Annotated in this window: 116 protein-coding genes, 1 tRNA gene, 1 other RNA gene and 4 pseudogenes (1 of these 122 running past the window's edge); 59 read left to right on the forward strand and 63 right to left on the reverse strand. The window is 50.9% G+C overall.

All coding sequences use genetic code 11. The annotated features are described in order from the left end of the window. Positions 1-232: 232 nt before the first annotated feature. The 7 genes from ABLV07_RS23010 (at position 233) to ABLV07_RS23040 (ending at position 5155) form a co-directional block, all read left to right on the forward strand. Positions 233-309, forward strand: a tRNA-Arg gene (locus tag ABLV07_RS23010). A 295-nt stretch (positions 310-604) separates the two neighbouring features. Next, positions 605-919, forward strand: a complete 315-nt coding sequence (locus ABLV07_RS23015; RefSeq protein WP_015370060.1) for a BON domain-containing protein — start codon at positions 605-607, stop codon at positions 917-919. 126 nt (positions 920-1045) lie between these two features. Then, on the forward strand, positions 1046-1612 hold the full coding sequence (yqaB, locus tag ABLV07_RS23020) for a fructose-1-phosphate/6-phosphogluconate phosphatase (RefSeq protein ID WP_348853667.1): 567 nt from the start codon (positions 1046-1048) through the stop codon (positions 1610-1612). Next, positions 1609-2037, forward strand: coding sequence for a YqaA family protein (locus tag ABLV07_RS23025; RefSeq protein ID WP_015370062.1), 429 nt, complete (start codon positions 1609-1611; stop codon positions 2035-2037). Before yqaB ends, ABLV07_RS23025 begins: the two co-directional genes overlap by 4 nt. A gap of 66 nt (positions 2038-2103) precedes the next feature. Then, the gene (gene gshA, locus ABLV07_RS23030) at positions 2104-3660 is read left to right on the forward strand and encodes a glutamate--cysteine ligase (RefSeq protein ID WP_032712382.1); all 1557 of its coding nucleotides are present in this window, start codon (positions 2104-2106) and stop codon (positions 3658-3660) included. A 163-nt stretch (positions 3661-3823) separates the two neighbouring features. Then, positions 3824-4339 carry an S-ribosylhomocysteine lyase gene (gene luxS, locus ABLV07_RS23035; RefSeq protein ID WP_015370064.1) on the forward strand — a complete coding sequence of 172 codons (516 nt, stop codon included), beginning with the start codon at positions 3824-3826 and terminating at the stop codon, positions 4337-4339. Positions 4340-4387: 48 nt separating this feature from the next. Further along, positions 4388-5155 carry a helix-turn-helix transcriptional regulator gene (locus ABLV07_RS23040; RefSeq protein ID WP_015370065.1) on the forward strand — a complete coding sequence of 256 codons (768 nt, stop codon included), beginning with the start codon at positions 4388-4390 and terminating at the stop codon, positions 5153-5155. On the opposite strand, the gene leuA is transcribed toward ABLV07_RS23040, so the two are convergent. The 12 genes from leuA to ABLV07_RS23100 all read right to left on the reverse strand — a co-directional run bounded on the left by leuA (position 5152) and on the right by ABLV07_RS23100 (position 18755). Beyond that, positions 5152-6810: a 2-isopropylmalate synthase gene (gene leuA, locus ABLV07_RS23045; protein ID WP_045361400.1), complete on the reverse strand. Its 1659-nt coding sequence runs from the start codon at positions 6808-6810 to the stop codon at positions 5152-5154. The two genes, ABLV07_RS23040 and leuA, sit on opposite strands and share 4 nt — an antisense overlap. Before the next feature lie 136 nt (positions 6811-6946). After that, positions 6947-8485: a multidrug efflux MFS transporter permease subunit EmrB gene (gene emrB, locus ABLV07_RS23050; protein WP_020078123.1), complete on the reverse strand. Its 1539-nt coding sequence runs from the start codon at positions 8483-8485 to the stop codon at positions 6947-6949. A 15-nt stretch (positions 8486-8500) separates the two neighbouring features. After that, on the reverse strand, positions 8501-9673 hold the full coding sequence (emrA, locus tag ABLV07_RS23055; RefSeq protein ID WP_032715675.1) for a multidrug efflux MFS transporter periplasmic adaptor subunit EmrA: 1173 nt from the start codon (positions 9671-9673) through the stop codon (positions 8501-8503). 131 nt (positions 9674-9804) lie between these two features. Beyond that, on the reverse strand, positions 9805-10335 hold the full coding sequence (mprA, locus tag ABLV07_RS23060) for a transcriptional repressor MprA (protein ID WP_015370069.1): 531 nt from the start codon (positions 10333-10335) through the stop codon (positions 9805-9807). A 447-nt stretch (positions 10336-10782) separates the two neighbouring features. After that, complete coding sequence (proX, locus tag ABLV07_RS23065) at positions 10783-11778, reverse strand: glycine betaine/L-proline ABC transporter substrate-binding protein ProX (RefSeq protein WP_348853666.1); 996 nt, start codon at positions 11776-11778, stop codon at positions 10783-10785. Positions 11779-11792: 14 nt separating this feature from the next. Then, on the reverse strand, positions 11793-12857 hold the full coding sequence (gene proW / locus ABLV07_RS23070; RefSeq protein WP_045395210.1) for a glycine betaine/L-proline ABC transporter permease ProW: 1065 nt from the start codon (positions 12855-12857) through the stop codon (positions 11793-11795). Continuing rightward, positions 12850-14052: a glycine betaine/L-proline ABC transporter ATP-binding protein ProV gene (proV, locus tag ABLV07_RS23075; protein WP_015370073.1), complete on the reverse strand. Its 1203-nt coding sequence runs from the start codon at positions 14050-14052 to the stop codon at positions 12850-12852. Before proV ends, proW begins: the two co-directional genes overlap by 8 nt. 345 nt (positions 14053-14397) lie before the next feature. Continuing rightward, positions 14398-15360: a class 1b ribonucleoside-diphosphate reductase subunit beta gene (gene nrdF, locus ABLV07_RS23080; RefSeq protein WP_015370074.1), complete on the reverse strand. Its 963-nt coding sequence runs from the start codon at positions 15358-15360 to the stop codon at positions 14398-14400. 10 nt (positions 15361-15370) lie between these two features. Then, a complete protein-coding gene (gene nrdE / locus ABLV07_RS23085) occupies positions 15371-17515 on the reverse strand; it encodes a class 1b ribonucleoside-diphosphate reductase subunit alpha (RefSeq protein ID WP_015370075.1) in 2145 nt (714 codons plus the stop codon). Beyond that, a complete protein-coding gene (gene nrdI, locus ABLV07_RS23090; RefSeq protein ID WP_015370076.1) occupies positions 17488-17898 on the reverse strand; it encodes a class Ib ribonucleoside-diphosphate reductase assembly flavoprotein NrdI in 411 nt (136 codons plus the stop codon). Before nrdI ends, nrdE begins: the two co-directional genes overlap by 28 nt. Beyond that, complete coding sequence (gene nrdH, locus ABLV07_RS23095) at positions 17895-18140, reverse strand: glutaredoxin-like protein NrdH (protein WP_348853665.1); 246 nt, start codon at positions 18138-18140, stop codon at positions 17895-17897. Before nrdH ends, nrdI begins: the two co-directional genes overlap by 4 nt. A gap of 183 nt (positions 18141-18323) precedes the next feature. After that, complete coding sequence (locus ABLV07_RS23100; RefSeq protein WP_015703232.1) at positions 18324-18755, reverse strand: carboxymuconolactone decarboxylase family protein; 432 nt, start codon at positions 18753-18755, stop codon at positions 18324-18326. Between the two features lie 90 nt (positions 18756-18845). Between ABLV07_RS23100 and ABLV07_RS23105 the strand changes: the two genes are divergently transcribed. Then, the gene (locus ABLV07_RS23105; protein ID WP_348853668.1) at positions 18846-20204 is read left to right on the forward strand and encodes a PLP-dependent aminotransferase family protein; all 1359 of its coding nucleotides are present in this window, start codon (positions 18846-18848) and stop codon (positions 20202-20204) included. 76 nt (positions 20205-20280) lie between these two features. Here the strand turns inward: ABLV07_RS23105 and ABLV07_RS23110 are convergent, their stop codons facing one another. Next, positions 20281-20628, reverse strand: coding sequence for a DUF883 family protein (locus tag ABLV07_RS23110; RefSeq protein ID WP_015370080.1), 348 nt, complete (start codon positions 20626-20628; stop codon positions 20281-20283). Positions 20629-20777: 149 nt separating this feature from the next. Here ABLV07_RS23110 and ABLV07_RS23115 point away from each other — a divergent pair, with 149 nt between their 5' ends. Further along, entirely contained in the window at positions 20778-21140 is a 363-nt protein-coding gene (locus ABLV07_RS23115) for a DUF2002 family protein (protein ID WP_015370081.1), read from the forward strand. A gap of 64 nt (positions 21141-21204) precedes the next feature. Here the strand turns inward: ABLV07_RS23115 and alaE are convergent, their stop codons facing one another. Then, positions 21205-21654 (reverse strand): L-alanine exporter AlaE, encoded by a 450-nt coding sequence (gene alaE, locus ABLV07_RS23120; protein ID WP_015370082.1) that lies wholly within the window; start codon positions 21652-21654, stop codon positions 21205-21207. A gap of 716 nt (positions 21655-22370) precedes the next feature. Between alaE and stpA the strand changes: the two genes are divergently transcribed. Further along, the gene (stpA, locus tag ABLV07_RS23125) at positions 22371-22772 is read left to right on the forward strand and encodes a DNA-binding protein StpA (protein WP_032706443.1); all 402 of its coding nucleotides are present in this window, start codon (positions 22371-22373) and stop codon (positions 22770-22772) included. A 42-nt stretch (positions 22773-22814) separates the two neighbouring features. Here the strand turns inward: stpA and ABLV07_RS23130 are convergent, their stop codons facing one another. Continuing rightward, positions 22815-22994 (reverse strand): hypothetical protein, encoded by a 180-nt coding sequence (locus ABLV07_RS23130; protein WP_015370085.1) that lies wholly within the window; start codon positions 22992-22994, stop codon positions 22815-22817. A 208-nt stretch (positions 22995-23202) separates the two neighbouring features. Here ABLV07_RS23130 and lpxO point away from each other — a divergent pair, with 208 nt between their 5' ends. After that, positions 23203-24105 carry a lipid A hydroxylase LpxO gene (gene lpxO / locus ABLV07_RS23135; RefSeq protein WP_015370087.1) on the forward strand — a complete coding sequence of 301 codons (903 nt, stop codon included), beginning with the start codon at positions 23203-23205 and terminating at the stop codon, positions 24103-24105. Here lpxO and ABLV07_RS23140 read toward each other — a convergent pair. The 3 genes from ABLV07_RS23140 to ABLV07_RS23150 all read right to left on the reverse strand — a co-directional run bounded on the left by ABLV07_RS23140 (position 24102) and on the right by ABLV07_RS23150 (position 25615). After that, a complete protein-coding gene (locus tag ABLV07_RS23140; RefSeq protein ID WP_032712372.1) occupies positions 24102-24623 on the reverse strand; it encodes a rhodanese family protein in 522 nt (173 codons plus the stop codon). The two genes, lpxO and ABLV07_RS23140, sit on opposite strands and share 4 nt — an antisense overlap. Positions 24624-24632: 9 nt before the next feature. Next, positions 24633-24932, reverse strand: coding sequence for a metalloregulator ArsR/SmtB family transcription factor (locus ABLV07_RS23145; protein ID WP_015370089.1), 300 nt, complete (start codon positions 24930-24932; stop codon positions 24633-24635). Between the two features lie 77 nt (positions 24933-25009). Then, positions 25010-25615: an NAD(P)H-dependent oxidoreductase gene (locus tag ABLV07_RS23150; protein ID WP_032712369.1), complete on the reverse strand. Its 606-nt coding sequence runs from the start codon at positions 25613-25615 to the stop codon at positions 25010-25012. Between the two features lie 102 nt (positions 25616-25717). Between ABLV07_RS23150 and ABLV07_RS23155 the strand changes: the two genes are divergently transcribed. Beyond that, on the forward strand, positions 25718-26656 hold the full coding sequence (locus ABLV07_RS23155; RefSeq protein ID WP_348853663.1) for a LysR family transcriptional regulator: 939 nt from the start codon (positions 25718-25720) through the stop codon (positions 26654-26656). A gap of 59 nt (positions 26657-26715) precedes the next feature. Continuing rightward, a complete protein-coding gene (locus tag ABLV07_RS23160) occupies positions 26716-27312 on the forward strand; it encodes an undecaprenyl-diphosphatase (RefSeq protein ID WP_047056643.1) in 597 nt (198 codons plus the stop codon). Here the strand turns inward: ABLV07_RS23160 and ABLV07_RS23165 are convergent, their stop codons facing one another. Continuing rightward, positions 27313-29094: a sigma-54-dependent Fis family transcriptional regulator gene (locus ABLV07_RS23165; RefSeq protein ID WP_047057976.1), complete on the reverse strand. Its 1782-nt coding sequence runs from the start codon at positions 29092-29094 to the stop codon at positions 27313-27315. Between the two features lie 265 nt (positions 29095-29359). On the opposite strand from ABLV07_RS23165, the gene ABLV07_RS23170 reads away from it, so the two are divergent. Further along, on the forward strand, positions 29360-30880 hold the full coding sequence (locus ABLV07_RS23170) for an aldehyde dehydrogenase family protein (RefSeq protein WP_015703226.1): 1521 nt from the start codon (positions 29360-29362) through the stop codon (positions 30878-30880). A 69-nt stretch (positions 30881-30949) separates the two neighbouring features. Here the strand turns inward: ABLV07_RS23170 and ABLV07_RS23175 are convergent, their stop codons facing one another. Genes ABLV07_RS23175 through ABLV07_RS23205 form a run of 7 tightly spaced genes read right to left on the reverse strand, consistent with a single transcriptional unit; the run spans position 30950 to position 37868 of the window. Further along, on the reverse strand, positions 30950-31894 hold the full coding sequence (locus ABLV07_RS23175; protein ID WP_063443396.1) for an ABC transporter ATP-binding protein: 945 nt from the start codon (positions 31892-31894) through the stop codon (positions 30950-30952). Next, complete coding sequence (locus tag ABLV07_RS23180; protein ID WP_348853661.1) at positions 31887-32876, reverse strand: ABC transporter ATP-binding protein; 990 nt, start codon at positions 32874-32876, stop codon at positions 31887-31889. The genes ABLV07_RS23175 and ABLV07_RS23180 overlap by 8 nt, the downstream gene beginning before the upstream one ends. Then, complete coding sequence (gene ddpC, locus ABLV07_RS23185) at positions 32876-33766, reverse strand: D,D-dipeptide ABC transporter permease (protein WP_162184156.1); 891 nt, start codon at positions 33764-33766, stop codon at positions 32876-32878. The genes ABLV07_RS23180 and ddpC overlap by 1 nt, the downstream gene beginning before the upstream one ends. 3 nt (positions 33767-33769) lie before the next feature. Further along, positions 33770-34789, reverse strand: coding sequence for an ABC transporter permease (locus tag ABLV07_RS23190; RefSeq protein WP_045366774.1), 1020 nt, complete (start codon positions 34787-34789; stop codon positions 33770-33772). Positions 34790-34849: 60 nt separating this feature from the next. After that, complete coding sequence (locus tag ABLV07_RS23195; RefSeq protein WP_015370099.1) at positions 34850-36412, reverse strand: ABC transporter substrate-binding protein; 1563 nt, start codon at positions 36410-36412, stop codon at positions 34850-34852. Continuing rightward, a complete protein-coding gene (ddpX, locus tag ABLV07_RS23200; protein ID WP_015370100.1) occupies positions 36409-36990 on the reverse strand; it encodes a D-alanyl-D-alanine dipeptidase in 582 nt (193 codons plus the stop codon). Before ddpX ends, ABLV07_RS23195 begins: the two co-directional genes overlap by 4 nt. Positions 36991-37001: 11 nt before the next feature. Then, complete coding sequence (locus tag ABLV07_RS23205) at positions 37002-37868, reverse strand: MurR/RpiR family transcriptional regulator (RefSeq protein WP_015370101.1); 867 nt, start codon at positions 37866-37868, stop codon at positions 37002-37004. Between the two features lie 309 nt (positions 37869-38177). On the opposite strand from ABLV07_RS23205, the gene ABLV07_RS23210 reads away from it, so the two are divergent. Next, positions 38178-38963 (forward strand): CatB-related O-acetyltransferase, encoded by a 786-nt coding sequence (locus ABLV07_RS23210; protein WP_032722579.1) that lies wholly within the window; start codon positions 38178-38180, stop codon positions 38961-38963. Positions 38964-38973: 10 nt separating this feature from the next. Further along, the gene (locus ABLV07_RS23215; protein WP_042893169.1) at positions 38974-39735 is read left to right on the forward strand and encodes a transporter substrate-binding domain-containing protein; all 762 of its coding nucleotides are present in this window, start codon (positions 38974-38976) and stop codon (positions 39733-39735) included. A 50-nt stretch (positions 39736-39785) separates the two neighbouring features. Here the strand turns inward: ABLV07_RS23215 and ABLV07_RS23220 are convergent, their stop codons facing one another. Both ABLV07_RS23220 and ABLV07_RS23225 read right to left on the reverse strand, forming a co-directional pair. Beyond that, complete coding sequence (locus ABLV07_RS23220; protein ID WP_020078137.1) at positions 39786-40394, reverse strand: hypothetical protein; 609 nt, start codon at positions 40392-40394, stop codon at positions 39786-39788. Positions 40395-40565: 171 nt separating this feature from the next. Continuing rightward, positions 40566-41360, reverse strand: coding sequence for an SDR family oxidoreductase (locus ABLV07_RS23225; RefSeq protein WP_047064141.1), 795 nt, complete (start codon positions 41358-41360; stop codon positions 40566-40568). A 179-nt stretch (positions 41361-41539) separates the two neighbouring features. Between ABLV07_RS23225 and ABLV07_RS23230 the strand changes: the two genes are divergently transcribed. Beyond that, positions 41540-42430: an MBL fold metallo-hydrolase gene (locus ABLV07_RS23230; protein ID WP_047064143.1), complete on the forward strand. Its 891-nt coding sequence runs from the start codon at positions 41540-41542 to the stop codon at positions 42428-42430. Here the strand turns inward: ABLV07_RS23230 and ABLV07_RS23235 are convergent. Further along, the gene (locus ABLV07_RS23235; protein WP_026612233.1) at positions 42378-43265 is read right to left on the reverse strand and encodes a LysR family transcriptional regulator; all 888 of its coding nucleotides are present in this window, start codon (positions 43263-43265) and stop codon (positions 42378-42380) included. The two genes, ABLV07_RS23230 and ABLV07_RS23235, sit on opposite strands and share 53 nt — an antisense overlap. A 229-nt stretch (positions 43266-43494) precedes the next feature. Here ABLV07_RS23235 and ABLV07_RS23240 point away from each other — a divergent pair, with 229 nt between their 5' ends. The 13 genes from ABLV07_RS23240 (at position 43495) to torA (ending at position 55564) form a co-directional block, all read left to right on the forward strand. Next, on the forward strand, positions 43495-44580 hold the full coding sequence (locus ABLV07_RS23240; RefSeq protein ID WP_348853659.1) for an MFS transporter: 1086 nt from the start codon (positions 43495-43497) through the stop codon (positions 44578-44580). Further along, positions 44573-44875: a hypothetical protein gene (locus tag ABLV07_RS23245; protein WP_348853658.1), complete on the forward strand. Its 303-nt coding sequence runs from the start codon at positions 44573-44575 to the stop codon at positions 44873-44875. The genes ABLV07_RS23240 and ABLV07_RS23245 overlap by 8 nt, the downstream gene beginning before the upstream one ends. 184 nt (positions 44876-45059) lie before the next feature. Then, positions 45060-45683, forward strand: a complete 624-nt coding sequence (gene ccmA, locus ABLV07_RS23250; RefSeq protein ID WP_032708930.1) for a cytochrome c biogenesis heme-transporting ATPase CcmA — start codon at positions 45060-45062, stop codon at positions 45681-45683. Then, on the forward strand, positions 45680-46339 hold the full coding sequence (gene ccmB, locus ABLV07_RS23255; protein ID WP_015370111.1) for a heme exporter protein CcmB: 660 nt from the start codon (positions 45680-45682) through the stop codon (positions 46337-46339). Before ccmA ends, ccmB begins: the two co-directional genes overlap by 4 nt. Before the next feature lie 33 nt (positions 46340-46372). After that, on the forward strand, positions 46373-47119 hold the full coding sequence (locus ABLV07_RS23260) for a heme ABC transporter permease (protein WP_006798169.1): 747 nt from the start codon (positions 46373-46375) through the stop codon (positions 47117-47119). Next, positions 47116-47340: a heme exporter protein CcmD gene (gene ccmD / locus ABLV07_RS23265; RefSeq protein WP_006798167.1), complete on the forward strand. Its 225-nt coding sequence runs from the start codon at positions 47116-47118 to the stop codon at positions 47338-47340. The genes ABLV07_RS23260 and ccmD overlap by 4 nt, the downstream gene beginning before the upstream one ends. After that, the gene (gene ccmE, locus ABLV07_RS23270) at positions 47337-47813 is read left to right on the forward strand and encodes a cytochrome c maturation protein CcmE (protein WP_015703212.1); all 477 of its coding nucleotides are present in this window, start codon (positions 47337-47339) and stop codon (positions 47811-47813) included. Before ccmD ends, ccmE begins: the two co-directional genes overlap by 4 nt. Next, positions 47810-49762, forward strand: coding sequence for a heme lyase CcmF/NrfE family subunit (locus ABLV07_RS23275; protein ID WP_125991908.1), 1953 nt, complete (start codon positions 47810-47812; stop codon positions 49760-49762). Before ccmE ends, ABLV07_RS23275 begins: the two co-directional genes overlap by 4 nt. Beyond that, a complete protein-coding gene (locus ABLV07_RS23280) occupies positions 49762-50319 on the forward strand; it encodes a DsbE family thiol:disulfide interchange protein (protein WP_015370115.1) in 558 nt (185 codons plus the stop codon). The genes ABLV07_RS23275 and ABLV07_RS23280 overlap by 1 nt, the downstream gene beginning before the upstream one ends. Continuing rightward, a complete protein-coding gene (locus ABLV07_RS23285) occupies positions 50316-50783 on the forward strand; it encodes a cytochrome c-type biogenesis protein (protein WP_032708925.1) in 468 nt (155 codons plus the stop codon). The genes ABLV07_RS23280 and ABLV07_RS23285 overlap by 4 nt, the downstream gene beginning before the upstream one ends. After that, on the forward strand, positions 50780-51646 hold the full coding sequence (ccmI, locus tag ABLV07_RS23290; RefSeq protein ID WP_348853657.1) for a c-type cytochrome biogenesis protein CcmI: 867 nt from the start codon (positions 50780-50782) through the stop codon (positions 51644-51646). The genes ABLV07_RS23285 and ccmI overlap by 4 nt, the downstream gene beginning before the upstream one ends. A gap of 225 nt (positions 51647-51871) precedes the next feature. Next, a complete protein-coding gene (locus ABLV07_RS23295) occupies positions 51872-53035 on the forward strand; it encodes a NapC/NirT family cytochrome c (protein WP_006798114.1) in 1164 nt (387 codons plus the stop codon). Between the two features lie 6 nt (positions 53036-53041). Then, positions 53042-55564 carry a trimethylamine-N-oxide reductase TorA gene (gene torA, locus ABLV07_RS23300; protein ID WP_045378289.1) on the forward strand — a complete coding sequence of 841 codons (2523 nt, stop codon included), beginning with the start codon at positions 53042-53044 and terminating at the stop codon, positions 55562-55564. A 180-nt stretch (positions 55565-55744) separates the two neighbouring features. Here the strand turns inward: torA and ABLV07_RS23305 are convergent, their stop codons facing one another. From ABLV07_RS23305 to ABLV07_RS23315, 3 genes are all read right to left on the reverse strand, one after another. Next, a complete protein-coding gene (locus tag ABLV07_RS23305) occupies positions 55745-56131 on the reverse strand; it encodes a hypothetical protein (protein ID WP_047040645.1) in 387 nt (128 codons plus the stop codon). A 212-nt stretch (positions 56132-56343) separates the two neighbouring features. After that, positions 56344-56667 (reverse strand): contact-dependent growth inhibition system immunity protein, encoded by a 324-nt coding sequence (locus ABLV07_RS23310; protein WP_032712345.1) that lies wholly within the window; start codon positions 56665-56667, stop codon positions 56344-56346. 80 nt (positions 56668-56747) lie between these two features. Further along, complete coding sequence (locus ABLV07_RS23315; protein WP_161799855.1) at positions 56748-56888, reverse strand: contact-dependent growth inhibition system immunity protein; 141 nt, start codon at positions 56886-56888, stop codon at positions 56748-56750. Between the two features lie 290 nt (positions 56889-57178). On the opposite strand from ABLV07_RS23315, the gene ABLV07_RS23320 reads away from it, so the two are divergent. From ABLV07_RS23320 to ABLV07_RS23340, 5 genes are all read left to right on the forward strand, one after another. After that, complete coding sequence (locus ABLV07_RS23320) at positions 57179-57406, forward strand: DUF1272 domain-containing protein (protein WP_072001133.1); 228 nt, start codon at positions 57179-57181, stop codon at positions 57404-57406. 327 nt (positions 57407-57733) lie between these two features. Further along, on the forward strand, positions 57734-58552 hold the full coding sequence (locus tag ABLV07_RS23325) for an AraC family transcriptional regulator (RefSeq protein ID WP_032706441.1): 819 nt from the start codon (positions 57734-57736) through the stop codon (positions 58550-58552). Between the two features lie 75 nt (positions 58553-58627). After that, the gene (locus ABLV07_RS23330) at positions 58628-58990 is read left to right on the forward strand and encodes a cupin domain-containing protein (protein WP_015370120.1); all 363 of its coding nucleotides are present in this window, start codon (positions 58628-58630) and stop codon (positions 58988-58990) included. A gap of 199 nt (positions 58991-59189) precedes the next feature. After that, on the forward strand, positions 59190-59726 hold the full coding sequence (locus ABLV07_RS23335; protein ID WP_015370121.1) for a dihydrofolate reductase family protein: 537 nt from the start codon (positions 59190-59192) through the stop codon (positions 59724-59726). Between the two features lie 175 nt (positions 59727-59901). Next, entirely contained in the window at positions 59902-60702 is an 801-nt protein-coding gene (locus ABLV07_RS23340) for a nucleotidyltransferase domain-containing protein (RefSeq protein WP_157195211.1), read from the forward strand. Positions 60703-61743: 1041 nt separating this feature from the next. On the opposite strand, the gene ABLV07_RS23345 is transcribed toward ABLV07_RS23340, so the two are convergent. From ABLV07_RS23345 to ABLV07_RS23365, 5 genes are all read right to left on the reverse strand, one after another. Beyond that, a complete protein-coding gene (locus ABLV07_RS23345; protein ID WP_052765842.1) occupies positions 61744-63066 on the reverse strand; it encodes an AAA family ATPase in 1323 nt (440 codons plus the stop codon). Between the two features lies 1 nt (position 63067). Continuing rightward, positions 63068-64015, reverse strand: coding sequence for a reverse transcriptase domain-containing protein (locus ABLV07_RS23350; RefSeq protein WP_047064154.1), 948 nt, complete (start codon positions 64013-64015; stop codon positions 63068-63070). Positions 64016-64656: 641 nt separating this feature from the next. Next, positions 64657-66978, reverse strand: coding sequence for an AAA family ATPase (locus ABLV07_RS23355; protein ID WP_047064155.1), 2322 nt, complete (start codon positions 66976-66978; stop codon positions 64657-64659). Further along, entirely contained in the window at positions 66941-67576 is a 636-nt protein-coding gene (locus ABLV07_RS23360; protein WP_348853654.1) for an ABC-three component system middle component 1, read from the reverse strand. The genes ABLV07_RS23355 and ABLV07_RS23360 overlap by 38 nt, the downstream gene beginning before the upstream one ends. Before the next feature lie 41 nt (positions 67577-67617). Next, positions 67618-68856 carry an ABC-three component system protein gene (locus ABLV07_RS23365; RefSeq protein WP_047064159.1) on the reverse strand — a complete coding sequence of 413 codons (1239 nt, stop codon included), beginning with the start codon at positions 68854-68856 and terminating at the stop codon, positions 67618-67620. Positions 68857-69104: 248 nt separating this feature from the next. Here ABLV07_RS23365 and ABLV07_RS23370 point away from each other — a divergent pair. The 3 genes and pseudogenes from ABLV07_RS23370 to ABLV07_RS23380 form a co-directional block, all read left to right on the forward strand. Further along, positions 69105-69544, forward strand: a pseudogene (locus ABLV07_RS23370) (transposase); the annotation flags it as partial. A 109-nt stretch (positions 69545-69653) separates the two neighbouring features. Then, positions 69654-70781 (forward strand): integrase core domain-containing protein, encoded by a 1128-nt coding sequence (locus tag ABLV07_RS23375; protein ID WP_348853652.1) that lies wholly within the window; start codon positions 69654-69656, stop codon positions 70779-70781. 55 nt (positions 70782-70836) lie between these two features. Beyond that, positions 70837-71496 (forward strand): annotated as a pseudogene (locus tag ABLV07_RS23380) (IS3 family transposase); the annotation flags it as partial. Positions 71497-71540: 44 nt separating this feature from the next. Here ABLV07_RS23380 and ABLV07_RS23385 read toward each other — a convergent pair. From ABLV07_RS23385 to ABLV07_RS23450, 14 genes are all read right to left on the reverse strand, one after another. After that, positions 71541-72461: a hypothetical protein gene (locus ABLV07_RS23385; RefSeq protein ID WP_047064165.1), complete on the reverse strand. Its 921-nt coding sequence runs from the start codon at positions 72459-72461 to the stop codon at positions 71541-71543. Positions 72462-72826: 365 nt separating this feature from the next. Continuing rightward, positions 72827-73156: a TA system toxin CbtA family protein gene (locus tag ABLV07_RS23390; protein ID WP_072250729.1), complete on the reverse strand. Its 330-nt coding sequence runs from the start codon at positions 73154-73156 to the stop codon at positions 72827-72829. A 38-nt stretch (positions 73157-73194) separates the two neighbouring features. Beyond that, complete coding sequence (locus ABLV07_RS23395; protein WP_059312491.1) at positions 73195-73560, reverse strand: type IV toxin-antitoxin system YeeU family antitoxin; 366 nt, start codon at positions 73558-73560, stop codon at positions 73195-73197. Between the two features lie 27 nt (positions 73561-73587). Further along, positions 73588-73809: a DUF987 domain-containing protein gene (locus ABLV07_RS23400; RefSeq protein WP_012543032.1), complete on the reverse strand. Its 222-nt coding sequence runs from the start codon at positions 73807-73809 to the stop codon at positions 73588-73590. Beyond that, positions 73806-74348 (reverse strand): DNA repair protein RadC, encoded by a 543-nt coding sequence (gene radC, locus ABLV07_RS23405; protein WP_082691238.1) that lies wholly within the window; start codon positions 74346-74348, stop codon positions 73806-73808. The genes ABLV07_RS23400 and radC overlap by 4 nt, the downstream gene beginning before the upstream one ends. A gap of 12 nt (positions 74349-74360) precedes the next feature. Beyond that, positions 74361-74810, reverse strand: a complete 450-nt coding sequence (locus ABLV07_RS23410) for an antirestriction protein (RefSeq protein ID WP_348853650.1) — start codon at positions 74808-74810, stop codon at positions 74361-74363. A gap of 31 nt (positions 74811-74841) precedes the next feature. Then, on the reverse strand, positions 74842-75663 hold the full coding sequence (locus ABLV07_RS23415) for a DUF932 domain-containing protein (protein ID WP_059312493.1): 822 nt from the start codon (positions 75661-75663) through the stop codon (positions 74842-74844). 90 nt (positions 75664-75753) lie between these two features. Further along, entirely contained in the window at positions 75754-76095 is a 342-nt protein-coding gene (locus ABLV07_RS23420) for a hypothetical protein (protein WP_059312494.1), read from the reverse strand. A gap of 34 nt (positions 76096-76129) precedes the next feature. After that, positions 76130-76594 (reverse strand): hypothetical protein, encoded by a 465-nt coding sequence (locus tag ABLV07_RS23425; protein WP_348853649.1) that lies wholly within the window; start codon positions 76592-76594, stop codon positions 76130-76132. Positions 76595-76719: 125 nt separating this feature from the next. Then, a complete protein-coding gene (locus tag ABLV07_RS23430; RefSeq protein WP_001128372.1) occupies positions 76720-76878 on the reverse strand; it encodes a hypothetical protein in 159 nt (52 codons plus the stop codon). 212 nt (positions 76879-77090) lie between these two features. Further along, a complete protein-coding gene (locus ABLV07_RS23435) occupies positions 77091-77978 on the reverse strand; it encodes a GTPase (RefSeq protein WP_059312495.1) in 888 nt (295 codons plus the stop codon). Between the two features lie 277 nt (positions 77979-78255). Then, complete coding sequence (locus ABLV07_RS23440) at positions 78256-78660, reverse strand: H-NS family nucleoid-associated regulatory protein (RefSeq protein WP_059312496.1); 405 nt, start codon at positions 78658-78660, stop codon at positions 78256-78258. 555 nt (positions 78661-79215) lie between these two features. Beyond that, the gene (locus ABLV07_RS23445; protein WP_059312497.1) at positions 79216-79443 is read right to left on the reverse strand and encodes a hypothetical protein; all 228 of its coding nucleotides are present in this window, start codon (positions 79441-79443) and stop codon (positions 79216-79218) included. 268 nt (positions 79444-79711) lie between these two features. Beyond that, positions 79712-79930 (reverse strand): cold shock domain-containing protein, encoded by a 219-nt coding sequence (locus tag ABLV07_RS23450; RefSeq protein ID WP_059312498.1) that lies wholly within the window; start codon positions 79928-79930, stop codon positions 79712-79714. Positions 79931-80245: 315 nt separating this feature from the next. On the opposite strand from ABLV07_RS23450, the gene cspF reads away from it, so the two are divergent. The 3 genes from cspF (at position 80246) to ABLV07_RS23465 (ending at position 89442) form a co-directional block, all read left to right on the forward strand. After that, complete coding sequence (cspF, locus tag ABLV07_RS23455; protein WP_071822061.1) at positions 80246-80458, forward strand: cold shock-like protein CspF; 213 nt, start codon at positions 80246-80248, stop codon at positions 80456-80458. An 81-nt stretch (positions 80459-80539) separates the two neighbouring features. Continuing rightward, positions 80540-80704, forward strand: coding sequence for a YnfU family zinc-binding protein (locus ABLV07_RS23460; RefSeq protein WP_213076404.1), 165 nt, complete (start codon positions 80540-80542; stop codon positions 80702-80704). Between the two features lie 155 nt (positions 80705-80859). Then, positions 80860-89442: a glucoamylase family protein gene (locus ABLV07_RS23465; RefSeq protein WP_348853648.1), complete on the forward strand. Its 8583-nt coding sequence runs from the start codon at positions 80860-80862 to the stop codon at positions 89440-89442. Positions 89443-89461: 19 nt separating this feature from the next. Here ABLV07_RS23465 and ABLV07_RS23470 read toward each other — a convergent pair whose 3' ends face one another. Next, positions 89462-89695 carry a hypothetical protein gene (locus ABLV07_RS23470; RefSeq protein ID WP_004132711.1) on the reverse strand — a complete coding sequence of 78 codons (234 nt, stop codon included), beginning with the start codon at positions 89693-89695 and terminating at the stop codon, positions 89462-89464. Between the two features lie 409 nt (positions 89696-90104). On the opposite strand from ABLV07_RS23470, the gene ABLV07_RS23475 reads away from it, so the two are divergent. Next, entirely contained in the window at positions 90105-90377 is a 273-nt protein-coding gene (locus ABLV07_RS23475; protein ID WP_023322470.1) for a hypothetical protein, read from the forward strand. Between the two features lie 201 nt (positions 90378-90578). Further along, positions 90579-91487 carry a kdo(2)-lipid IV(A) palmitoleoyltransferase gene (gene lpxP / locus ABLV07_RS23480; protein ID WP_062913847.1) on the forward strand — a complete coding sequence of 303 codons (909 nt, stop codon included), beginning with the start codon at positions 90579-90581 and terminating at the stop codon, positions 91485-91487. Between the two features lie 307 nt (positions 91488-91794). Here lpxP and ABLV07_RS23485 read toward each other — a convergent pair whose 3' ends face one another. Then, the gene (locus tag ABLV07_RS23485) at positions 91795-93003 is read right to left on the reverse strand and encodes a hypothetical protein (protein WP_348853647.1); all 1209 of its coding nucleotides are present in this window, start codon (positions 93001-93003) and stop codon (positions 91795-91797) included. Positions 93004-93648: 645 nt separating this feature from the next. Between ABLV07_RS23485 and ABLV07_RS23490 the strand changes: the two genes are divergently transcribed. The 11 genes and pseudogenes from ABLV07_RS23490 to ABLV07_RS23540 all read left to right on the forward strand — a co-directional run bounded on the left by ABLV07_RS23490 (position 93649) and on the right by ABLV07_RS23540 (position 101788). Next, the gene (locus ABLV07_RS23490) at positions 93649-94236 is read left to right on the forward strand and encodes a hypothetical protein (RefSeq protein WP_348853646.1); all 588 of its coding nucleotides are present in this window, start codon (positions 93649-93651) and stop codon (positions 94234-94236) included. Between the two features lie 84 nt (positions 94237-94320). Then, positions 94321-94527 carry an AlpA family transcriptional regulator gene (locus tag ABLV07_RS23495; protein WP_059312503.1) on the forward strand — a complete coding sequence of 69 codons (207 nt, stop codon included), beginning with the start codon at positions 94321-94323 and terminating at the stop codon, positions 94525-94527. A 117-nt stretch (positions 94528-94644) separates the two neighbouring features. Further along, positions 94645-95073 (forward strand): putative zinc ribbon protein, encoded by a 429-nt coding sequence (locus ABLV07_RS23500; RefSeq protein WP_348853645.1) that lies wholly within the window; start codon positions 94645-94647, stop codon positions 95071-95073. After that, positions 95061-95480 carry a putative zinc ribbon protein gene (locus tag ABLV07_RS23505; RefSeq protein ID WP_348853644.1) on the forward strand — a complete coding sequence of 140 codons (420 nt, stop codon included), beginning with the start codon at positions 95061-95063 and terminating at the stop codon, positions 95478-95480. Before ABLV07_RS23500 ends, ABLV07_RS23505 begins: the two co-directional genes overlap by 13 nt. 200 nt (positions 95481-95680) lie before the next feature. Continuing rightward, positions 95681-95836 (forward strand): annotated as a pseudogene (locus tag ABLV07_RS23510) (VOC family protein); the annotation flags it as partial. A gap of 301 nt (positions 95837-96137) precedes the next feature. After that, complete coding sequence (locus tag ABLV07_RS23515) at positions 96138-96542, forward strand: VOC family protein (protein ID WP_059312528.1); 405 nt, start codon at positions 96138-96140, stop codon at positions 96540-96542. 131 nt (positions 96543-96673) lie between these two features. After that, entirely contained in the window at positions 96674-97150 is a 477-nt protein-coding gene (locus ABLV07_RS23520; protein ID WP_059312505.1) for a GNAT family N-acetyltransferase, read from the forward strand. Between the two features lie 339 nt (positions 97151-97489). Then, positions 97490-97576, forward strand: a pseudogene (locus ABLV07_RS23525) (YjhX family toxin); the annotation flags it as partial. Beyond that, positions 97548-97967, forward strand: a complete 420-nt coding sequence (locus ABLV07_RS23530) for a YfjI family protein (RefSeq protein WP_261308124.1) — start codon at positions 97548-97550, stop codon at positions 97965-97967. The pseudogene ABLV07_RS23525 and the gene ABLV07_RS23530, both read left to right, overlap by 29 nt. 488 nt (positions 97968-98455) lie before the next feature. Continuing rightward, on the forward strand, positions 98456-99040 hold the full coding sequence (locus ABLV07_RS23535) for an inovirus Gp2 family protein (protein WP_348853643.1): 585 nt from the start codon (positions 98456-98458) through the stop codon (positions 99038-99040). 204 nt (positions 99041-99244) lie between these two features. Further along, positions 99245-101788 carry an AAA family ATPase gene (locus ABLV07_RS23540; protein ID WP_059312507.1) on the forward strand — a complete coding sequence of 848 codons (2544 nt, stop codon included), beginning with the start codon at positions 99245-99247 and terminating at the stop codon, positions 101786-101788. 97 nt (positions 101789-101885) lie between these two features. Here the strand turns inward: ABLV07_RS23540 and ABLV07_RS23545 are convergent, their stop codons facing one another. Beyond that, positions 101886-102104 carry an AlpA family phage regulatory protein gene (locus ABLV07_RS23545; protein WP_071549037.1) on the reverse strand — a complete coding sequence of 73 codons (219 nt, stop codon included), beginning with the start codon at positions 102102-102104 and terminating at the stop codon, positions 101886-101888. Between the two features lie 116 nt (positions 102105-102220). Here ABLV07_RS23545 and ABLV07_RS23550 point away from each other — a divergent pair, with 116 nt between their 5' ends. Next, positions 102221-102985 (forward strand): hypothetical protein, encoded by a 765-nt coding sequence (locus ABLV07_RS23550; RefSeq protein ID WP_059312508.1) that lies wholly within the window; start codon positions 102221-102223, stop codon positions 102983-102985. Between the two features lie 13 nt (positions 102986-102998). On the opposite strand, the gene ABLV07_RS23555 is transcribed toward ABLV07_RS23550, so the two are convergent. From ABLV07_RS23555 to smpB, 4 genes are all read right to left on the reverse strand, one after another. Then, entirely contained in the window at positions 102999-104072 is a 1074-nt protein-coding gene (locus ABLV07_RS23555; protein WP_348853641.1) for a hypothetical protein, read from the reverse strand. A gap of 515 nt (positions 104073-104587) precedes the next feature. Next, on the reverse strand, positions 104588-105829 hold the full coding sequence (locus ABLV07_RS23560) for an integrase (protein ID WP_059312510.1): 1242 nt from the start codon (positions 105827-105829) through the stop codon (positions 104588-104590). A 203-nt stretch (positions 105830-106032) separates the two neighbouring features. Beyond that, positions 106033-106395, reverse strand: a transfer-messenger RNA (tmRNA) gene (gene ssrA, locus ABLV07_RS23565). Positions 106396-106537: 142 nt separating this feature from the next. Continuing rightward, the gene (gene smpB / locus ABLV07_RS23570; protein ID WP_020078156.1) at positions 106538-107020 is read right to left on the reverse strand and encodes an SsrA-binding protein SmpB; all 483 of its coding nucleotides are present in this window, start codon (positions 107018-107020) and stop codon (positions 106538-106540) included. Positions 107021-107173: 153 nt separating this feature from the next. Between smpB and ABLV07_RS23575 the strand changes: the two genes are divergently transcribed. Next, entirely contained in the window at positions 107174-107611 is a 438-nt protein-coding gene (locus ABLV07_RS23575; RefSeq protein WP_015370248.1) for a type II toxin-antitoxin system RatA family toxin, read from the forward strand. Beyond that, on the forward strand, positions 107601-107891 hold the full coding sequence (locus ABLV07_RS23580; RefSeq protein ID WP_015370249.1) for an RnfH family protein: 291 nt from the start codon (positions 107601-107603) through the stop codon (positions 107889-107891). Before ABLV07_RS23575 ends, ABLV07_RS23580 begins: the two co-directional genes overlap by 11 nt. 63 nt (positions 107892-107954) lie before the next feature. Here ABLV07_RS23580 and bamE read toward each other — a convergent pair whose 3' ends face one another. The 3 genes from bamE to nadK form a co-directional block, all read right to left on the reverse strand. Then, positions 107955-108293, reverse strand: a complete 339-nt coding sequence (bamE, locus tag ABLV07_RS23585; protein WP_015703201.1) for an outer membrane protein assembly factor BamE — start codon at positions 108291-108293, stop codon at positions 107955-107957. A 147-nt stretch (positions 108294-108440) separates the two neighbouring features. Beyond that, the gene (gene recN, locus ABLV07_RS23590; protein WP_047064167.1) at positions 108441-110102 is read right to left on the reverse strand and encodes a DNA repair protein RecN; all 1662 of its coding nucleotides are present in this window, start codon (positions 110100-110102) and stop codon (positions 108441-108443) included. An 86-nt stretch (positions 110103-110188) separates the two neighbouring features. Continuing rightward, positions 110189-111067, reverse strand: coding sequence for an NAD(+) kinase (gene nadK, locus ABLV07_RS23595; protein ID WP_015370252.1), 879 nt, complete (start codon positions 111065-111067; stop codon positions 110189-110191). A 123-nt stretch (positions 111068-111190) separates the two neighbouring features. On the opposite strand from nadK, the gene grpE reads away from it, so the two are divergent. Further along, entirely contained in the window at positions 111191-111781 is a 591-nt protein-coding gene (gene grpE, locus ABLV07_RS23600; RefSeq protein ID WP_117026226.1) for a nucleotide exchange factor GrpE, read from the forward strand. A 103-nt stretch (positions 111782-111884) separates the two neighbouring features. Here the strand turns inward: grpE and ABLV07_RS23605 are convergent, their stop codons facing one another. Together ABLV07_RS23605 and ABLV07_RS23610 are read right to left on the reverse strand one after the other, a co-directional pair. After that, the gene (locus tag ABLV07_RS23605) at positions 111885-113171 is read right to left on the reverse strand and encodes an HlyC/CorC family transporter (RefSeq protein WP_026612238.1); all 1287 of its coding nucleotides are present in this window, start codon (positions 113169-113171) and stop codon (positions 111885-111887) included. Positions 113172-113188: 17 nt separating this feature from the next. Next, positions 113189-113980 (reverse strand): inner membrane protein YpjD, encoded by a 792-nt coding sequence (locus ABLV07_RS23610; protein WP_015703199.1) that lies wholly within the window; start codon positions 113978-113980, stop codon positions 113189-113191. Between the two features lie 166 nt (positions 113981-114146). Between ABLV07_RS23610 and ffh the strand changes: the two genes are divergently transcribed. Continuing rightward, on the forward strand, positions 114147-115094 hold the 5' portion of the coding sequence (ffh, locus tag ABLV07_RS23615; RefSeq protein ID WP_020078159.1) for a signal recognition particle protein. Its footprint extends 417 nt past the window's final position; the window shows 948 of its 1365 coding nt (coding positions 1-948); it begins with the start codon at positions 114147-114149; the stop codon falls past the right edge of the window.

Here is a 115094-nt window from a genome sequence, read left to right on the forward strand (position 1 = left end):
AGTACTCGGCTACGAACCGAGCGGTCGGAGGTTCGAATCCTCCCGGATGCACCATATTCTCCTTAATAACAGCGACGACGTTGTTGTATGGTCTGCGAAATTATCGCAAGCACCAGGGAGGATAACGTTGCGTAAGCAACGGCCCGAAGGGCGAGGCGCAGCCGAGTAATCCTCCCGGATGCACCTTCATACCTGATTCGGATTAATTCTGTAGTAAACTAGCTTTTCCGATGCATCCGTAGCTCAGCTGGATAGAGTACTCGGCTACGAACCGAGCGGTCGGAGGTTCGAATCCTCCCGGATGCACCATATTCTCCTCAGTAACAGCAATCTCGATTGTTGCATGGTATGCGAAATTATCGCGAGTACCAGGAAGGATAACGTTGCGTCAGCAACGGCCCGTAGGGCGAGGCGTAGCCGAGTAATCTTCCCGGATGCACCATCTTCTCTTCAATAAAACTCTCCAATTTTCATCCCATCAGTACGACGCATTTTATCTCCTCGATAATCAACACATTTCTTATTGGCAAGTCGCTCTTTCCACTATAATTTATCCCTGTAGATCTACCTGAACCGGGTGTGATGAATGCAAGGAGAGAAATCAATGAAATGGTTCAAAGCAATACCTGCCTTTTGCGCAACGCTTCTGGTCGCCGTATCTCTGGCAGGCTGTGCCGGATCGTCCACCAAAGAAAGCACCGGCGGTTATATTGACGATACCGTGGTAACTACCAAGGTAAAAAGCGCGCTGTTTAACGAAAAAGATATCAAATCCTCAGAAATTAGCGTGCAGACCTTTAAAGGCCGCGTACAGCTGAGCGGTTTCGTATCGTCGGCTGAGAGCGCTAAACGGGCGGTAGAGGTCACCCGTCGCGTGCAGGGCGTGCGCGTGGTTGAGAACGACCTGCGAATAAAATAATACCGTTTTCGCTATCCCGAGTTGATTAAGGCGCCTGCAGGCGCCTTTGCTGTCTCTGGCTCCCCCGCGACAAAACCCGCCTTTTGCGATACAGTAACGTTTCCTTATCCGGTTTGTGAGAACACGATGTACCAACGTTACGCAGGACTGATTTTCGATATGGATGGCACCATCCTCGATACCGAGCCGACGCATCGTAAGGCATGGCGTGAAGTACTGGGCCGTTACGGTATGCGTTTTGATGAGCAGGCCGTGGTCGCGCTCAACGGTTCTCCAACCTGGCGTATTGCCCAGGCGATTATCGAGCTGAATCAGGCTGATTTAGATCCGCATCGTCTGGCGCAGGAAAAGACCGTCGCCGTCAAAGCGATGCTGCTGGATAGCGTACGCCCGTTACCGCTGATAGAGCTGGTAAAAGAGTGGCATGGCCGTCGCCCGATGTCGGTCGGTACCGGTAGCGAAAGCGCTGTTGCCGAAGCGCTGCTGGCGCATCTTGGCCTGCGCCACTACTTCTCCGCGGTGGTGGCTGCCGATCACGTGGCGCAGCATAAGCCTGCGCCCGATACCTTCCTGCTGTGCGCGGAGCGCATGGGCGTCGCACCGGAAACCTGCGTGGTCTTCGAGGATGCCGACTTCGGTCTGGAGGCGGCGAAGCGCGCGGGTATGGATGCTGTGGATGTGCGTCTATTGTGAGCGACGCGCTGTCGCTCCTGTCGCTTTTTGCCAGCAGCTTTTTAAGCGCCACTTTACTGCCCGGTAACTCAGAAGTGGTGCTGGTTGCTATGCTTCTTACGGGGGCAAGTCAACCGTGGATGCTGGTATTAATAGCAACAATCGGCAATAGCCTTGGAGGGGTAACTAACGTTATTCTGGGGCGCCTGTTTCCGCTGCGCAAGCAATCGCGCTGGCAGGAGAGGGCAACCGGCTGGCTTAAACGCTATGGCGCGGTGACATTATTATTGAGCTGGGCGCCTGTTATAGGCGATTTGCTGTGTTTACTAGCGGGATGGATGCGCATTTCCTGGGGACCAGTGCTCTTTTTTTTATGCCTTGGTAAGGCGTTGCGTTATATCGTCATAGCGGCGGCAACCCTTCAGGGCATGACGTGGTGGCACTAATTGGACTGATTGTTCAACCATTACAATTATGCTAATTCAAACGATTTCGACAGGCGGGAGGTCAAATTGATCCCGGATGTATCACAGGCGCTGGCCTGGCTGGAAAAAAATCCGCAGGCGCTGCAAGGCATTAAACGTGGGCTTGAGCGTGAAACGCTGCGCGTTAACGCCGACGGCACGCTGGCCACGACCGGCCATCCTTTAGCTTTAGGTTCGGCGCTGACCCATAAATGGATTACTACTGATTTTGCCGAAGCCCTGTTGGAGTTTATTACTCCAGTGGATGGCGATGTCGATCATATGCTGACTTTCCTGCGCGATGTGCATCGCTTCACCGCCCGCCAGCTCGGCGACGAGCGGATGTGGCCGCTGAGCATGCCGTGCTATATCGCGCCGGGTCAGGATATTGAACTGGCGCAATACGGCACCTCTAACGTTGGCCGGCTGAAAACGTTGTATCGCGAAGGGCTGAAAAACCGCTACGGCGCACTGATGCAAACCATTTCTGGCGTGCACTATAACTTTTCGCTGCCGATGGCGTTCTGGCAGGCCAAGTGCGGCGTGGAAGATGCCGAAAGCGGCAAAGAGGCGATTTCCGCCGGTTATTTCCGTTCAATTCGTAACTACTACCGTTTCGGTTGGGTGATCCCGTACCTGTTCGGCGCGTCGCCAGCGATTTGCTCCTCGTTCCTGCAGGGTAAACCGACGACTCTGCCGTTTGAGAAGGCCGGAAACGGCATGTATTACCTGCCATACGCCACTTCTCTGCGTCTTAGCGACCTCGGTTATACCAATAAGTCGCAAAGCAATCTCGGAATTACGTTTAACGATCTGCACGAGTATGTGGCAGGATTGAAGCGGGCGATTAAAACGCCATCGGAAGAGTACGCTAAAATCGGTCTTGAGAAAGACGGCAAACATCTGCAGATCAACAGCAATATTCTGCAGATTGAAAACGAGCTGTACGCGCCGATTCGCCCGAAACGCGTGACCCGTAGCGGTGAAACGCCGTCCGATGCGCTGCTGCGCGGCGGCATCGAGTACATCGAAGTGCGTTCGCTGGATATCAACCCGTTCTCGCCGATCGGCGTGGATGAGCAGCAGGTGCGCTTCCTCGATCTGTTTATGGTCTGGTGCGTGCTGGCCGATGCGCCGGAGATGAGCAGCAGCGAACTGCTGTGTACCCGCACTAACTGGAACCGGGTGATTCTTGAGGGCCGTAAACCGGGCCTGACGTTGGGGATTGGCTGTGAAAGCGCGCAGTTCCCGCTGGCGCAGGTGGGTAAAGATCTGTTCCGTGATTTACGTCGCGTGGCGCAAACGCTGGACAGCATCCACGGCGGCGAGGCCTATCAACAAGTGTGCGATGAGCTGCTGGCGTGCTTTGACGATCCGGAATTAACGTTCTCAGCGCGCATTCTGCGTTCTATGATTGAAGAAGGGATTGGCGGTACCGGGCGTAAGCTGGCTGATGAGTATCGTACGATGCTGCGCAATGAACCGCTGGAAATTTTAAGCGAAGAAGATTTTATCGCCGAACGTGATGCGTCGGTCGCGCGACAGAAGAAAGTGGAAGCGGAAGATAGCGAGCCGTTCGAGGCACTTTTAGCACGACACGCGTAGTAAAAAGCGCTACAAAAGAAAAAGGCCACATCACTGTGGCCAAACTTTCATCTCTGATTCAGGGATGATGATGATAATAAATGCGCGTCTTTCATATACTCAGACTCGCTGTTGAACGAAGAGTTCATTTTATTTTAAAAAAAATCACTATCGGAGGTGAAGAATGCCGTTGTTAGATAGTTTCACAGTCGACCATACCCGAATGGAAGCGCCTGCGGTGCGCGTCGCGAAGAAAATGAACACGCCGCACGGCGATCAAATCACCGTTTTCGATCTGCGATTCTGCGTACCGAACCAGGAAGTGATGCCGGAGCGCGGTATTCATACACTGGAGCACCTGTTTGCTGGTTTCATGCGCGATCACCTGAACGGTAATGGCGTGGAAATTATCGACATTTCTCCGATGGGCTGCCGTACCGGTTTCTACATGAGCCTGATTGGTACGCCGGAAGAGCAACGCGTGGCCGATGCCTGGAAAGCGGCGATGGCTGACGTGCTGAAAGTCAAAGATCAGAATCAGATCCCTGAGCTGAATGTCTACCAGTGCGGAACCTACACCATGCACTCGCTGGAGGAAGCGCAGGATATCGCCCGCCACATCATTGAGCGTGATGTTCGCATCAACAGCAACGATGAACTGGCGCTGCCGAAAGAAAAACTGCAAGAACTGCACATCTAGTGCGCTTGTGTCGGCCCGGCCATCGCGTCGGGCCGCTCTCCGCTTATCATGTCGACAACGCTCTCCTTTTCCTTCCAGCACCGCGCTCTGGTGCCATTTGCCCATGATTACGCCCACGGCGATAGCGAACCAATGCATTGCCACGACTGCGCTCAGTTATTGCATATTCTCAGCGGCGTGGTTCGGGTGGAAACGCCGGTCGGATTCTGGGTCGTGCCGCCGGGGCGCGGCGTCTGGCTACCGGCACATACGCCGCACGCGTTGCGCATAACCGGCAATGTGGCCGCACGGACGCTATTTATCGATCCGCTGGCCCGTGCCGATCTGCCCTCTACCTGCCAGATCGTGCAGATCTCACCGCTGCTGCGTGAGCTTATCGTCGCGTCGCTGGCGCTGGAAGAGCGCTATTTCCCCGGCACCCGCGATGAACGTATCTATGAGCTGATGCTGGATGAAATTCGCGGGATGTCGGTATTACCTTTCGGTTTGCCGGAACCGCATAGCGATAGCCTGCGTCGGTTATGCCAGCGGGTGCGCGAAGCGCCCGGTGAACCATGGGGCAGCCGTGAGGCGGCGCAAGCAGGCGGAATGAGCGAGCGTACGCTGAACCGCCATTTTCAACAGCAGACCAGCCTGACGTGGAGCGAATGGGTGCGCCGGGCGAAGCTGATGGAGGCGCTGGTTCGCCTGGCGCAGGGGCAGTCGGTACTACGGGTAGCGCTGGATCTGGGTTACGGCAGTCACAGCGCTTTTAGCGCCATGTTCCGCCGGGTAATGGGGACCGCGCCCAGCGACTATTTTCGCCCGTTGGATTAATCCCTGGCGTGAACGGCATTACACAACGCCTGTAACGACGCGCGGGCAACGTCATTATCAATGCCGACGCCCCATCGACTTTCGCCATTGGCAAAGACGCAGCGAATATAGGCAACGGAGCGGCTGTCGCTGCGCGCCCCGAGGGTATGCTCGTGGTAGTCCTTGATAACGAAATGACGTTTTAACAGCGCGCTCAGGCCGTTGGCGGCGGCGGATAACAAACCGTTACCACGTCCGTTCAAGCGGCGGGTTTCGCCATTCATCCGCAGCGCAGCCTGTAACGTCAGTTCGCCATCCTGCTGGCCGTCGCTCTGATAGTCGAGTAACGCCAGCGTCGGCTGCGCCAGCAGGCCGTAACGGCTGCGAAACAGCTGCCATAATGCGTTATGGGTCATTTCTTTACCATGGCTATCCGTTTCTTGCTGAACGTACTGGCTGAAGTCCTGCTGCAACGCCCGCGGCAGCTTAAGACCATGGTTCTGCTCAATCAGCCATGCGCTGCCGCTTTTACCTGACTGGCTGTTAACGCGGATCACCGCTTCATAGCTGCAACCGATATCCTGTGGATCGATAGGTAAATACGGCATTTGCCAGCGATCTCCCGGTTTACGGGCATCAAACCCTTTTTTAATGGCATCCTGATGTGAACCCGAAAAGGCGGTGTAGGCCAGACTGCCTGCCCATGGATGACGCGGATGTACCGGGAGCTGGTTGCAGTTCTCGACGATCTCTACCACCCGATTCATCTGCGTAAAGCGCAACTGCGGATCCACGCCCTGGCTATAGAGATTCATCGCCAGCGTGACCAGACAGACGTTGCCGGTACGCTCGCCATTGCCGAACAGACAGCCTTCAACGCGATCGGCGCCGGCCATTACCGCCAGTTCGGCGCTGGCAACGCCGGTACCGCGATCGTTATGCGGATGCACGCTGATACACACATCCTGGCGGCGCGAGAAGTGGCGGCAAAAATATTCAATCCGATCGGCGTAGACGTTCGGCGTGTTGACTTCGACCGTTGCCGGGAGATTAATAATCATTGGCCGTTCGCCACAGGGCTGCCAGATTTCCGCCACCGCTTCGCAGATTTCAAGGGCGAATTCCGGCTCGGTAAAACAGAAGGTTTCCGGTGAATATTCATATTGCCAACGGGTGTCCGGCTGCTGTTCGCAATGCTGACGAATAAGCCGGGTGGCGCGGGTGGCGAGCTCGATCACTTCGGCCTTTTCCATGCCGAAAACCAGCTCGCGAAACAGCGGCGCGGTGGCATTGTAGAGATGGATGGTCGCCTGCCGGGCGCCGCGCAGCGCTTCAAAGGTTCGTGCTATGAGTTCTTCCCGCGCCTGAGTCAATACTTGAATGGTGACATCTTCAGGAATGCGTTGCTCCTCAATCAGCTGGCGCACAAAGTTGAAATCGGTTTGCGAGGCGGAGGGGAAGGCGATCTCTATTTCTTTAAAACCGCACTCCAGCAACAGATCCCAGAACTGCAGCTTACGCGCGGCATCCATTGGTTCGGCCAGCGCCTGGTTGCCGTCGCGCAAATCGGTGGAAAGCCAGCGCGGCGCGGTAGTGATTTGCCGCTCGGGCCAGCGGCGATCGGGCAGGGCGATAGGCGGATAAGGGCTGTATTTTTCGCAAGGATTGGTCAGCATGGTGTTCTCCTGTAGTCGGAGCTTTATCCTGCATGACATAACCCATCGGCGGCTTTAGCGAAATGGACAGAAGCTAGCGCGAAATGGACAAGGTCCGGCAATAAAAAAGGGACCCGCAGATCCCTTTTGTTAATACTTAGTGTGCGCCCCCGCCACCGCCGCCGGCGCTGAACGGCGGCCTGGCGAACCACACCAGGCCTAGCAGAAGGATAAAGATCCCCGCCGAAACCCAGAAGATTTCGTTGGCGGAGATAATCAACCCCTGGTTGGTTATCTGCTGGGCAATCCAGCCGGAAGCCTGCTGCTGGGTCATTCCCATACCCTGTAGTTGATCGTACATCTGTTGGGCGTTGGGGTTGAATGGCGTCACCGACTCGGTGAGCTGCGCATGGTGCAACGCCTCGCGGTTGGTCCACATGGTGGTGGTAATTGAGGTACCGATGGAGCCGGCAAGGGTTCGGGTAAAGTTCGACAAGCTCGACGCCGCCGCCAGCCGCTCCGGCGGGAGGCCAGAGAGAGTGATGGTGGTCAGCGGCATGAAGAAACAGGCCACCGCAAAACCCTGGATAAACTGCGGCCAGGCCGATGCGCCGAAGTCCATTCCCGGTTCAAAGGTCCACGCGCGCCAGTAGAAGCACACCGCATACATAATAAAGCTGAAGGTCACCAGCCGCCGCATATCGAGCTTATGAGCAAAGCGGCCGATAATCGGCGACAGAATGACCGGGATCACTCCGACCGGCGCCGAAGCCAAACCGGCCCAGGTGGCGGTGTAGCCGTATACCTCCTGCAGAAGCTGCGGCAGCAATACAATGGCGCCGAAGTAGAGCATATAGGCCAGGCTGATACACAAACAGCCGATGGTAAAGTTACGCGACTTAAACAGCGACAGGTCGACTATCGGGTTATCGTCGGTCAGCTCCCAGACGATGAGGAAACTTATCGCCACCACCGCCACGATGGTCAGGATGATAATCTCGTTGGAAGCGAACCAGTCGAGCTCTTTACCGCGGTCGAGCATCACCTGCAGGCTACCGATCCCGATAATCAGCAACGCCAGCCCGACGCCGTCGATACGCCGCTGCTCGGTGCGGGTTTCACGGCCGCGCAGGGTCTGCAGCGTCATGAGAACCACCGCCACGCCAATCGGCACGTTGATGAAGAAGATCCAGCCCCAGTGGTAGTTATCGCTGATATAGCCGCCGAGAATCGGGCCGCAAATCGGCGCGACGATGACCGTCATCGACCACAGCGCCAGCGCGATTGAGCGTTTCGCTGGCGGGTAGTTGCTGAGCAGCAGACTCTGCGATAGCGGGATCAGCGGACCGGCGACGATCCCCTGAATCACGCGGAAGAAAATCAGCATCGTCAGGCTGTTCGACACCCCGCAGGCCCAGGAGGCGATGGCGAATGCCACCGTCGACCAGACGAAGAGTTTCACTTCGCCGACGCGCTTAGCCAGCCAGCCGGTAATCGGGATGGAGATAGCGTTCGCCACCCCAAACGAGGTGATGACCCAGGTTCCCTGACTCAGCGACGAGCCAAGGTTACCGGCAATGGTCGGAATAGCCACGTTGGCGATAGTGGAGTCCAGCACCTGCATGAAAGTCGCCAGCGACAGCGCAATGGTCATGATGACCAGTTGCGCGCCTTCGAGCGGTTTTTGCTGTTGCATTACGCTCACCCCGAATTATCCGGCGTTGGCCTGGATGATACCGTCGATCAGTTTATTCACCGGCTCAAGGCCGATTTCACGGGCATTACTTTCATAGACCGGCGAGCTACGTACCTGGCTTGCCAGCATCTCGCCTTCGCGATTGCTGGTGTCTACTTCAACCAGCGTCGACAGGCCGATGCGCAGCGGATGTTGCGCCAGCTGTTTAGCATCTATTTCGATACGAACCGGCAGACGCTGGACGACTTTGATCCAGTTACCGGTGGCGTTTTGCGCCGGCAGCAGGGAGAAGGCGCTGCCGGTACCCATATCCAGGCCGACCACTTTACCGGTGTACTTCACGTCATCGCCATAGATATCGCTGATGATGGTCGCCGGCTGGCCGATACGCATATGGGCGAGCTGGGTCTCTTTAAAGTTGGCGTCAACCCACAGGTTGGTGGCTGGAACCACCGCCATCAGCGGGGTAGTGGTACCGATCTGCGCGCCAGGCTGCACCGAGCGGCGAGAAACGTAGCCGCTAATCGGGCTGACGATTTGCGTACGCTGCAGCGCCAGCCAGGCGTTGCGGACTTCGGTCGCCGCCTGCAGCACCGCCGGCTGCTGTTCCAGTTTGGTGCCCAGTACGATTGCCTGATTGGCGTTGTACTGTTGAATGGCGACGTCGAGTTCGGCCTGCGCGCTGGCGACGGTGTCACGTGCGTGCTGCAGCTCTTCGCGGCCAATCAGGTTCGCGGCGCCCAGCGGGATACGACGATTAAGGTCTGCCTGCGCCTGGGCGAGGGCGGTTTTTTTGACGTCAATATTCGCCTGCAGCTGCTTGCTGTTGATCATCTGCTGGCGAGTCTGGCGCACGCTAGCCGCCAGCTGGGTTTTGGCTTTTTCAAACGCCTGCTGGGCGTCGGTCTGGTCGAGGGTGACCAGTGGATCGCCTTGTTGCACAAAGTCGGTGTTGTCGGCCCAGACCTTAGTCACGCTGCCGGAAACCTGCGCCATGATCTGTACCTGGTTCCCTGCCACATAAGCGTCATCGGTCTCTTCATAATGACGCAGGACTAAAAACCAATAAATGCCGTAGGCTACGGCCACAATAACAAAGAGCAAGGTCAGGAGCAGAAGGGCGCCTTTGCGTTTCCCTTTCTTGCTGCCTGATTGCTGCGGAGTTTGGCTCGCCGCATTTTCGCTCATCTGATTCTCCACAATTTTACATTCTTATTATTTCACATCGGCTGAGCCGACCTGTTTACCAGAAAGGCCAGCAGAAGATCTGCTGGCCTGACCGTGTTCCTTGCAACTCAAAATATTGTGCGGCTCCGTGCTTAGCGCAGGGATCCCGCCAGCGCGCCGTCTTCTTCCATTTGGTCGAGGCGGCCAAGCAGTTTACGGGTGATGTGCTCCAGCTGGTCTTTTTCCGCGGTGCTTAAAGAAGACCACAGCTGATGTAGACAGTTGTGCTGCGGAGGTAATACCTCGCGCAAGAATTGATGACCTTTGTCGGTCAGCTGCAGGTGCAGGCAGCGACGATCGTTGTCGCTTTCACGACGTTCGATCCAGCCGCGTTTTTCCAGTTCGTCGGCGATGCGGGTGGCATTAGTGCGTGACGAACCCAGCGCGCAGCTCAGCTCGGAAGGTTGAATGCTGTGATTTTCCTGAGACTCAAGCGTTATCAGCGCCATAAATAATGTCTCGTTAATCCCTTGCGCTTTCAGCATTTTGTTACGGTTTTCCAGCAGCTTACCCTGCATGTGCATACAGAGACGGGTGAGGAGAATCTCCTGGAAAGGGAAATCTTCATGGCGGCTGGCGCGGAATTTGAGCATCTGCTCAATGGGAGTAAACGAACTATCCATTTGGGTATAACCTCATTAATTACAGCCGATATAATAACTATTGTGACAAATAAAGCAAATGAATTATTGGTCACTATTAATACTTAAAATCTCCGGCGAGTCGCCGATTTTCCATGCCAAACCATAGGCTAAAGCGCTGAGTTGCGTAGGGATAATAATGCTGTTCGTCGCCTGTAAGCTCAACCTGAACGCGGCGCAACCTACCCGTGTTGGTAGCCAATGGCGCTGACGTCGGGGAGCAGGCGTTTCCATATCGGTGACTTATTGATAACGCTGGTGAAAATTACGCCTGGAAAGATTTGCTCACCTTAGCAGACGGCGTGATGGCTTCACAATCGCGAAAATGGGAAATCAGAATATCCGCTTTTTTAGGCATATTCGTTTCGTGCTGCTATGGGGGAAAGGGCAGCCCCACGACGGCAAACCGCCGTGGGGAGAGGGAAGAAATTACTTCTGCGCCGCCAGCGCTTCTTTCACCCAGCCGTCGAACAACTGCTGGTGGGCTTTAATCCAACCATCAACGTGGCCGTTGATGTCGGCTTCTGAAGCATGACCCGCATGCATCATCGCGTTTTCGGCGTTGATATCGGCAATCGGCAGCTTCATCAGGCTAAACAGCTTCGCCGCCGCCGGGTTCTTCTCGGCCCAGGCTTTGTTGGCGACGATGTGCATGGTGTTCACCGGGAAGCCATAGTTGACGCCGTTCGGCAGCTTGGTGTCGATATCTTTCTGTTCTCCCGGTAGGGAGGAGAACGGCACCTGCAGCCAGACCACATCTTTACCCGGTTTCAGCACGTCGCTGACCCAGTACGGCGTCCAGGTATAATAAAGAATCGGTTTGCCTTCTTTATAACGGGCGATGGTATCGGCCATCATCGCCGCGTAGTTGCCCTGGTTATGGACCACTTTATTGTTCAGCCCGTAGGCATCAATCTGATGGTTGATGACCGCCTCGCAGCCCCAGCCTGGGGTACAACCGGTGAGGTCGGCTTTGCCATCGCCGTTGGTATCGAACAGTTTGGCGATCTTCGGATCTTTCAACTGGTCGATGGACTTAATATGGTACTGCTCGGCGGTTTTCTTATCGATCAGGTAGCCCTGTGCCGCGCCGGTAACGAAGGTTCCTTCACGGTAGAATTTTTTATCGCCGCCCGCCGCCGCGTACATATCATCGTGTAGCGGTTGCCAGTTGGTGGCGATAAAGGTGGCATCGCCAGAGGCGATGGAGGTGTAGGCGACGTTATAGTCGACTTCGCTCGGCTTTTCGACGGTATAGCCCAGTTTCTCCAGCGCGCGGCTGACCAGCAGCGTCTGGAAGGTTTCTTCCGAAATGGTGCTCTGCGCCGGTTTCACGGTGATGCCTTTACCCGGCAGCTCGGCAGCAAACGTGCTGGTCGTGACGAGGGCGGTAAACGCTGTGGCAAGGAGTGTAGTATGTCGCATCGTTATTCCTTCTCTTATTTACAGAAAGGGCGGGTAATCAGCCCCAGAGGTCCGGTGGCGTACCAGCGGCGATTACCGCGGCTGCGGGAATCACGGCCGACGGCTTGGGTCAGGCGGTCGAGGATAATCGCGAGGATAACGATCCCGACCCCGCCGACGCTCGCCAGCCCCATATCCAGGCGGCCAATACCGCGCAGCACCATTTGACCGAGGCCGCCGACGGCGATCATCGAGGCAATAACGACCATCGACAGGGCCAGCATCAGCGTCTGGTTGACGCCGGCCATGATGGTCGGCATCGCCAGCGGCAGCTGGACTTTAAACAGCAGCTGGCGCGGGCTGGCGCCGAAGGAGCGTGAAGCTTCAATGAGGTCTGCCGGTACCTGGTTAATCCCGAGGATGGTCAGGCGGACAATTGGCGGCAGGGCGAAGATAATGGTCACCACCACGCCCGGAACGTTGCCGATACCGAACAGCATGACGATCGGTACCAGGTAGACGAACGCCGGTGTGGTCTGCATCGCGTCAAGTAACGGGCGGATGATTTTCGCCGCTCGCGGGCTACGCGCCAGCCAGATCCCCAGCGGCAGGCCGATTATCATGCAGAACAGCAGCGCGGTCAGCACCAGCGCCAGAGTGACCATCGCCTGCGACCATGCGCCGATAGCGCCGATGGCTACCAGCGAGACCAGAGTGGCGATACCCATGCCGACGCTGGAGATCTGCCAGGCGATCAGGGCGAAGAGAATAATCGCCACCGGCGCCGGCATCCCCAGCAACAGCTGCTGGAAAGCGCTGAGAATATAATCCACCGGCACGCGGATCCCCTGGAACAGCGGACGGAAGTGCAGCACGATCCAGTCGATGGCGTGGGTGACCCAACTATCAAGCGGGATCAGCGTTTTATGGAACGGATCCATAATATTAAAATGTTCTGGCTGCGGCGCAGGCGCGCTATTAAGCCAGTCGGCGCCGCCGCCGTCAGCGGGCGCGGGTGTTGGGTTGCCCCAGGCGTCGGCGGACTGCGCCGCGTTATCCGCTGGCGCTGCGGTATCCCATGGGTTTGATTGATCAGCCATTGTTTGCCCCCTCGCGATCTAAAGCCTGTAGCAGCATGCGTTTTGAAATAATGCCGAGATACTGGTGTCCTTCATCCACCACCGGGACGGCGCACGGCGCCTGGCCAACGTGGGAGAGCAGGTCGCTGAGCGGCGTTTGTGCCTCCACCGCCTGCGGGGAGTCAATTAACGCCGCATCGAGCCCCTGATTTTCGCTCAGCGCGCTTTTCAGAGAGTCGATGGAGACAATGCCGACAAACTTATTACCGCGTTCAATGACGTAGCCATATTCACGGTCTTCATCCTGCAATAATTTCAGCGCCGAACGCGGGCCGAAACCGGGAGTTTTACGAATCAGGCCAACCGGGCTACGGCGGGCAATATCTTTAGCGCTAAATACCTGGCTAATATCGACGCCGCGGAAGAAAGTACGAACGTAATCATTCGCCGGGTTATTCAGAATTTCGTCAGGGGTGCCAATTTGCACCACTTCGCCATTTTGCATAATGGCAATACGATCGCCAATACGCATAGCTTCATCAAGGTCGTGGGAAATAAAGACAATGGTACGTTGATGCTTTGCCTGTAATTTGGTGAGCTCATCCTGCATTTCAGTACGAATTAACGGATCAAGCGCTGAGAAGGCCTCATCCATGAGCAGAATATCGGGGTTGATCGCTAATGCGCGGGCTAAGCCGACGCGCTGGCGCATCCCGCCGGAAAGTTCGTCGGGATAGGCGTGGGCGTAATTCTCCAGCCCCACCTGACGTAGCGCATCCAGCGCTTTCTGCTGGCGCTCTTCGGCGGAAACGCCGGCCAGTTCCATACCGAACGCGGTGTTATTCAACACGTTCATATGCGGCATCAGGGCGAATGACTGGAAAACCATCGCAATCTTTTTCCTGCGCACCTCGCGAAGCTCGGCATCTGAGATTTTGGCGATATCGACGCCGTCAATCAGCACCTGTCCGCGGGTGGGTTCAATCAGGCGATTGAGAAGGCGAACCATGGTGGATTTTCCTGAACCGGAAAGTCCCATGATGACGAATATCTCGCCTTCTTCAATGGCCAGACTGGCGTCTTTAACGCCAAGCGATAGCCCCGTTTTTTCCAGTATTTGCTCTTTGGTAAGTCCTTTTTCAATATATTTGAACGCGCGTTGCGGGTGCTCGCCAAATATCTTATAGAGATTCTTGATTTCTAATTTAATTGCCATGCAATAAATGATTTCCTGTCTTTAATTATATCGATATCGTACCTGGTGAAGATTATTACCTTTTTACACCCTAACATACTGAGATTCTGTGACAACCCTCGATGTGAATAGCTAGCCAAAATCTGAATAGGGATCTCTGGCTGAATTGCCCGTGATATAAGGGCTGAGCCATCATATACGGCTGGTGATATTTTTTGATTATGCATGAATAATGAATGGGAAAATTGGTGTAAATGAAGGAAATATGACACGAAAATGGCCAGAGGGTTATTTGTGTGATAATAGGAAATAATGTGAAATAGATCACTGGAGAATGTATCGATATATTCCCCAGCGATCGCGAGATTAAAAGTCCCAATCGTCGTCGGCGGTCGCTTCAGTTTTACCCATGACGTAAGAAGAACCGGAACCGGAGAAAAAGTCGTGGTTTTCATCGGCGTTTGGCGACAGCGCCGCAAGAATTGCCGGGTTCACGGCGGCCATTTCCGCCGGGAATAGCGCCTCATAGCCAAGGTTCATCAATGCTTTATTGGCGTTGTAACAGAGGAACGCGTTGACGTCGTCAAGCCACGGGCTGTCGGCATACAGTTCGCGGGTATAAGCCAGTTCGTTATCGTATAGATCCATCAGCAGATCAAAGGCGAAATTTTTCAACTCCTCACGCTTCGCGGCGCTGACGATTTCCAGCCCTTTTTGATATTTATAGCCAATATAGTAACCGTGCACCGCTTCGTCGCGAATAATCAGGCGAATTAAATCGGCGGTATTGGTCAGCTTGCCGCGGCTGGAAAAATGCATCGGCAACCAGAACCCCGAATAGAAGAGGAAAGATTCTAGGAACACGCTGGCGATTTTTTTCTTCAGCGGTTCATCGGCCTGGTAGTAATTGAGCATCAACTGCGCTTTGCGCTGTAGCGGAGCGTTCTCCTCGCTCCAGGCGTAGGCGGCATCGACATCTTTGCTCTGGCACAGGGTCGAGAATATCGAACTATAGGAGCGGGCATGCACCGCCTCCATAAAGCTAATGTTCGACAGCACCGCCTCTTCATGTGGAGTGAGAGCGTCGGTCATCAACGCCGGGGCGCCGACGGTATTCTGGATGGTGTCGAGCAGCGTCAGCCCGGTAAAGACGCGGATGGTCAACTGCTGCTCCTGAGCCGTCAGGGTCTGCCAGTGCGGAATGTCGTTGGACAGCGGCACTTTCTCCGGCAACCAGAAATTACTGGTCAGCCGGTTCCACACTTCGAGGTCTTTATCATCCTCGATTTTATTCCAGTTAATGGCGCTGATGCGCGATAAATGGGTCATCCTGTTCTCCTTACAGCGCGCAGGACACGCAGCCTTCGATTTCGGTACCTTCCAGCGCCAGCTGGCGCAGGCGAATGTAATACAGCGTCTTGATACCTTTCTTCCACGCGTAAATTTGCGCTTTGTTGATATCGCGCGTGGTGGCGGTATCCGGGAAGAACAGCGTCAGCGACAGCCCTTGATCGACATGTCGCGTGGCTTCAGCATAGGTATCGATAATTTTTTGCGGGCCAATTTCCCAGGCATCCTGATACAGCGCCAGATTGTCGTTAGTCATAAACGGCGCCGGATAGTACACGCGGCCGGTTTTACCTTCTTTACGGATCTCGATTTTCGCCACAATCGGATGAATGCTGGAGGTGGCATGATTGATGTAAGAGATCGAACCGGTCGGCGGGATCGCCTGCAAATTGCGGTTATAAATGCCGTAGCGCATCACGTCGTCGCGTAGCTGGCGCCACATCTCACGATCGGGCAGGGTAATCCCCGCACGGGCGAACAGTTCGCGCACCGTGGCGGTTTTCGGCTGCCAGTCACCCTGCAAATACTGCTGGAAATAGTCGCCGCTGGCGTAACGCGACTGCTCAAACCCGGCAAAACGCACGCCACGCTCGCGCGCCATTGCCATAGAGGTGCGCAGGGCGTGCCAGGTGACGGTGTAGAAATAGAGATTAGTGAAGTCCAGCCCCTCCGGGCTGCCGTAGGCGATCCCCTCGCGGGCCAGATAGCCGTGCAAGTTCATCTGGCCAAGGCCGATGGCGTGCGATGCGGCATTACCCGCCGCCACCGATGGCACCGAGCGGATATCGCTCATATCGGAGACCGCCGTCAGGCCGCGAACCGCTACTTCGACGGTGCGGGCGAAGTCCGGCGAATCCATAGCGTGGGCGATATTCAGCGAGCCGAGATTGCAGGAAATGTCCTCGCCAACGGTGGCGTAATCGAGATTTTCGTCAAAGGTGGAGGCGCTATTGACCTGCAGGATCTCCGAGCAGAGGTTGCTCATATTAATGCGCCCGGCGATCGGATTGGCGCGGTTCACCGTATCCTCGAACATGATGTACGGATAGCCGGATTCAAACTGAATTTCCGCCAGCCGCTGGAACAGATCGCGGGCGCGGATCCAGCGTTTACGAACGCGGTCGTCGGCCACCAGTTGCGCATACATCTCGCTGACGGCGATATCGCCAAAGGCTTTGCCGTACAGTCGCTCAACGTCATAGGGCGAGAACAGCGCCATCTGCGCGTCTTCTTTCGCCAGCTGGAAGGTGATATCCGGAATGACTACCCCCAGCGACAGGGTTTTAATGCGGATCTTCTCATCCGCGTTTTCCCGCTTGGTATCGAGGAAGCGCAAAATATCGGGGTGATGGGCGTGAAGGTAAACCGCGCCGGCTCCCTGACGCGCTCCCAGCTGGTTGGCGTATGAGAAGGCGTCTTCCAGCATTTTCATCACCGGTACCACCCCGGAGGATTGGTTTTCGATACGTTTAATCGGCGCGCCCGCTTCGCGCAGGTTGGAGAGCAGGAACGCCACGCCGCCGCCGCGTTTTGACAGCTGCAGGGCGGAGTTCACCGCCCGACCGATCGACTCCATATTATCTTCGATACGCAGCAGGAAGCAGGAGACCAGCTCGCCGCGCTGCTGTTTACCGGCGTTGAGGAAGGTCGGCGTCGCTGGCTGAAAGCGCCCGGCGAGGATCTCATCGGCCAGCTGTCGCGCCAGGGTTTCATCACCCTGGGCCAGGGTTAGCGCCACCATGCAGGCGCGGTCGGCGAAATGCTCCAGGTAGCGTTTGCCGTCGAAAGTGCGTAAGGCATAGCTGGTGTAGAACTTCCACGCGCCGAGGAAAGTACGGAAGCGAAAACCGTGTTGATGCGCGTGGGCGAAGAGGGCCAGCACGAAACGTCGCTCATAGCGGGCCAGCACTGCCGGATCGTAATAACCTTCGTCGCTCAGCCATTGCAGTTTCTCCTCCAGCCCGGCGAACGGTACGCTGTTGGGACGCACGTGATTATGGATAAATGCTTCGACCGCCTGTTGGTCCTTTTCCAGGGGAATACGGCCGTTGCTGTCGTATAAATTCAGCATCGCATTGAGGGCGTGGAAATCAGACGCCCCGGCGGTTACACGTTCTGCGGTTGTCGTTGCCAAAATTCGCTTACTCCTTTACGCACGTTGTCGACATCTTGCTGGGTACCCATCAGCTCAAAACGATACAGATACGGCACGCCGCATTTCTGCGCGATGACCTCTCCCGCCCGGCCATAGGCCTCGCCGAAGTTACGGTTACCGGCGGCGATCACGCCGCGAATCAGCCGGCGATTATGCGGGTCGTTTAAAAAGCGGATCGCCTGGCGCGGCACGGCGCCTGCCGTCCCGCCGCCGCCGTAGCTGGGGACGATGAGAATATAGGGTTCGTCTACCTGAATTCGCTCACGCTCGTTGAGCGGGATGCGCACGGCAGGCAGCGCCAGACGCTGCACAAAGCGATGCGTATTTTCCGAGCTGCTGGAGAAGTAGACGATGAGGCTCATAGGCTGGCCGTAGCCGCGGCGGGACGCAGGCGATTAATCATATCCGGGCGGAAGCCGGACCAGCGGGTTTCCCCGGCCATCACCACCGGTAATTGCTGGAATCCCTGCTTGCGCAGCATGTCGATGGCTTCAGGGTGTTGGTCGATGTTGACCATATCGAAGGCGAAACCGCGGCTCTCCATCGCGCGTTTGGTGGCATGGCATTGCACGCAGTCATTTCGAGTGTAAATAATAATGCGCATGATTCGTATTTCCATTTAAGATAACAAGACGGCGTAAAACATCGTGCCGAACGTTATGGGCTTACTGTTCAGGAAATACTAGATGTAGTTATTTAAAACTTCAACCACGCAATATATAGAGTTTTTCGATAAGTTATCCCCCACCGACTAGCCTGGCGGGGGAGGGAAGTCGATACCCGAAAATTACATCCGCATCGCGACCGCAAGTCGGTTGAAGGCGTTCATCAGGCTGATGGCGAAGGTTAAATCGCTAATCTGGCGGGGGGTAAAATGCTCTTCTAAAGGCAGGTACACCTCATCTTCAGCGTGGCTGGCTGCGATATCAGTAACCGATTCCGCCCATGCCAGGGCCGCGCGTTCCGCGGCGCTGAAGTGGGCGCTTACGCGCCAGCCTGCCAGCGCATCCAGCTTGTCCTGGGCAACGCCGGCTTTGCGTAACGCTTTGCTATGCATCTCAAGGCAAAAAGCGCAGCCGTTAATTTGCGACACCCGCAAATAGACCAGCTCCACCATCGTGCTGCCCAATTCGCTTTTTTCCAGCGCTATGCTGGCCTGAACCAACCCCTTATAGATTTCCGGGCTCAGTTCGCTGTACGGCTGACGTAATGTGGTCATCTTGCAGTTCTCCTCTCTAAGACCCGGGCAAAATAGCACTATAATGGACTGCATAAGATAGCCATATTGTGATGAAAAAAGCAGACCATGATGGAAGCCAAAAAAGTGCCGCACTACCAGCGTATCGCCCGACAGCTGAAATCAGCGATTGAGAATGGCGAGCTGGCCCCGGGAAGCCGCCTGCCCGCGAGCCGGGTTTATGCGCAGGAGCTTGGCGTGTCGCGGGCGACGATTGAAAATGCCTGGGGCGAGCTGGTGGCCCAGGGCTGGCTGGAGCGCCGCGGCCAGGCGGGTACCTTTGTCAGCGAGCGCCTAAGCCCGCGGCAGGTCACGGCTCAGCGCCCGACGGCAGGCCAGGGATCCTCCGCGCCGCAGCCTTTTCAAATGGGGCTACCGGCACTGGATCTTTTCCCGCGCGGGGTGTGGGCGCGGGTGATGGGGCGGCGGCTACGGACGCAATCGCGCTTCGACCTCACGCCCGGCGATCCCTGCGGCGAACCGGTTCTCCGTCAGGCGATTGTCGACTATTTACGTCTGTCGCGCAGCATCGAGTGCCAGCCGGAGCAGGTTGTGATTAGCGGCAACTATGCGGCCTCAATGGCGCTAATTTTGCGTACCCTCGCGCAACCGGGGCAGCATATGTGGATGGAGGATCCGGGATATCCGTTCATTCGGCCGGTGGTTAGCGCGGCGGGGGTCAATATCGATCCGGTACCGATTGACCAACAGGGAATGGATATCGACTGGGCGCAGGCACACTCTCCGCAGGCGCGCTTTGCGCTGTTGACTCCAGCGCATCAAAGCCCGCTCGGCGTGGCCCTATCGCTGGAGAGGCGCCGCCAGGTACTGCAGTGGGCGGCGCAGCGCGATAGCTGGATTATTGAAGATGATTACGACAGTGAATTTCGCTATCAGGGGAAACCGCTACCGCCGCTGAAAAGCCTCGATGCGCCACAGCGGGTACTGTACGCCGGGTCATTTAGTAAATCGATGTTTCCCGCGCTGCGCGTCGCGTGGCTGGTGGTACCTCTGCCGTTGGCGGCGCGGTTTCGCCGTCAGGCTGAATTGAGCCACTGTAATGTACCGACCTTATGGCAGCAAACGTTAGCGGACTTCATCAATGAGGGGCATTTCTGGCGCCATCTGAAAAAAATGCGCGCCAGCTACGCGTTGCGCAGGCAGTGGCTGGAGTCGGCGCTGCAGGCGCAGGGTTTTCAGGTAGTACCGCAGTCCGGCGGGATCCAACTGGTGATGGCGGTGAAGGGAGACGATCGCGAGCAGGCTTGGCGCTGCCAACGAGCCGGGCTGGCGGTGCAGGCGTTGAGCGATTGGCGCATGCTTAGCCGCGGTGAGGGCGGGCTATTGATGAGTTTTACGAATATAACGTCGGCGGTGATGGCGCGTGAAGTGGTAGGCGAATTAAAGCAAGCGCTGGCCAGCGGGGAATAACAAAAAACCCTGCGTACCATTGGGACGCAGGGTCAGACGCGTATTTGTTATCTTCACATGTAGTCTATCAACACTATTATCGACGCAAATTAAGCAAAACGCCAATAAATACCCCAACGGCGGCGGCCGCGCCAACGCTCTGCCAGGGTTTATCGCGCACGTAGCTGTCGGCGCAGCCAGCGGCATCCCGGGCGCGTTCAACGGTATCATAGGCCGCCTGGCGCAGGCGGGTATTGCCGTTCAGGCGGGCACGCGTCTCTTTCAGCAGCGACTGCGCTTTTTTGCGCGCATTCTCAGCTTCATCTTTCGCATCGCTGCCCCATGATTTCAGCACTTCTTCCAGCGTATCCGCTAATTGGCTGACTTCGTTATGAATATCCTCGGCGCTTTCATCAATGTCGTTGCGGTTCACACGGTTAGCCATTGGTTTCTCCCTTTGTTCCATTCGAGTTATTAAGTGTAGGACATGATTTTGCATTATGCTTTTGCGGGAGTTTATGGAATTTTCTGAAAGCGCTGCTATTCGTGAATAAGGTAAGGTAAATGTGCGGTAAAAGATAACGAGGAATCAGTATGTATTTAAGACCCGATGAGGTGGCGCGTGTTCTTGAAAAAGCCGGCTTCACCATGGATGTTGTGACGCAAAAAGCGTATGGATATCGCCGTGGCGATAATTATGTTTATGTGAACCGCGAAGCGCGCATGGGGCGTACCGCTTTAGTTATTCATCCGGCGCTCAAAGAGCGCAGTAATTCACTGGCTGAACCTGCCAGCGAGATTAAAACTTGCGACCATTATGAACAGTTTCCGCTCTATTTGGCGGGGGATGCGCAGCAGCATTACGGCATTCCCCACGGTTTTAGTTCGCGGATGGCGCTTGAGCGTTTTCTGAATGGGCTGTTTGGCGAAGCTCAGCCGCAGATGTCTCACGGCTAAATAGTCAAATGCGGGTTGGGTGAAAGCGGGCGACTGGCAGCGGCCAGTCGCTGAATGACAAGGATCAGGCTTTAGCTTGCTGATAAGGGCTGACGCGGAACAGGCGACGGCAGAAGTCGAGAAAGTAGCCGTACACTGCGCCCATCATCATTGATACCAGAATGTTTGAACTGACCGCGGCGGCAATTTGATGCCAGTCTGCGCCTACCGACAGCAGAATCAATACATACACCGGTGACTGGAAAGTCACATATGCGACGACGTCAGCAATGTTTTTCATCCATCCCGAGGTGCTGATTCGGCGCGCCTGGCGCATGGCGAAGTCGCGATAGAAGCCATAAGGCACCGCAATAATAATGTTGACCGGGATCGCGACCAGGCGTGAAGATAACGACTGCTCAAAGGTCATTCCGGAGAGGAAAATTTCGATCATCATATTGACAACGGTGCAGTAGACCACCATTGCAAAGGTGTCTGCTACCGCATGACGCAAGCGGGATTGAGCAGAGAACATCGGTATGCTCCTCGAAAAATGAAGTCAATAACGCCGAAAAGTGCGCATGGTGTAGCGGTTTTGGGCTGCCTGTTTTGATGCGTGTAGAGTATATCTCTGTGTAGTAAGTGACAACTAGCTATAAATTTTTATTTATCGCCTTTTTGTCGATAAAACACTCTGTGAACTGGCGTTTTGCTCAGCTTGCGCTACTTTTGTTCCTTTTTTTGATTATGTTGTTTAATATCAAATAGATATGATTTTGTTTTGTAAGGTGACGAGTAAGCATGACAGGGGAAGGGAGGTTGATAAGGCGGGCGCCTGATTACGTAATGTGATACTGGTCACTATTGGCGTTATTTACTGGATGGATGCCTTTTTATCAGCATTTGCTGCTGTATGTAAATAATGGGTTTTATTCTGATTATGTGAATTTAAATTCATTGTCGCAAAGCTATTGGCATTCCCCACGGCGGGCGATGATTTTATAACTCACTGAAGTGGCTATAAATATAACATTATGAATATTATCATGTCGCACTATGCATTATTCATCTGCGCTAGGCTGTATTTATGTTCTATTTCGCTATTACCCGCCAATAAATTTCAGCGCGTTCATAGGTGTAATCCTGTACATATTTATTTGAATAAGCTAAGGCTGGAAATAAATATACATATCTATTAAACTGAACAGGTAATTCTTGTTTTATTTTTTCGATTTGGGATTTTTGATCTTTATGTCTTTTATGTTACAAAAACTGAATAATATTCGCTCACTGCGTGCTATGGCGCGTGAATTCTCCACTGACGTGCTTGAAGAGATGCTGGAAAAGCTCAGGATCGTCACTGAAGAAAAACGCGCTGAGCAGCAGAAGACGCAACAGCAGCAGGCAGAATATCAGGAGAAAATTAATACCTGGCTGGAATTAATGGTTGCTGATGGTATTTCACCTGATGAATTAGTGCTGCATGAAATGGCCCCGGCGAAGAGCAGTAAAAAGCGTAAGCCGCGTCCCGCTAAATATCGTTATACCGACCATACCGGCGCAGAAAAAACCTGGACCGGGCAGGGACGTATGCCGAAGCCGATCGCTTTAGCCGTCGCGCAAGGGAAATCGCTTGAGAGCTTCCTGATTTAAATCGAGCGTAGGTTAAAACGGTGGGATTCCCCACCGTTTTACTTAGCAGACGCCGAAATCGCCTTCTTCGGTATAAGGCGTAACATCAACCGCTTTCAGAGTAAACTTTTCACCCTGCTCGTTACTTGCCTGAACGACGACCAGACTATCGCCATTCACTTCCACTACCTTCAATTTTGGCCCGCCGACGCGCGGTTGTACCAGATCGCCTGTTGCAAACATGGTGTTTCTCCTGTGCATTGGTCACAACTAAGAACCTAAACGATAGCTCAACGACGCTGACGGATTCAATGATCGTGCTGTTTTTTGTTAAAACAATGTGGGGGTGGATGTATTATCTTTGTTAATGGTTTTAACGGCGCTGCGGTGAAGGCAACTAACGCTGCCAGCGAGGAATGATTAAAAACAGAACATGGTCAGATAAGCGAATATGAAGTATATCATTTTACTTATTATTATAATTGCTGTGCTCTACGTCCATTATCGCGGAAAGGTTCGCTATCGTTTCTGGCGGCAGCTTTCCGATCATTCAACTTTTACCGCGCCGCTTAATGGCTTTATGTACCTTTTTTCTCGCGTGCCAAATACGCCGTATCTACGCCCGGAGACTTTTCCAGAGTTGGCGATATTACAAAAGAACTGGTTGGTTATTCGTGAAGAGGGGATTAACCTGCAGCGTCTGGAGCAAATAAAAGCGGCGGAAAAATATAATGATGCCGGATTTAACTCATTCTTTAAAACCGGCTGGAAACGTTTTTACCTGAAATGGTATGAAGACGCGCATCCCTCCGCCAGCCAGCTATGTCCAAAAACGACCGAGCTGCTGCGTGGGATTCCTTCGGTTAAAGCGGCAATGTTCGCCACGCTACCCGATGGTAGCCGTTTGCCTCGCCACCGCGATCCTTACGCCGGGTCGCTGCGTTTTCATCTCGGGCTGGCGACGCCGAATGACGACCGCTGTTTTATTGAAGTGGACGGCGAACGCTACAGCTGGCGCGATGGTGAAGGTGTGCTGTTTGACGAAACCTATATTCACTATGCGGAAAATACCAGCGGTGAGAATCGACTGATTCTTTTTTGCGATATCGAACGGCCCATGCGTTACCGATGGGCGCAGAAGGTGAACCACTGGCTGGGGCGAAATTTAATGAGCGCCGCCGCCGCGCCGAACGACGTCGGCGACCGCACCGGCGGAATTAATCGCAGCTTCCGTTACATTTATCAAATCCGCATTATTGGCAAGCGATTGAAAAAATGGAATAAAACGGTTTATTACATCGTCAAATGGCTGCTCTTCGGCGGCATCGCCCTACTCATCTGGCAGGCGTTTTAACGCCGGTTCCACGGCATGACCGCCAGCAGGCGCGCCATGCCGCAGAAACCGGTGAGACCAGCGAAAGTGAGCCCCGCGCCAACGAAACCACTCAGCAAGAAAAAGCCGCTGTTGACGGCGTAGCCCAGCACTACGCCCAGCAAAATCAGCGCGCCTGCGGCGATTTGTACCTGGCGCATTAGCGGCAGCGGCTGGGATTTATCTTCGACTATCGGCAACCCCGCCGCCCGCCACGCCTGAATACCGCCAGCCAGCAGCTTAACCTGCGCGGGCGCGGCGGCGGCGGCCAGAAAACTGGCGTTATTTTGCGTGCGCGAGCCGGCCTGGCAGTGAAAAATGATGGTGTCGCCCGGCTGCGCATTGAGCGCCGCGCCGTGAGTTAATTGTTCTAATGGCAGCAGTGTCGCCGCCGGAATATGCTCGCGGGCGTATTCGTCGGCAGCGCGGATATCAATCAGCCGTGCGCCCTGGGCGATAAGCGCCTGGGCTTCGTTGGCTGAAACGGTGGCGATAGTCATAAGGACTCCTTACGGGCAGTAAATGGTCTTCAGCGTGGCGATGACCTGCTGAACGGCGGGATGGGTAATGAAATAGCGCAGGCGCTGCGCATCGCGCTCGCAGTCGATTAGCCCTTCATCACGCATTCGTGCGAGGTGCTGAGAGGTCGCGGAAGGGCTCAGGCCGGTGATTTGCGCCAGCTCGCCTGCGGTTGTACGCGGGGCTTCGCAGAGCATGCACAGAATCAGTAGCCGGTGGGGATTGCTCATCGCTTTCAGCAGGACAGCGGCTTCCCCGGCGCTGGCCTGCAGTTGTTGTGCTGTGGTCATCTTATTTTAGTATTTTCTAAATTTAGATTATTCTAAAATAAAAGATGACCCTTTACCAGCCGTATAAAGAACGGAGCTCACGCCTGCTGAGCGGCCCTGGCGATATGCTGGCGGGCGTGGGCAATGCCCGCGTCGCGGCCGTGCGGGCGAATATCCATCCCTTCGGCATAGATAAATTCAACGTCGCTAATCCCCATCAATCCCAGCACCGCGCGCAGGTAAGGGGTGACCGCATCGCTGGGTTGCCCGTCATGGACGCCGCCGCGCGAACTAATGACCACCGCACGCACGCCTTCCACTAGTCCCTGAGGCCAGGTCTCGGTGTAGCGGAAGGTTTCCCGCGCCCGCGCCACCAGATCGAACCAGTTTTTGAGATCGGTTGGCACGTTGAGGTTATACATCGGCGCGCCGATCACCAGCAGATCGCTGGCCTTTAACTCGCCGATGAGTGAGTCAGAGAGGGCAACCCCTTGCTGAATCGCCGGGCGCGAGTCTTGCGCGCCGCGCAGCGCGGCAAACAGCGCGCCGTCGAGTTTCGGCAAGGCGAGGGTGGTCAGATCGTGTTCGACGACCGAATCCTGATGACCGGCCTCGCGGCGGGTCTGCATATATTCATCTATTAGCTGGTTGGTTAGCGACGCCGGGCCGTTGATGCTGGATTTTAAAATCAAAACGTTACTCATGACGGACTCCCCATAAAGTTGATGGTCCGCAGGGTAACACTGTCTTTTTTTCTCCAGTAGTGACATTATTTTTTATCATTGTATCCATTCAGGAACCAATCAATGCGCAGTGATTTAAATGCGATCCCGGTATTTGTCGCCGTCGTCGAATGCGGCAACTTTGCGCAAGCCGCGGAGAAGCTGAACGTGACGCGCTCCGCCGTCGGCAAGAGCATTTCCCGTCTGGAACAGCGGCTCGGCGTCGCGCTGTTCCAGCGCACCACGCGTCGGCAGGCATTGACCGAAGAAGGCGAGGTCTTTTATCTGCAATCCCGCCGGGCGCTGGATAACCTGCGGGATGCGGAAAATGAAATTCAGCGTGGAAAAACCCTGGTGCAAGGGCGGCTGCGAATCAGCCTGCCGGTGCTGTTTGGTCAGCGCTGTGTGGCGCCGATCTTGTTTCCTCTTAGCCAACGTTATCCGGAGCTTAAGCTTGAGCTGTCGTTTAGCGACCGTCGGGTCAATCTGTTTGAAGAAGGGTTCGATATGGCGATACGTATCGGCGCGTTGAGCGATTCCAGCTTTCTTAAGGCCCGGCGTTTAGGCCAGCACGGCATGATTCTCTGCGCATCGCCGTTATATCTGCATAATCAACCAGCGCCGCAGACGGCGGAAGAACTGCACGAGCATCTTACCATCGGCTATCTCTACGCCGGGCAGATGCAGAAATGGCATTTGCGCGATACGCAGGGAGCGGCGCTCGCGTTTCGCCCTCAGCCCGGACTGGCGATGGATGATTTCGCCGCCATCGCCGCGGCGGCAAAAAGCGGGCTGGGAATCGCCTGGCTGCCGGATTGGCTGGTGGCGGACGAGATAGCGCGGGGAGAACTCCAGCAAATATTGCCGTCGTCCGTCAGCGGCAGTTTTGCGATCAGCGCCGTCTGGCCGGAAGCGGTATGGGTGCCGCAGAAAATTCGCGTGGTGGTAGATGAACTGCTGGCGCGGTTGCCGCAGCAGTTAGCCGGTGGAGAAAACCAGGAGGATTCTTCAGCGTCAGGTTAATCCGGGCTTAAGGTATGCCGGCGATAATGACAGCATGATGACTGTGACGAGAACTCGCCATGAACCTGTTAGAAACGTTTAACCAGAACGCCTTCCTTACGCTGAATGCCGGGCCAGGTACGCCGGACAGCCTATTGCTACTGGCTCAATTCTCCGCCAGCTGGCTTATTCTCATTGTGCCGGCGATATTGCTGGGATTATGGTTCCTTGGCGGTCGTCAGGGGCATCGACAGGCGCTGTTTTGCGCCATGACGATTTTGATAGCGTTAGGGCTGGGGGTTGCCTGTGGAACCCTGTGGTTCCATCCGCGGCCGTTTATGATGCCGCTGGGCCATACCTGGATAAGCCACCCGGCGGATAACTCTTTTCCAAGCGATCACGGCACCGTAATGTTCAGCGCCGCCTTCGCGCTGCTGTCATTACGCCTGCGCGGCATTGGGCTGCTGGTGCTGGCGGCGGCGCTGCCGGTAGCATGGGCGCGTATTTTTCTCGGCGTCCATTTCCCGCTGGATATGCTGGGCGCGGCGCTGATTTCAGCACTGAGCCTCTGCGTAGCAAAAGTGGTCTGGCATCGGTTGGGGCAGACGCTGGTGGCGCTGTGCGAAGCGCTGAGCCGCCGTCTCTTCTCCTGGCTGCCGGCGCGCTTTACGCCGTAGTCACTTCCTTTGTACGCGCGCGGCCCGTCGATACAGCGTGCTGCGCGCGACGCCTAACGCCTGCGCCGCTTTACTCACATTGCCGTTAAAGCGGGCCAGCGTATCGGCAATCAGCTTTGCATCATGTTGTTGAAGCCCGCCCGGAGCGCTGGTTTGCTGCGCGCTTTGATACTCCTCCGGCAGCGCCGCGACGCCCAGGCATTCGCCATCGTCCGCCAGCGCCAACAGGACTTTGAGCAGGCTTTGCAACTGACGCACGTTACCCGGCCAACGACATAATGCCAGTTGATGAATCAGCGCGTCAGAGAGGGTTATATGGCGTTCTGCCGCGCCAAGCGAGCGCCACAACGCTGGAATAAACTGCTTGAGTTCAGGCCATTGGCGTAGCGGCGGGATGGTAAAAGCATACTCGCGCAGGCGGTAGAGCAGGTCCTCGCGAAATGCGCCTTCGGCGACACGCTGCTCGAGGTGACGGTGGGTGGCGCAAATCAAGGCGAAGTTCACCGGCGCGCTGCGATTCCCACCCAGCGGCATGACCTCTTTTTCCTGCAATACCCGCAGCAGACGGGTTTGCAGAGCCAGCGGCATATCGCCGATTTCATCGAGGAACAGCACCCCACCATCGGCTTCGCGAATTTTGCCGATATAGCCGTTTTTATTCGCACCGGTAAAGGCCCCCGCCTGATAGCCGAAAAGCTCCGATTCAATCAGCGATTCTGGAATGGCCGCGCAGTTGATGGCGACGAATTTACCGCTGCGCCAGCGGCTATGCGCATGCAGTTCACGGCTGAGGAACTCTTTGCCGCAGCCGGTTTCGCCTTCGATGCACAACGCGATACCGGCGTTGAGCAGGCGGACCATTTTCTCGCCTTCGCCGGACGCGCAAAACGGCAGGTTAAGTGCTGGTTGTGCGGGGACGGCGACGCTGGCGCGGGTTGGCGCGCGCAGACGGTAGTAGTAGCCACGTTGCTGGAAGGTCATCGGTAGCGGCACGCTGACCGCCGTTTGCGTCAGGCGGGGGAACAACTGCTGGAAGGTCATCTGTCCGATCTGTCCGGCCTGCAGGCCCAGTTCGCGGATGGCCAGGCGATTGGCCGCGGTCAGCAAGTTATCGGAGAAAACCAGCAGCAGCTCTTCGGCGCTATCGAGCTTCTGTACCCGCGAGTGCAGGCTCATTAACCACTGTTGCGGATGCAGACTCTGTTTCACCCACAGATATTCAATCTGTTTGGCGGCCTCTTTTATCCACGCCAGAGAATGGGGATGCGGGATATGCGCCGGGCCGGAAATATCCAGCGCCCCGGCAATCTGGCCATCGGGGCTCTGTAGGGGGACCGCCGCGCAGTACAAATCCTGATTACGGGTTAAATAGTGTTGGCGGCCTTCGACTTCGCAGCTGTCATCAATCGCCAGCGCGGTACCGATAGCGTTGGTGCCGCGACCGCTTTCGCTCCAGATATTGCCAGGCTCCAGCGCGAAGCTTTGCGCTTTTTCCATCGCTGCGCTATTGCCGAAGGTTTGGAGTACCAGCCCGCTGGCATCGGAAAGAATCACTACCGATTGCAGCCCGGCGGCACGTTGCGCCAGCGGCGTCGCCACAGGTTGCGCCAGCCGTTGTAGGCTGCGGTTGCTTTCCAGCACGTCGGCCAGTTCGCCGCCGCGCAGGCGCGGAAATTCGTCGCTCGTTGGCTGCAGGCCATAACGCTGGCTGCGTTGCCAGGAGTCGCTCAGCAGCGCGCTGGACTGCGCCTCGGGGGTGATAGTGAACGGATTTCCTTGCACGGCGCACCTCGTGGTCGGCTGGTTTGTGTTGCAATATTGTAGCAATTTGGTTTTCTTGGTGTTGCGATTCGCAACACAGAAGCGGGATCCTGTGCGACAAAGAGGACGCGAATCGGCAGAGGGATATATGTAATTATTTGGAAATTATGAATTTTATGTGAAGTACGCAAACCTGGCATAACCCCTGCTACAGGAAAAAGCGTGCAGCGGAAAATAGCAAAAACCACCACGCCGCTGCGCCTTAACCCTACAGAAGGAGATTGCTATGCGTTATGTTCATCCTGGCAAACCGGGCGCTTTGGTTTCATTCAAATCGGCCTACGGCAACTTCATAGACGGTAAATTCGTCGAGCCGTTAAGCGGCGAATATTTCATGAATACTTCTCCCGTCGATGGGAGCAACATTGCGCAGTTTCCCCGTTCCGACGCCAAAGATATCGATTTGGCCCTTGATGCGGCACACCGGGCGGCGGACGCCTGGGGGCGAACCTCGGTACAGCAGCGTTCTCATCTTCTGCTGCAGGTCGCCGACCGCATTCAGGAGAATCTGGAGTATCTGGCGGTAGCGGAGAGCTGGGATAACGGCAAACCAATCCGCGAAACCCTGAACGCCGACCTGCCGCTGGCGGTCGATCATTTCCGCTATTTCGCCGGTTGTCTGCGCGCGCAGGAAGGCAGTACCGCCGAAATTGACGACACCACCGTGGCTTATCATTTCCACGAACCGTTAGGCGTGGTTGGGCAAATTATTCCGTGGAACTTCCCGCTGCTGATGGCGGCATGGAAACTGGCGCCCGCGCTGGCGGCAGGCAACTGCGTGGTCTTAAAACCGGCGGAGCAGACGCCGCTGAGTATTACTTTGCTGATGGAAATTATCGGCGATCTCTTCCCGGCAGGGGTGTTGAACGTGGTGCAGGGCTTTGGCAAAGAGGCCGGCGAAGCGCTGGCCACCAGCAAGCGGATCGCTAAAATCGCCTTTACCGGCTCGACGCCGGTAGGCCGTCATATTATGGCCTGCGCGGCGGAGAATATTATTCCCTGCACCGTTGAGCTGGGCGGCAAATCGCCGAATATCTATTTTGCCGACGTAATGGATGGCGAGGAGGAGTTTATCGAGAAGGCGGTGGAAGGGCTGGTACTGGGCTTCTTCAATCAGGGAGAAGTTTGTACTTGTCCGTCGCGCGCGTTGATCCACGAATCGATCTACGAGCCGTTTATGGAGCGGGTAATGGCGAAAGTGATGCAGATCCGTCGCGGCGATCCGTTTGATACCGAAACGATGATCGGCGCTCAGGCATCACGCCAGCAGTTCGATAAGATCCTGTCATATATCAAGATCGCTCGTGATGAAGGCGGTCAGATCCTCACCGGCGGCGATCGCGCGAGCATTACCGCCGAGCTGGATAGCGGCTTCTATATTCAGCCGACGCTGATTAAAGGGCACAACGAGATGCGCAGCTTCCAGGAGGAGATCTTTGGCCCGGTCATCGGCGTAACCACCTTTAAGGACGAGGCGGAGGCGCTGGCGATTGCTAACCAGACGCAGTTTGGTTTAGGGGCCGGGGTGTGGACGCGGGATACTAACCTGGCGTACCGCATGGGGCGCGGCATCAAGGCCGGACGAGTGTGGACTAACTGCTATCACGTTTACCCGGCGCATGCCGCGTTTGGCGGCTATAAGCAGTCCGGCGTCGGGCGGGAAACCCACAAGATGGCGCTGGAAGCCTATCAACAGACCAAAAACCTGCTGGTGAGCTACGGCACTGCGCCGTTGGGGCTGTTCTGATTCATTTATAACGGCTGACCCGGGGGCGGCGTAACCGCCTTCCCCGGGCTACAGGACTGGCGCCCGGTCTCATCTTATTGTTTGTGCTTTCCAGCAGCGGACCTGCGCGCCATTCGCTTGCGCCTCCAGCGGCTGCGGCCGTTCGCAGCCCTGGCTGGCGTAAGGACAGCGTTCCCGAAAGAAGCATCCCGTCGGTAGCCGGCGGTTGCCCGGTAGTTCGGTATTGCGCACGCCTTCGCCTAATGGCGAACCGATGCGCGGTACCGACTCCATCAATAGCCGGGTATAAGGATGCGCAGGATTATCCAGCACCTGCCGCGTCTCCCCCATCTCAACGATTTGCCCGAGATACATCACCGCCACCCGATCGCTCATATGGCGTATCACCGAGACGTTATGCGAAATCAGCACGTAGGTGAGATTCTGCCGCTGCTGGAGTTCGACCAGCAGATTAAGGATCTGCGCCTGCACCGAGATGTCCAGCGCCGAAGTCGGCTCATCAAGCACGATTATCTCCGGCTGCGACGAGAGCGCGCGGGCGATGGCGATACGCTGGCGCTGGCCGCCGGAAAAAGCGTGCGGCAGCCGATCGAGATATTCGCTACGGATCCCCACCTGTAGCGCCAGCTGCTCGGCGAGATCGCGACGCGCCTTTTCAGGCATGCGCGACTGGATCCACACTGGTTCGGTGATGGTGCGCCAGACTGGTAGCCGTGGGTCCAGCGATGAGAGCGGATCCTGAAACACCATCTGCATGCGTCCGCTCTGGTTTTCGCCGCGCGCCGGCGCGCGGGTTAAGTGGCCGGAAGAGGGCTTTAACATGCCCATCAGCAGCTTCGCCAGGGTGCTTTTCCCACAGCCGGATTCGCCAACGATCCCTAAGGTTTCGCCGCGCCTGGCCGTCATATCCAGTCCATTTAGCGCATAGACGCGTTCGATGACTTTGCCGCGCCAGTTTTTCTGCGCGGCAAAGGTCAGGTGCACATCATTGAGGGTTAATAGCGTCTCAGACATGGGCGTTCTCCCGTTGCGGGTACCAGCAGGCAGCCTGTCTATCGGCGGCGCTATCATGAGCCTGCAGCGTGGGGGTGATACCGCAGGCTTCACCCGCGGCGAAGCAGCGTTCGCGGAAGGCGCAGCCGGCGGGAAGACGCGCCAGATTCGGCACGGTGCCGGGAATAGAACGTAGCGGCGTGCGCGGTTCTCCCTTATCAGGAGCGCTGTTTAACAGGCCAATAGAGTAGGGATGCTGCGGCTGCTGCAGCACTTCTCCGGTGTTGCCGCTTTCAATGACCGCGCCGGCGTACATGACGTACAGCCGATCGCACACCTGAGAGACCACTGCCATATCATGGCTGATAAACAGCACCGCCGTGCCGGTCGCCTGGGCCTTTTGCTTTAACAGGCGCAGTACCTGACGCTGCACGGTGACGTCCAGCGCGGTGGTCGGTTCGTCGGCAATCAGCAGGTCGGGTTCGCAGGAGAAGGCGATAGCGATCATCACCCGCTGGCGCATGCCGCCGGAGAGTTCGAAGGGATAGCGCTTGAGCACGCTTTGCGGATCGGCAATTTGCATATCCGCCAGTAGTTCGGCGGCGCGGGCGCGCGCTTCACGCAACGACATGGGACGGTGCTGGCGGATGACGTCTGCCATCTGCTTACCGATGCGTCGGGTGGGGTTAAGCGCGGTCATCGGCTCCTGAAAAATCATCGCGACCTTGCTGCCGCGAATATCGCGTAGCGTTTTTTCCGTCAGGTTGAGCATATCGTGCCCCATCAGGGTGATAGCGCCGCTATGAATATGATAGCTACCGGCGGGAAGCAGCCGCATCGCCAGCATCGCGGTCACCGATTTACCAGAACCCGACTCGCCCACCACGCCGACGATTTCACCGCGATCGATGTGCAGCGAGATATTATTCAGCACGTTGACCTGGCCCTGATAGACCGGGAAACTCAGGCGAACGTTATCGATAGTTAAGACCCGATTTTCCATTAGTTGCGCCCTCCGGCTTTGGGATCCAGTAGATCCTGGATGCCATCGCCAAACAGGTTAAAGCCGACGGCGGTGATCAGGATCGCCGCGCCGGGGAAGGCGCAGTACCACCACTGATCGAGCACGTAGTTGCGGCCGTTAGCGACCATCGCGCCCCATTCCGCGGTGGGCTGCTGGGCGCCGAGGCCAATAAAACCGAGCGTGGCGGCCATCAGAATCGCGCTGCCGATATCCAGCGAGGCCTGCACCACCAGCGGCGGCAGGGCGTTACGCAGAATATGCCAGCTGATCAGATGCCAGCGCGAGGCGCCAAACGTCACCGAGGCCTCGACGAAAGTATGCTGACGAACCACCAGCGTCTGGCCGCGCGCCAGGCGCACGTAAAATGGAATACGCACGATGGCGATCGCCAGCATCGCGTTGAACAGGCTCGGGCCTAACGCCGCCGCCAGCGCCATGGTCAACACCAGCGACGGAATCGACAGCATAATGTCCATCAGACGCATAATCAGCGCGTCGCTGCGCCCGCCAAGCACCCCGGAGAGACAGCCCAGCAGCGAGCCGCTGATCCCGGCGATCAATACCACCGCCAGCCCGGCGGCCACCGACTGTTGGCTGCCGATCAATACGCGGCTGAACAGATCGCGGCCGACCTCGTCGGTTCCAAACCAGTGATCGAACGACGGCGCTTGCAAACGCGCGGCAAGGTTAATAGCGTTAGGATCGTGCGGCGTCAGCCACGGCGAGAAGATCATTAAAAAAAGCATGCTCAGCATGATCGCTGCGCCAATCAGCGTTAGCGGGCTCTGGCGGATCAACCACCAACGACGCTTCCAGTGGCCGCTTTTTTCAGCCTTTGGCCGTGGAAGCGGTTGTTCCTGAGTCATCATCACTTATCTTTCTCCCCGACCCATGCGCGGGTCGATCCATAAATAGAGCAGGTCGACTACCAGGTTGACCAGTACGTAAGCAAAGGAGACCACGATGGCGAAGCCCATCACGGCGGGGAAATCGAGCGCCTGAATCGAAGACACCACGTAAGCGCCCATTCCAGGCCAGGCGAAAACCGTTTCAGTGAGCACCGCGCCGTACAGCAGATCGCCCAGCGCCAGCCCGAGTACGGTGATGGAGGGAATCAGCGCGTTGGGTAGCGCATAGCGCACCACAATGGTGAATTTCGGCAGGCCGCTGGCTAACGCGGTCCGAATGTAATCCTCATTGAGCTGCTCGAGCATTGCCGAGCGGATCTGCCGGGCGACGATGCCAAGATGAACGAAGGCAAGGGTGGCCGCCGGCAAAATGAGGTGCTGCAGGGCATTGAAGAAGACTTCAATATTGCCTTCCAGCAGTGAATCCAGCAGATAAAAACCGCTGACACGGGTGGGCGGATCGAACCAGTCATCGAGCCTGCCGCTGCCGGGTAGCCAATCGAGCTTGCCGTAAAACAAGACGATTACCCCGAGACCGAGCCAGAATGCCGGAGTCGAGATACCGGTCAGCGCCATCAGGCGCACCAGGTGATCGGTCCAGCGATTGCGGTAAACCGCCGACAGCACGCCGAGCGGGATGCCGACCAGTAGGGCAATCAGCAGCGCGCAAAAGGCCAGCTCCAGCGTCGCCGGGAAGAAGGTTTTTAAATCTTCCAGTACCGGGCGGCCGGTGCGAATTGAGGTGCCGAGATCGCCGTGGAGCAGGGCGTCAACGTAGCGGGCAAACTGCTGCCAGAGCGGTAAATCCAGCCCCAGCTGCTGGCGAATATGGCGGACGATTTCATCGCTGGCGCGATCGCCCGCCAGCAGCCGCGCCGGGTCGCCGGGAATCAGGTGCGAAATAATAAAGGTAATCACGCAGACGCCGGCGACGACTAAAATCAGCCCCCAACAGCGCTGCCGTATTAAACCCCAGAAACTCATGATGGCGCTCCTCGGCCGGGCCTGCGACGGCCCGACCCGACAAGATGGAGAGACGGCCCGCTACTTGTGCATGTCGGCGATATTGTAAATCTGCTCAAGCATCGGGTTGAAAACGAAGCCTTTCACCTCCTTGTTCATGGCGACCTGATAGTTCTTCTGGAACAGGTAGACGTAGGCGGCGTCATCAATGACGGTTTTTTGCGCCTGCTGATAATCTTTGGTCCGCGCCGCCTGATCGGTGGTGGCTACCGCCTGTTTCAACAACGCATCAACCTGTGGGTTATCGTAGAACGCGCGGTTTCCCGGCAGCCCTTTTTTGTCCGACTCGAACCAGTAGTTCATAAACATATAGGGGTCGGCGAAATCCGGGCTCCAGTTACCGATAGCGATGTCGTAATCACCTTTACCCACGCGCTCGCGCATGGTGGCGTTGGCCAGTTTCTCCAGCTTGACCTGGATACCCAGCGCCTGCAGGTTGGCCTGAGTGGAGAGCGCAATCGGCTCCCAGTTCGGATCGTTATCAGAGTAGAGGAACGTCAGCGTTTTCGGCTTATCCGCTACCTTGTCCAGCGCCGCTTTGGCTTTGTCGAGATCTAATGAATACTGCATGGCGCTGGCGTCGTAACCCCACATGCCATCGGGGATCGGCCCGCGCATCTGCTTACCGTTACCGCCGAGAATGCCGTCGACCATGCCTTTATAGTCCGTTGCCCACGACACCGCGCGGCGCAGATCCGCCTGGTTCATCGGCGCTTTGCTGTTGTTGAGATACAGATAGGTGACGCGCAGCGCCGGATAGTCGTAGACCGTCACCTTGTCCTCTTTCTTCAATGCCGCAAACTGATCGACCGGCAGGGCGTCGGCGATATCCAAATCGCCCTTGGTCAACTGCAGACGGCGAGCGGCACTTTCGCCGATGATTTTCACCGTGACGCGCTTAAAGGCCGGCTTGTTGCCGCTGAAGTGCGGGTTGGGTACCAGCACCAACTGTTGGCCTTTCTGCCAGCGCTGCAGGCTATACGCGCCGGAGCCTGCGGTGTGCTCGGCCAAATAGGCGCGGGCGTCATCGGCGGCGTTGGCTTTCAGTACCGCCGGGTTAATGATGGAGGCGCCGTCATTGGCGAGGGTATGCAGGAACGGCGCGAAAGATTCCGGCAGCGTGAAACGTACGGTGGCCGGATCGACGACATCCACCTTCAGCCCGCTGGGAAACGCCTCCGATGGCCCCTGTTTAATGCGCATCAGGCGTTCAAAAGAGAGTTTGACCGCCTCTGCCGTCACCGGCGAGCCGTCGGCAAACTGCGCGCCTTTGCGCAGAGTGAAGGTCCAGGTTTTGCCGTCGTCGGAGGCCTGCCAGTTTTCGGCGAGATCGCCTTCGACATCGGTTGAACCTTTGCCATTATCGGTTTTGTATTTGACCAGCCGCTGGTAGGCCGGATAGGTCACCGTCCAGTCGTTGTTATCGATGGTGACGGCCGGGTCGAGCGTTTGCGGGTCGGCGGCTTTGCCGATCACCAGCATATCTTTCGGCACCGCGGCAAAGGCGGAAGGGATGGCGGCGCAGAGCGCGGCGGCTAACAGTAACGGGCGAAAACCTACGGATGCTGGGCGAGTCATGTTCATGGTGAAACTCCGTCAATCTGAGCGGGGGAGAAACAGGCGAAAACATCATCGAGTAGCGGATAACCGGCCGCGTCCGGTAGTTCGAAGTGCCACCATTCCGTGGTAATACCTTTAAAGCCGCCGCCGAACATAATGGCGTTCAGCAACAGGCGATTGCGCTGGGCCTCCTGCGCTACCGCCGGGTGGTAGGGATGCGAGCGATCGTCCATTTCGTCAAAGGCGGTGCCCATGTCGAGCAGGTTGTTGTGTTCATCGAGTAGCGTTACGTCGATGGCGGTGCCGCGGCTGTGGTTGGAGCCGATATTGGCCGGTACGACATAATCCTGGTTCGGGCAGGCATTCCACAGCAGTTGCTGGGCGCGCTGTGGACGATAGGCGTCAAGTACCAGCAGGCGATAGCCCGCCAGCGCGGCGATGGCGATAGATTTCTCCAGCGCGACGGCCGCGTCGGGGTGCAGCAGGCAGCGGGCTTCGCGATAAATCGGTTGGCCGGTAATGTTATCGGCGGTGGCGTATTTCAGGTCGACAGGCAGCGTGGGAAAACGCGCGGCGATATCCACCAGGGAAAGATGGCTCATCGAAAATTTCCTTAACGTTCAAACTGACCAAATTCCTGCTGCAGCGCGCGGTTCGCGGCAAGGCGGCTGGAGAGGCTCGGCCCCAGCCGTTCCACCACCGCGGAGAGCAGCAGATTAAAAAGGCAACCGATCGGCGCCAGCGAATCCCAGAAGTGGCCGGTATCGGTTTTTACCTGTAGTAAATCAACCGGATAGTCGCGCGCCCACGGACACCAGATATCGGTGACCAGCGCGGTGGCAACCCCGCGTTCGCAGGCGACCCGGCAAAACTGGCGTGCGGCGACGGAGTAAGCGCGGGTATCGGTCAGCACCACATAGGGGCGCTGGTATTCAGAATTCAATGATTCCAGCCAGCTACCGGAACTGCCGTCGGCGTAGGTCACGCGCGGGCGCAGGTATTCCAGATGGCTGAAGAACGTGTTGGCGATGCCGCGGGTCGACTGAATGCCAATGATGATAACCGCGTCGGCCTCGGCGATGCGTTGACTGACGCGGGCGAAGGTCGGTTCCTGCGCCAGTTGATAGACATAGCGAATGGCATCCAGCTCCATCTGCAACGACAGGCTGGCGCGATCCGGCTGCGCCTGCTGCTGTGACCAGGAGTCAAGCCGGTCAATCACTCCCCACTGGCGGTAGGGCGTTGAAGCGGGCTCCTTCAGGCTGTGCTTCACGTCATCGAGATTGCGATAGCCCAGCTTGCGCAGATAGCGGCCTACGGTTATCCCGCTGGTGCCGGTGGCCTGCGCAATGCTGTCGGCGGTCTCAAACGGGATATGCTCCCGATGGCTTAACAGCCAGCTGCCAATACGCTTTTCGCTCGGCGTGAGCTGGCTGAAAGTGGATTCAATAATGTGAAACAAGCCGTTGCTATCGTTCATCTCTGCCCTTAATGATAGTTCGCTCTCATTTAACAGAATTCTGATACTCAATTAACAAAGCACGATGTGTGCCAGCTATTGCGGGAAATAGTATTTCCCGCAATAACGCTAATCTATTGGGAAGTGTGCGGATCCTGAGCGTAGGATTTGGTTATTCATTGCACAAATAAGGTGCAATGAATCCTGGTTGTGCATCACAAAACAAAAACATTTCATTAACATTTTGTGATGTGGATAAAGCATGGATGCTATCAATAGGAGGTGTGCTGGCTGGGTGACGACATTACGCTGGACAGGAAAGGGTGAAAAATGAAAATCGCATTTGGCGAAATAAGATCGTTATTACAAAGTCAGCGTATTTTCCTCGGCGGGCAGAGGCTGGTTTGCGACCATCCGTTTTATCGTGATGAGCAACCAATTGAAGTACCAGAAAATTTATGCACTGAACCGTATACCACCTATTGGGGGCGCTGTGGCGAGCGGTTGGCTTCGCTGGGGGCTTTCAGTTACACCCGTACGTTGTTGCCGGCGTTTATTCAGGTTGGGCGCTACACCTCAATCGCTGATAGATTACAGGTATTAGGCGATCGTCATCCCTTAGAGTGGGCAAGCTCCAGCCCGGTTTTTTACGCCCGTCATTCAGCGCTAATGGCAACCCTGGCAGCGGATAACGGACGGGAAAACCATTTTTACGCTTTTGAAAAACAGACGCGCCCCATCGTGATTGGCAATGATGTCTGGATTGGACAAAACGTGACGTTGGCGCAGGGGATTACCATTGGCGATGGCGCGGTTATCGCCGCCAACGCGCTGGTGGTGAAAGATGTTGCCCCGTATACCATGGTTGGCGGGAACCCGGCGAAGCTCATCAAATACCGTTTTGCCGAACCGATTGTTGAGCAGCTGTTAGCGCTGCGCTGGTGGCAATATTCTGCACAGGATATTGCTATGTTTCCGGTGAACGAGGTGGCGCGCTTTTGTGAATTACTGCGCCATGCGCAGGAGCAAGGTGAACTCACGCCGCTTGCGCTACCAAAGCTGACGGCAACGGTGGTGAAAACCGTGGTCGCTGGCGGCATGAAGATGAAATCATAAGGAATTTAAGATGAAGTTAAAGTTGGGTGTGGCCCTGATGGCGACGGTGATAGCCTGCGGCGTCCAGGCGCGCGATATGCAGTCGATTCAACAAAGCGGCGAGTTAAAAGTCGGCGTGCCGGGGGACTACGCGCCGTTGGCCTTTCATAACGGCGCTGGTGAACTTATCGGCTATGACGTCGATATGGCGCACGATCTGGGTAAAACGCTGGGAGTGAAGGTGACGTTTATTATCACCAGTTGGCCAACGTTATCGACTGATTTAAAAGCCGATAAGTTTGATATCGCTATGGGAGGCGTAACGGAGACGGCGGCACGGGCAAAAGATTTCTCCCTGAGCCATCCGGTGGTGGCCAATGGTAAAATCGCCCTGGCGAACTGCAGCGCCGCGCCAGCGCTCGGCAGCCTTGAAAAAATCGACCAGCCGAATGTGAAGGTGATTGTGAACCCCGGCGGTACCAACCAAAGTTTCGTTGATGAGCATATCAAGCATGCGCAGATCATCCGTGTGCAGAACAATGTCGATAATCTGCAGGCGCTGCGGCAAAAAACGGCCGATATGATGGTGACCGACCTGATAGAAGGGGATTACTACCAGAGCAAGGAGCCTGGCGTGTTCTGCGTGGCGAATGAGACGCCGTTCCCCGGCACCGCCAGCTATAAGGTCTATATGATGAATAAGGATAATCCGGCGCTGCTTGAGAAAGTGAACCACTGGCTGGATAGCCAGGACAAAAATGTGCTCAAGCGGAAGTGGAAAATTCAGGGGTAATTCATGATTCGCGCTGCCGCCAGAATGCGACATTCTGGCGGCGCAGTGGATTAGCTTTTCTGCCGCGCCTGATAGCGGAAGTAGCAGTAGTAGCCAATCGAGGCGGTTAGGCAAAGCATGTAGCCGAACGACTCGCTACCCTCTTCAACGGTGTTTTTCACCACCCGCGCGTAGTTCTCATCGAGTACGGCATACCATAAGCCATGCATGCCGAACAGCCGTGAGAAGACCAGAATCGCCAGCAGGCCGCTTATCATCATGCCGTAGTAAGGCGTGCGGGTGTATTGCGCCAGTTGCGACAGCGTTTGACGAGCGTGGCGCAGCGGAGCGATTAGCGCGGCTATCGTCGTTGCCAGCGCGAACCACACCCAGCTGCCGTGAGTAATAAGATCAAACAGCGCATCCAGTTCGCGGATCAGCATCGCCAGGAAGAAGCCGCCAACGAGGATATTACAGTAGCGCAGGAGCTCATATTTTTTCGCCAGCAGGAAGTGCATCAGCACGATTATCGCCAGCACGCCCTCCTGCACTACCTCGGTAAGCGAAATCTCCGGGATATCGTTGCCAAACACCCGGATATCCATCCATAGACAAAGTACCGCGATGGCGGAAGCCGCCGCTGCGCCGAGAAAGAAAAGTAAGCTTCTGATGACAGACATTAACACCACTATTTATGTTCAAAACAGCAATGATAAGTATCGTGAATGCGACTTCCTGTTCACTTTGTGCGACATCGCGGCGTGTTTTAAACCTTTTGAGCTATTTAGCGCTAAATAGCGCAACTGCAGGTGAGAAAGGGGAGCTTTGCTCCCCCTGCTTAGCGGGGTAATTCAGACAATATCATCGACTACGCCGCCATCGACCCGTAGCGCGGCGCCGGAGGTGGCGGATGCCTGCGGCGAACAGACGTAGACCACCATATTGGCCACCTCATCCACCGAGGCCGCGCGCTGAATAACCGAAGCGGGGCGCTGCGCCATAACAAACTCTTTCGCCAGTTGTTCCAGCGGCTTACCGGTTCGCGTGACCTCATCTTTCATCATTTCGGCAAAACCGTCAGAAAGGGTTGGGCCGGGCAGCACGCTGTTTACGGTGACGCCGCTGCCGGCGACGTATTTCGCCAGCCCGCGCGCCAGCGATAGTTGCGCGGTTTTGGTTACGCCGTAGTGGATCATGTCGGCGGGAATATTGCGTGCCGATTCGGAGGAGATAAAGACCACCCGACCCCAGCCTTTACGCACCATGGCGGGCAACTGCGCGCGTGACAGGCGAACGCCGGACATCACGTTGGTTTGCCAGTAGTTTTCCCAGGTGGCGTCATCGGTGGCGTAAAAATCCTGCGGGCCGTAAATACCGGCGTTATTCACCAGGATATCGACTTCATTCACCGCCTGCAGCAGTTGGCTGACGCCCGCGGCGTCACTGAGATCGGCCACCGCGGGATAGGGCCGGAATCCCGGCACCTCCTGTTGCAGCCGCGCCATCGCCGCATTAACGCTATGTTCGCTGCGGCCGTTGATAATCACTTCCGCGCCGCTGGCCGCCAGCCCTTTGGCAATGGCGTAACCGATGCCGGCCGTGGATGCCGTCACCAGCGCGACTTTCCCCGATAAATCAATATTCATGGTTGAGCCTTTTTTATGGAATGGAGTAGTAAGCGTAGCAGGTGGGGGGAGGGGGCTTCGGTCAGTGGCAATCAACAATATCGATGGTGATATCGAAATTATCCGTTAGAGCATAGCGCTGAGAACCTCTAATAATGGAGGCTGTTTTTGGCGATTACACTGATACTGATGAGTAAACGATGAATACTACTTTTCCCAGTATAGTCCTCGGCGATATGCGCGTTACTGCCGTAAGCGATGGCTATTTGCAGGTAGGTTTTGGCCTGTTAACCAAAATTGATGAAGATGGGTGCAGAAACATCCAGGCAAACGCCCGTATAGCACAACCGAATACGGTCAACATAAACACCTTTCTGGTACAACAAGCCGGGATGAATATCCTGATCGATAGCGGCGCTGGCGGCGTTAAAGGGTGGGGAGGCCAACTGATCAATAATCTGGCTAAACTTGGCGTCAAACCAGAGGATATTGACGCCGTACTGTTGACCCATGCGCATCCCGATCACATCGGTGGCTTAATTAATTCGCAGCAAGACGCGGTATTTCCTCGTGCTGAATTGATAATACCTCAAGATGAATTCAGTTATCTCGAAGATGACCGTAATTTGGTTACGGCCAGTGAACGCGTTAAAGGTAATGTTATGTTCGCGCGCAGCGTGTTTAAACAATATCAGCATCGTTTACGGCTGATTGATGAAGGCGAGGTGTTTGCTGGTATCAGTGCCCTGGCATTGAAAGGACATACGCCAGGCCATACGGGGTATCTCCTCTCTGGAAGCATAGAACGCGTATTAGTGTGGGGGGATATTGTGCATTTTCCCCATATTCAGTTATTAGACCCCGAGGTCACGATAGCCTTCGACTTCGACCCGCTTTTGGCGCAGGAGACGCGCATTCGCCTTCTTGAAAAGGTCTGCGCTGAACAGATACTGGTTGCCGGGATGCATTTTGATACAGCAGGTTTCGCCAGGATTAAAAAATGCTCGTCCGGCTATCAAATTATCCCGGCGGACGGAATTAATAGCCAGTCTCACGCAGCCGTGGATCCTGAAATACGGATGCCACCATGAGGTTCAACTGCTGCAAATCGAAATGGGTGCCCTCAGGGCGGCATAGCAGCTCAATTCCGAAATCATTAAACTCACCTGTTAATGGATGGATTTTTATTTTTTGCTGGATCTCATCGCTGATTGAGCAACGCAGCACCAGCGAGACCCCTTTGCCATCGGCGATATTTGAGAACAGCACCGGGTAAGAGCCGCACTCCACGACGCGCCTGGGAGTAATGTTGCCTTCACGGAATAACATATCCAGATTGCGCGTTGAAGTTGCGCATTTTTTACTACTCAATAAAAAGACATTGTCATCCAGAGCGGAGGTCGCGGTGATGGCTGGGTGATCTTTCGCGGTGATAATCACTAACTCACTAGTGAGCAACATAGCGCGCGTATGCTGTGGGGAGGAGAAGCCCGCGCCAATAATGACCGCATCATATTCGTGTCTATCGAAAGCATTAAGTAAACTGCTGGTATTGCCGATTGAAACATCAATATCCCAGCCTAAGTCATGGCCTGAATCAATCAATGCGCTGATAACATAGGGCGGCAAACATTCAATGATGCCGATTTTAATCGTTAATCGGCGTCTTTTTGAAAGGGTAATGTTGTGTTTGCAATCATCCGCCAGGTTAAGCATTTTGAGGGCATATTCATACAATATCTTTCCCTGCTCGGTTGGGATGCACCCCTCGTTCTTCCTGTCTAATAGCGTGGCATCCAGGCTACTTTCCAGGCTGCGTATCCGATGGGAAATACTGGATTGCACTCGATTCAGACGTTCTGCCGCCAGGGTGATATTCCCCGTTTCCACAACAGTAACGAACGCCAGAAGTTCATTAAGCTTCATCTTAAACCTTATATGAGCGTTATTTTCTAACCGCCAGCATATTTATAAATTTTGGTGACTACTTTGTCATCAGATTTTTAATTATTGACGAATATAGCGATGATTATCGCGGTGACGAACGGCCATCGATTTTTTCGCTAATAATCTCGATTTTATTCTCTGGTTTTTCCCTCTGGCGACATTCATAACAATAAAACCATTTGATCTGTTTTGATAAGGACCTGCGGATATGTCGCTGGTAAGTAGTTGTTCACTTGATCAAGGTTTTGAGGCGCCGAGGCGCTATTTAGCCGCCGCGGCCATACTAATCGGCGTGCTAATGGCGGCGCTGGATAGTTCCATTGTCAATGTCGCCTTGCCTTCGATTGCCAGTGCGTTACGGGTCGATTCGGCGTCCGGTATCTGGATCACCAACGGCTATCAGGTAGCCAGCGCGGCGACGATGCTGATTTGCGCGTCGCTGGGCAGCAGAATCGGTGAGAAGCGTTTTTATACGGCGGGAATGGTGTTATTTACGCTCTCTTCGCTGGGCTGTAGCCTTGCGCCGACCTTTGGCGTACTGGTTACCATGCGGATACTGCAAGGGGTAAGCTATGCGGTCATGATAAGCGTGGGGCTGGGCTTGTACCGGGTTATTTTCCCACCCCGCGCGCTAGGAACGATTTTCGGGCTGAATGCGCTGGCCTTCGCGGTTGGCACGGCTATCGGTCCGGCGCTGGGCGGATTTATCATCTCGTCGCTCTCCTGGCCGTGGCTTTTCTATATCAATATCCTGCCTGGCGGCGCTGCGATTGTTTTCTCCTTGATTTCATTAGGGGAGGATAACGAAAAGGAGCAGGGCTTTGATTGGGCCGGGGCCGTGAGTTCAGCGGTGGCATTAGGCTTGATGGTGGTGGCGGTCGATCAAATTGGCCGCTGGGAGGGCCGAACGCTTATCTACTGCGCGGTGGCATCAGTGGCGTTATTTGCCTTCTTTTTTATCGCCCAGACGCGAGCGAAGCATCCACTATTGCCGCTTGATATATTTCGCTCACGCCAATATACCCTGGCGGTGATCTCGTCCAGCTCTTTGTTCATCGCCCAGGGAATGGCATTGGTCGGTTTACCGTTTGTATTGCAACATACCTACCATTACTCAGTACTGGAATCGGCGTTTATCTTTACGCCGTGGCCGGTGGCGGTCGCAATCTGCGCCCCGCTGGCGGGAAGCTTGTCAAACCGTTTTAATCCGACGCAGATTTCAACTGTCGGGGTGGTTATCTTTTGTCTTGGCTTAGGCTCTGGCACTGTTGCCGGGCGCTGCAACGGTGAATGATTTTCTGTGGCGGACCGCCGTTTGCGGGGTGGGGTATGGCTTATTCCTGCCGCCAAACAATAAGGAGATGTTTGCTAATGTCTCAGCAAATCGCACGGCAACGGCCTCCGGGGTATTATCCACCGCCAGGACGACTGGGCTGTCCATTGGTGCGGCGCTGGTGGCGATGGTCATTGCGCTGTTGAACGGCTTAACCGGTCTCGCCGGCGCACAATTTTCTGTTTATGTGTTTGGCCTCGCCTGCGTTATTGCGGCGATATCCTCTCTTGCCAGTACCTTACGTTTGCATCGCTAAAGAAGGGAATGCCGGTAGTGGCGAAAATGCAACCGCTACTGGCACGTTCGATTATGAGTTTTTAGCATTTTTACCTGTTTAGCGGCGGTTCAAAATTTTTAATATATTCAGCAAAACAGATTGTTTTCTTTCGTTATAATAAGGCACTTGAATGCGCTGACCCCCGGACTGGACCTGCTTTCTGATGCTGGAAATAAAAAATATCGCCTGCCTGCGGGATGAACGAACCCTTTTTACCCACCTATCGTTTGCGGTACAACCCGGCGAGATTATTCAAATTTCAGGCCCCAACGGTGCGGGAAAAACCTCGTTATTACACCTCCTGACCGGGTTATCGACGCCAGAAGAAGGGGAAATTCTCTGGCAGGGCAAACCGCTGCGGCGTACTCGCGATAGCTGGCACGCGCAGCTCTTGTGGCTCGGTCATCAGGTGGGGGTTAAAGGGGCGCTAACGGCGGACGAAAATCTGCGCTTTTACCATCCTGAGGCGACCATTGAGGCGCGCTGGCAGGCGCTGGCGCAGGTTGAGCTGGTGGGCTTTGAGGATGTTCCGGTAGCGCAACTCTCTGCCGGGCAACAGCGGCGCGTCGCGCTGGCGAGGCTTTGGCTCAGCCGCGCGACGTTCTGGATTTTAGATGAACCCTTCACCGCGCTCGATGCGGCTGGCGTGCAAACGCTGACCACCCGGCTGGAGCAGCACATCGGCCAGGGCGGTGCGGTCATCCTGACCACCCATCAACCTCTGCGCCCTCTGTGCGTTCCCTTACGCACGATTATGCTGAGTGACGATGAGGCGGTCGCGGCATGATCAAGCAGATATTCTGGCGCGACCTGCGCCTTGCCTTTCGCAATTACGCCGAAATTATCAACCCGCTGTGGTTTTTCCTGATTATTATCACCCTGTTCCCCCTCAGTATCGGCCCTGAACCGCAGCTGCTCCGGCAGATTGCGCCGGGCATTGTCTGGGTGGCCGCGTTACTCTCTTCGCTGCTGGCAATGGACCGGCTGTTTCGCGATGACTGGCTGGATGGCTCGCTGCAGCAACTGATGCTGATGCCGGTGCCGCTGTCGCTGGTGGTGCTGGCAAAGATCGCGGCGCATTGGGTGGTCTCCGGGCTGCCGCTGCTGATAATCTCTCCGCTGATCGCCATGTTATTTGGACTTTCGACGGCGGAGTGGCAGGTGCTGGCCCTGACGCTATTGATGGGCACGCCAACGCTGAGCTTTATTGGCGCCATCGGCGTGGGGCTGACCGTCGGCCTGCGGCGCGGCGGCGTATTGCTGAGCCTGCTGGTACTGCCGCTGATGATTCCGTTACTGATTTTCGCCACCGCCGCCGTGGGCGCGGCGCAGATGCAGTTACCGGTTGACGGCTATATGGCCATCCTTGGCGCCTTTCTGGCGGGAAGCGCCACCTTAAGTCCGTTTGCTACCGCGGCGGCACTCAGAATTAGCGTGCAATAATTCCCGTTCCCTCGGGGCAATGAGGCAAAAAAAATGTGGAAAGTGTTACATCAACTCGCCATTCCAGAGCGCCTGTATAGCGTATGCGGACGATTCATTCCGCTGATGGCTATCCTCAGCGCGCTGTTTCTGGTGGTGGGCTGCGTCTGGGGATTTGTCTACGCCCCGGCAGATTATCAACAGGGTGAAAGCTATCGCATCATGTATCTGCACGTTCCGGCGGCGATGTGGTCGATGGGGATTTACGGCTCCATGGCCGTGACCGCTTTTGTCGGCCTGGTCTGGCAGATGAAAATGGCGGATAAAGCGGTGATTGCGATGGCGCTGCCAGGCGCGGTTTACACCTTTATTGCGCTGGTGACCGGTTCCGCGTGGGGAAAACCGATGTGGGGAACCTGGTGGGTCTGGGATGCGCGTCTGACTTCCGAACTGGTCCTGCTGTTTTTATACGTCGGGGTGATTGGCCTGTATCACGCTTTTGACGATCGCCGGCTGGCCGGGCGCGCCGCCGGGATACTGGTGCTGGTCGGGGTGGTCAACCTGCCGATTATTCATTATTCCGTGGAGTGGTGGAACACCCTGCATCAGGGCTCGACCAATATGCAGAAAACCATCGATCCGTCGATGCGCATGCCGTTGCGTTTAACCATTTTCGGTTTCTTATTCCTCTTTATTACTCTGACATTAATGCGTATGCGTAATTTAATTCTGTTGCAGGAGCGCCGCCGCCCGTGGGTCGTGGCGCTGGCTGGCGCTAGTAAGCGCGAGGAGAACTCATGACCAGCGCTTTTCACTCCTGGAGCGATTTCTGGCAGATGGGCGGCTACGCCTTTTATGTCTGGCTGGCGGTTGCAGTGACGGTCATCGCGCTGCTGATTTTGTTCATCCATACCCGCTGGCAGCGCCGGGCGTTGCTGGCGGATGTACGCCGGCAGATGGCGCGCGAGCGGCGGGTATCGGCGGCGCGTAAGCAAAGCACAATGAAGGGAGATGCGTTGTGAATCCTCGGCGTAAAGTACGTCTCTGGCTCGCCTGCGGAGTGATTGGGGGGCTGGCGCTGACCGTTGGTCTGGTGATGTATGCATTAAGCTCCAATATCGATCTCTTCTATACCCCAGGCGAAGTGATATACGGCAAACGGGAAAATGGCCAGAAGCCAGAGCCGGGGCAGCGTCTACGTATCGGCGGCATGGTGATGCCCGGCAGCGTGAAGCGTGACGATAAAACCCTCGATGTGACCTTCAAACTTTATGATGCCCGCGGCGTCGTCGAGGTGAGCTATACCGGGATCCTGCCGGCGTTGTTCCGCGAAGGGCAGGGGGTTGTAGCCCAGGGGACGCTGCAGGACGGGACGCATATCCGCGCGAAGGAAGTGCTGGCGAAACACGATGAAAATTACACCCCTCCGGAAGTGAAAGAAGCGATGGAAGAGAATCATCATCCGGCTGAGAAGCCACAGGGAGCCGCGCAATGATCCCTGAAATCGGCCTCTTCCTGCTGTGCCTGGCGCTGGGCATTTCCTGCCTGCTGGCGCTATTTCCCTCCTGGGGCGCGATGCGGCAGGATGCGCGGATGATGGCGCTGGCGAAGCCGCTGTCGGTAGCGATGTTTGCCGCCATCCTCGGGGCGTTTCTCATTCTGGTGTACGCCTTTGTGGTGAATGACTTCACCGTTCTGTATGTCGTCAGTAACTCGAATACGCTGTTGCCGGTGTGGTATCGCGTAGCGGCGACCTGGGGGGCCCACGAGGGATCGTTGCTGCTGTGGGTATTGCTGATGAGCGGCTGGACCTGCGCGGTCGCGGCCCTGAGCCGTAATATTCCGCTGGAAGCCTCTTCGCGGGTGCTGGCGGTAATGGGGATGATCTCCTTCTGCTTCCTGGCGTTCATCCTGCTGACCTCAAATCCGTTCGTGCGCACGCTACCTGATTTCCCCATCGAGGGGCGCGATCTGAACCCGATGCTGCAGGATATCGGGCTGATCTTCCACCCGCCGATGCTGTACATGGGCTATGTGGGCTTCTCCGTGGCCTTCGCTTTCGCCATTGCGTCGCTGATGACCGGGCGCCTTGATAGCGCGTGGGCGCGCTGGTCACGCCCGTGGACGCTGGCGGCGTGGAGCTTTCTGACGGTCGGTATCGTGCTGGGGTCGGCGTGGGCCTATTATGAGCTCGGCTGGGGCGGCTGGTGGTTCTGGGATCCGGTAGAAAACGCCTCCCTGATGCCGTGGCTGGCGGGAACGGCGCTGATTCACTCGCTATCGGTCACCGAAAAGCGCGGCAGCTTTAAATCCTGGACCGTACTGCTGGCGATTCTGGCGTTCTCGCTGTGCCTGCTGGGCACTTTCCTGGTGCGTTCCGGGGTACTGATTTCCGTACACTCCTTCGCTTCCGATCCTACGCGCGGCATGTTTATCCTGGCACTGTTGGTGATCACTATCGGCGGTTCGCTGCTGTTATTCGCCATCAAAGGCGGCAAGGTACGTTCCCGGGTGCGTCACGAACTTTGGTCGCGCGAGTCGCTGTTGCTGGGCAACAATGTGCTGCTGATTGCCGCCATGCTGGTAGTACTGCTGGGGACGCTGCTGCCGCTGATACACAAACTACTGGGGCTAGGCAGCATTTCTATCGGCGAGCCGTTCTTTAATTCCCTCTTTATTGCGCTGATGATCCCGTTCTCGTTGCTGCTTGGGATCGGGCCGCTGGTGCGCTGGCGTCGCGATGAATTCCACAAGCTGCGTAAGCGGCTGCTGATTGCCGCGGTGGTTGCCGTCGTACTGGCCATCGCACTGCCGTGGCTGATGCAGGATCGTATTAAAGCCATGACCGTAGTTGGCCTGCTGATGTCGCTGTGGGCATTCGTGCTTACCGTGATGGAAGTGGTGGAGCGCGCCACCGATCGCCACCCCTTCTGGCGCGGGCTGACCCGCCTCGGACGCAGCCATTGGGGAATGGTCGCCGGCCATGTGGGGCTGGTGGTCACCGTCATTGGCATTGCCTTCAGTCAGAATTACAGCATTGAACGCGACGTGCGAATGAAGCCGGGCGATAGCGTCGATATCCACCAGTATCACTTTGTGTTCCGTGACGTGCGGGATATCACCGGGCCGAACTACTTTGGCGGTGAAGGGGTGATCGAAGTTTCGCAGAATGGCCGTCACGTGAGTACGCTGCGGGCGGAGAAACGCATTTACAGCAGCAGCCGGATGGAGATGACCGAAGCCGCCATCGACGGCGGGCTGGTACGCGACCTGTACGCTGCGCTGGGTGAAGAGCTGGCCGACGGTAGCTGGGCGGTGCGCTTGTACTATAAACCTTTTGTTCGCTGGATCTGGTTCGGCGGGATGTTAATGGCGTTTGGCGGCGTGCTGTGCATCCTGGACCCACGTTACCGCTTACGTAAATCACTGCCGGAGAACGCGTGATGAACCGCAAAGTCTTATATTTACCGCTGGCTATCTTCCTGATTCTGGCGGCGGCGCTGATGTGGCAACTGATGCGCAATAGCGACGGCGACGATCCTACCGTGCTTGAATCTGCGCTGGTGGGTAAACCTCTGCCGGATTTCCGCCTGGCGTCGCTGGAAAAACCGGATGTCATGCTGGATCCCTCTAACATTATCAATGGTAAACCGGTGCTGATTAACGTCTGGGCCACCTGGTGCCCCACCTGTCGGGCTGAGCATCAGTATTTGCGCTCCCTGGCGGCGCAGGGCATTCGCATCGTTGGCATCAACTATAAAGACGATCGCCAGAAAGCGGTGAACTGGCTGCACGAATTGGGCAACCCGTATGCGCTGGGGGTGTTTGACGGCGACGGCATGCTGGGGCTGGATCTTGGCGTGTATGGCGCGCCGGAAACTTTCCTCATCGACGGCAAAGGCATTATCCGCTACCGCCATGCCGGCGATGTGAACGAGCGGGTCTGGCAGCAGGAGATTCTGCCGCTGTGGAATAAATATAGCCAGCAGGGGGGCGCGTGAAATATCTGCTCATCACTTTACTGACGGCGCTGTTCTCGTTTCAGGCGCTGGCGGCGATTGATACCTATCCATTTAAAGATGAGGCTCAGGAGCAGCAGTTCCGCCAGTTGACCGAACAGCTGCGCTGCCCGAAATGCCAGAACAACAGTATTGCCGATTCGAACTCGATGATTGCCGCCGACATGCGCAAAAAGGTCTGGCAATTGATGGAGCAGGGACAAAGCAATCAGCAAATCACCGATTACATGGTGGCGCGCTACGGCAACTTCGTGACCTACGAACCGCCGGTGACCCCCGCGACGATTATCCTCTGGCTGCTGCCGGCTTGTTTCGTTGTGGGCGGCGCGCTGGTGATTTTCCGTTTAAGCCGTCGCTCACGGGCTGAACGCGTCAGCGAGCTGAGCGCGCAGGAACAGGAACGCTTAAAGGCGCTGCTTGATGACAATAAAAGGACCCTGAAATGATTGTCGCTTTGCTCATCATGTTGGTGTTACTGCTGGGAACCGCGGCGCTGCTGTTTATTCCGTGGAGCGGCAGGCAGCGCGTTGACCGCAATACCATGAACCATATGATTTATCGGGCGCGCCTGCAGGAGCTTGATGAGGATCTTTCAGCGGTGAACGCGGCGCAGCAACAGCAGCTGGTTGACGATTTACGCTTGAATTTATTGGAAGATTTGCCCGAATCTGCCGAAACGAATCACAAAAATAGTAGTTATTGGGTGTATATTCTTGGGGTTATTATACTAACCTCTTTATGCGTAGGGGTTTTTATCCGAACGAGTTACATGACCCGCGTGGTTGAGTGGCAGCAAGTTGTCCAGCAAACGCCGCAGTTGATGCAGCGGGTGATGGATCCACAGGGTAAACCGTTATCGGAAGAAGAGCTGTTTCGACTGGCGCTGGGGCTACGCACCCGCCTGCAGCAATACCCGGCCGACCAGCTGAGCTGGACGATGCTCGGCAGGCTGCAACTGGTGCTCAATAATCCAGGCGCCGCGTTACAGGCGTTTGATAAGGCGCGACAGCTGGCGCCAGGCAACGTCGATGCGCAACTGGGATATACCGAAGCGTTACTTCACTCTACGGATCCCAACGATAGCCGTGAAGCCCAGCAACTGCTCGATACGTTGCTGAAGAATAACCATAACGATGTGCGGGTGCTTAGCCTGGCGGCGTTTAACGCCTTTGAGCACCAGCAGTATGACAAAGCGATCGCGGCGTGGCAGCTGATGCTGCAACTGTTACCGGCGGATGATGCTCAGCGAGAAATTATCATTCGTAGTATTGACCGGGCTAAAAAAGAACAAGCCGCTATTCTGCAATAATTAAAATAACGTGAGTATTGCTCGAAGGCATATTGGATTTGCAATGGGTTATCGCTCTGAAATCACAGGATAATCATCCCCGGCTGATTATCCTGGCTCCGAAAATTTCCAAAAATTTAGTTGGATTAGAAGGTGAGTGCAATCGTTATAGATTTATTTATATAACGATTGCCATCTGGCAGGGACTTTTGCGTCTTTCATTTAGGAAAAGGGTTAAATAATAAGATGAGTAAACTTTCACTGGAACGCTCTGGTAGGCGAAAAATTATATTTATCGCCTTGCTGGTTGGGATCATTATTGGCGTGGTATTGCTGGCTGGTACCGCGACTATTATGCATAAAACCAGCGATACCGAATTTTGTGTGTCATGTCATACCATGCAGCAGCCACTGGCGGAATATCAGGGCAGCGTGCATTTCCAGAACGATAAAGGTATTCGCGCCGAGTGCGCCGATTGCCACGTTCCTCATCAGCCGATCGATTATATGCTGACCAAAATTGGCGCCCTGAAAGATGTCTGGGGTGAAATGACCGGCAAAATCGACACTCCGGAAAAATACGAGGCGCATAAACTGGCGATGGCCCAGAGCGTCTGGGATGGGTTGAAGAAGAGCGATTCGGCGACCTGCCGTTCCTGCCACGACTATAAAGCGATGGATATTCTGGCGCAAACCCCTGAAGCCCGTAAGCAGCACCCGGTCGCGATCAAAGAGGGCGAAACCTGTATCGACTGCCATAAAGGCGTGGCGCATATTCTGCCGAACATGAGCGGCCTGGCGGCGGCAGGGGCCAGCGAGCTTGCTAACGCGGCGGCGAAAACCCCGGCGACCGCGACCACCCTTTACACCATTCAGACCCAGCCGTTCTGGCTGAGCGAGAAAGCAGGCGACCATAACGACGGTAACCTGATGGCCTCCACTGAAGTGAAAGTGGTGAAGCGTGAAGGCGACATGGTGCTGGCGGATGTTCATGGCTGGCAACAGGATGGCGTCACCGAAGCCTTCTACGCCGCGCGCGGCAAACGCATCATGAGCGCGCTGCTGGGCGAAGAAGCTCGCAAAGCGTTAAAAGTCTCTGGCTCCGTTACCGATGAAGAGACCAAACAGGTCTGGCATGAAGTCGATCTGCAGGTCTGGCTGCCGGCGAAAAATCTGATTGGCGATCAACAAAAAATCTGGAGTTACGCTTCTGAATTAATGGCTAACAACTGTACCGGCTGTCATGGCCTGACCGAGTTGAATCGCTTTAACGCCAACCAGTGGATTGGGGTGGTTAAAGGTATGTCCGGCCGTACTTCACTGACTCAGGAACAGGTTCGTCTCCTGACCCAGTACGTACAAAAACATGCGAGCGACATGCCAGCAGCGGCCAATCAGGACAAACAATAAGGAGCCATGATGAAAAAGAATAACGATTATGACATGGCGGATCAGAGCCAGGAACCCGGTATGAACCTGACGCGTCGCCGTTTTCTGGCTGGCGCCAGCGCCCTGATGGCGGCGCCGCTGCTGGCGGGGCTGTGGCCGCGTTCGGCGCTGGCGGAGGCCATTAGCCAGGCGATGCCGCAGTTTATCGCATTGCGCCAGGCGGAAAGCGGGATTCTCACCGGCGCCCACTGGGGCGCATTTGAAGCCATCGTCCGCGACGGCAAAATGGTGGACGTACGCCCGATCAAAGACGATCCGTATCCCAACGAACTGATTACCATGGCGCCGTATCAGGTTCACGCCGAAAACCGGATTAAATATCCGATGGTGCGTAAAAGCTGGTTAGAAGGCGGGGCGAAAAACGGTAAGCCAGAGCTGCGCGGCCGCGATGAGTGGGTCCGCGTCAGCTGGGATAAAGCCCTGCATCTGGTGGCGGGTGAAATCAGCCGTCTGCAAAAAGAGCATGGCCCATCATCTATTTATGCCGGTTCTTACGGCTGGAAAAGCGTCGGGATGTTCCACAACCCAAGAACGCTGCTGCAGCGCATGATGAACCTGGCGGGCGGCTTTGTCGGCTATTCCGGTGACTACTCCACCGGCGCGGCGCAGGTGATTATGCCGCACGTGGTCGGTTCCGTTGAGGTTTACGAACAGCAGACCGCGTGGCCAAACGTGATTGATAACAGCGAGCTGGTGGTGATGATCGGTTGTAACCCAATGATCACGCTGAAAAACAGCTGGAACCTGCCGGACCACGTCGGCCAGACAGGCTTTGAAGCGCTGAAGAAAAAGGGCACCCGGATGATCTGTATCGACCCGGTGCGCAGCGACAGCGCGCGTGAGTTAGGCGCCGAGTGGATCGCCCCGCGCAGCTACACCGACTGCGCGCTGATGGCGGGGGTAGCCCATACGCTGCTGGCAGAAAATCTGCATAACCCTGATTTCCTGAAAACCTACACCGTAGGGTTCGATAAATTTGAAGCCTACCTGAACGGTAAAGAAGATGGCGTCGTCAAAGATGCCAACTGGGCTGCGGATATCAGCGGCGTTGATGCTGAGACTATCAAGCAGCTGGCGCGAGATATGGCGAAGCATCGCACCATGATCATGGGCGGCTGGGGCATCCAGCGTCAGCATCATGGCGAACAGGCCCACTGGATGATGGTGACGCTGGCGGCGATGCTGGGGCAGATTGGCCTGCCCGGCGGCGGTTTCGGCTTTAGCTATCACTACTCTTCCGGCGGTAGCCCAACCGCGCGCGGCGGTATTCTGGCGGGGATCTCCGCCGGTAGCCCAACGTCGCCGGCGGCGAAAGATATTACGCCGTTCCCGGTGGCGCGCATCGCCGATGCGCTGGCGAACCCAGGCAAGACCATCGACTATAACGGCACGAAAGTCACCTATCCGGATATTAAAATGGTGTACGTGGCGGGCGGTAACACCTTCCACCAGCATCAGGATACCAACAACCTGGTGAAAGCCTGGCAGCATCCGGAAACCGTGGTGGTGAACGAACCGTACTGGACGGCGACGGCGAAACACGCCGACATCGTACTGCCGGTGACCACCACCTACGAGCGCAACGACATGGATATGGGCGGCGACTATTCGCAGCTTTATGTCTTCCCGCTGCGCCAGTGCGTACCGCCGCAGAACGAAGCGAAAAACGACTTTGATGTCTTTGCGGGGATTTCCGAGATCCTTGGGGTGCACGAGGCCTTTACCGAAGGCAAAGATGAGATGCTGTGGTTGAAGGGCATGTATGACGAGATGAAAGCCCAGGCGCGCAACGCTCGCGTGGCGCTGCCGCCGTTTGATATGTTCTGGGCTTCCAATAACTACATTCGCTTCCCGATCCCGCAAGAGAACACCCAATGGGTGCGTTTCGCCGATTTCCGCGAGAACCCGCTGCTCAACCCGCTGGGGACGCCATCAGGGAAAATCGAGATCTACTCTGACGCCATCGCCAAAATGGGCTACGAGGACTGCAAAGCGATTCCAACCTGGATGCCGCCGCACGAGTGGTATCGCGGGCCGGAAGCCGAGAAATATCCGCTGTCGCTCAATACCGGTCACCCGATTAACCGTCTGCACTCTCAGCTCGATAATACGCCACTGCGCAAAAAATATGCGGTAGCCGATCGCGAAGCCATCTGGATCCATCCGAAAGATGCGAGCGCGCGCGGCATCAGTGAAGGCGATCTGGTTCGCGCCTTTAACGATCGCGGGCAGATCCTTGTCGGAGCGGTGATTACCGATAACGTTCGCGAAGGCGTGGTGCGCATCAGCGAAGGGGCATGGTTTGATCCGGCCGATCCGTCACAGCCGGGATCGCTGTGTAAAAACGGTAACGTCAACTGTCTGACCTTTGACGTCGGCTCCTCCAGCCTGGCGCAGGGGAACTGTGGCCAGATGTCGCAGCTGCAGATCGAGAAGTACACCGGACCGGCGTTGAAAAACACCGCGCACGATGTGCCGGTAGGCGCGTAACCCGCAGCTAACGTTTGAAAGACAAAACGGACACTTCTTTGAGGGAGTGTCCGTTTATCAGGTGAAAGTGAATATATTCACGGCATCGCTAATTCCACAATGTCTTATTTCCTGTACTGCATGAGCCTGGCTTTTGGGTGTATATCTAAACGTATGCCAATTGCCTCGCTTAAAACTCTTTCAGGAGCACTTACCCAGCTCATCGGAAAGCTTGTTGAGTTCATCCTGAATGTGTTTACGTCGCTGTTTCAGCAGTAAGCGGGTTGGAATGATGCGCTCGATAATTGTCGGCTTCTTATATATATACTCTGTAACGAGCTGTTTAATATCTTCCTCTGACCAACCGTCCATCACCGGCGTTGGGTTGTAGAGAAGATTTGACTGGAGGGCAGGGGCAACCTCCTCATCCAGAATCACAAAGATCTCTTCCCGACTTAAACCAGACTCCTTTAACTTCTGCGCCATCCATCGGTAGTCGTAGTCCTGGAGTTCGCGTCCGGTAAACAGCTCCGATAATGCGTGCCAGACAGGAACGCGGGTCATCAGTTGAGCTTCTGTTAGTTGCATATTAGTTTCTCCCCTGTGGCCGGCAATACCCAATGGCCCGATGCTACAGTGTATGTCAGATATCTGGATAAACGATAGTCAGAAATAGCACCGGACTTACAAGGCAAAAATATCTGGCCTGAATATAAATAACTCGATACTCTGAAATAATATTAACAGTAAGCGATCTTCTTAATGCAGATTAGAACTTACTGAATAAGATCTTTTTGATACTAATGTTTTAATAAAAAAAGAGTTTTCTCCAGGAAGCTACGCCATGTTTCACCCCACGGTTCGGGATGGAACCTGTCATTCGCAATTTTCTCCATAATGGAGGTAAGCACTTCCTCATCTTCGATTTCTAATAAAGAGGAAATTTCTAATTTAGCATTTTCAATTGATGAGATACTGTAGTCACGATAGCTGCCGATAATCTCATTAATTGAATTGCCAAAATCATCGTGCTCGTTACTAAAATAAATAGTGAGCATATCCTGTATGGCAGGGTACTTACGGCCCGGGTTTTTATCCCATATATGGGTAAGACGTGAGAACATAGTACGGTTTCCCCTGATAAACGATGGTTACCAAATTTAAGCGGGACAACTGTGCCTGGTGTTTGGCTTTAACGAATCGGCTAGGTAAGCGCTAGTCTGCGTACCGTCTTCAGGAATTCGTAGGTAGTCGTTTCCCATAACTCAGGCGAAAAATCATATCCATATCGGCTTTTGAATTCATCATCCTGCCTGTCCCTGTAACTCTCAATGAAAGTATCAATCTCTTAGCCTGCTGGGTAATTGATAGTGAGGCGCCCTCTGCTTTTTCCTGCACCAAGCAAAGATTTGATATTTTCTCGATTAAGATAGACTGCTCTAGAAATTACGTCTTTGCAACGGTTTCCAGAAGTGAGCGTCTCTGTCGGGTAATTCACTCTCTTGATTTTTCCCACCTGTAGACCATGCTCATTTGATACATGCGAGAAACAATAACGTCATCTTTAGCCGAAGGTGCTACAGGTAGTTGGCCTTTGGTATATCTAATGATGCCCCTTAACAATAAGAGACCACCATGCTTGAACTCCGTCCTAATTGCGAATGCTGTGATAAAGATCTGCCCCCTGAATCAAAAGAGGCATTCATCTGTTCATTTGAATGCACATTTTGTATTGATTGCGTGACCCAACGGCTTAGTGGCCTGTGCCCGAACTGCGGAGGGGAACTGGTGCGACGTCCAATACGCCCTGAAGCATCCCTCCTGCGATATCCTGCATCCAGTCAGCGTCACTATAAACAGTAGAGATGAAAACTATGTTCGCTCTTTGCTTATAACGTCCTAAGTGATCCTGCTAGTCGTCTGCTGAGTACCAGAAACGGATGTTAAGTATTGGGGCTCCATCATTGTATTGCTTTATGCAACTGCTGATTATGGTTGCTATGGCAGGCATTTTTCCACCGGAAAAAAAGCCGTAACCCAAGATTACAAGGATTACCCTGGGTTTGAGATGCCCCTTCCTGAAAGATTTCGAAGAAGAACCTTTACGCACTTTCATCATACTTCTTTCAAAACTGCACCCTAAACGTTTATGGTGTGGATTCTCATACAATTATGAAACAGATGTTATTCATGCCGAATGCACAAAAGAATAAAGACTGGGTCAAGCTTGCACACACGCCAGGGAAAATAGAGCGCTTGGAGGCGTATTTCAGCGGGCATGGTTATGAACCTCATCGGCACGATACATATGCGATCGGCAGGACATTGTCTGGTGTGCAACGTTTCCGTTATCGTGGCAGTAAACAACATAGTTTACCTGGTGGGACGATGGTCTTACACCCGGATGAAATTCATGATGGAGAGGCAGGAACGCTCGAGGGATTTCAGTATCGGATGTTTTATATCGAGCCCGCTTTAATTCAGAAAATTTTAGGCGGCAAACCGTTACCATTTATTCACAGCGGGATCTCATCTGATCCCCGGTTGTTTGCCGCTACCGGGCCGCTTTTAAAAGCGCCAGAAGATTCTATTGATACGCTTGAAGAGGAGGATGCCCTTTACGATCTTGCCCAGACTCTGGCAGTTGTGTCAGGGCAACGATTTCGTCGATGCCTTGTGGACTATCAGTCTGTCGAGCGCGCTCGCGAATATATACAATCTGAATTCAGCCAGAACATCACGCTGGATACGTTGTCCTCCGTCTGTGGTAAAGATCGCTGGAGCCTGAGCCGGGATTTTCGAACTCTTTTCGGAACGAGTCCTTATCGCTACGTAACAATGCGCCGTCTCGCATACTGTCGACATCTGATTCAGTTAGGCCTGTCACTTGCGGAGTCTGCGTTGGCGGCAGGGTTTTCAGATCAAAGTCATATGACACGCCAGTTTATAAAAGCATATGGCATTTCACCGGGTCGTTGGCAAACATTTATTCAAAAACGCCGTCCCTGAGTTGCACGATCGTTCAATACCGGTACCGCAATATTATTTATCCTCGGCGTTTCTTAGCCATTAAGGAATGTCATCATGTACTCACCTGTAAATCTGGAACAGAAGTTCTCTCTCTTCGATACTCACTGGCAGCCAAAAGTCATCGCGCAGATGAACGACTACCAATTCAAAATCGTGAAAATAGCGGGCGACTTTATCTGGCACTCACATCCGGAAACCGACGAATCCTTTATCGTAGTTGAGGGGGTTTTGCGTATTGATTTTCGTGACGGGTATGTTCTTGTCAAGCCAGGAGAAATGTTTGTTGTACCTAAAGGTGTTGAGCATAAAACGTCAGCTGAGACGACGGTAAAAATGATGATGATAGAACCCTGTGGTGTCAGGAATACCGGGCATGAAGGTGGGGAACGCACCGCAGAAAACGATATTTGGATTTAATTTGGGGAGATTTTAAGCCAGCCGATCGGCTGGCTTAAATAGTAGAAAACAAGTACATCGGCTTTTCTCCTTACTCAGCTTTGCTTCATGCCTGGAGCGGACGTTGCTAACCTGGTGATGTGGCTTTATCGGGGCATATCAATATCGCTAACATTGCTAAACTCAACGAGATATATGCAACCTGAATACGGAGCTCTTAATGGTCACCACACATGTTTTCATCGCGGTCAGTCTTGATGGGTATATCGCCCGACAGGATGGCGATATCGACTGGCTGTTGAAGCGCGATGACCCGACAGAAGATCATGGCTATGCCGCATTTATCGCAGACAAAGATTGGATCATTATGGGGCGAGGCAGCTATGAGAAGGTGCTGACCTTTGACGAATGGCCTTATGACCGACCCGTGCTGGTGCTTTCCCGGCAGCTAACTGATACTCCCGTGCCCGAAGCGCTGAAGGGTAAGGTGCAGTTTTCATGCTTCACGCCAGGGGAGGCTCTTGCTCACCTGAAGGAGAAAAACGTGCACAGGGTATATATCGATGGCGGGCAGTTAATACAGTCATTCCTGCGCGAAGGCCTGGTTGCCGATATCGTTATCACTACCGTTCCTGTCCTGCTCGGGTCGGGAAAACCGCTGTTCGGAGTACTGCCCCATGATATCGATTTGACTCTATTATCCAGCCGCAGCTTCCCGTCGGGTCTGGTGCAGTCGCACTATCGGCTGATGTCATAAGCTGAATCTAAGCATAGTAGCGACCTCCGCCGATAACCGCTGTGGTGATTGTGGGATCAGCCGAAAAGGATGCCATCTCTACAGGGATATTACTGTTCCTGCAAAAATATCTGGCCTGAATATAAACAACTCGATATTCTGAAATGCTTTGTATTTTTTGTGAACAGGAAAAAGTATGCTGAGTACATTACCCGATTTACACAGCAGTTTTGCAGAGCAACTCAAACTTAAATTTCAGTCTGATTCGCGAATTCACTCCCTTCTCGCTGGCGGCTCGATTGTTCATGGCGGGTTTGATAAATACTCCGATCTCGATTTTGTCGTTGTCGTAGACACTCTCCACTATGACGAAATCATGACGCAGCGTAGGGAACTTGCCGGAACATTAGGCCATCTGCTCCATGCTTTTACCGGGGAACATGTCGGAGAGCCTCGCCTGCTAATATGCCTGTATGGCCCAGAACTACTTCATGTCGATCTGAAATTCGTCACTCTGGAAATGCTCACTCAACGCGTTGAGGAGCCAGCAGTGTTATTTACCCGTGATAACACTGCTCTGCAGCGACAACTGGCAAAATTTAGTGCTCACTGGCCTGACATGACGCCGGAGTGGTTTGAGTCCCGAGCCTGGATCTGGCTGCATTATGCAGTGGTTAAGTTGGGAAGGGGCGAACTCTTCGAAGCGATTGGTATGCTGTCATTCTTCCGCGAGCAGGTGCTGGGGCCAATGCTGTACCGTCGTGCCAATCTTCCGCAACGTGGGGTTCGCCGCATTGAATTCCACGGCATTGACCCTGATGGCCTGCTGACTTCCACGCTGGCAACGCACGATCATGACTCCGTCAGCATGGCCATCAGAATGGCTGTTGACGCTTATATCATTCTGCGAGCTGATGCTCTGCCTGAGAATATCGCAGATGATGCGGCTCGTTGGGCGGTTCTCGCGATGCTGAAAGCGTATTCTGACAGGGGTTAAATCTGTACTCCGGTCGCTTACACGGCCGGAGTAAAAGTACCGACGATCTAAATCCCAGGATTGGCCGTCTCAGTTTAGTTACTACAATCCCATGCTAAAGCCAGGTTCAGGTGTCCAAAGCAGGGAAAAGTTCAAATGTCGGCTGAATGCCAGAAGTTGGCATCACGAACGCTATTGCTCGTAAGGTCAGCTATCTAAAAAACGTGACCTGCCTGGATGGGATACTTACCTATCTAACGGTCTAACGATAGAAGCTGAAAAAATGATGGGTTTATTCCTTCAAGCGTAGTGGGGATAAACACATTAGAATTGTTTTTTATTGAGGAAAACTATAAGGGAGTTGTATATAAATCAATGATCAGGGTTCCATTACTTAGCGAGTATTTAAATGATCAAGATGTTCTATTAGTTAAAAAATTGATGAAAATATGTTTTCTTTTGAGAAGGTTGAAGGCTTTTCTCTCGAAAATAAAATGGTAATCATAATTCTAAGCAGACTCTATGGCTATCTCCATGATGATAACCTACTCTTTACTCCTGCTCTTTTTACAACTCCAATTGTTAATGAAAAATATGATAATCTGACAGATAAATTATTTCGATTTCCATTCAATTCGATTTTTAAAAGATCTCTCTCAGCACTGGGCAAATTACTGTATGGACCAGAAATAATTTCTCCAGAAGGTAATTCTATAATTATGCATACTTCTGTTAAAATTGTTTTTTCATTCGAATCAATAACAATAAGCCATCTATCGTCAGTTCTAATATTAAGAATCTTATATGTTAACTGTGAATGCGCATCACTTTGGCCAGATTTTTTTTGATGGGATTCATTATTTTGTTCATCTTACCTACCATTTTTAGTATCCACATTGAAGAATATAATCTTACTTACAGTATAATTAAAGAGGTTTTCGGTCAATGTTTTTATTCACAAAAAACTAACAAACAAGATTATACTATGTGCATAGAATGACTTACACATGTTAATCTAATCAAAAAAATTGTTAGTGAGCATATAATACCACATTATATTTTTTATCTCATAAATGTAGTTAAAATTCTTTTTAAATCATCTATTGCATCTTTATGACCTTTTTCAACGATGCCAATTACTTTTTCAAATGAAAGTTTTTCTAATAATTTCTCATAAATATATTTTGCCCCAGAGTTTTTAAATCCAACCTTTGGTAGTTTGTACCGAGTGCGATCTTTATATTTTTTAAAAAGTTCTTTTTCTATACTATCGAAAGGAATGAAATAAATGTTTGGAATAGAACTTTTATTTCCCAGAATTTCATTTTTCACATCAGCATCTAATACAGATATGACGTTTTTAGGTTCTGAAAGAAATAATTGATGTTTATTTCTGTCCATTAAAGAGATTACACCCTGGCAACCGCCTACATATATTATCTTGTAAGAATTTTTACTTTGAATTTTAGAAAGCAACCTATTCAAATATTTTTCCAATACAATGTCTTCTGTAAGAATGTAACGATCATAACCAGTGAAACCGAACATTGCACTTTTTACAAAATTATAAGAACACGGGGTTGATGAAACGACACCATCATTATCCTCCAAAAAAAGTAATAATTCATGTTCTTCATCGAGTGTCCTTAATAAAGCAAGTGAGTGAGTCGTAAAGATAATTTTCTTGTTCTTCTCTTGGCAAAGTTCTCTCAGGTGTTTAATTAACCTTACTTGTGCGGCTGCATCAAGCGAAGTATCAATCTCATCAACAATGATGATATTTTTATCCGAATTTAATAAACGGAACAGGTTTATTATAAAATATTCACCAGTACTAAAATGGTCTTCACGAATATATCTGCCATTGGCTGCAATTAAGAAAAAGTAATCAACACCTTCAATGTTTGTTGTTTTTAGTTCTTTAAATTTATTATTGTCATAGATGATGTTTAAAAATGAACTCATATCATCCGCAGGAATATATTTCTGTGTTATGACATTAGCCCTAAATAGGGAGTCGAGACTACTCAACTTCGAGAATTTTTGAAATCTATCACCAAATGGTGTTGATAATTCTAAACTATATGTATGTTCTAAATTTATATTTCCCTTAATTTCTAAATAATCAATTGCCGGGGAATAGAAAAACTTGTAAGTATTACCATACAGTTCTATTTCAATTTTACTTTTTTCATTCAATATGCCTGTCGGACTGGTTTGTTTAATTATTGAAGGCTTATGTAGCATCGATAAGGATTTTAAAAGAGTAGTTTTACCAACGCCATTTTTACTGACTATACATGCTATATTATACTTCTCCAAATCCAACAGAACATCCATATTCTTAACATGTTGTATATGTTGAACATTAATTTTTATTTGCATGTCAGATAGCCTTTCTAAAAAATAGTTCCACTAAGGAATTACCATACTTAGATTTAAGTTTTACTATGTAATCTGGATCTATAGTATTAATGTAATTCAACTGTCCAGTTAGTTTTGCTTTTGATTGGTTTTTATCTTGCTTTGAAAATTTAACAAAATCATCTTGATTTTTAGAAAAAAGATAAAGTTTTGTTTCTACTTCATTTTTTAGTTTTTTGCTAATGGTGAGTGTTCCATCAGGTTGGATTTTCACACCCATTATATCTGTATTTTTCCCTTTCTTTATTAACTTGGTTTTTTCAGTATTAATAGTAAAACATTGGTGAGCATCGAAAGACAGTATTTTTGTTAATTTATCAATATATTCATCTTTATCTAGGTAATTATTTGAAGAAATGAGAATGTCGTCAGCATATCTGGTGTAAGTTAGATTGTTTTTAATGCAAAAGATTTTTATCTCGATATCTATTAGGTTAAATACTGCATTACTAATTTGGGGCGAAGTTGAGAACCCCATAGGCAAATGACCATTATAAGTAACTAAATCACAAATTTTATCTAAATAATCACATAGATCTGAAAATGGGAGGGCTTCAATCTGTCGGTTGATACACTCATAAATTGACATGCGGGTGATTGAAGGGAAAAAATTCTTGATGTCTGTTTTTAAAATGAATTTATTATTTGAATGAGGACGAATAGCATCAACCACATTGACATTTTTTCGATAGGAAAAAACACAATCAGTTTGTATTTCTAGAAGATCAAAAATAAAAAGATTAAGAAAAGAATGAATCCTTTTTAGATTACTACTACATTTGACTACCTGACGACTTCCTACGGATATAGTATTAATGTTATTAGTGATGTTTAAAGTAAGCATTTCCGAAAAATCCAGCTTACCATTGAAATAAGCATTAAAAATTTCGTCCAGTTTGCTTTTTTTCATAAAAAATTCTCAAGCTGCTAATTATTGATTTATTGTACTTTTTTATGTGTTTAAATTCTACAATAACAATAGATACTGATCAAATCTACATTAACTAATTGCGGACCGTTATTGTATTGTGGATTGATAAGTGGGAAGGGGAGGATACGTAAACTTTTTAATGGATATAATTACAAAACCCCTCAATTACCGGTGTTTTATTGACACCATCTATATTGAGGGGTTGTAACGTTACTAATTGCCTGTAGAGGCCATCTATCATGACTGGGGAATGCCCACTAGTCAGACGGCATAATATCATCTTAGTTTAAGAAGCTCTGAAAGTCAAGCCCAAACCAAGCTTTGATAAGGAGTGTTCATACCTTTTTGCATCTTCGGAAATGGACAATTGAAGTAGCAGTTGATGAGTACGTCTGTAAAGACAATTTATTTGACAAGTGCTGGACGTAAATCAGCTGAGAAAATTCAATTTTTCTTCATCTAATTGCTCAGGATCCTGAATAATATACCCCTATAGTACTGATGTTTTTCTTTTGTTTCCAGCGTTCTAACTAACTTTTGTTCATATTCACATGTTTCTTCGAATGTAAAAAATAATCAAATTATCAGCTAAGTATGGGATTATCTTAGCTGATATCATTCTATTTGTTAGTATGTGATTGCATGTTAAATGGTTTTTGCGATAAGCCTGCACGCATAAATCTAAACCTGAGATATGAAGAAATATTATCTTCATGTGATGAGAGTATCAACTGCCTATTACTTAACTCACAGCGTAGTAAGTCGCTTAAAGATGCAATATTTATCTCGTCAAGAGATTGAGCTGGATCATCTATCAGAACAAGGGGGGACTTCGCATACACTTTATTAAGTGATAGGAAAAAGGCCAAACTTAATGCCGATAGTTGTCCAGAACTCATTGACATGGTTGCGTCATGTTCTGATTTTTCTGCTGTGCAGAACCTCAGTCTATCTCCATTCCCTTCATCTATAAATAGTCCTAAGCCACGTTGGTAGTTTTGGATAAGTCTACCGCTATAAATATGGAACGTTAACTCTATATCAGCGATAGTTTTTTTAGAATAATCTCTGTTTAATATAGTTAGTTGTTCCTTTAATGTGGTAATTTTCTTTTTAGCATTTGTTAAAGCTTTATCCATATCTAACAAATCGTTAAGCTCTTTTTTTAAAGCTTTAAGTCTAACATTATTTGCTTCAATCTTTTTGTATAAGAAGTATTTTTCCTTTCGATTGATTTGTGTTAAGTCCAAGTTGAAAACATCATCTGGTGTGGCGAATGATTCATTCAAGACTGATTCCCAACCTCCAGGAAGTGTGATCAGCTCATTTTTCTTTTGCTTACGTATCAGCGATATTAATGATTGTTTTCTTGATTCTATTTCTTCTGGTATATTTGTAAAAGTCTGCGGGTAAGATATTTCGATTTGTGAAAGCCTTTCATTTATTTTTATTATCTTTTCGAAAATACTCTCTGCCTTTTGTAAACTGTCAAACAAGTTTTTGTCAAATTTAAGTTGTGCTTGTGTTTCGACTAAACGCTGTATTTCAGCATCCTTATATTTATTTATTTCATTAAGTTCAGTTTGTAGTAATTTACCTATGTTATCTAATGAGCCTTCTAATAATTTACTTTTAATATCAATCGCGGCTAATAACAAATCTTTTGTGAGCCAGTCGTGCCCGCAAAGTAAACAATTTTTTTCTGATAGAGATGTAGCCTTCTGATGTTCTTCGGTTAATTTCTTTCTTGCTTGGTTAATGTCGACAAGCATAATATTTTTCTTGCCTATTTCGTTTCTATAATTATCTCGAACTTGTAAACGCTTTTTGAAATCTAAGATATCCAAATTTACATAAGATTTAATTTTGTCTATGTCTTCCTGAGTTATAGAGTCTTCTTTTTTACGCAAAATTCCTAAAGATAAATTGATTCCATTATTAATTTTATTCTTTTGAGTCTGTTCTGGGTAGGATTCAATATGGTGTCCTACTTTTATAACCTCTGTTAAAAGTTTTTCGTTTTTTGTTATGAAGTTTTCTATTCTGATATTATCGATAATTACGCGAAGCTGTTCTTTGTTAGTAATTAGATTTTTAATCAATAAAATTTTGGTTTCATTTACTTTTGTTGTTTCAATGTCAGAAAAAAATGAAGGGTTCTCAACATCCCATGATGGTGTAATAAGATGGGTTGAGATTTTTTCATATTGAACAGGATTATTCTTATTCGTTCCAAACTCACTTATCGCTTGGATTTGTGATGTAAGAGAGTTTCTCTTTTCAGTGAAATTAAGGCCATTGATTTTTCTTGTTAATGCCTTTTCAACTCGACCACATAAATTTATATTGTCAGTTAGTTCACTGACATTCATTAAACCCCCGATAGCATTTTTCCGCTCTCTTATACTTTTAGCGAAAATAAATGAACTCTGCCCTTGTTCAAGATAGTTGAGGAAGTTGTAGTTCTCAGTGAATTTTTCGCCTAATATTTTATCAAGTTCATTTTGTGTGATTAAGGTGCTGTTTTCGTAGGAGTCTAACAACTCTAATTTATATAGTTTAAATATATTAAAATTATCTGCTTTATTGTTCTGTATTATTTTTAAATCGTCTGCAACCGCTCTGCGTGAAAAGTAAAGTTTTTCATTGTTATCATCCGACATCTCCACACTGATTTCGATATCCTCCTCTCCTTTTGTTTTGTTCCAGAAAAGGTTATCACTATAATTTCTAACGCCTCCTGGCATTATTGTTTGACATAGTTGTTCAATTCTCTTTATTTTTCCTGTAAACAATAATTCTAAAGCATCATATACGCTCGTTTTGCCATATCCATTAGGACCTTCAAGTGTCAACAAAGAAGAACTCTCAAAATCGAATTCCACTTTATCAAAAGCCTTGAAGTTATTTATTCTCAGCTTTGATAGCTTCCAGTTCTTCATTTATTAATTCCTCAATTAGCATTTCTAAATTTATATCTGTTTGTTTATTTGCTGTGCTGATCTTATTATATGGCTCAGATAGATTTAATGAATCTACCAGTGTATTGATTTGGAGATCAATTGGGACAATATCCTTTTCTATATCAGGCATCTCTAAAAAAGGTAGTTTAATGAAAATTCTAGCTGCCATATTATACAGGCTAGGTCGGGATGGATCTGCTTTATATGTGGAGAATTCTTCATGATCTGAGAGAACTGCTTTAAGATTATTGAAGTTCTTCCTGGAAATTAATTGATTCTCTTCAGTCGAATAATACAAAACATATTTTTTAAAATGATAAGCATTTTCTTCTATATCAAATATACTTTTTTCATATTGCTTGTAATTTGAAAGTTTGTCGAGTTGAAATACTATTATAAGATCAGTGTTTTTTGCAAAGGCTGGTGCTTCTAAAAGTTCAGTTGGAGTGTTATTAATAATTATCTCATTAATAGAACTCGCATCTTCAAGTTTATCTGTTCTGTAGGTTATTATATATCGACGTAATTCATCCTTCTCCTTTTTAAAAAAAATGAATATTATCTGACGTACTTTCAATTTTTATAAAGTGGTGGTCTTCAATAGCCTGTTTTATAAATTCATTTAGCATTTAGTTCAGCCTCTGCTTTATCAGTAGATATAACCCTTAAATCAAATTCCCTTACAATATGGTTATTGTTATCTTTAGTGTCGTTAACTGTTGTAATTTTTTCTGAGGTTGCTGATACTATCGTTTCATCGGATACTTTATAGGCTATTATGTTATTATATTCATAAAGCAATGATGCAAGCGTGGCATTATCCCTTATATGTTTTTTCAACTCCTCTTGGAATGAAGTATTTCGTCTTCTTCCATCTCTAATTGTCAAAGCTGTTGGAAGGTATTTGTTTATTTTTTTTGAATAATGAGGCAAGCCTATCAGATTTGGTATGTGAGATATTGCTGATACTACATCAAGATAATCCCGGACATCATCTTCATTTATAACATTGTTTTGTCTATGAGGCTGCAAAGAGGTATGCATCTGTATGGCAGAGTTATAATTTAAGCTATAAATAAATCTGAAAACGTTTGATATCGATTCAATTTGCCTCTCGCTAAAAGCGTCTAAGTCATTGTAGAACTCAGTTTCAATAATATTTGTTATTTTTTCTTTGGTTAATAATGCATGGTATACTTCGTCTGTACGATTAAGGGGAGGGGAGGTTAGTAGTGCCAAAAAAATGCTACTTGATATTCTATTATGATAGGCAGCATAGTCTTGAGTTTGTCCCTTATGAACTAAGTTGTGAATCAAAATTACTTTGTTGGTGATAAATTCAGAGAGTAAAGTAGATTTTTCAATAATTAAATTTTTTGTTTTAATCAAATTATTGGTATCTAAAAATAATTCAATTTGCTCATCAATTAATTCATTTATTTTTGATAGTAAACAGTATTTAATATCGCCATAACTGTAAAACTCAACTATTTTTCCATCATTGCTTATGTAATTTTCAAAATTATCAAGTTTTTTAGCTACATGAAAATATCTGATTGTATTTTCATCACAGTCAGTAGCTATACATGCTGCTTTATAAATAGCTTTGACATATTCAGAACGATATTGCGATAACTTTGCTTTCACTTGATGAGTTGAAATCACTTTGCCATCACAATAAATAGCAAAGTCATCAGTGCTATCTAATTGCAACTCAAAATCATCAATTACTCTCTGTTGAAATAATTTCTCTGTTAATAATTTCAGGCAGTGATAAAGAGCCACTTTCCCTTGGTAAACAAAGCCCCCCCAAGAACTGATCGCACTTCCCGGCAGTGTTTCCTCTATGTTAGACATTTTTTATCCTATGAAAATTTTTACTAAACATAGCTATAAATCAGAATTCTTACATAGACATACTAATCATTTTAAGTGCGATTGAAATGCAAAATGTTCACTCACTTACTCATAACTGTGAGAAAGCTCAATTATGAGAGAAGCTAAAGTGTAAGTATCCCGGCAAAACTGATCTCCTCCCTGTAAACAGTGCCAGGCTAAACTGAAGTCTCCGGTCTTTCTTCCATCTCAAAGAGAGGCACACCGGCATGAAAACGACCCGTTATACCGAAGAACAGATCGCGTTTGCGCTGAAACAGGCCGAAACCGGCATCCGCGTCGGGGAAGTCTGCCGAAAGATGGGCATTTCTGAGGCCACATTTTACAACTGGAAGAAGAAATTCGCCGGTCTGGGCGTAACAGAACTGCGGCGTCTGCGGCAACTGGAGGATGAAAATCAGCGGCTGAAGAAACTGGTGGCTGATCTGAGTCTGGACAAGGAGATGCTGCAGGAGGTACTGAAGCAAAAGTTCTGAGGCCGGCTCAGAAGCGTCAGGCGGTGCATTTTCTGCGGGAGGCTTACCGTATCAGTGTCCGACGGGGATGCGGACTGCTGATGCAGAGCAGAACCGTTTACCACTGGCAGAGCCGGCGGGATGATCGGGCGATAACCCTGCGTATCAGGGAAATAGCGGAAACCCGAATCCGCTAGGGTACAAACCGGAAACATAGGTAACACTTTAGACCGGATACATGGGTAACAGTTATAACTGGCATAGAAGAGGAGACTCGCTATGCCCTGGACTGAGACCCGACCGATGCAACGTCGTGATTTTATCCGTGCCAGCTTCGCTGGTACGGACTCTTTTTCCGCACTGTGCCATCGCTTCGGCATCAGTCGTAAAACCGGGTATAAGTGGCTCGAACGATTTGACCCGTCCGAACCCGCTTCCCTTTTTGATCCCTCACGCGCGCCACATTCTCATTCCCGTATTGTTCCGCCTGATATCATCACGCATCTGATCGCATTACGACAAAAACACCCTGACTGGGGGCCGAAAAAGCTGCGTATGTGGCTTCTGAATCATCGGGTCGACTTTCCGGTTCCGGCAGCCAGCACTATCGGCGATATTCTCAAACGCGAAGGTCTCGTGCCGGACAGAAAGCGAAAGCACAGAACCCCAGGTAACCGACAGCCGCTGACCCCCATCCGGGAAATCAATCAGGTCTGGAGCGCTGATTTTAAAGGTAAGTTCAGGTTGCTGAGCCGGGAATACTGCCATCCGTTTACGTTGACGGATAACCACAGCCGCTATCTTCTGAGCTGCAGAAGTAACCATCATGAGAACACCGCTTTCGCCCGGCAGTGCCTCACCGATGCGTTCCTGGAATATGGCCTGCCCGATGTGCTGCGGACGGATAACGGGCAACCCTTTGCTGGTGTCGGCGTGGCGGGACTCAGTCGTCTGTCGGTCTGGCTAATCAAACTGGGCATCAGGCCGGAGCGTATCAGGAAGGGGCATCCGGAGGAAAATGGCCGCCATGAACGAATGCACCGCTCGCTGAAAAGTGCACTGAAGCACGGGAATATCTTCAGAACACTGGAGGAGCAGCAGGTCTGGTTCAGTCATTACCGGAAAGAGTTCAACCATGAACGTCCGCATGAAGCGCTGGACGGCGCCACCCCCGATCAGGTGTGGCGTCCTTCCCTGAGGCGCTGGAATGGAAAGGTCCCTGACTATGAGTGGCCTGAGGGCGCCCGACTGTACAGGGTAATGTCAAAGGGGGTAATACATATCGGGAAGGAAGTGTTCCTGAGCGAGTCACTGCTTGGGGAATACATCATGCTGGAAGAAAAAGATGATGGTATTGAGGCCATCATCTTTAACGGAATGACACTGGCTTACTATGACCGGAGAGCGCAGAGTATTATCCGGATAGACTAGGAAAGTGTTACCTATGTTCCCGGTCTGATCTGTAACCTATGTATCCGGTCGTACATACGGTTGCCCGCGTATTCATATTCAGTTACGACGGGAAGGCTGGCGGGTTAACCACAAGAAAACACACAGGATCTATTGTCTGGAAGGACTGAATTTGCGGAGAAAATGCCCGCGCAGGCATGTCAGTGCAGCACATCGTCAGCAACGTCCTGTCCTGACCGGTGTCGATCATTGCTGGAGTATGGATTTCGTGTCGGATAACCTGTTTAACGGACGACGTTTCCGGGCGCTGACTGTAGTCGATAATTTTAGTCGGGAGTGTCTAGCGATCCATGCCGGAAAGTCGCTGAAAGGTGAGGATGTGGTCGGTGTGATGGAAGGGTTGCGGGTGCTGGGCAAGCGCCTGCCGGTACGTATTCAGACAGATAACGGCAGCGAGTTTATTTCGAAAAGTCTGCATAAATGGGCGTATGAGCACGGTGTCACAATGGACTTCTCCCGTCCCGGAAAACCAACGGATAACCCGTTTATTGAATCATTTAACGGCAGTCTGCGGGATGAATGCCTGAACATTCACTGGTTCCTCTCGCTGGAAGATGCGCAGGACAAACTCAACAACTGGCGCAGGGAATATAATCATGAGAGAACGCATTCATCATTAAATGACATGACTCCGGCTGAATTCATCCGAAGTCTCCGGAAAGACGAAGATCTCTGATTTAGCACTGCACTGAATTTGGGCCAGGGTCAACCCGATGATGGTTAATCAAAACCGTAGTACCGTTTTAAAGCTTTGGTTGCTACTTCTGTTGCGGCAGCAACACTAATACCTATGCTTGTGTTAGCAGCTTTTGATATTACATTAGCAAGCCATGTTCCAACAGCCGACCCGTACTGAGCTTTTTTGCCGGCAATTGGTCCATCGGTTTTGATCGCAACTTCTAATTCTTCAACATCTTCTTTCTCAAACCCGTTATCAAGTAATTGTTTTTTTAATGCTGGAAAATCATTCTTTGCTGCATTATTTGTGACGATTAAAGAGCTATTATCTCCTAAATTGATAACTGTGTTGTCACCAAAAATTGTTTGATTAAACAGGCTTGACGAATCAACTTCCTTCAACTTTTCTTCCATAGAGGTAGTTCCTGGTATAGCTGCAACTTGATCTGATAGCTCTAATACGAAATCTAAAAGCCGTGACCTGACTTGAGTTAATATTGAGGTAAAATAATGAACTGAAATGTCTTTATAACAACTCGTAATCTCATAATCGCTCTCAAGAAATTTGCAATATTTTGAGTATGCGATTTCAAGAGGTATTGATTGGATTAGACTAGTTTTGTCTCTTGCGTTTATAACTAGGTGTTCGATTTGGCTTATTGATACTCTAACTCGAGACTTACTAACGTCTTCATACTCATCATCATTCAGATGCGCTAGTGGAACCTGAATACCTTTGTAACTCCGCACTCCATTATTTGCGTTTACAAGTAAACGGGCAGGTACAGTTCTATACGAAGGTAGTTCAACTTCTGAAGGGTAACCATTGAGCTCATGATTAACCCAAGAGGCTAACTCCTTTTTGCCAATGGAATAAAGAAGGACTTTGGTTTTTAAGAGAGCGTTTGTCGTACCTTCATCTCCAGAACTAAGCATCTGGACGATTTCTTGCAACTGATCCATATGTGATATCCCATAAAAAAGCCCGCGTAAGCGGGCTTCTATGTCACTAAAGAGCCGCGGCTCCTTTGCGTATCTTTTTTGTCTCCTCACCGTCTGGTCGGTGTCCTGCTGAGACTGCTAACTTACTGTTTTTGTTGGTGTTGTCCTTACACCGTCCAATCATATTTGGTGGGCTGGCGGAGTCTGAATTGGTGCTGTAACTTGTTGTTTATTAGCAGATAATTTTCAGTTCAATTTTCATTTTGGTCCCATTGTTGGTCCTAAAAGAAAATGTCAGGTTTTTTGCAGGGGAGGTTACAGCAGGAGTCTCTTCGTCTAAGAGATTAGCATTTTGCTTTCCTTTAGTCTGCTCTGTATTTAAGCGTTTATTTCACATTAGTTTTTAGCAAGCCGGTATAGCGCCTTGCTCGCAAAATATCCACTACGGAAAGATATGGGGTTTGCTCTTGCCACGAAAATCCCTTCCGGTCGATACGGACAAGCCCGTATTTTTCTACCAGAAAACTCACCGCATCGCTGAGAGATATCCCGGCGTCAATATGCTCTTGGATGGTGGTTTCATTACTGAACGGTGTGTCATTCAGCGTCAGGCCATAGTGCTGCGACAACAGATGAGTTAGCAGGCACTGCCAGATTTCAATGGGTGACAGGCAGGGCTGAGTCGCCCGTGTCGGGTGTGATGATAAGGTTTGCATGATGTTTACTCTGTGATGTTCAGGGAATAAGTGGTGAGCTAATGCGGCTCAGTCTGGTCAGGATAAATAGCAATGTAGATATAACCATAGGAGCCGAGTGTATCGGCTTCGCAGGTGAGTCCGTTGTGGTAAAACGTGACGCAGTGCTGATAGCGGGGATTTAGCTCGCCGCTGGTGAGCATTAGTTCCAGTTGCTTGAGTATCAGGGGAAAAGCTTGGTCCAGGTGTAATACATCCCCGTCGCTGAAAGCACCGTTGAATCCGGCCCGGTCAGCGAGAAAATGCACCCGGTTGCCTTCCTGCACCAGACGAGCGCCAAAACAGGGTGTGATCGTGCGCTTTAGTCCCCACTGCTGGCAGGCGGGATTATCCGGCTTAGTACCGGATTCGGAGTGATTGTTCATTTAATTGTTCCTGATTAAAGGGAAAGATTAATTGAGAGTGACACTTCGAAGAATGACATAGGGACCATTGCGGTCCTGACGACGTTCAGCAAATACGGCCAGAACGCCGCGTATATCTTCCACCTCGCGGCCAGCATAATGGCAGATACTGCCTGACCATTTATATTTTCCCGTACTGAAGCGAAACAGCCGGGAGCCAGGATGTTGCCGGTATAGGGTCATTGCCTGGCGTTTACTGATGATTTTCATATCCAGCCTCGCTCCGCGAACGACACAATGCCCTCTGAGCCGATGACCAGATGATCGAGCGTGTTCACATCAACCAGTGCTAACGCTTCTTTAAGCCTGCCCGTAATGTTGCGGTCACATTGACTGGGCTCCGGATCACCGGATGGATGGTTATGCGCCAGCACGGCAGCTGCAGCATTTAAGCGAAGCGCTGACTTCACTACTTCGCGGGGATGGACCTGGACATGGTTAACTGAACCGGCAAACAGCGTTTCGCTCTCCAGTAAACGATGCTGATTATCGAGATAGAGCACCATAAACACTTCCCGTTCTTGTCCTGCCAGCTGTAACCGAAGCCAGTCACGGGCAGCAGTACTTGAGGTAAAAGATATACCGGGCTGACGCAGATATTTATCCAGCAGATTGATAGCCCGGCGAATGGTCTGTTGGGCATAGGGTGTCAATCCGGAAGTCGCGGGAAGTAGGCAACCATGTTGAGCCATAACCGACAGCGGAAAGAGTTCAGGCTGTGATGACAATGGGGATAACGCGGTACTCATGCTTGGCTCTCCTCAGTCGATGAGATGCATAATGGAGTTGCACTCTGGATGGTTCAGGTTCAGCGCGAAGTCGCGTAAGCGATAATAGTGCTCAGTCATCGCATCACACTCGGTGCGACAGGCGTGGTGACTGTATGTCATCAGACAGGCGACTATTCCTGCTGCTTCACTGGTGAGTTCTGCTCCATTGCCGTTCATGCTGTTAAACAATGCCCACTTTTCATCACCCTCCGACTCAGGAGACATAAAAGCGCCACCGTTGCTGAGCGTCGAAAAGTTCCAGATACCGCCGTGATAGTCAGTGCACAGGCGGTCCATCCAGGCAAAGATTCGGGGTTCAAGGGTTATCCATTGCGGGATGGAGCCAAAATGTTTCGGCCAGAAGCCAATGCGTAACTCATCAGGGACCACTGAGGCGGTAATTGCTGTCAGCTCAGCGAACTGATGATTTTGTGTATCCATTAAATTATCTCCCTTATGCCGGAACCGTTGTTTAACGCCCGAAAAACTCGAGCATATTCTCTGCCATTACCCACAGGGCACGATTGAGCTTCACGTCGCTATCAATACCGGTAACGGCACGGGTGCGACTGCTTTTCCCCTGTGCGGTTCGTCCTGACAATCCCCCTTTCATCAGGTTCTCCTGCACGCGCTGATAGACGGTCCAGAGGTCATCGCTGCAATCCTCCCGGCGACGTGAGGTCAGCAACTGCGATACCGTGACCGGCTGGTGGTTCTCACCAAAGCGATATTTCAGCGCGGCATTCGCCAGAGCGTGCTGTGCTGGTGGCGGAAGTAACAGTGACGCCATGGCATCACGTTTCTCATCCACCCGGTCAAAGACCCCGAGCACTTCGTAAGCCCCTTCAATCACCTTCTCGACGACATTACCTTTATGCGGTACACGCACTTCTCCGAATGATTGACCACAAACCAGACCGTTGGTACAGACACCACGAAACAGCCCCGGCAGCATCTGGTAGCTTGATGAGCCGTCATGGCTGTTGAGTAAAATGATTTCCGGTACCTGATGACCGTTTAGCTGCCCGACGCGACGCAGGCGAAGCATGTGTTTGGTGTGCTCCCGCTTGCTCTGGTCCCGAACCTTTGTCTGACAGGCAAAGAACGGCTCAAAACCCTCGCGCTGCAGGCTTTCGAGGATGGTGATGGTCGGAATGTAGGTGTAACGGTCTGAACGCGATTCATGTTTGTCACTCCCGAATACACTGGGAACATGACTCATCAGCTCTTCATGGGTCAGAGGACGATCACGGCGTATCTGGTTTATACGGCCAAAGCGGCTGGCTAATCTCATGAGTAATTCCTTTAAAAGAGGCAAAAGAAAACGCCCTGCTCGTTTGAGCAGGGCGTTCAGATAGAAAAGAAAGGTGGAAAGCGCGCGGTGTCAGCTGTCAAAATCAAACTGCCATGCGCCTTCGCTTGTCTGGACAACCACTTCCAGTACATTACAGGGAACCATCAGTCCCTTGCCGGTAAACTCATGGGATACAGCACCGCCAAATCCCAGACGTACCGGTTTCCACGGGCTGGCGAATTCTGCATCCTGGCAGTTTCCCCGGTTGACAATGAGTTGTTTAATCACAACCGAATCGACTTTTGATGTAATCCGAATCGATGAGTAGTGGCTGTAGCTTCCGGGACTAACACTGACGCTGACCGGTGAAGAAGCGGCCAGCGAAGAAAATGACAGCAGACAGAGTGCTACGACTGTGATGATTTTCTTCATTAAATGTCCTTTAACCTGTAAGAGTGAGGCAGAACTACAGTGCAAATCCGGGCACGCAGCCGTTGTCACCGAACGCAGGAAGAACTGCAGCAGCCCCCGCTAAAGTGAAAGTGACAGGTTTTACCCTGCTACCTGAAACCACGACACGTTTGCCGGTGCGTAATTTGTTCCATGCCCACATCACATTGTCAGATCCCACATGAGACTCGCTTTCGCTGATATTCACTTCTTCAGCGTTATCAATTCTCATGGCAAGTGTCTGACCGCTGTCCATCCTGACCTGATGGCCGTTAACGTCAGTGAAGATAATGGTCGCTGGCTGTGAGCCGGAACTATCGCAGGCCAGATAAAGTTGTGATTGCCCTTTACCGAGGATGGTGTATTCAGACGTTCCCTGCACATAGCCACTTACCCAGCGATCACGGTTGCCAAACGCATGCGAGACTGAAGGCGTCAGCACTGAAGCCAGTAAAAATGAAATAATCAGTTTATTTTTCATTGGAGTGTCCTGTCAGAAGCCAGCCATATTGCCCAGGGTCGTGATAATGAACAGCAGGCCGGCCATAAAGATAATGAGGGTGATGTACCAGCGGGTGAACTTACCGAACAGACGCAGGAATGTTTTCATGTGCGGTCCTTTGCAATAAGCCAGTACAGCAGCCCCGCCAGTATCGGGTCGATTATCAGACCGAGAATGAACCAGCCCCAGAACGAGCGTCCGTTAGCGGAAGCCACGATACCCAGCAACAGGGCCAGACCGCCCCATAACAGAATTAACGGCATATACTTTCCTTAATGCGTGACAATCCCTGCAATACATCGCATTGATTTTGATGGTTAAAACTAACAAATCACATAATGCCCTGTGGATTATGTGGCTACCGGATTAATCATGTACAACGATGAATATCGATCGGCTCGATCGACAAAATCGATCGTAATGAAACAAAGAAACTTATCGAAAACGGCGAGGCCGCTCATCAAAAGCGAAGTGACTAACCGAAGAAAAATCCCCAGAGAGAGCGTCCTGCCCGGGCGACAGTGTGGGTCACCGCATGCAGCGCCGAACGGGCCAACTGTGGCAGCGGAGCCAGGTCAATCACCTTATCGATAACGTCCACCACGGCATCACCAAAGCTGCTGCTTGCGGTGCTGATGACGCTGGTGGTGCGATACTCGTTCTGCAGGTGGGGAACCAGCGGGCTGCGGAGCTGCTTTGGGAGGCGGGTAATCATCGCTTCCACCAGACGTGACAGGTGAAAACGCCCCCGCACCGAGACCGGCAGAATATCCTGCTCAGCAATCCCTAACTGACGAGCCACAGCCTGCTGCTTCTGTGCAATACGCTCAGCCTGCAACGCTGAGGGCTGAGCGGACGACCAGTTCCACAACTCAGCCGGTTCGGTTTTGTCCACCTGGTTTAACACCCACAGCACCGGCGGCAGCGTTCCGCAGTACTGCGCAAAAACATCCTGATAAAACTGTTCTTCCACCGCATAAGCCCGGTCATCGGCCTTAAGCACCCAAAGCACCATATCCAGCCGTGGCATCAGTTCCCGGTACAGCTCGCGGTATTCGCCATCGCGAGTAACACTTTCACCCACACCGGGTAAATCCACGAGTGTCAGATAATGGCTGCCAAACCGCAGCCGCACACGCTGTGGCTGGCGGGTACAGGCTTCGACCGCATTGATGGCGCAGACTTCACTCCGGAACAATGCGTTGCACAGGGACGATTTGCCGACGCCGGTTTTGCCCATAATGCCAATCACGGGTTCATAGGTGACCAGCCGGTTGAGCTCCTGCAAGAGATGCTGACGCAGCGCACGCGGATAACGTCGAAGATGGCGGCGAATAATGGCGTAGCCCGAGAGATGTTTCATATCGGCCTCTAGATGTAAAAAAACCATCTGGAATAGATGGTCTGTTTAAGAGAAAGGTAAAGGTATTCAGTAAGATGATATATAACTGACTAAATTTTAGATCTCAGCTCTGACAATCGGTTTAAGCGAACACTGGATGAAGGCTAGTGAAATAGCTATGTGGGTCTGCTTTGTGCCAATAACGGACGTTGTTAAGCTTATGCAGTATGGATTCACGAAGAACATACATTATATATTGTCCTGATTGACTCGGGATGAAAGCTCCTGATGGCTCTTTTTAGCTGATTTCAAAATCTTTTAATTCCCCACCTTCAGCAATCAGATTTGAGATCCGCTTCGGCATTCGCCCCTGACCTGACCATGTTTTTGACTCTCCAGTTTCGTCAGTATATCGATACTTCGCGGGGCGGGGAGAGCGCGTCCTTTTAACCTTACCCGGAGAGCCAACAACAGCCATAAGTTCGGATGGGTCGATACCCTCATCAAGCATCATCTGACGAAGTGATTCCAGTTTATCGCGGCGCTGACTTTCATTTGCAAGACGTAATATCTCTTCTTCTCGTCGTTCTATAAGAACAATTTTAAACTTTTCCAGAACATCTTCCAGTACATCTAATGACATTTCACGAGTCTGGGAACGTAAGGTACGGATATTATTTAACTGTGTGAGAGCATCTGACATAAAAAGACCTCTTAAAGTTTCAGCAAATACCAATGTCGACGGTTGCTCATCAACCCGATTTTTCTTACTGAGCATTTTAATCCGATTGGTACATATTGTTATTAACGAGGTTTAGACTACTGATATAAATATCTTATCGCAAGACAAAACTAAGAAGAATGTGCAAGAACTAAATTCTAACTCCTACGAAATGTCCATGCATTTTTGAAGGTACTTAAAACTATGATGCCAGGAGTCATCCGGAGAGCCTTTTTATACCCTCATAACTTATTGCTTCAGTCACATCTGATGAGATTTAAAATGAGGAGAGACAGCGCCGCCACTTAGCAAGGTTTTTCACAAATGGCAAGATGGCACGCAGGGGGGAGACACCTGCATTTTGTCAGAGGGTAGCGAATTACTCTCTCTTAATAGAGGTGTTTCTAAAAAAGTGTAATGTAAAAAAAAAAGCCTGCTGTTAGCAGGCCATAAATGTTTTTAACTCATTTTTTGTTCGATTCTGATAAATAGGGTAAGCATGCAATTAAACGTGGAGCAGAGAGCATGACAAAAATACTATAAATATTTCCTAGCCGCATCAAGTATCTCCTGTGACGTTAACTCCCTGTCAGTAGCCACGTAAACAATACCATGATCGCCAGTTAAGGAAGGAAAACCTGCAGACATAATCTGAAGATGTGTTTCTTCACCGTTTGGATATTCCTGCCTGATAGAGGATATACCTTCCAGAACGGTCATGACCTTACAGGATTCAGCATTAAAGAAAACAAGGACTTTAATCATATTCTATTACCCTGTTCTCTCGTGGATATTAACTGGCAGATGCCATTAAGTTCAAAGCCATTACGCACTTCTTATTTAACTTGCGGTTTGCGTGTGCTTTTAGACTTTTTATGCAGTAGTACTGCACTTCTTCACATCGGTTAGCATGCTAATAATTTTGAAAAATAGGCTGACTAGATATTAAGAATAAACGACTTTCATCTGATTTCAGTTATGGATCTGACTACTCAGGAATAATCCTTCATCGTTGTCGCAGACCCACAGATATTCATTTATCGCAAAGTATTACGTTTGTAGCAGCAGGCCCTTTTTCACCACTCTGCATGGCGAACTCAACTTTCTGTCCTTCAAATAAGGTATTGAAATTCTCACCATGGAGTGCGGAGAAATGGACGAAGACATCTTTGCTTCCGTCAAGAGGTGAAATAAAACCAAAACCTTTATCTTCGTTAAACCATTTTACCAAACCTTTAATTCTTGTGGTCATACTGACTCCCATTAAACATAATAGCATTAATAGCATTAATAGCATTAATAGCATTAATAGCATTAATAGCAAACGTATAAGATTAAACGTATGGACTCAAAAGAGGAGATATCAACGATAGCGCCTGGTAATGAGAACTGCCCGGAAAACTTCAAAATTTCATTCGTACATCGAACTGATGGGATTCATTAAGGCACATGGAATCGATATAAGCAAATTATCTTTTAGCCGTCCAGAGGTCCTGTAGGAAAAATAAAAATGGCTGAATGCCATTTTCAATGTATAGTCTTTACGTGTTTTCAGTAAGGAATTGACTTGTCCCATAAAATGACAGGAATTGTCAAAAGCTTTGACATTCTTAGTGGTAAAGGCCTCATCATCCCATCTGATGGCCGAAAAGACGTTCTGCTTCACATTTCAGCCGTTAACTTTCGCGAATCAGAATTACTCATCCCTGGAAGCCGCATAGAATTTTGCCGGATCAACGGTCTCAGGGGGCCTGTGGCTGCAAACATTTATCTTTCCTGATTTTCAGCGTGACAAAATTAACAGATCAAAACTTAACCACACGTGGTACAGTGAATCTCATTCATTGAAAGGTTAATGGTTATGTCTGTTATCAATTACGCAATGAAACTCTTCAGCAGTGCGTCTACTGCCACTGCTGCCTGTCCTGTTTGTGGCTTAAAATCAGCACAACCGTTGTCAAAAATCCGGCTCAACCAGACCATGCTTTGCCCCGGATGTAAGGCTCTGTTTATCTCCCGACGCTAGCTCGACCAAAACCGCAGAACAGAGCTCATGTCCTATACTTATGTTAGATTCCGGCAGCTGTTAAATCCCTGATGCCTGACGCACATCCTGAGAGAACGTTTCTGAACTGATTTCGCAACTGCTCCTGCGCGCTAATGTCGCATCAGAGCAATGCTATGAAAATGAACCCCAGAGCGTGGTTTAACCGCTCCCGTATTCCGATGAATGCTGCCGAAAACCTAACGTTTTCGGCGAACGATCCTGCAAGCGAAAGCACTCCGCGGTCAGAACTCTTTTCGACTGCCCAGATGGAACGCTATGGTCAGAAGCTGGCACGGACCCATAAAGTATCACCGGATAAACATCCCTATTATCTTCTGAAACGGCTTGGCGACAATGAGGCCGTTATCACCCAAAACTGCTATGAGCTTAATGCAGGTAAAAAGACCAGTATCATGCCCGCCGGGGAGTGGTTGCTGGACAATTATTATCTGATTGAGGAACAAATCCGTACCGTCCGCCAGCACTTGCCGAAAAGTTTTGGTAAAGGTCTCCCGTCGCTGATGTCGCCGCTGAATTGCCCAAGAATTTATCATATCGCATCAGAGGCCATTGCTCACGGTGATGGCCGCTGGGATGCCACCAGTCTGACCAGCTATCTCGCTGCCTATCAACAGGTGACTCCGCTGACACTAGGTGAAATCTGGGCATTACCGGGAATGCTGCGCCTGGCGCTGATTGAAAATCTTCGTCGTATCAGTATGGAAGTGATAAAAGCGCAACAGGACAGAAACCTGGCAGATACGTGGATAACCAGGATTTTCGAATGTGCAGAGAGTGCGCCTGGTGATTTAATTATGGTGGTTGCCGATTTGGCGCGCTCCCGTCCTCCGTTATCCAGCGCGTTTGTCGCAGAACTGGTGCGGCGTCTGCAGGGGCACGGCAACGCGCTGTCGTTACCTCTTACCTGGGTTGATCAGTGCCTTCGGGAACAGGGAGTCACCACTGACATTCTCATAAATAACTTCAATCAACAGCTTGCCGCCAGCCAGCTGTCTGTCAGTAACAGCATCGCAGGTCTGCGATTACTGGGTGAAACGGACTGGGCTGATTTCGCCGAAACGATAAGCGTCGTCGAACAGGCATTAAGAAATGATCCTGCCGGTATCTATCCCCGGATGCACTTCAATACCCGGGATCATTACCGGCACGTAGTTGAGGTCCTGGCCAGAGACAGTGGGCTCAGCGAGCCTGAGGTTGCTGACAGGGTGCTGGCGCTTTCAGAGGAAAAAGCCCCCAATACACCGGAACATCATATTGGTTATTATCTCGCCGGCGAAGGTCGACAGGCACTGGATATACATCTTCTGGCAGACACCTCAAGACTCATACGCTTGCGGCACAGTTTCAACAGAATAACCCTGCTGTCATGGCTTGGCAGCCTGGCGTTGTTGACAACCGCAGCGACCGCGGCAATATTGCACGAAACTGCCATGCAGGGAGCAGGTTGGTTGTTAATCGCGGTGATATTACCTCTGGTTATCGCTTTAACTCAGTTAATGAGTGATTTACTCAGTGACGCAACCACCCGTTTTCGCGTTCCTCGCCCCTTGCCGGGGATGGATTTTTCAGCCGGTATTCCCGCTGACAGTGCCACTATGTTAGTCATTCCCTGCATGTTGACCAGCCACGAAAGTTTCAGCCAGCTCCTCACCAGTCTTGAAGTTTGCTGGTTGGGGAATGAAAACGAAAATCTCAGGTTCGCGCTGCTCACTGATTTTGCAGATTCTGAAAATGAACCCTCGCCGGAAAGTCACGCGCTGCTCAGACAGGCTATCGCTGATACGCAGGCGCTGAATCGGCGCTACCCCTCCGGCCGACCACGTTTTTATCTGTTACATCGTCAGCCTGAATGGAACCCCTCGGAAGGAGTGTGGATGGGCTACGAACGCAAGCGGGGAAAACTGGCGTTGCTGAACAGCTGGTTGCGCCATCCGGGAACGCAATTCGTCAGCGTTGCAGACATGCCGGCCCACCTTTTACCGGATCACATTAAATACGTCATTACCCTGGACAGTGATACGGTGTTGCCGCGCGATACGGCTCACAAACTGGTCGCGGCGATGGCCCATCCGTTGAATACGCCAGAGTATGATCCGGTACGCCAGAGGGTGGTCAAAGGATTTGGTATTTTACAACCCGGTCTTGCGGAGGAGATACCACGTAACGGTCAGGGGCGTTACGCCGCCCTGCGCAGCAGCATACCGGGTAATAACCCCTATACTATGATGTCTTCGGATATCTATCAGGATCTCTTTGGGGAAGGCTCGTTTGTGGGCAAAGGGATTTACGATGTTGACATTTTTATGCAGGCCACTGCCAATACCTGCCCGGAAAATCTGGTACTCAGCCACGATCTGCTTGAAGGATGCTATGCACGTTCGGGTCTGCTGAGCGAAGTGTTACTGTACGAACAGTACCCTAATAATTATCTGTCGGATGTTGCACGACGTTCACGCTGGATCCGGGGTGACTGGCAACTGCTTAACTGGCTAAAACCACGCGTCAGAAAAGCCGATGGTACCCGGGTCAGGAATCCGCTGACCGCGCTTTCTTACTGGAAATTACTCGATAATCTACGTCGCAGTCTGGTCGCCCCCTCCTTACTGATATTGCTGTTCTTCGCTCTGCTTTGGGTACCCAATCCGGTTTACTGGCTGGGTATACTGTTGCTGATATGGCTGTTGCCAGCCCTCCTCTGCATTAGCCACGACCTTCTGCATAAACCTCTGCGTCGCCGCGTGAAGTCGCATCTGTTACTGGTGGGGGCGGGCGCGCTAAAGCGTCTGTCAGGTATCAGCCTTAATTTTGCGATACTGCCGCACGAAGCCGGATATTCGCTGAAAGCGATCGCCGAGACGCTATGGCGACTGGGGATAAGCAGGCGTCACCTCAGCCAGTGGGTCAGCCACAGCCAGGACAGCAGTCAGGCCAGACCCACTGTTGCACGTTTTTATCAGGCGATGTGGCTGAACGTTGCCGGTGGCGTGGCGCTGACAATACTGACCGGACAATTTGCCCCACAGCTGCTGGGGATTGCGTTACCGATCGGTTTGGTATGGTGTGTGGCACCGCTGCTGATGAGCTGGCTGAGTCGCCAGCCCGTGCGTAAGGTTTTTTCGCCTAATCAGGAACAAAAACAGCTGTTACGCCAGACAAGCCGTGAAATCTGGGCTTTTTTTGAAACATTTGCCACAGCAAAAGAGAACTGGCTTCCGCCTGATAATTATCAGGAAATACCACAACCGACGGTGGCACACCGAACCTCTCCTACCAATATTGGTCTTTCACTTATGGCTAACCTGACGGCATGGGACTTTGGCTACCTGCCTGGCGGAGAGGTACTCCGGCGCGTGTCGCTCACGCTCGACACGATGGATAAAATGGAGCACTACCGGGGCCATCTCTACAACTGGTATGACACCCGTACGCTGGTCCCCCTAAGTCCACGCTATATCTCCAGCGTCGACAGCGGCAATATGGCCGGGCATTTATTGACCCTGCGTGCAGGCCTGTCCGCCATGCGTCATCAGCCTGTTTTAAGCAGCCAACAGATACTGACAGGACTGAACGATACGCTGGATATTCTGGAAAAACAGTGGGGTAAGAACCCACCTGACAGCCTGAGACTGCTGCGCAAGCATTGCCTGAACGCGGTGTCGCTCTCTCCGCAGGCGCTTTTCAGCGAACTGAAAAGCATGCGCACCCAGTGCAACCATCTGACCAGCGCATGCCATCAGGGATCTCCTCTTCAGATGCGCTGGGCTGGACATCTGGAGCATCAACTGGTTCAGCTTTGCCATGAGTGGTCTCTGTTGCTTGGCTGGTTGCCTGCATCCTGGAATGAACAGACGCTGCCGACGCTGAGCGAGCTTGCCCGTCCGACATTAACCGGTACAGGAACGCCTCCGGCGTCAGTGGCGGAGCAGGCCCGAATGCGACTCAATATTATCACCGAGCTGGAACAGCGGCTGGATGAGCATGCCCGGATGGATTTCGCCTTTCTGTACAGTGAAGCAACCAGTCTGCTCAGCGTCGGTTATAACTGTGACACCAATATGCCTGACAAGAGCCACTACGATCTCCTGCCGTCTGAAATTCGCCTGACCAGTTTTCTTGCCATTGCGACTAATCAGCTGCCTCTTAAAAGCTGGTACGCGCTGGGTCGATTGTTTACCACGATTGATAATGAAACTGCCCTGATGTCATGGAGCGGATCCATGTTTGAATATCTGATGCCGAATCTGGTGATGCCCACCTGGCCCGGAAGCCTGCTCGATGAAATGAGTCAGTCGGCGGTTATGCGCCAGATTCACTGGGGGAAAGAACGCGGGGTACCATGGGGTGTTTCAGAGTCTGGGTATCATGCTTTTGATGTTCAGCATAATTATCAGTATCAGGCATTTGGCGTACCGGGGCTCGGTCTGCGCAGGGGACTTGCCGATGACATGGTTGTTGCTCCTTACGCCACGCTGCTGGCACTGATGGTTTCCCCACAGAGAGCCTGTGAGAACCTGTTCAGGCTGCAAAAAAATGGTGCACGCGGAGAATACGGTTTTTATGAAGCGCTGGACTATACCCCCTCACGTCTTGCAACCGGTCAGCTCTATGCGGTGGTACAGTCCTGGATGGCGCATCATCAGGGTATGGCATTTCAGGCGCTGGCTCATGTGCTGCTTGACGCCCCCATGACTGAACGCTTTATGTCCAGCACGGTATTCCGGTCAGCGAGTCTGCTGTTACAGGAGCGCGTGCCGGATGCGGTCGATCTGTACAGTCCGCGCCGTCATTTTGAATCTCATGAGGGCATGGTCAAACCCGTTCGCTATGAACCCCGTATTTTCTATAGCGTGGATACCCCCGCCCCGGATATTCAACTCCTGTCCAACGGCCATTATCATCTGATGTTGACCGCGGGCGGCGGTGGTTACAGTCGCTGGAATGATATTGCACTAACGCGCTGGCGCAGTGATACCACCCGTGATAACTGGGGAGCATTCTGCTACATCCGCGATACCCAGACGGGAGATGTGTGGAGCAATACCTGGCAACCGACAGGCTACACCAGCGGACAAGACGAGGAAGTGTTGTTCACCGATGCGGGGGCAGAATTCAGACGCAGCTTAGGGGGACTCAGCGTCAAAACTCAGGTGGTGATCTCTCCGGAGGATGATGTTGAATTGCGACGGCTCACACTGATTCATCGTGGTCGCAAGCCTCGCTCTCTGGAGCTGACAACCTATGCTGAAGTGGTACTGGCACCTGATGCCAGCGATCTGGCACACCCGGCATTCAGCAATTTGTTTATTCAGACTGAGCTGGCTCCTGAGCGTGACGCTATTCTTTGCCACCGGCGCCCGCGTTCACCGGATGAACCGGTCCCTTGCCTGTTTCACATGATGGTGGTGCACGGCGATAACCGACATAACGTGTCGTTTGAAACGGACAGGGCAAGGTTTATTGGACGTGGCAGAAACCCTGCGAATGCACAGGCAATAGAGACGGGAGGGATGCTAGGCAACACGTCGGGCTCGGTGCTGGATCCGATACTGGCAATTCGCAACGCCATCATTCTGCAGCCGGGGCAGCCGGTTACGATTGATATCATTTATGGCATCAGCGAGACCCGTCAGCAGAGCCTGGCGTTGCTGGAGAAATATCGCGATTACCCTATCGCCGATCGCGTCTTTGAACTGGCCTGGTCTCATAGTCTGGTGGTATTGCGCCAGATGAACGCCAGTGAAGATGATGCCACGTTGTTCAATAGTCTCGCCAGCGCTGTGCTTTACCCTGTCCAGGAGCTGCGCGCCGAAGACCAGGCGATCGGCCGCAACCGGCGTGGCCAGTCCGGACTGTGGGGCTGGGCAATTTCAGGGGATCTGCCGATAGTGCTGCTGAGTATAACCAGCGAGGAAAGTATCACCTCAGTGACCACACTGATTCAGGCACACCGTTACTGGAGACAGAAAGGGCTGGATGTTGATTTAGTTATCCTAAATAACAGCCCCGGCGGCTACCAGCAGGGATTACAAAATCAGATTATGGAGTTAATTTATGCCGGGTCTGAAGCCAGTCTGCTGGATAAAAAGGGCGGGCTTTTTGTCCGCAACGGTGAGCATCTCTCCGCTGAGGATAAGTTGCTTTTGATGAGCGTGGCCTGTCTTTATCTTGATGACCGCGCAGGGGGTATTAATGAGCAGCTTAACCAGCGTATTCATACCCTGAAATCGCCGGCAAGGGCATTCATTCCGCGTGCTGTGCGCGAGCGTAATCAACATACTGACTGGAGCCCTGATACCAGTCAGTTATGCCATTTCAATGGGTACGGTGGATTTTCTCAGGATGGGCGGGAGTATCAGATCGTCCTTCGGGAAAATGCGCTTACACCGGCTCCCTGGTCGAACATACTGGCAAATTCTCGTTTTGGCAGTGTGATCTCAGAGACAGGGCAGGCCTATACCTGGTATGAGAATGCCCATGAATACCGGTTGACGCCGTGGGAGAACGATCCGGTGAGCGATCGCAGCGGCGAGGCATTTTACCTGCGCGATGAAGAGAGCGGGGAGTGCTGGTCGCCGACGGCTTTACCTGTTCGCGGACACGGTGATTACCTGACCCGCCATGGTTTTGGCTACAGCGTTTTTGCCCATCGTGAGAGTGGTATAGACAGCGAGTTGACGGTCCTGGTTGCTGAGGAAGATCCGGTTAAACTGGTGCTCCTGACGCTCAGTAACTCTTCGGGACGGACACGTCAACTTTCCGTCACAGGCTATGTAGAGTGGACGCTCGGAGAAACACGAACGCGCTCAGCCCCTCACATTGTGACACATGTGGCCAGAACGCCCGGCGGCTGCGGGATACTTGCGAATAACTTTTATGGTGATAATGGTGGCGGCCGAACTGCATTTTTTGCCGTCAGCGGTAATGACTGTTCTCTGACAGGGGACCGCCGGGAGTTTATTGGCCGTAATGGTTCCCTTCACGCCCCTTCGGCCATGAAACTGCAAAAGCTTTCTGGTAAGACGGGGGCCGGTCTGGATCCCTGCGGAGCGGTGCAATCGGCGGTTACATTAATTGACGGGGACCAGAGGACGTTTATTTTTATCCTCGGGGCAGAGGAGAATGATGTTTGTGCTCAGGAGATGCTGGCCCGCTACATGAACGAGGATACGGTCCGCCAGGAGCTGAACCGGATTCATAATCACTGGCACAATGTTCTCGATAAAATCGTAGTTAACACCCCCGACACGTCCGTAAATTTACTGGTTAATGGCTGGCTGTTGTATCAGACGGTCGCCTGCCGTCTTATGGCCCGGAGTGGCTACTATCAGTCTGGCGGTGCATTTGGTTTTCGCGATCAGCTGCAGGATACGCTGGCTCTGAGCCACGCTGCTCCGGACCGGATGCGTGAACAGATAATACTCTGCGCATCGCGGCAGTTTATCGAGGGGGATGTGCAGCACTGGTGGCACCCGCCACACGGCAACGGTGTGCGTACCCGCTGTTCCGATGACTATCTTTGGCTGCCGCTTGCTGTTTGCTACTATGTTGAAACGACGGGGGATATGGATGCACTGGAAATACGCATTCCTTATCTGGAGGGACGCTCGCTTCAGCCTGGTGAAGAGTCTGTCTATGACACGCCGGTCATCAGCGGCACCGAAGAGACACTCTGGTTACACTGCGTCAAAGCTATTCACTATGGACTTCGCTTCGGGGAGCATGGCCTGCCGCTGATGGGTGCTGGTGACTGGAATGACGGGATGAACCGGGTGGGTATCGAAGGCAAAGGTGAAAGCGTCTGGCTGGGCTTCTTCCTGTACGACATTTTGCAGCGGTTTGCAGCGCTGGCGGAGCGCAGGCTGGATGAAAGCGTCGCCGCGATGTGCCGTTCACAGGCTCTGCGCCTGCAAAGTAATCTCGAAGCCCACGCCTGGGATGGGGAATGGTACCGACGCGGGTATTTTGACGATGGTACTCCCCTGGGAGCGAAAACCTCACAGGACTGCCGGATTGATGCGATTGCGCAGAGCTGGTCTGTATTGTCCGGCGCCGCGAACCCGGGACGGTGCGCAAAGGCCATGCAGGCGCTGGATAAGCACCTTGTGGATAACGAAGGAGGGCTGATCAAACTGTTAACGCCTCCTTTCGACGGACACGGTCCAAATCCGGGCTACATACAGGGGTACCTGCCAGGCGTGCGGGAAAACGGAGGGCAGTATACGCATGGCGCCATCTGGGCAGTGATGGCCTTTGCCCGAATGGGGAATGCCGGACGAGCCTGGCAACTCTGGTCAATGCTCAACCCTATAAATCATACCCTGAATGCGGACTCTGTCGGGATTTATAAAGCTGAGCCTTATGTCATGAGTGCTGATGTCTACAGCGTCGCTCCTCATACCGGTCGTGCAGGGTGGAGCTGGTATACCGGTTCCGCAGGCTGGGCCTGGCGTTTACTTACCGAGGAATTACTGGGGATAAAACGTTCCGGCACTGAGTTTAGTGTTCATGCCCGGTTACCGGATGAGTGGTCGTCTTTTTCTATGGCATATCAATATGGTGAAAGCCATTATCAGATTAGTGTTTCACGCGGCGATGCAGAATATTGCGTGACACTGGATGGTGTTCTCCTCCCTGATGACAGAATACCGCTGAAGGATGATGGACAAAACCATACGGTTGAGATCATTCAGAACTGACACTGAGCCCGGAGGTGCATTAACGTCTGCCGTTAATGCGCTGATTATCCCTGAGAACATCAATCGCAGTCTGCATGGCGATTTTGTCATCCCGCCTTTTTTGTTTGTCCTGCATGACCTGAAGGTATTCCAGCAAGGTGCGGGTATTAATCGGCCGGCCCTGTTTACCCACAGCCAGCACGGCTTCGCCAAGAATAATTTTCACAGGCGGTAGTTGTGCCGGATACCAGTCAAGGGTGTCTTCTGATTTCATCTTAAATTTCTCACGGAAGGGTAGTGTACCATAAATCAGACGTTCAATTTTCAATATCTGATATACTGATTCAGACACAACTTAACATAACTTATGCCAGTTATTTTTATATTAAAGCGTATAATAATTACTGTATTCCTCAGAGAATTATTTATGTCTTATACAAATGGGCTCAGGTATTTTAAAGAAAGACCGGTTCATGTTGCCTGCCCGGCATGCGCACACAGAGCCGATCAGAAAGCAGGTAAACTAAGAAAAGATGCGGTTCTTGAGTGCCCTGCCTGCGGACTGCTCTTCAGACCATCAGAATGCTGGTGTATCGGCGGCTGATCAGCTTCTGCCACTTAACGTCAGTGATGTCGGGAAATGACAACATTTCTCCTGCACTGCAGTTGTCGAGGGTATGATAATGAAATCTAAAAAAACTGTTTTTATTGAAGGACATATCCTGTCAAACAGCTGTCACGGGCAGGCCGGTCAACCTTTCTGTATTCACCGTGTCAGGTTTAGTAATGGTAAATATGCGATTATACGGGTGGCATCCGGGATATGTTTCAAACCAGGCGAAATTATTCAACGAAACGATTGTGAGTGGTTTTATAAATTTACCAAAATTCGGCTTCTTTCTTTTGAGTACCTTGATGATGATGAATCAAGAAGACAATTTCTTGAGTATCAATGATAAAACATGGATTTATAACAGAATAACTTTACTGGCTTACAATTCATTCCTGACTCTTTAAATTCTTTACTAGTCATTGCAAAGTTATTTTTTCTGAATTTAGATGGCTTTAAATTGTCTAAAACAAAATGTATCGCTCAAGACGAATTGCTTCATTGTTTTCCTTTTGCGTTATAACCTTCATTAGCATTAAGGAAATTTATGGCACAGACTTTTACTCATAATTTACTCCATCCCCGCTACTGGCTTACCTGGACTGGTTTGGGTCTGCTGTGGCTTCTCGTTCAACTTCCTTACCCGGTTTTACATACTCTGGGCTCTGGTCTTGGAAAAATATCCAGACCCTTTCTGAAACGCCGGGAAGGGATTGCGAGTAGAAATATCGAACTGTGCTTTCCCGAGATGACACCGTTTGCCCGGAGCCAGATGGTCAATAAAAACTTTGTTTCTCTCGGGCTGGGACTAATGGAAACAGGAATGGCCTGGTTCTGGAGCGATGCGAGAGTCAAAAAATGGTTTGATGTCGAAGGGCTTGAAAACCTGACCGGTGCGACCAGAGGGGTAATGGTTGTTGGGATACATTTTATGTCCCTTGAATTGTGTGGAAGAGTAATGGGATTATGCCATCCTATGATGGCAACGTATCGTCCACACAATAATCCATTAATGGAATGGGTACAGACAAAAGGGCGTATGCGTTCAAATAAGGCGATGATTAATCGACGTAATTTATCCGGTTTTGTTCATGCGCTAAAAGCTGGTGAAGCCGTGTGGTTTGCACCAGACCAGGATTATGGGTCTAAGGGAAGCGTTTTTGCACCTTTTTTCTCGGTAAAAAAAGCAGCCACGACGAACGGAACGTATGCTCTGTCAAAACTCGCTGGTGCAGACTTGCTCACACTTAGCATGATTCGACGTAGCGATAAAAAAGGTTATCACATGTATATCAGCAATCCGCTGTCAGGCTATCCAGGGGAGGACAAGGTCGCCGCAGCGGCTTATGTAAACAAGATTATCGAGCGTGAAATTCTCCGTGCCCCTGAGCAATACCTGTGGATGCATCGCAGGTTCAAAACGCGTCCCGAAGGCGAAGCCTCTTTATATAATTGAACCATTCTACTTGTCATGAGCCAGAATCTATCATTCTTGCCACTGCGTATTTGTAAAAAATGCGATAAGGAATTTTCGATCGGATTCATGTTAACGATGGCTTGACTGACAGCCAAGGTTAATCAATTGAACCGGTTCGGATTTGAAGGTCCGTTTTTCGCTCATAGCAGACGTTGAACTATCCAGTAACATGACTGAAATGACACCTGGTGGCTGGTTGAATTTTCAACTATGTGCCGCATTTGCCTGAGAAACCATAGCCACTGGCTCATTTTCTGACGTTGATCAGCTACGACACAAAGGATTGTTACGGCTTATCCTCTTTTAAAATCCCGAAGATATGCTCTTCAAAGTTTGAAGGCAGCTCATCATTTATTTCGTCGAACAGGTAAGCCAACTCGGGAGAGCCCTTTTTATCATAGAGATCATTTCCGGGTGCAGCTGAAGTTTCAGTGACAGGTAATGCTGTTTTGGATTTCTTCTTCAGGTCTTCTTTTTTGGCTTTTCTGCGTTTCTTCTCGGCTGCATTGATGTAGGTAAAATCGTCAGAACATGTCAGGGTTCGTGCACCTGGAATAACATTATAGATTTGGGCCTGAAGGCGAAAGAAAGCCAGATAATCTTTGCGGTTGTTTTCGAATTTTCTTTCTTCTGATAAAACGAACAAGATCGGGTCTGAAATTTGGCCGACATCGATTACTCGGTCTGGCCTGCGAATAAATAGCCCACTGTCTTCTGGAACATGTGGTCGGGATGCATCCTTAAAGCAATAATATCCAACCTGCTCACCAGATTTGTTTTCTTTCTTACCCGATTGTACCCATTTCCTGTAAATGTCTAATGAGACTAAGCTGTCTATCCGACTGTCTGGATGTTTTTTGAAAAAGAAATTCACCATATAGAAAGGCTCAAATCTAGCATTTATCAGTATCACTCGCGAATAACCACAGGCGGCTTTATAAAGCGGATCCGCAATTATCCTTTTCCTCATCAAGGTAAAGCGTCGTTCAAGTTCAGCGAGTTGTAGTCTGAAACGAGAGTCATCTTTTTTCCTCCGTATGTTCAGCATCTTCTCACCTTTATCAAAAGGTAAATAAAAACACAGAGTCAACATTTCAACCTGAGGATGCTTTCTTACAACCTTCCGATAGTTCTCGCTGAGATAAGATAATGCCTTCTCTTTATCAGATATCGCTTTTACAAGCGCATCCTTCCACTTTTTCTCTAACTGTTCGCTGTGGATTGGCTGAGAATCACGAAACTTCGTCTTCGGTCTTCTAAACTCTTGCCCATCGCTGGTCGCCTGGTTCAGATAAAGTTTGTCCAGCATATCGAACATCCTGAAGCTAGCTTTGGATTTTTCATCCTTATCTGGCCTTTCATTCTCCTCAAGGCGCTCGAACCCAACAAAGAAATATTGATGGCTGATTTCTCCCCACCTTTGGTTAGGACTCTCATAGGCCAGATCTTCCCGGCGTAAGTCAAACACTCTAAAGTCATCCTTCAGGCCTGCCATCCCTCGCTCCTCCCAACTCGCTGCAACATCGAAATTGTCACTCGTCTGATCACACAATTCTCACACTTAAACTGTACGAATTCTGACGTTTATCATGTTTGTTTTTTAGTATGAAATGGCTCGATTTTAATACAATAAATCGTCGTCTTTTATGATGTATATCGTCGTTTTTTAATTATTAACCTCACTTGTAGATACCATTATCACTGGGTTTGTTGCCCTAAATTCTCTGCAAATCATCTGCTCCGTCTCTTTCTGGCCTATTTGTTACAGCAATATAGCGGAAAGTGGCTTAAATACGGCTCCTTTATGCCGCTGAGTTAGGTCCTGAGGGAGAGCCTTTAAATGGTAAGATTTTTAAAAATCATCTGGTCAAGAGTGGCGAAGGTGCCAACAAGGTTAACGCCATGAGATGAGCAAATGCCCCTGCCTTGAAGTGCATGAATCACGAGGCCGAAATCATTTAATTAAGGAATAAAATGATATTTTATAGAGAAGAACTTTCGTAGCTCTCCAATCCCATGAGCGATGCCCGAGCACGGTAGTCATCAGGATACCGCGATACTTACCGCTCTCCTGCACCCATTTCAAAACTGACGCCAATGTCCATTCCCATGACGATTACACTCACATGGAGAATCAGACATGAGCTACCACGACACGACCGATATCAATCTCAGTTACGTTCAGCACACAGCCCTGAGCCGAAAGCTACGACGACATCAGGACCAGTTATTTGAGCGTTATTCCAAGCTGTTGATGCTACGGGTGGACTTCTCTTACCTTCAGTACAGCGATTCGCATAGTGAGGGAGATATTCATTCGACAGTAGCGGATATCACATTACTGATTCAACGCTGCGGGGATATCAACGGGTTGGTGGGTTACGCATGGGTACTGGAACAAACTGAACAGCATGGTTACCACATCCACGCCGCGTTTTACCTCAACGGTCAGAAGCATCGCCAGGTCTGGACCGTCTTTGAAGCACTCAGGGACACCTGGAAGTATGTGACGTGGGGAGAAGGACACACACATCGTTGTGAGCCTAAAGAGCATTATCGCGTGAGAGGAGAATGGGTGACCTCTTATGACGATGCCAGGGGCCGCAGAGGTATGCAGTACATCCTGAGCTACCTCAGCAAGCAGGCACAGAAAACCCTGGGGGTTATCTGCCAGTTGAGTAATATTCCTGCGCCACGGACAGCAGGCAGGCGGCGAAAAGCCAGTTAAAAATTACGCCGGTGCCACATCGTTTGAAGGAGTCTGCGTTCACCGTACCAGGCTCCTTCTCCCATTCACTCAAGGAGAAAAACGATGACCACACCTGCCAGCCTTCTTACCGACAAATTTGTCGATATGGCGTTTATCACACAACTCACCGGCTTAACGGACAAATGGTTCTACAAACTGATTAAAGACGGGGCGTTCCCAAAGCCCATTAAGCTGGGCAGAAGTTCTCGCTGGCTTCAGAGCGAAGTGGAAGTCTGGCTACAGCAACGCATAGCACAGTCCCGTCAGTAATCTATCGAACGCAATCACATTCCCCATCTGAATTAACGCCACCAGTCGTATGACCTGCACTGCTGCCCTCCCCGGGACGGCTTAGCTCTGCGCGTCATACGGCAAAGGACCAATACTATGACGATATACGCCAAATCCTTTATCGGCCTTGACGGCAATCAGCGTCTCACGGGCGCAACCACTGCACAGCTTCACCCTTATGACCGCTACACCTGCCACCTCTGCGGCAGCGCTCTGTTATTCCATCCTGAATGGGGTACTAACCGCCCGTGGTTTGAGCACACATGGGAAGACCTGACGGAGAACGGACGCCACCATTGTCCGTATGTACGCCCTGAGCCTAAGGAAGCTAGGCGGATACGCATGCTGCGCCGTTATGTACCGGATGTCCTCCCGGTAGTGCGGAAGGCCGGATGGCACTGTTCGGAGTGCGGCAGCGATTACTACGGCGAACGGTACTGCATGACCTGCCGTACCGGTGATTACAGCCGGGCGCACTCCAGTGCAGCAGACCAGACTGCGGAGGTGACGGGATGCGCATACTGAAATGCTTTCTGGCAAACAACATATACAACAAGTATGTCACTGCTAAGGAAGCCGCTGAAGCCTCCAATACCAACGAGCACTGGACATGCGCCAGCTGTGGCTGCAGGCTAATATTACATAAAGGGGATGAGAAAGAAGGCCCTTGGTTTGAGCATATTCAGCACTCGATATCTCACCATAAACTAATGAAGTGCGCCTGGGTGGACCCAATGGAGAAGGAAGCTGCCCGTATTAAAAAATTGCGGCACATCACTTATGCGATCGATACCTCGACCAGCCCGCCTACTCGCTGGTTCTGCGTTCTTTGTAGTGAAGATTACGTCGGTAACAAGCATTGTAAAAAATGCCATTCTGGAATTTACAGCGTTGAGCGTACTGCTAACAAAGCGCTCTTGTTACCTGAGTAGACGAGTAAGTTTAGCCTTCTTTTCTCTTACATTCCTTTGTGGACTATCCAGATATGGGTGATTGATAATTCAAACCTGAAGCTCAGTTTTTCATTGGTATTTCGTTCACTATTTTGAAAAACCTCGATATTCCAATGCCAATATCGGCTGTTCATTTCGAAGAATCACATCAGTTCCGACATGCAGCCATGCACATCAGTAAAGTGGTGGGACGGCACCATCTCGCATTTCAAGCCTGCAACCGTGAAATGGTCAACGCTTTTGTTCTCAATCCAGACGGTAACAACATTGATACTGTTTATCATGGCGAGGGAGAACGCAGTGCCCCCTATGTAAAGATTAGCTTTATTTTATGAGTAACCTGAGAGTAATTATTCAGCGTCGACAATTCCCGGTAACGGCTTGTGACCTAGCCGAAATAACCATGCATAACTAATGATTAAATAATATCCGTTTAATGTTGGTTGAGTTTATAAACAGATACTAATAACACAGGACGTGATATTGACCAGAGCCTCACACGAACAGCCAGCCACAGCAGTAATGCTCCGGGCTGGTATCACTGTCATCAGCCAGGTTTCCGTCAGCTTCAGTGGCGCACCAAATCTCAAGGCCTGGCGCAAACATGTAAAAGATAATCTGGACGAGGAGGGTATTATGTTTTCTTACGTGATGCTGGGTACTAACGATCTACAGCGTGCTATTAGTTTCTACGATCCGTTGATGGAATTGCTTGGACATCCAAAGGCAGGCAGGAATGAAGAGGGGGCATCCTGGGGCACGTTCAGCGATAACCATACGACCGGGTTATGCATTGGTATGCCTTTTGATCAGCAGCGTGCTGGAACAGGAAATGGCACGATGGTCGCGCTGAATGCCCACTCATTTGAACATATAGCGCAATTGCATGCGCTCGCTCTCAGCCTCGGCGGGACAAATGAAGGCGCGCCGGGACATAGGCCGCATTACGGAGCAGGTTTTCACAGTGCTTATGTACGCGATCCGGACGGGAATAAGCTGGCGTTTGTGTTCTATTCCAATGAGGGGTTAACATCAAACTGACATTTTTCGAGTTGTGTATGAAAGCGGCAACGCATCGGACATAGTCAGAAGTAGCCGTCGGGCGTAGCGTCAGGCGGTAACTCTTATGGTCGCAGAGACCGGCGCAGATGAATCATTTAACAGGAAGTTTTATGCAGATAATATCGTCAAGATGCATCATTCGACCATTTCAGCCACACGAAATTGATAGTTTTATTGTGTATCGCAATGATGCTGAGTGGATGAAATATCAGGGGTTTAAGGGGCTAACAAAAGAGGACTATGAAACAGCATTGCTGGGAGTTCTTACACTTGCTCGCGGTATTCAATTGGCCATTGTCAACAAGCTGACACAGGTTTTGATTGGTGATATCTATTTACGTCAGCAATGCGATATATTTTGGCTCGGCTATACCATCAGCCCCGCTTATGCTCGCCAGGGATATGCATTAGAAGCCATTACCGCCACGATCGACTGGATAAAAGAGAACGGTTTCTCACTCATCAAAGCCGGTGTGGTTCCGGAAAATACCCTTTCAATAAAATTACTTATCAGAGCTGGCTTCTATTTTTCTGGCATCGAAGAGGGTGAGCATATTTATGTTCTGGATTTAACAAAAGAAGAATAACCTCCTAGGGGAAAAGCCAGTGAGGCAATATAAGGGGTACTAAAACATGCATTCGTCAGTGTCACCTGCCTTTTTTCAGTAAATGAGCTGGTGTTCGATTTCCGAAGTACATCACACTTTTCCTACTGAAACATATCCCTGCTAAAACTGCGTGTTATTATTCGTTCCGTAAATACCTTGCAACTCTACCCGAGGCTTTGATGCTGGAGAATGTAATCATCCGATAATCAGCTTCCCGACCTTTTCAGGCCGGACTGATTATCAATGCGCCGAAATCGAATGCGGACACCGCTATGTGTTTGCACGTTTTGCACATGATGATTAAACAGGTTTTCCAGTATGAATTTATCCCGTCAGGAACAACGTACCTTACACGTTCTCGCCAAAGGTGGCCGTGTTGCGCACGTTCGTGATACGTCTGGCCGCGCTGCTGAGTTACTATACCGAAGGTGAATGCGCGATAAAAAAAGAATATGTCGAAAATGCCTGGTTGCTGTGTGAATGGTACATGCAACAGGCAATAAAGGTCTTTGGGGCTCAGGAGAGTTACTATGAAGTGCTGCTATTATCATGGCTTCGTCGTGAGTACTATAAAACAGAGATGGATCATGTCAGATTTAATACAATACGAAATGCCGGGCCTAATGTATTACGTAAAGGCAAGTTACTGGAAAGAGTCATTGAGAGACTTGAAAAGGAAGGCGCGATAGACATCGTTCGCTCAAGACGCAAGGCACGAATGGTTTATGCAGGCCGTTATTTTCGCAACAATCCGGTTACAAAAAATGCAGCGTATAAGCACTACTGGCCGCGATAGTTGCGACTGATCGCAACTAATCGCGAGGTTTGCCTGTGGAAATACCCAAAATTGTTGAAAAATAATATCAGAGTAAAATGATTATCTAACTTACCATTTTCCGTAAGATTTACTCAGGTGGAGGGGCTTATTGTTATATTTCCACTGATGGATTTATTGTCGGTATAGTAATATATGTTTATTAGTAATATACACTACGAATATTTAGTGGTGTCTGTGGGTAATATATACCTGTTACTGGTGGGTGTTTATTAGTAATACATCTACTCTTTATCCAGATTAATTGTTGTTAATATACTAATACACTATACCCCATGCAGTCAGCTAGTTATATTAAGTATTTGACATCATACGGTTAATGACTATCACCCGATAATGTTCATATGCATATCTGCATGTAACATTACCATGATTGTTAATCGTATGGTTACTTACTCTTACTGTTCTCAATTTTACATATTGAGTGAACTATTTATTCAGGTGTTTATATGCCAAGTAATTCCTTGAGTGCTGATTACCAGCAGGCATTTTACGATGTTATTCGTAATGCAACAAATGAGTTTCCTCGTACCGTAGCGTTACGTGTTGATTTACGTTTTCCTCGTCGTTATCAGTATGGTGATTCGAACCGAGAGGTTACTCGTTTTATTGAATCTCTGAAGGCTAAGTTGCTGGTGGATTGTCAGCGTAAGAACAAACGCTGGAAACGTAACTGGGCTAACCGGTTACGGTACGTATGGGTACGTGAAGTCGGTGAGCGTAACCGTCGTAAGCATTACCATGTTCTGCTATTGCTGAATAAAGACTTATACCATGGTGCCGGGAGATATGATGCAGATGACAGTCTGGCTGCTTTAATCCAACAAGCATGGTGCAGTGCGTTAGGACTTAATCCGGTACAATATTTGGCTTTAGCGAATATGACTCTAAATGGATGTTATTATTTAAACAGGAATTCACCTAACTATATGCAACACGTTATCGAATTACTGGACCGTATGGAGTACTTGGCTAAAGAACATACCAAATGTTATGACGATGGATATCGTTCCATTGGGATGAGCCGCGAGTAGAACGTTGAGGTACTGTTGATCATGTCAGCTACTCTACTGCATGCCTTATACATTTGCAGTTAAGTGGTTTGTGACTCCTGTAGCGACTACAATTATTGAGCTCTATCACACCTAACCGATTGTTTTTTATGCTAGTGTTTGCTATTCGATTTAGAGCGACTTAGAAGAAGTTAAGTAATACTCTGTTTTATAAGGACTTACTATATGGATGATTTGCAGCAAGATGTAATAACGTGGTTACATGGACAGCAGGACTGGCTGCAAGAAGCTGCTGAAATTCTTCTAAGGAAGGGGGCTGCTGCTGAAGAAGATCTTATAAGATTAACTGAACAGATTAAAACTTCGGACGGGCAAGCAATAACATCACATAGGCAATTTGTGGAGCTAATTTCAACAGCATCCATTCCTATTGAGTTGAGACTTACCAGGATCGAGAATATTCAAGGTATTGAGAATCTAGCTCCCAGAAAGCCATTGATTTTTGGAACTGGTAACTTGACTGTGATTTATGGCAATAATGGTTCTGGTAAATCTAGTTACACAAAGATTTTAAAAAATATAACGGGTAAGTCAAGGGCTGAATCTATTAGGCATAATGTATTTCAGCCTATTCCAAAGCATCAAAAATGTGATGTGTCGTATATGGTTTCATCACAAGAGAGTACCCAAGAATGGTTTGTAAACGATGGGGCCATCAATAATCTTAAAGGGATTGATATCTTTGATAGCGATGAGGCTACGTATTACCTCAGTAAGGAAAGTCCTGCAACATATACTCCTCCACTCATAGGTATGTTTGAAGAGTTAGCTAAGATTTGTGATGCGGTAAAAAGCAGGCTTCAACAAGAGCAAGGAAAGCTTACTACCGCTCTTCCTATGCTTCCTGCTAATTATTCTAATACAGACCTTGCTGTATTTTACAATTCATTAAAACCCAATATCACGACAGAATCTGTTTGTAGCAAATTATCGTGGTTAGAAGATGATGAAAAAAATATTACGTTACTAACTAATCGATTAAAAGAGACAGATCCAGAGGCAAAAGCAAAGCAGTTAAGAGCTACAAAACTGCAGGTTGAGTTGTTCATTAAGAAATTACAGCAAGCTACTTTAAAATATAAAAAAGATAATCTGAATAATATTGATACACTACGCGAACAGGCAGAAAAAGCAAGAAGAATGGCAAGCGAAGCGGCATCAGTAAGTGCCGGCATCTTTGAAGGGATCGGTTCAGAAACATGGCGAGCAATGTGGGAAGCTGCCAGAGCGTACTCTCAAGCCTCAGCCTATCCTACACAAGATTTTCCTGTAATAGAGAATGCTCATTGTGTTTTATGTCACCAAGAGCTTTCTATTGAAGCACAATTGCGCCTTCGTGAATTTGAGACATTTATTCAAGGAAAGTTAGAAGCAGAAGCAAAGCAGTCTGAAGTTTTGTACTCTAATATGTTAAGTAGTTTGCCTCTTATACCAACATCTGAACAAATAGAAACTCAATGCGAAGCCGCAGGTCTTGGTGAGGATTGGAAACAATTCGCTAAAAGTTTCTGGGAGTCAGCAGGAAAAATCAGGCTCGGCTTACTGGATAAACAACCATCACATCAATTAGAGGAATTAGTAGATTTCTCTCAAAATGAAGGCATACTTCAAAAATACTGTATTCAGATTGAGGCAGAGGCGCTTCAATTTGAGAAAGATTCACAACAATTCAATAGAGCTCAAGCGGAAAAAGAAAAACTTAACCTTGAAGCTAAATACTTTATATCTCAGCAAATAGAACAAGTTCAACAAGAGATACTTAGATTAAATAGTTTAAAACAGTATGATAAGTGGATTACATCCGCAAGCTCACGTTCAATATCAACAAAAGCAAGTGTAATCGCTGATGCAATAATTACTGACGCATATGTAAAAAGATTTAACCAAGAATTGACTTCTCTTGGGGCTACTCGTTTGAGAGTGGAGCTTGTCAAAACAAAGGCACAAAAAGGTAAATCTCTTCATAGGTTACAATTAAAATCAGCTGAACATAATGTAAGTGTTGAATCGATCCTTAGTGAGGGTGAGCGTCGAATTATTTCTCTTGCAGCATTTCTTGCTGATGTAATTGATAAACCGTATATAGCTCCATTTATCTTTGATGACCCGATATCATCGTTAGATCAAACATGGGAAGAAAAAACTATTGAGAGGCTAGTTGCATTGAGCCAAACTCGCCAAGTTATAATTTTCACTCATCGTTTAAGTATGTTAGGTATGCTGTCAGAGAAAGCTGATGAAATTCATACTATCCATATACGTCAGGAACCATGGGGAGCAGGTGAATCGGGAGAGGTACCTTTATATGGTAAAAAGCCTGAATCAGCTCTTAAGAATTTGCAAGGAGAAAGAGTTTCTCAAGCTCGCAAAATCTATGACGAGTTGGGCCAGGAAGCATACTATCCACTTGCAAAAGCAATATGCAGTGATTTAAGAATATTAACGGAGCGGATAGTAGAGTGCGTATTTTTAGCTGACGTGATACAAAGACACCGACGTGCCGTAAACACTCAAGGAAAAATTCATCAGCTAGCTAAAATCAGCGTTGCTGACTGTGATTTAATAGAGGAGATAATGACTAAATACTCATGCTATGAACATAGCCAATCACCCGAAGCTCCTGTTGAATTACCAACTCCAGATGAATTGAATGCAGATATAACAAAAATTCTTGTCTGGCATAATGAGTTCAGCAAAAGGGCTGCTTAAATAACGCATGGTTTTAAAAGTATAGCTAGGAATTTTCTCGATATCCGCCATGACATACCGGAGGCGCTCCCTCCGGTAATGTCAAGGCAACATGCGGTTAGATAGATGTCGGTGGTATTTCACGTTGAAGCAGCCATTGATCCAGTTCTGTCTCCAACCAACCCACAGATTGTTGCCCTAAGCGCCGCTGCTGCGGAAAAGTTGCATCGTAGCGTGGTGATTTCGGATTGAGCCAGTCGTAAATGGTGGAGCGGGCGATGCCGAGTTTGACCGTAACTGCTCGCATGCGTAGGATTTTTACAGTAGATGATTGCATAGTGTTGTTTCCTCTAATTTAGTTTGCTTTGGATGAGAGGAAGGTTATTCATTAACGCGGGTATAAGGTATACGGCTGCGTTACCTCATTTTTTACACGAGTTAGGTTATTGATTTATGGATGATTTTAATCTCTGTTTTTTTGTCGATGCGATAAAGGAATCATTCAACTTAAAGAAAAGTAGACTGGTGCTCGCTCTACGTGCGGTTGGATGGAAAAGCTGTATAACCTGTTTAAATGATGGCGATACTCATATTAACAAAATAGTCAATGATATTATGCTGGACACAGCGAAGCGTCGTGAATTGGAAAATCAGTCGTACCATATATTGTATGAAGAGGTTGACACTATCCAGGAATCAATAGATGAGTGGATCTTTCTGGCTGCAATATACTGGTGCCTAGGGATACATCTCGTGGCTTCAGATTGGCGTGATGGTCTCACGTTGTTGCTCAAATCGACAGAACTTCTCGACATGTGCCATGGAATTGTTCACCATGAAATATGGCAAAACACTGAGGCGAAAAAAAAAGAACAGGCCACTAATGGGGGTAAAGCAAAAGCATCGCTTTACGCTCCTCTAAAAGCTGAAATTATCCGTTTGTTGTATTGCAACAAGCCTGCGGATGGCTGGAGAAACAGGAGAGAGGCTATAGAGTTGATTGATGAGGATGTAAGCATATTTATTCAAGAGCATGGCTATCCCGGTTCCCCTGAAGAAAAACAGGAAGACTTAGCTGTATTATTTGCAAGAATTCCCCGGTTGATTGAAGATTGGTCTAGAAATGACGCCGTAGTTAAGGCTGCCTTTAACGCAACGCTAAAGAAAAAAAGCGCCAATAAAGGCGCAGAACAGAAACCTTGGACATCAGACATCTAAGTACATAATTAGATCATCTAGAAATTTTGAGTAATTCACCCAATTTCTTTTTTCTATCATGGCTACTCCCAAGCCCCATTGGGGCAAAAATAATACCAGCACCACTTACGATTGATTTTTTATTCAAACTATCTATTATTTTTTTAAGATAACTTTTGTTTATGTAAGTACTATAACCTGATTCTATTTTTGCCAACATTCTACTGGCATTCAATCTGTCATCTGGACTTTCTGAATCAATTACTCGCATATTCATTTTTAGTAATAAACTGCTTATTAAATTAGAAGAGTGTTCAGGTATTTCTCTTACTAATATATTTTTTTCTTTATGATAAGTATCATTAGACTGAAACTCATCTAGGAATGCATTTAAAACGAATTCTTTCTCGTTAAGATCAAACTCGCAAATATTTCCTTCATGCTTCTGCGATACGGTAATTTGATGTAAATATCCCTTGTCCTCATATCTGGCCTGAGATACTAAAGGGTGCTCGCTAAAATTAATTGTCACTGTTAAAACATTAATTGAGGAAATAAACCAATCATCCAAAAGAATACATCCACTATTATTTGTTATGTTACTCACATCTACTTTTCGACCAGAGTTTATAAACTCGCTCTCGCTTTGCAATATCCAGAAAAGAAGATTGTTTTGATGTATGCGTGATGCAATAAATAAAGGGTGTCGGAATTTATGACAAAACTCACTGTACTTATTTAAGAAAGAGCCTGATATTTTTTTAGTTTCTAGAGCATTGCTCGTCTTTACCTCAATAAAACATTTTAATTCCTTCCCTTTTGGCATGTTAAAACTAGCCAGATAATCTGGCACCTTAATGCCAGTGTTATTTACTGGTGATTGACCTAAAGAGGTTAGACTTGTACATACTTCCATGAAAAAGCACAGCAAAGCGAATTCATCCTCTAAAAACAAACCGTTAATTCGCCTTTTTATTTCATTTTTATTTTCATCATTCCCTACAGAGGTAAGGAAAGCATCAAATTCTTCTTCTGAACTCATTCCAATTCGAATGTTTTTGAAAAGCTTTAATTTTTCAATTTCTGAAAGGTAATTTAAACCTTGCATATTATTTCCTCGTCCATTAATGTTTTAATATTACGAATTGCAATTTATTCTATACCATCAGAATAGTTGTGCCGATCATAGCAGTTATATTTAATCAAGAAAAATACGTGAGTGATATACTAGGGGGCGGACCGATATGCCATGAGCTGGAATCGTCCCCATAGACTTAGTACCTGTGTCATCGGAACAAGCACATAGGAGCAGTCTTCGTGGGCTGGCGGAGGTTCCATCGTCTATGGAGGCAACGTTCATACCAGATGTTCGATAGTAGGTTGAGCGGTCCCGTGGCTGAGTTTACAGGTTCAACATTCTCCCGGAAACTTGGAGCGGTTCAAAGCAACCTCGGAGGCGTCAGTCCGGAGGCTTAAGAACCGGTTTCGTCGTGAGGACAGAATATGTCTACTGAGGTAGGGTTAGTCCAGTTAAGGACAGTCAGATCCAGTAAGTATTTGATTCAAAGATTAAGTTTTAACCTATCTATGGGGAAAATCTGAGCTGGACTTAACCCATTCTTATCATCCCACTAACCGCATCCCTTTTATCCCATCTGCAATCACGCTTCCGCGATCCGCTGCCATCACGAAATCAGCCCACCATTGCATCATAGGGCGACGTTGCTCAAGGTAATCACTGCGGTTATAAGCGCGACGTACCTCATTTTTGTCTACATGAGCCAGTGCTGCTTCAATGACATCAGGCGGAAATCCTTCCTCATTGAGTGCCGTACTAGCGATAGAACGTAAACCGTGTGATACGAGTAAGCCCCCTAAGCCAGCACGCTTGAGTGCTGCATTCACTGTTTGGCTGTTCATTGGCTTGGTAGGTTTGATGCGACTGGGAAAGATAAATTCTCGGCCACCATTGAATGACTTCATTATTTCCAGAATAGCGAGAGCTCCATCAGATAATGGAACTGTATGCTCCCGGTTCATCTTCATTCGAGCTGCCGGAATTTTCCATTCGTTAGCATCAAAATCGATCTCATCCCATCGAGCCTCAGCAGCTTCGGCAGGGCGGGTGATGGTGAGAAGCTGCCACATGAACAGGCATCGTGTGGACAGGCTGATACTTGCTGTACGCATAGTTTGCATTAGCTGTGGAAGTTGATCTGGGTGGATGCTTGGCATGTTTTTCTTTTGCGGTTTCTCGAATGCTTTCCCGATATTTACGCTGGGAACCGCATCAATCAGGCCTGTATTCTGCGCATAAATCATGACTTCGTTAATACGCTGACAAAGGCGGCGGACTGTCTCTAATGCACCTCTGGCCTGAACCGGCTGAACTGCTTTAACCAAAGTATGAGCCTTAATCTCAGTGACACTGATATCACCGATTGCTGGGAAAACATCTCTCTCAAGTGAGCGCCATATATCGTCGGCATAGTCCTCTGTTACGCTGGCTTTCTTCACATTCCACCAACGCTCGGCAACTAACCGGAAAGTGTTGGTTTTGGCCTCTTGAGAATTTCTCACCAGTTCTTTCTGATGTTCCTGAGGATCAATGTCTTTCGCCAATAAAACTCGAGATTCAGCTCTGAGTTTACGCGCATCAGAAAGTGAGACGGCAGGGTAGGCACCGAAGCTCTGCTTGGTTCGTTGCTTTGTCAGAGGTCGATAGTAACGGAACTGCCAGAGCTTACTACCACTGGACTTGATTAACAGAGTAAGCCCGTCACCATCATACAGCTGGTAATCGGCATCTTTAGGTTTGGCGGCTTTGATTTCCGTATCGGTTAACGGCTTGGTTTTTCTTGCCATGGGGAGTCTCCATGCGTTTAGGCCCAACGAAAACAATAGAGCTTTTCGTTGGGCCTATCAATGGGCCTAAAAGGTTCGGATTTAATTAGTTCTCTTCGGACTTCACGGGACAAATTGAGGGCACAAAAAAGCCCGCAGGGCTTGCGCCGTGCGGGCTCTTAGGACTTCATCGGATGACTCTGGTAATCACCGATGGAGAATTTTGGTGGAGCTGGCGGGAGTTGAACCCGCGTCCGAAATTCCTACATCCTCGGTACTACATGCTTAGTTTGTCTTTACATTCGCACGCCAGCTGCGGACAGACACGCCACTAACGAACTAGCCTGATTAGTTTTAGCACTTCAACCCCAGGCAGGGCATCCGCGCGATCTCTTTTGGGTTTGACCTCTCTTGATCCCCGTCCTAAGAGCGGAGGCTAGGGAGAGAGGGCTCTAAGCAGGTTATTAAGCTGCTAAAGCGTAGTTTTCGTCGTTTGCGACTATTTTTTTGCGGCTTTTTACGAGGCCAACCGCCCCTCGGCATGCACCTTGGGTTTCGCGAATCCCGTCGAATCCAGAATCAGCCCCAATGTGTACTTGAAGTATAACAGATTTGTGAAGGTGGTTACCAGCCCCTGAAGCGAGGATTCTGGCGGCATATCGAGTGAAAAAGCAGCGACAACAGCAATATAGCGTGGGGCCAGGGGAGCTGGCCCGCAGAGAGGGGGGATTACCGCCCGGCGTTTTTCATGATGCGCGCCTTATCGACCGCCCATTCACGATCTTTTACGTCGGTGCGCTTATCGTGCTGTTTCTTACCTTTCGCCACGCCGATTTTCACTTTGCACCAGGCGTTCTTCCAGTACAACGACAGGGCGACGACGGTATAACCTTCGCGGTTGATGCGGCCGTATAGCGCATCGAGCTCGCGCTGATTGAGCAGCAGCTTGCGGGTACGGGTCGGATCGCAAACGTAATGCGTGGAGGCGACCGCCATTGGCGTAAAGTTGGCGCCGAAGAGATAGGCTTCGCCATCTTTCAGAATGACATAGCTATCGCCGATGTTGGCTTTGCCGGCTCGCAGAGATTTCACTTCCCAACCCTGCAGCGCGAGGCCTGCCTCGTATTCATCTTCGATAAAGTATTCGTGACGGGCGCGTTTATTCAGCGCAATGGTGGCTGATCCAGGTTTGTGGGCTTTTTTCTTAGTCATAATGTCCTGAAGTCATCGCTAGTTCTAAACATTGTTACCTCAATCCTTCCTGCGAGGCGTAATGGGCTATCTTAGCACGAGTTATGGTACAGCGTTTTTTTTAGCAGCAGATAAATGATATTATTTGTCCCGTGTTTAAATGTGGAACCTGCTATGCCTCAGATTAGCCGTACTGCGCTGGTGCCTTTCAGCGTGGAACAGATGTATCAACTCGTAAATGATGTGAAGTCCTATCCCGATTTCCTGCCTGGCTGCACCGGTAGCCGAGTGCTGGAGGCCGGGCCGACGCAAATGACGGCGGCGGTTGATGTGTCCAAGGCCGGCATCAGCAAGACTTTCACGACGCGTAATACGCTGACCGATAACCAGAGTATCCTGATGAGCCTGGTCGATGGCCCGTTCAAAAAGCTGATTGGCGGCTGGAAGTTTATTCCGCTCAGCCCGGATGCGTGCAAAATTGAGTTTCATCTCGATTTTGAGTTCACCAACAAGCTGATTGAAATGGCTTTTGGTCGCATCTTTAAAGAGCTGGCCGCCAATATGGTGCAGGCGTTCACCACGCGCGCCAAAGAGGTGTATCGTGTCGGCTAATATTGTGGTTGAAGTCGCCTATGCGTTGCCGGAAAAACAGTACCTGCAACGCGTGAAGCTGCAGGCTGGGGCAACGGTCGAGCAGGCGATTATCTCCAGCGGTATTCTGGCGCTGCGCGAAGATATCGATCTGGCGAAAAATAAAGTCGGCATCTACAGCCGTCCGGTCAAGCTGCATGACGAAGTCCATGATGGCGACCGCGTAGAGATTTATCGCCCGCTGATTGCTGACCCGAAAGAGCTGCGCCGGCAGCGGGCTGAAAAGCACGCTGAGAAATAAGCGGGAATGCACAATTAAAAAAAGCGCTCATTGAGCGCTTTTTGCATTTCTACTGGCCTGAGATTACTTGGTCAGCGCCGGTTTGTTATCAATGTTGGTTAACACACCGCTGCTGTCGAAGGTCAGCGTCAGTGTCTGCTGGGTCACTTTCTCATGGCCCGGCTGCTGGCGGAAAACGTAGAACCAGGTGTTGCTACCAAATGGATCTGACATCATCGGCGTACCCAGCGCATAAGCAACCTGCTGTTGTGTCATGCCGACACGGATTTTTGCTACATCATTAGGTGCCAGATAGTTACCCTGGTTGATATCAGGACGGTAAACCACTCGTTCCAGAGTGGAACAGCCTGCGGTCAACATAAGGAGAACCGCTGCGGCAGCAGTCAGCGTTTTACAGCGCATAGTGATTTGATTCCTTTTTGGGCCCGAGCAATACGTGGCTCGTCTGTAATATGCCGATAATAATAGACCTTTGCCCGGTTGGGAACCTTCGACTGCAGGTCTATTGGCAATTTGCTGTTCACTATGACTCTGTGAAAATCAAAAAGTTTACGCCGCAAGCAACTCTTTCGCGTTCGCCAGGGTGTTGCGGGTCACCTCGCTACCGCCCAGCAGACGGGCCAGTTCCTGCAGTCTGGCGCGTTTGTCCAGCGCATGCATGTGCGTCTCGGTCATCTCGCCATCGGTCTCTTTGCAGACGAAGAAATGATGGTGACCACAGCCTGCAACCTGCGGCAGGTGAGTCACGCACATGACCTGCGTGGATTCTCCCAACTGGCGGAGCAGTTTGCCGACAACCGCCGCCGTCGGGCCGCTAATGCCGACATCGACCTCATCGAAAATCAGCGCCGGGGTCTCCATTTTACGAGCGGTAATAACCTGAATAGCCAGTGCGATACGCGATAACTCGCCGCCGGAGGCCACTTTAGCGATCGGCTGCAGCGGTTGCCCCGGGTTGGTGGTAACGCGGAACTCAATATGGTCGGCACCTTCGGCGGTCAGATGGCGTTCATCAAAGGCGACATCAATGGCAAACACGCCGTGAGGCATAGAAAGTGAGTGCATACTTTCAGTAATCAACTGGGTGAGTTCGTCGGCGCTGCGCTGACGCAGGGCGTGCAGTTCTTGCGCCGTTTCCAGCGCCAGGCGGTGATGCTCAACGACCAGCTGGCTCAGCGACTCCAGCGAACCGGCGCTATCGTCCAGCAGACGCTGCTCATCCAGCATGGCCTGATAGAACGCCGGCAGCTCTTCCGGCGCAATCTGATGCTTACGCGCCAGCGCAATCTGCCGGGAAATGCGCTGTTCCAGCTCGAACAGACGGTTAGGGTCGAGATCGAGACGGTCATTGTAGTGGCGCAGCTCATCAGTCGCCTCGCTGAGCTGAATAGAGGCTTCTTCCAGCATATCGAGCACGCCGGAGAGTTTGCTATCCATACCGACCAGCTCGCTAACCAGCTGTTTAGCGGTATAAAGCTGGCTTTGCAAATTGGCCTCTTCACCGTCGGCCAGTACCGTTAACGCATGCTGACAGGTACTGAGCAGCTGGCCGCTGTTGGCCAGACGTTTGTACTCTTCGTCAATCTGTTCGAACTCGCCCTGCAGAGGATTAAATTCGTTCAGCTCTTTGAGCTGGTATTGCAGCAGGTCTGCGCGGGCGGCGCGCTCTTGGCTCTGCTGCTGATGCTGCGCCAGCTCCCGGCAGCTCTGGTGCCACTGGCGGTAGCGCTCCGCCATGCGTTGAGTAAGCGCATACTCACCGGTATAACCATCAAGCAGGGTTTTCTGATGTTCGGCTTTGGTGAGTAACTGATGGGCATGCTGGCCGTGGATCTGGATAAGCAACTGGCCCAGCTCGCGAAGCTGAGAAAGAGGCACGGCGGTGCCGTTGATGAAACCGCGGGAGCGGCCGTCAGCGCTGATCACGCGGCGAAGTAAACACTCACGCCCGCTCTCCAGTTGGTTCTCTTCCAGCCAGCGCTGGGCGGCAGGGGTATCTTTCAGCGCGAAGCGCGCGCACAGGTCGGCACGGCTGGCGCCACGGCGCACCATGTCAGCTTCGGCTCGGCCGCCGAGGCACAGCCCCAGCGCGTCGATGGCAATGGATTTCCCGGCGCCGGTTTCCCCGGTGATGGCGGTCATGCCGCTGTGAAAATCAATTTCCAGTTCACGAACGATAGCGAAATTGCTGATGGTGAGTTGCGCCAACATAGCTGCCTTCCTGTATGAAAAACCATTACTGTGTTTTCGTACAGTATAGACTGGTTTTTTATCCAGTAAAGAGGCAGCTTGTAAAATCAGAACAATTTTTTCGACCAGCCAAGCTTGGTGCTTAATGTATTGAAATAACTATAGTCTTTCGGGTGAATCAGATTGAGGTGATAATCACAGCGGCGGATGAGCACATCTTCGCCGTCCTGGATGGGCAGCGCAATCTGGCTGTCGCAGCTGATTTCCAGATCGTTGCAGCGCTGCGAGAAGCGCAGGCGAATGGTGCTATCGCCGTTAATCACCAGTGGACGCGCTGACAGCGTATGCGGGAACATCGGCACCAGGGTGATGGCGTCCAGAGATGGGGTGAGAATAGGGCCGCCCGCAGAGAGCGAATAGGCCGTCGAACCGGTAGGCGTGGAGATGATCAGGCCGTCGGAGCGCTGGGAGAAGGCGAACACTTCATCGATATAGACCTCGAACTCAATCATGTGCGCGACTTTACCCGGATGCAGCACCACCTCATTGATAGCCGTGCTGATGCGCTTCTGGCAGTCATGCTGGCACACCTGGGCTTCCAGCAGAAAACGTTTTTCGGCGATATAGTGGCCTTCAAGTACGTCGGCCAACTGTTGGAGCGCGTTATCCGGGTCAAGGTCGGTAAGAAAACCAAGATTGCCGCGGTTAATGCCGATGACGTTGATGTCATAGCGCGCCAGGGTACGCGCCGCGCCGAGCATATTGCCGTCGCCGCCGACCACCACCGCCAGATCCGCCTGCTGGCCGATTTCCGCCAGCGTGCCGGTTTTAACATTGCTAAGCTGGAGTTCATGGGCGATTTGCTGCTCGACCAGCACCTCATAGCCTTTGCCGCATAGCCAGCGCCAGAGCATTTCATGTGTGGTCAGGGCGGTTGGGTGACGAGGGTGTCCCACAATGCCGATACACTTGAAATGGTTCTTCATGATCTGGATGTCCTTGGGTTAAATGAATGATGACAATCTGTCTGCTTCCCTTGAATCCCGGAAACTGATCCCCATAATAAGCGAAGTTAGCGAGATGAATGCGAAAAAAACGCGGAGAAATTCATGAGTAGTAAAGAACAGAAAACGCCTGAGGGGCAAGCCCCGGAAGAAATTATCACGGAGCAGCACGACAACGTAGAGGCGGTAGAGCCTGAGGTTTCTGCTGAGCAGGTGGATCCGCGCGATGAAAAAATTGCGAATCTGGAAGCACAGCTGGCCGAAGCGCAAAAGCGTGAACGTGATGTGATGCTGCGCGCAAAAGCGGAAGAAGACAACCTGCGTCGTCGCACCGAACAGGATATCGAGAAAGCGCATAAATTCGCCCTGGAGAAGTTCGTCAACGAACTGCTGCCGGTTATCGATAGCCTGGATCGCGCGCTGGAAGTGGCTGATAAAGCTAACCCGGATATGGCGCCGATGGTTGAAGGGATCGAACTGACTCTGAAATCGATGCTGGGCGTCGTGCGTAAGTTTGGCGTGGAAGTGGTAGCCGATACCAACGTACCGCTGGATCCTAACGTGCATCAGGCTATCGCCATGGTCGAGTCTGACGATGTGGCTGCCGGTAACGTACTGGGTGTTATGCAGAAGGGATATACCCTGAACGGTCGTACTATTCGCGCCGCGATGGTAACCGTCGCGAAAGCGAAGTAATTCGTTAGTTCGCCAGTAACGGCTATCTGCGGGTGGCCGTTTTTATTGGCTCTAAATAAAAAAACGGCGAACCGAAGTTCGCCGTTGTTCTTTGCTGGCTGCGCTATTCCGCCACGCTTTCGCGTAATGATTTCACCGGCATCACCTTCACCTGCTTAATCATATTGTCCTGTACGTCGAGAATATCGATATCATACTGTTCGATACGTACGCGGGTTCCAGGGACCGGGATCTCCTCCAGCGCTTCCAGAATGATGCCGTTAACGGTACGCGCGTCGTCTTCCGGCAGGTGCCAGTTGAACGCTTTGTTGATTTCCCGCACGTTGGCGCCGCCGTCAATAATCACCGAGCCGTCATTAAGCGGCGTCACTTCTTCGGCAAGGGTCGGCGACATCGAGGTGGTGAAGTCTCCCACAATCTCTTCAAGAATATCCTCAACGGTGACCAGCCCCTGAATATCACCATATTCATCAACCACCAGGCCGACTTTCTTTTTATTACGCTGGAATTTCACCAATTGCGTGCTGAGCGGCGTACCTTCCGGCACAAAGTAAATCTCATCTGCCGCTCGTAACATGATCTCTTTTGTGAACTCTTTCTTTTCCGTCATCAGACGATAGGCTTCACGGACGCGCAGCATGCTGATGGCATCGTCCAGCGAATCACGATACAGCACGATACGGCCATGCGGCGAGTGGGTTAGCTGGCGGACGATAGATTTCCAGTCATCGTTGATATCGATACCGACGATCTCATTGCGCGGCACCATGATGTCATTAACGCTGACCTTTTCCAGATCCAGGACCGACAGCAGCATGTCCTGATTCCGCCGTGAGATTTGTGAACGGGATTCATTCACAATCGTTCGCAGTTCATCTTTACTCAATGCGCCGCTAATAACGTGATCGGTCTTAATGCCCATCATGCGCATCAGTACGCGGGTAATGGTGTTCAACAGCCACACCAGCGGCATCATCAGTACCTGTAGCGGCGCCAACAGGAAACTGCTGGGGTAGGCGACCTTTTCCGGGTACAGGGCGGCAATGGTTTTAGGTAAGACTTCGGCAAACACCAGTACGACAAAGGTGAGCACGCCGGTGGCGATAGCCACGCCGGCGTCGCCGTACAGACGCATGCCGACGATGGTTCCCAGCGCTGAGGCCAGGATATTGACGAGGTTGTTGCCGATGAGCACCAGGCTAATGAGGCGATCCGGCTTACGCAGCAGCTTTTCCACCCGCTTAGCCGGGCGGTTGCCTTGTTTCGCCATATGGCGCAGCCGATAGCGGTTCAGCGTCATCATGCCGGTTTCGGAACCGGAGAAATAGGCGGAGATAATCACCATGATGATCAGCGTGACGATCAGCGTGGTGGTAGAAATGTGTTCCAGGAGAGACTCCTTAGTCTTTAACTAACAAACTGCTGAAGGACGCGGCTGCCAAAATAAGCCAGGGTCAGCAGCCCGGCTCCGGCGACGTTAAACCAGACCACCCGGCGGCCGCGCCAGCCTTCGTGGTAGTGCCCCCACAGCAGTACGATATAGACAAACCAGGCCACGATAGACAGCACCGCTTTATCAATATTTTCGGTATTAAACAGGTTGTGCATATAGAACAACCCGGTGCACAGCGTCAGGGTCAGCAGCACGACGCCAACCTGGGTGATATGAAACATTTTACGCTCAATACTCATCAGCGGCGGCATTTCGCTGCTGAAAGCCAGCTTTTTATTTTTAAGCTGGTAGTCAATCCACGCCAGCTGCAGCGCGTACAGCGCGGCGATGATAAGCGTGGCGTAGGCAAAGAGCGACAGGCCGATATGCACCAACATCCCCGGGGTGGTTTCGAGGTGGGTGATGTACTCGTTAGGCACGAAGGTGGCGAAGGCGAGATTGATCAGCGCGAAGGCGTATACGATCGGTAGCAATAACCAGCCGCGATTACGCGAGGCGACGATGGTCATCACCGTACAGATCATCAGGCTGACCAGCGAGCCGACGTTAAGTAAGCTGAGATTTTGCCCACCTTCGCCGCCGGGGAAAATACGTGACTCCAGCGCGAAGGCGTGGCAAATCAGCGCTATCGTCGCGGAGAGAATCGCCATCCGCCGCCAGCTGCTGTTTTTTTGCAGCAGGCCAGGGATGATCAGCGCAAGGCTGATGGAGTAGGCGACAAGGGCAAGTAGAGCAAACACAGGCATAGGAGCGTCGACTGTTGACTAAATAAGAAAGAGAAGCAGTATAGCGTCACGCGACGTCTGCTCCAACCGTTGCAGCACATTCAGGTTTATGTCGTGTTATACTGCGCCAAATTCGTATTTTTGTGTCGCTGCGGCGACCGACCGTTTCCACCTCAGGCGAGAGACAATGTTTGATAATTTAACCGATCGTTTGTCGCGTACGCTGCGCAACATTAGCGGCCGCGGACGCCTTACCGAAGACAACATTAAAGACACCCTGCGCGAAGTGCGCATGGCGCTGCTGGAGGCCGACGTCGCGCTTCCGGTGGTGCGTGATTTCATCAGCCGCGTCAAAGAGAGCGCGGTAGGACATGAAGTCAATAAAAGCCTGACGCCAGGTCAGGAGTTCGTCAAGATTGTCCGCAACGAGCTGGTTGCGGCGATGGGCGAAGAAAACCAGACGCTGGATTTAGCCGCGCAGCCGCCGGCCGTCGTCCTGATGGCGGGCCTGCAGGGTGCGGGTAAAACGACCAGCGTCGGTAAGCTGGGCAAATTCCTGCGCGAGAAGCACAAGAAAAAAGTGCTGGTCGTTTCCGCGGACGTATACCGCCCGGCGGCGATTAAACAGCTGGAAACGCTGGCAGAGCAGGTCGGCGTGGATTTCTTCCCGTCCGACGTTGGCCAGAAGCCGGTTGATATCGTCAACGCGGCGCTGAAAGAAGCGAAGCTGAAATTCTACGACGTGCTGCTGGTGGATACCGCCGGTCGTCTGCACGTCGATGAAGCGATGATGGACGAAATCAAACAGGTCCACGCCGCGATTAATCCGGTTGAGACGCTGTTTGTCGTCGATGCGATGACCGGTCAGGATGCGGCGAATACCGCGAAGGCCTTTAACGAAGCGCTGCCTTTGACCGGCGTGGTGCTGACCAAAGTAGACGGCGACGCCCGCGGCGGTGCGGCGCTGTCGATTCGTCATATCACCGGCAAGCCGATTAAATTCCTCGGCGTCGGCGAGAAAACCGAAGCGCTGGAGCCGTTCCACCCGGACCGTATCGCTTCCCGTATTCTCGGCATGGGCGACGTGCTGTCGCTTATCGAAGATATCGAGAGCAAAGTTGACCGCGCGCAGGCC

The organism is Klebsiella sp. CN_Kp097, assembly GCF_040064495.1.
In the GTDB taxonomy this organism is placed as follows: domain Bacteria; phylum Pseudomonadota; class Gammaproteobacteria; order Enterobacterales; family Enterobacteriaceae; genus Klebsiella; species Klebsiella aerogenes.

Bases quoted from the DNA above. Each gene is read 5' to 3' on its own strand.
- ABLV07_RS23450 (WP_059312498.1), bottom strand. From the start codon at position 79,930: ATGACCACAAGAATTAAAGGTTTGGTAAAATGGTTTAACGAAGATAAA.
- ABLV07_RS23340 (WP_157195211.1), top strand. From the start codon at position 59,902: ATGCTGAGTACATTACCCGATTTACACAGCAGTTTTGCAGAGCAACTC.
- ABLV07_RS23555 (WP_348853641.1), bottom strand. From the start codon at position 104,072: ATGCAAGGTTTAAATTACCTTTCAGAAATTGAAAAATTAAAGCTTTTC.
- mprA (WP_015370069.1), bottom strand. From the start codon at position 10,335: ATGGATAGTTCGTTTACTCCCATTGAGCAGATGCTCAAATTCCGCGCC.
- ABLV07_RS23040 (WP_015370065.1), top strand. From the start codon at position 4,388: ATGTCGACAACGCTCTCCTTTTCCTTCCAGCACCGCGCTCTGGTGCCA.
- leuA (WP_045361400.1), bottom strand. From the start codon at position 6,810: ATGCTGACCAATCCTTGCGAAAAATACAGCCCTTATCCGCCTATCGCC.
- ABLV07_RS23350 (WP_047064154.1), bottom strand. From the start codon at position 64,015: ATGAAAAAAAGCAAACTGGACGAAATTTTTAATGCTTATTTCAATGGT.
- ABLV07_RS23130 (WP_015370085.1), bottom strand. From the start codon at position 22,994: ATGTTTGCAACAGGCGATCTGGTACAACCGCGCGTCGGCGGGCCAAAA.
- proX (WP_348853666.1), bottom strand. From the start codon at position 11,778: ATGCGACATACTACACTCCTTGCCACAGCGTTTACCGCCCTCGTCACG.
- ABLV07_RS23415 (WP_059312493.1), bottom strand. From the start codon at position 75,663: ATGAGATTAGCCAGCCGCTTTGGCCGTATAAACCAGATACGCCGTGAT.
- ABLV07_RS23140 (WP_032712372.1), bottom strand. From the start codon at position 24,623: ATGACTATCGCCACCGTTTCAGCCAACGAAGCCCAGGCGCTTATCGCC.
- ABLV07_RS23280 (WP_015370115.1), top strand. From the start codon at position 49,762: ATGAACCGCAAAGTCTTATATTTACCGCTGGCTATCTTCCTGATTCTG.
- recN (WP_047064167.1), bottom strand. From the start codon at position 110,102: ATGTTGGCGCAACTCACCATCAGCAATTTCGCTATCGTTCGTGAACTG.
- ABLV07_RS23495 (WP_059312503.1), top strand. From the start codon at position 94,321: ATGACCACACCTGCCAGCCTTCTTACCGACAAATTTGTCGATATGGCG.
- ABLV07_RS23310 (WP_032712345.1), bottom strand. From the start codon at position 56,667: ATGTTCTCACGTCTTACCCATATATGGGATAAAAACCCGGGCCGTAAG.
- nrdI (WP_015370076.1), bottom strand. From the start codon at position 17,898: ATGAGCCTCATCGTCTACTTCTCCAGCAGCTCGGAAAATACGCATCGC.
- ABLV07_RS23400 (WP_012543032.1), bottom strand. From the start codon at position 73,809: ATGAAAATCATCAGTAAACGCCAGGCAATGACCCTATACCGGCAACAT.
- ABLV07_RS23110 (WP_015370080.1), bottom strand. From the start codon at position 20,628: ATGGCTAACCGTGTGAACCGCAACGACATTGATGAAAGCGCCGAGGAT.
- ABLV07_RS23275 (WP_125991908.1), top strand. From the start codon at position 47,810: ATGATCCCTGAAATCGGCCTCTTCCTGCTGTGCCTGGCGCTGGGCATT.
- nadK (WP_015370252.1), bottom strand. From the start codon at position 111,067: ATGAAGAACCATTTCAAGTGTATCGGCATTGTGGGACACCCTCGTCAC.
- ABLV07_RS23240 (WP_348853659.1), top strand. From the start codon at position 43,495: ATGTCGCTGGTAAGTAGTTGTTCACTTGATCAAGGTTTTGAGGCGCCG.
- radC (WP_082691238.1), bottom strand. From the start codon at position 74,348: ATGAGTACCGCGTTATCCCCATTGTCATCACAGCCTGAACTCTTTCCG.
- ABLV07_RS23235 (WP_026612233.1), bottom strand. From the start codon at position 43,265: ATGAAGCTTAATGAACTTCTGGCGTTCGTTACTGTTGTGGAAACGGGG.
- lpxP (WP_062913847.1), top strand. From the start codon at position 90,579: ATGGCACAGACTTTTACTCATAATTTACTCCATCCCCGCTACTGGCTT.
- ccmA (WP_032708930.1), top strand. From the start codon at position 45,060: ATGCTGGAAATAAAAAATATCGCCTGCCTGCGGGATGAACGAACCCTT.
- stpA (WP_032706443.1), top strand. From the start codon at position 22,371: ATGTCTTTTATGTTACAAAAACTGAATAATATTCGCTCACTGCGTGCT.
- ABLV07_RS23145 (WP_015370089.1), bottom strand. From the start codon at position 24,932: ATGACCACAGCACAACAACTGCAGGCCAGCGCCGGGGAAGCCGCTGTC.
- ABLV07_RS23215 (WP_042893169.1), top strand. From the start codon at position 38,974: ATGAAGTTAAAGTTGGGTGTGGCCCTGATGGCGACGGTGATAGCCTGC.
- proV (WP_015370073.1), bottom strand. From the start codon at position 14,052: ATGGCAATTAAATTAGAAATCAAGAATCTCTATAAGATATTTGGCGAG.
- ABLV07_RS23375 (WP_348853652.1), top strand. From the start codon at position 69,654: ATGCAACGTCGTGATTTTATCCGTGCCAGCTTCGCTGGTACGGACTCT.
- ABLV07_RS23220 (WP_020078137.1), bottom strand. From the start codon at position 40,394: ATGTCTGTCATCAGAAGCTTACTTTTCTTTCTCGGCGCAGCGGCGGCT.
- ABLV07_RS23170 (WP_015703226.1), top strand. From the start codon at position 29,360: ATGCGTTATGTTCATCCTGGCAAACCGGGCGCTTTGGTTTCATTCAAA.
- ABLV07_RS23575 (WP_015370248.1), top strand. From the start codon at position 107,174: ATGCCTCAGATTAGCCGTACTGCGCTGGTGCCTTTCAGCGTGGAACAG.
- yqaB (WP_348853667.1), top strand. From the start codon at position 1,046: ATGTACCAACGTTACGCAGGACTGATTTTCGATATGGATGGCACCATC.
- ABLV07_RS23560 (WP_059312510.1), bottom strand. From the start codon at position 105,829: ATGGCAAGAAAAACCAAGCCGTTAACCGATACGGAAATCAAAGCCGCC.
- ABLV07_RS23100 (WP_015703232.1), bottom strand. From the start codon at position 18,755: ATGACCACATTACGTCAGCCGTACAGCGAACTGAGCCCGGAAATCTAT.
- ABLV07_RS23190 (WP_045366774.1), bottom strand. From the start codon at position 34,789: ATGAGTTTCTGGGGTTTAATACGGCAGCGCTGTTGGGGGCTGATTTTA.
- ddpC (WP_162184156.1), bottom strand. From the start codon at position 33,766: ATGATGACTCAGGAACAACCGCTTCCACGGCCAAAGGCTGAAAAAAGC.
- lpxO (WP_015370087.1), top strand. From the start codon at position 23,203: ATGAAGTATATCATTTTACTTATTATTATAATTGCTGTGCTCTACGTC.
- ABLV07_RS23325 (WP_032706441.1), top strand. From the start codon at position 57,734: ATGCCGAATGCACAAAAGAATAAAGACTGGGTCAAGCTTGCACACACG.
- ABLV07_RS23610 (WP_015703199.1), bottom strand. From the start codon at position 113,980: ATGCCTGTGTTTGCTCTACTTGCCCTTGTCGCCTACTCCATCAGCCTT.
- grpE (WP_117026226.1), top strand. From the start codon at position 111,191: ATGAGTAGTAAAGAACAGAAAACGCCTGAGGGGCAAGCCCCGGAAGAA.
- ABLV07_RS23485 (WP_348853647.1), bottom strand. From the start codon at position 93,003: ATGGCAGGCCTGAAGGATGACTTTAGAGTGTTTGACTTACGCCGGGAA.
- ABLV07_RS23225 (WP_047064141.1), bottom strand. From the start codon at position 41,360: ATGAATATTGATTTATCGGGGAAAGTCGCGCTGGTGACGGCATCCACG.
- ABLV07_RS23535 (WP_348853643.1), top strand. From the start codon at position 98,456: ATGCCAAGTAATTCCTTGAGTGCTGATTACCAGCAGGCATTTTACGAT.
- ABLV07_RS23440 (WP_059312496.1), bottom strand. From the start codon at position 78,660: ATGTCAGATGCTCTCACACAGTTAAATAATATCCGTACCTTACGTTCC.
- ABLV07_RS23195 (WP_015370099.1), bottom strand. From the start codon at position 36,412: ATGAACATGACTCGCCCAGCATCCGTAGGTTTTCGCCCGTTACTGTTA.
- ABLV07_RS23155 (WP_348853663.1), top strand. From the start codon at position 25,718: ATGCGCAGTGATTTAAATGCGATCCCGGTATTTGTCGCCGTCGTCGAA.
- ABLV07_RS23465 (WP_348853648.1), top strand. From the start codon at position 80,860: ATGAAAATGAACCCCAGAGCGTGGTTTAACCGCTCCCGTATTCCGATG.
- ccmD (WP_006798167.1), top strand. From the start codon at position 47,116: ATGACCAGCGCTTTTCACTCCTGGAGCGATTTCTGGCAGATGGGCGGC.
- ddpX (WP_015370100.1), bottom strand. From the start codon at position 36,990: ATGAGCCATCTTTCCCTGGTGGATATCGCCGCGCGTTTTCCCACGCTG.
- ABLV07_RS23305 (WP_047040645.1), bottom strand. From the start codon at position 56,131: ATGCAACTAACAGAAGCTCAACTGATGACCCGCGTTCCTGTCTGGCAC.
- ABLV07_RS23385 (WP_047064165.1), bottom strand. From the start codon at position 72,461: ATGGATCAGTTGCAAGAAATCGTCCAGATGCTTAGTTCTGGAGATGAA.
- emrA (WP_032715675.1), bottom strand. From the start codon at position 9,673: ATGAGCGAAAATGCGGCGAGCCAAACTCCGCAGCAATCAGGCAGCAAG.
- nrdH (WP_348853665.1), bottom strand. From the start codon at position 18,140: ATGCGCATTATTATTTACACTCGAAATGACTGCGTGCAATGCCATGCC.
- ccmB (WP_015370111.1), top strand. From the start codon at position 45,680: ATGATCAAGCAGATATTCTGGCGCGACCTGCGCCTTGCCTTTCGCAAT.
- ABLV07_RS23395 (WP_059312491.1), bottom strand. From the start codon at position 73,560: ATGAACAATCACTCCGAATCCGGTACTAAGCCGGATAATCCCGCCTGC.
- ABLV07_RS23115 (WP_015370081.1), top strand. From the start codon at position 20,778: ATGTATTTAAGACCCGATGAGGTGGCGCGTGTTCTTGAAAAAGCCGGC.
- luxS (WP_015370064.1), top strand. From the start codon at position 3,824: ATGCCGTTGTTAGATAGTTTCACAGTCGACCATACCCGAATGGAAGCG.
- ABLV07_RS23410 (WP_348853650.1), bottom strand. From the start codon at position 74,810: ATGGATACACAAAATCATCAGTTCGCTGAGCTGACAGCAATTACCGCC.
- ABLV07_RS23320 (WP_072001133.1), top strand. From the start codon at position 57,179: ATGCTTGAACTCCGTCCTAATTGCGAATGCTGTGATAAAGATCTGCCC.
- ABLV07_RS23335 (WP_015370121.1), top strand. From the start codon at position 59,190: ATGGTCACCACACATGTTTTCATCGCGGTCAGTCTTGATGGGTATATC.
- ABLV07_RS23490 (WP_348853646.1), top strand. From the start codon at position 93,649: ATGAGCTACCACGACACGACCGATATCAATCTCAGTTACGTTCAGCAC.
- ABLV07_RS23430 (WP_001128372.1), bottom strand. From the start codon at position 76,878: ATGCCGTTAATTCTGTTATGGGGCGGTCTGGCCCTGTTGCTGGGTATC.
- ABLV07_RS23180 (WP_348853661.1), bottom strand. From the start codon at position 32,876: ATGGAAAATCGGGTCTTAACTATCGATAACGTTCGCCTGAGTTTCCCG.
- ABLV07_RS23470 (WP_004132711.1), bottom strand. From the start codon at position 89,695: ATGAAATCAGAAGACACCCTTGACTGGTATCCGGCACAACTACCGCCT.
- ABLV07_RS23520 (WP_059312505.1), top strand. From the start codon at position 96,674: ATGCAGATAATATCGTCAAGATGCATCATTCGACCATTTCAGCCACAC.
- ABLV07_RS23505 (WP_348853644.1), top strand. From the start codon at position 95,061: ATGCGCATACTGAAATGCTTTCTGGCAAACAACATATACAACAAGTAT.
- ABLV07_RS23345 (WP_052765842.1), bottom strand. From the start codon at position 63,066: ATGCAAATAAAAATTAATGTTCAACATATACAACATGTTAAGAATATG.
- ABLV07_RS23540 (WP_059312507.1), top strand. From the start codon at position 99,245: ATGGATGATTTGCAGCAAGATGTAATAACGTGGTTACATGGACAGCAG.
- ABLV07_RS23420 (WP_059312494.1), bottom strand. From the start codon at position 76,095: ATGAAGAAAATCATCACAGTCGTAGCACTCTGTCTGCTGTCATTTTCT.
- smpB (WP_020078156.1), bottom strand. From the start codon at position 107,020: ATGACTAAGAAAAAAGCCCACAAACCTGGATCAGCCACCATTGCGCTG.
- ABLV07_RS23390 (WP_072250729.1), bottom strand. From the start codon at position 73,156: ATGCAAACCTTATCATCACACCCGACACGGGCGACTCAGCCCTGCCTG.
- ABLV07_RS23150 (WP_032712369.1), bottom strand. From the start codon at position 25,615: ATGAGTAACGTTTTGATTTTAAAATCCAGCATCAACGGCCCGGCGTCG.
- ABLV07_RS23500 (WP_348853645.1), top strand. From the start codon at position 94,645: ATGACGATATACGCCAAATCCTTTATCGGCCTTGACGGCAATCAGCGT.
- ABLV07_RS23550 (WP_059312508.1), top strand. From the start codon at position 102,221: ATGGATGATTTTAATCTCTGTTTTTTTGTCGATGCGATAAAGGAATCA.
- ABLV07_RS23160 (WP_047056643.1), top strand. From the start codon at position 26,716: ATGAACCTGTTAGAAACGTTTAACCAGAACGCCTTCCTTACGCTGAAT.
- ABLV07_RS23260 (WP_006798169.1), top strand. From the start codon at position 46,373: ATGTGGAAAGTGTTACATCAACTCGCCATTCCAGAGCGCCTGTATAGC.
- ABLV07_RS23015 (WP_015370060.1), top strand. From the start codon at position 605: ATGAAATGGTTCAAAGCAATACCTGCCTTTTGCGCAACGCTTCTGGTC.
- ABLV07_RS23425 (WP_348853649.1), bottom strand. From the start codon at position 76,594: ATGAAAAATAAACTGATTATTTCATTTTTACTGGCTTCAGTGCTGACG.
- ABLV07_RS23210 (WP_032722579.1), top strand. From the start codon at position 38,178: ATGAAAATCGCATTTGGCGAAATAAGATCGTTATTACAAAGTCAGCGT.
- nrdF (WP_015370074.1), bottom strand. From the start codon at position 15,360: ATGACCCATTTATCGCGCATCAGCGCCATTAACTGGAATAAAATCGAG.
- ABLV07_RS23230 (WP_047064143.1), top strand. From the start codon at position 41,540: ATGAATACTACTTTTCCCAGTATAGTCCTCGGCGATATGCGCGTTACT.
- proW (WP_045395210.1), bottom strand. From the start codon at position 12,857: ATGGCTGATCAATCAAACCCATGGGATACCGCAGCGCCAGCGGATAAC.
- ABLV07_RS23295 (WP_006798114.1), top strand. From the start codon at position 51,872: ATGAGTAAACTTTCACTGGAACGCTCTGGTAGGCGAAAAATTATATTT.
- ABLV07_RS23445 (WP_059312497.1), bottom strand. From the start codon at position 79,443: ATGATTAAAGTCCTTGTTTTCTTTAATGCTGAATCCTGTAAGGTCATG.
- ABLV07_RS23355 (WP_047064155.1), bottom strand. From the start codon at position 66,978: ATGAAGAACTGGAAGCTATCAAAGCTGAGAATAAATAACTTCAAGGCT.
- ABLV07_RS23460 (WP_213076404.1), top strand. From the start codon at position 80,540: ATGTCTGTTATCAATTACGCAATGAAACTCTTCAGCAGTGCGTCTACT.
- ABLV07_RS23105 (WP_348853668.1), top strand. From the start codon at position 18,846: ATGGAAGCCAAAAAAGTGCCGCACTACCAGCGTATCGCCCGACAGCTG.
- ABLV07_RS23365 (WP_047064159.1), bottom strand. From the start codon at position 68,856: ATGTCTAACATAGAGGAAACACTGCCGGGAAGTGCGATCAGTTCTTGG.
- ABLV07_RS23435 (WP_059312495.1), bottom strand. From the start codon at position 77,978: ATGAAACATCTCTCGGGCTACGCCATTATTCGCCGCCATCTTCGACGT.
- ABLV07_RS23515 (WP_059312528.1), top strand. From the start codon at position 96,138: ATGTTTTCTTACGTGATGCTGGGTACTAACGATCTACAGCGTGCTATT.
- torA (WP_045378289.1), top strand. From the start codon at position 53,042: ATGATGAAAAAGAATAACGATTATGACATGGCGGATCAGAGCCAGGAA.
- ccmI (WP_348853657.1), top strand. From the start codon at position 50,780: ATGATTGTCGCTTTGCTCATCATGTTGGTGTTACTGCTGGGAACCGCG.
- ABLV07_RS23175 (WP_063443396.1), bottom strand. From the start codon at position 31,894: ATGTCTGAGACGCTATTAACCCTCAATGATGTGCACCTGACCTTTGCC.
- alaE (WP_015370082.1), bottom strand. From the start codon at position 21,654: ATGTTCTCTGCTCAATCCCGCTTGCGTCATGCGGTAGCAGACACCTTT.
- ABLV07_RS23205 (WP_015370101.1), bottom strand. From the start codon at position 37,868: ATGAACGATAGCAACGGCTTGTTTCACATTATTGAATCCACTTTCAGC.
- ABLV07_RS23475 (WP_023322470.1), top strand. From the start codon at position 90,105: ATGAAATCTAAAAAAACTGTTTTTATTGAAGGACATATCCTGTCAAAC.
- ABLV07_RS23330 (WP_015370120.1), top strand. From the start codon at position 58,628: ATGTACTCACCTGTAAATCTGGAACAGAAGTTCTCTCTCTTCGATACT.
- emrB (WP_020078123.1), bottom strand. From the start codon at position 8,485: ATGCAACAGCAAAAACCGCTCGAAGGCGCGCAACTGGTCATCATGACC.
- ABLV07_RS23545 (WP_071549037.1), bottom strand. From the start codon at position 102,104: ATGCAATCATCTACTGTAAAAATCCTACGCATGCGAGCAGTTACGGTC.
- bamE (WP_015703201.1), bottom strand. From the start codon at position 108,293: ATGCGCTGTAAAACGCTGACTGCTGCCGCAGCGGTTCTCCTTATGTTG.